Here is a 113,778-nt window from a genome sequence, read left to right as displayed (position 1 = left end):
CCAGGCTCCCGGCCCGCTGCGCGAGGTGTCGGTCGATCTCGTGCACGACGAGCCCCGCCAGTGGGCTGAAGTGCTGTTCATCGGTGTTCCACGCACCCCCCGCGTGAGCAGTGGGCTTGTAGAGGTGCTCGCCCGTCCGCTCGTAGTGGCTCTCGCGCGCGACGATGCGGGTGGTCACGGGATCCGTCTCCTCGAAGAGGGTGACGCGCACCAAGAAAGATGCATGATGCAATCATCGTAGGGAGTGCCGGTCCGATCGGTCACCGTGATCTGCCGCACAGCACGTCAGACGGGGCGCGTCGCCGGTACCTCCGCATGCCGCGCTCCGGCCGCACCCCCCGCCCGATGCGCTCCTCGTCCGGTCCGGGAGCCAAGATCGATTGTCAGTGGTCGGTGAGACGATCGGAGCATCGAGTCGGAGAGAGTCGGCAAGAGGGGGATCCGTCATGTCCGGGAACCAGAACTACATCAACCACGTTGCTCTCGTGCTGGATGCCAGTTCGTCCATGTCCCACCTGAGCCGCAAGGTCGTCGAAGTCGCCGACCAGCAGATCGCGTATCTTGCCCGCCGGTCGAGGGAGCTGGACCAGGAGACCCGCGTCACGGTGTACGTCTTCGCGGACAAGGTGGAGTGCGTCATCTACGACAAGGACGTGCTGCGGATGCCGTCGCTGAAGCAGCTGTACCGGGTCGGTGGAATGACGGCTCTGCTGGCGGCGGCACTGAAGTCGCAGCGAGAGCTGGCGCAGACGGCTCAGCTGTACGGCGACCACAGCTTCCTGACGTTCGTGCTCACCGACGGGCAGGAGAACGCAAGTCACCGCTGCGCGGACGCCCCGACCAGGGATCCGCGTGAACTGGTCGCGGCCGTGGCCGAGATGATCGAGACGCAGCAGGACAACTGGACGCTGGCCGTTCTGGTGCCGGACCAGATGGGCAAGCGCGAGGCCATGCAGTGCGGCTTCCCGAAGAACAACATCGCCATCTGGGACGCCACGAGCACACAGGGTCTGGAGGAGGCCGGGCAGGTCATCCAGCAGGCCACCGAGAAGTTCATGGTGGGCCGCTCCCAGGGCATCCGGGGATCGCGGGCGGTGTTCTCCATGGGCGCGGAAGCGGTCAACAAGGACACCATCAAGGCGGCCGGCCTCACCCCGGCGAAGTCCTCGGAGTACCAGCTGATCCCGGTGACCCGTGACGCGGGAATCCGGGACTGGGTCGTCGAATCCGGGCACACCTACCGCACCGGTGGCGCGTTCTACCAGCTGAGCAAGTCGGAGAAGATACAGGCGCGGAAGCAGATCGCGGTCCTGGAGAAGAAGACGGACCGGGTGTACACGGGGCCCGAGGCGCGAGCCCTGCTCGGCCTGCCGGACGTGGAGGTCCGCGTCAAGCCGGACCACAACGACGACTTCACGATCTTCGTGCAGAGCACCAGCGTGAACCGCAAGCTCGTACCGAACACGCGGCTGCTGCTGATGCTCTGACACCTCGGCGTGAGCATCGAGGACACGCGGAGCGGGACCTTGCACACACCGAAGGACCCCTGCTCCGCGGGCCGCGACCGCCAGGGATCATGGCCGCGTGCTCAGGCCCCCGGCCCGGCAGTGCACACCGAGACTTGAGACACCCTTTACGCGACGCATGCAACTGCGACCCTCGCCCGACTGTCTGACAGTAAGTCGGGCCCGTCAGGGCCGAGGAGCGAGAGAGCGGGGCAGGTCGTGGGACGGCGCAAGGGGGGCATAGGGGTCGCACTCGTCACGGGCGCGGTGCTGGTGGGCGCGAGTGCCTGCGGCGGGGGCGGCAGTGACAAGGCGAGCGGGGACGGCGCGAAGGCGTCGGGCAAGCCGAGTGCGAGCGCCTCTGCGTCACCGACGAAGCCCGCGGGCCCGCCGATGCTGCTGGAGACGATCACCCCGCAGACGGGAACCAAGGTCGGCGTGGCCATGCCGATCTCGGTGGTCTTCACGAACCCGGTCGCGGCAAAGGCACGGGCCACGGTGGAGAAGCACATGAAGGTGAGTGCCTCGCAGCCGGTGGCCGGCGCGTGGCACTGGTTCGGCGACAAGCGCGCCGACTGGCGGCCGAAGAGTTACTGGCCCTCCGGTACGAAGGTGAAGATCGACGCCGACATGACGGGTGTCAGCAACGGCAACGGACGCTACGGCGTGCACAGCTACACGCACACCTTCACGATCGGCGACGACGTGCGTGCGGACGTCTCGGTGACCGGCCACACCATGAAGGTGACCCGGAACAACAAGGTGGAGCGCACCCTGTCGATCAATGCGGGCAGCGCCGAGTATCCGACGTGGAACGGCACGATGGCCGTCATCGACAAGCAGGAGAAGGTCCACATGACCTCCTGCAGCGTCGGCATCAGCTGCGACAAGGGCAGCCCCAACTACTACGACCTGACGCTGCCCTGGGACGTCCACCTCACCCAGTCCGGCACGTACGTGCACTACTCGACCGGCGACCCGAATCCGGGCAGCGGCAGCGCCCGCGGCTCGCACGGCTGCGTCCACCTGTCCATGTCGGACGCCAAGTGGTTCTACGACCAGGTCAAGCAGGGCGACCCCGTCACCATCACCGGCTCGCCCCGAGCCAAGGCCCCGGCCGACAACGGCTACGCCGCCTTCAACCTGGGATGGGACCAGTGGCTCGCGGGCAGCGCGTCCGGGGAGGGTACGACCGCGACGCTGTGACGCGCTGCGGTGGCAGCGCCCGTGGGCGATCGAAGCAGGACGGCTGACGCGCCCGGCCCGCCGTGCAGGCGGTCCGGGCGCGTCCTGCTGCGCTCACGGTCAGTGGCCCGTGATCTCCGACGCCTCGGCGGTGTAGAGGCGGGCCGGATCGAATCCCATGCCCGTGAAGTGGCCGGCGAGTTCGAGGGAGAGCACGCCGTGCAGGCGGGTCCAGAAGGTGAGGGCGCGGTGCAGTGCCGCCGGCGGCGCCGGGTGCTGCCCGGCCCAGGCGCGGTGGTCGTCGAGGTGTGCGTGCAGCGGTGACGGCGGCGTGGCGGGGAGTCCCTCGGCGGTGCAGGCGTCGAGCAGGACGGCCATGATCTGCGAGGCGAGCCGGGTGGTGTCCTCGGGGGCCTGGTAGCCGGGCACGGGGGTGCCGTAGAGGAGGAAGTACCGCTGGGGGTCCTCCAGGGCCCAGCCGCGCATGGTGTGCGCGAGGTCGCCGAGACCGGCGCCGGCCTGGGCGCGGGCACGGAAGGTGTCGGCCAGGCTGCGGTAGCCGTCCCTGATGAGTTCGGTGATCAGTTCGTCGCGGTTGGCGAAGTAGCGGTAGAGGGCCGGCCCGCTCATGCCGATCTGCTTGGCGATGGCGTTCAGGGAGAGGGCGGACGTGCCGGCGACGGCGATCTGCTCCCAGGCGTGTTTCTTGATCTCCTCCCGCACCTGGGCGCGGTAGCGCTCCCGGGGAGTTGCCGTATCCGGTGTGTTCACGACCCCGTTCTCCCGTTCTCTCGACCCATTCTAGTTAGAAGGTATCACGGTCGCGATTGACCATCACGGAACCCGTGTGTTAGAACTTCTAACGAACGCGACAACCACTAGGGAAGGGAGGGTGGTCGTGAGCAGCCACCCCTACGTCGAGGTCGTTCTGCCGGGCATCGTGGAGCCGGAAGGCCTGCAGCTCCGCCATGGCGCGGTGCCGGACCCCGGCCCGGGTCGGATCGTGATCGCCATGGAGGCGACCGGGGTCTCCTTCGCCGAGCAGCAGATGCGCCGCGGGCGCTACTACGACCAGCCGCCGTTCCCGTTCGTCCCCGGCTACGACCTGGTGGGCCGGGTGCTGTCGACCGGCCAGGGAGTCGACCCGGGCCTGGCCGGACGGCGGGTGGCCGCGCTGGTCAAGGTCGGCGGCTGGGCCAGCCACGTGGTCGTCGACTCCCAGGACGCGGTCGAGGTCCCCGACGGCCTGGCCGCGGCGCAGGCCGAGACCGTCGTGGTCAACGGCATCACCGCCTGGCAGATGCTGCACCGCACGGCCCGCGTGCGTGCCGGACAGACCGTCCTGGTCCACGGCGCGGGCGGCGGCGTGGGCCTGATCCTGGTCCAACTCGCCCGCGCGGCCGGGGTCAAGGTGATCGGCACGGCCTCCGCCCGGCACCACGACGCTCTACGCGCCCTGGGCGTCACCCCGGTCGACTACCGCACCGGGGACGTGCCGGCCCAGGTCCGCCGGCTGGCCCCCGGTGGAGTGGACGCCGTCTTCGACCACGTCGGCGGGCGCAGCGTGATCGACTCCTGGCACCTGCTCGCCCCCGGCGGCACCCTCGTCTCCTACGGCAGCGCCTCCACCCGTGACGACACCGGCTCCAAGCAGTGGCCCGTGCTGAAGATCCTCGCCCGCACCCTGCTCTGGAACAGCCTGCCCAACGGCCGCCGCGCCCACTTCTACAACATCTGGGCCGGCCGGAAGTTCGACAAGAACCGCTTCCGCGCCCGGCTGCGCACCGACCTCACCGAGGTCTTCACGGCCCTGAGCCGCGGCGACATCAGCGCTCCCATCGCCGCCCGACTGCCGCTCACCAGGGCCGCCGAGGCCCTGCGCCTGGCGGAGTCCGGCACCGTCACCGGCAAGGTCGTCCTGACCCCCTGACCCGCCAAGTCCCGGCCCGGCACCGCCCGCCCACGCCCCCAGGGCGCCCCGCCACCACCGAACCCCGGAGCGGGTTCAGCGCCCTCGAACGCCCCGCACCGCCGAACCCCGAAGCGGGCGCAGGGCCCTCACACGCCCCGCCACCACCGAAACCCCAAGCGGGTGCAGCGCCCCCGCACGCCCCACATCGCCAACCCCCAAGCAGGTTCAGCGCACGGAGACGCGCCCCGCCACCGCCGAACCCCAAAGCGGGTGCAACTCACCCCCACAGACGCGCACCGCCCGCCACCTGACCCGACGAGCCACCGGTCATGGCGCCGGTGCCGGGGCCCGGATTCACCCGATGCAGTGATCATCGGCGCGGAGCCGACCGCCGGTACGCTCGTCGAGCGGAACCTCAGCGGCCGCGCGGCGCCGGAAGGTTGACCCCTCCCCGCCGCTTGCGGAAGCGGAGCCCGGACCATTTCCGATGAGAAATCCACGCACCGTACGACTACTCTCTGCGTTCGTGCGAGCTGGATCAGTCACGCGAAGCAGCCGCTCCGTGCCACGGGCCGGAGCGGTGGTCGCCGTGTTGCTCGCCACGCTCCTGCATGCCCTGGCCTGCTGCCACGCCTCGACGGCAGCGCCGGTTCCGCGGGCGGACGTCCCTACGCGGGCAGCTCCCGCCTCCTGCGGACAGCAGCCCCGTGACAGGCATCGCGAGGACACCACAGCCGGGCAGGGCACACCCGCGCCTGACGAGGGCGCCCAGTGCTGTGGTCTGGACGAGCCGACCGTCCAGCCGCAGCGGGACCTCGGTCCGACCGGACCGCTCCTGCCCACCGTCCTGCCGGCCGAGCCTGCCGACTCCGACCCGGCCGTCCCCTCGCCGGCACTCCACCGGTCCCGCACGCGGTCCACCGCGTGCTCCCCCGGAGATACCCGGGCCCGTCTCGGCGTGTGGCGGACCTGATCGTCCCCCGCCGTGTCCCGCACCACGCGGGCCGCACGGCGACCGATCCCCTCCGCTGCCTTCCTCACACACCGGCCGGCTGCCCGTCACGGCGCCGGCCGCAGGAGAAGCACGCCATGACACACCACACCCGCACCACTCCGTCCGTGCCTCCCGGCCCGTCGCCGGCCGGCGCGAAGCACCCGCTGTACACCCCCGCCGGCCTCGTCGGCGACACGCCCGTCCTGTGGATCGGCGAACCCTTCACCGCCGCCGACCGCGGCTTCTGGGCCAAGCTCGAAGGCCACAACCCCGGCGGCATCAAGGACCGCACCGCCCTGCACATGGTCCGCGCCGCCCGCGAGCGCGGCCGGCTGCTGCCCGGCGCCCGCGTCATCGAGTCGACCTCCGGCACCCTGGGTCTCGGGCTGGCCCTGGCCGGCGCCGCCTACGGCCACCCGGTCACCGTCGTCACCGATCCCGGCATGGAACCCCTGATGACCGGGCTGCTCACCGCGTACGGCGCCGGGGTCGACGTCGTCACCACGCCCCATCCGGAAGGCGGCTGGCAGGAGGCCCGCCGCCGACGCGTCCAAGAACTGCTCGCGGGCCACCCGGACGCGTGGTGCCCGGACCAGTACAACAACCCCGACAACGCTGCCGCCTACGCCCCGCTCGCCCACGAACTCGTCGCCCAGCTCGGTCGCATCGACGCCCTCGTCGTCTCGGTCGGCACCGGCGGCCACTCGGCCGGCATCGGTTCCGCGCTGCGCGGCCGCTTCCCCCGCCTGCGCATCGTCGGGGTCGACACCACCGGCTCGACGATCTTCGGCCAGCCCGCCGGATCCCGGCTCATGCGCGGCCTCGGCTCGAGCATCTATCCCCGCAACGTGCGCTACGACCTCTTCGACGAGGTTCACTGGGTCGCCGCCGCCGAGGCCGTATGGGCCGCCCGCCGCCTGGCCCATGACCACTACGCCACCGGCGGCTGGAGCGTCGGGGCCGTAGCCCTCGTCGCCCGCTGGCTGGCCCGCACCCTGCCCGCCCAGGACCGGATCGTCGCGGTCTTCCCCGACGGGCCGCAACGCTACGTCGGCACGGTCTTCGACGACACCTACTGCCGCCGCCACGACCTCCTCGGGTACCTGCCGGCCGACGACCCCCACGAGATCGCCGACAGCCAGGACCGTGCCGTCACCCGCTGGACCCGCTGCACCCGCGTCACCGACCCGCTCGCCCGCCCCGGACACCAAGGACCTGTGGGAGCCACCCGATGAAACACCTGTGGCGGCAGACCCGCTCCTTCCCGCCCGTCGCCCGGCTGCTGATGGCCAACCAGTTCGCCATCAACCTCGCCTTCTACATGCTCATGCCCTACCTCGCCGCCCACCTGGCCGACGGGCTCGGCCTCGCCGCCTGGGCCGTCGGGCTCGTACTCGGCGTCCGCAACTTCTCCCAGCAGGGCATGTTCCTCATCGGCGGCACCCTCGCCGACCGTCTCGGCTACAAGATCCCGATCGTGACGGGGTGCCTCCTGCGCACGCTGGGCTTCGGTCTGCTCGGCTGGGTCGACGACCTGCCCGCACTCGTCGCCGCCTCCGCCGCAACGGGCTTCGCCGGCGCCCTGTTCAACCCGGCCGTCCGCGCCTACCTCGCCGTCGAGGCAGGCGAGCGGCGCGTGGACGCCTTCGCCACCTTCAACGTCTACTACCAGGCGGGCATGCTGCTCGGCCCGTTGGCCGGACTCGCCCTGCTGGCCGCCGACTTCCGGCTCGTCTGCACGGTGGCCGCTGTCATCTTCGCCCTCCTCACACTGCTGCAAGGGCGCGCGCTGCCCGCGCGCCACCGGCGCACGAAGGACACGGAGCAGGACAGCGTGCCGGCGCAGTGGCGCAGCGTCGTGGCCAACCGGCCGTTCCTGCTCTTCTCCGCGGCGATGATCGGCTCGTACGTCCTGACCTTCCAGGTCTACCTCGCCCTGCCGCTCGCCGCGACCGACGCCCTCGGCGCCGAGGGGACCGCGGTCACCAGTGGGCTGTTCGTCATCTCCGCCGCGGTGGCCGTGGTGGGCCAACTACGGCTCACCGGCTGGGCGAAGGCCCGCTGGCAGCCCGATGAGGCCCTGGTGCGCGGGCTGGCCGCGATGGGGCTCGCGTTCGTTCCGCTCGCCCTCAGCCCTCCCGGCTCCTCGACGGCCGTGGCCGTGGCCCTGGTCGTGTCCGTGATCCTGCTGGCGGCCGGGTCCGCGATCGTCTACCCCTTCGAGATGGACACGGTCGTCGCCCTGTCCGGCAACCGCCTGGTCGCCACCCACTACGGTCTCTACAACACCCTCTCCGGCCTGGGCATCACCCTGGGCAACCTCGCCACCGGAGCACTCTGGGACTTGGCCCGGCGCCATGACGCCACCTGGCTGACCTGGGCGGCCCTGACCGTGACCGGGACGGCCTGCGCCGCGGCGGTCGCGGCCCTCGCTCGAACGGGGCGGCTCACCGCACCACAGCCCCACCCCGCCGCGGCGTGAGCCGCGGCGCCCGGGCGGCTCCGGCTCGTGGTCCGGGCCGCCCACGCGTGTCATGTCCTGGATGCACCTGCATGGCCGGGCATTCACCTCTGCTTCGCCAATGCCTGGTGATCTGGCTCCCGTTGGTGCCCGCATCCGCACGCCGGACGCTTCAAGGAGTCATTTCCATGCACAGACCCACCCGCCGTCACCTCACGATCGCCACCGCCCTGGTCGCCGCGACCACGGCCGCCGTGGCGGTCACCACCGCCGCCGGTGCCTTCGACAGCGCGCAGCAGGCCAGGGGCGCGATCAGGGACGGCAAGGCGAAGAACGTCATCCTGCTCATCGGTGACGGCATGGGCGACTCGGAGATCACCCTCGCCCGTGACTACACGGTCGGCGCCAACGGTCGCCTGAACATGGACAAGTTCCCCCTCACCGGCGCCTACACCACCTACGCGGTCCACGCCGACGGCACCCCGGACTACGTCACGGACTCCGCCGCCAGCGGCAGCGGCTGGGCCACCGGTGTGAAGACGGTCAACGGCCGTATCTCCAAGACGCCCGGCACCGACAAGGCCGTCCCCACTCTCCTGGAGCTGGCCCAGAAGAAGGGTTACGCCACCGGCAGCGTCACCACGGCCGAACTCACGGACGCCACCCCGGCCGTGCTCGCCTCCCACGCCACCGACCGCTCCTGCCAGGGCCCCGCCGACATGGCCAAGTGCCCGACCGACGCCATCGCGGCCGGCGGCCCCGGCTCGATCGCCGAGCAGTCCGTCAACCACAAGGTCGACGTCCTCATCGGCGGCGGCAGGCAGCGCTTCGACCAGAAGGTCACCGACGGCAAGTACAAGGGCCTCACGGTCACCGAGCAGGCGAAGAAGCTCGGCTACCAGGTCGTCACCGACAAGGCGGGCCTGAAGGGCGTGAAGAACGGCAAGCCGGTGCTCGGCCTGCTCGCCACCGGCAACGTCCCGGTGGAGTGGACCGGCAAGGCGGCGGCCGTCGGCGGCACGGACCCGCAGCGGTGCGTCACCTCCAACCCGAACCGCCCGTCGACGACGCCGAGCCTCGCGGACTCCGCCACCAAGGCGATCCAGCTGCTGGAGGCCAAGCAGCAGCAGAAGCACTCCAAGCAGGGCTTCTTCCTGCAGATCGAGGGCGCCTCGATCGACAAGCAGGACCACGCCGCCGACCCCTGCGGCCAGATCGGCGAGACCGCCGCCTTCGACAAGGCGGTCAAGGTGGCCCGCGCCTACGCGGCCCAGCACCCCGACACCCTCGTCGTCACCACCGCCGACCACGCCCACACCAGCCAGATCGTCCCGCTGGAGGCCACCCCGCCCGGCCTGTCCTCCACCCTGGTCACCGACGAGGGCCAGCAGCTGAAGGTCAACTACTCGACCAACACCCCGGGCCAGTCCCAGGAGCACACCGGCACCCAGGTCCGGATCGCCGCCCAGGGCCCGCAGGCGTACCGCGTCCTCGGTGTCACCAACCAGACCGACCTGTTCGGCACGATCCGCGAGGCGCTGCGCCTGCGCTGATCTCCGCGGGCGGGGAAGGAACGCTCGCCTCCCTCCCCCTCGCTTCCCCACCGGCCCGGGAGCGTGCCGCCCAGTCTGCGGCACGCTCCCGTTTCCGTACCCTGACAGCATGCGCATGCGCCCCACTCTGAACTGGACCCCGACCGAGGACCTGCCGCCCGGCACCACGGATCTCGAGCCGGTCGCCGACGTGCTGAGCCGCGGCGGTGTCCTGGTACTGAGCGGGGCGGGCATCTCCACGGAGTCGGGCATCCCCGACTACCGCGGCGAGGGCGGGAGTCTGAGCCGGCACACCCCGATGACCTACCAGGACTTCACCGCCGACGCCCAGGCCCGGCGCCGGTACTGGGCGCGCAGCCACCTCGGCTGGCGCACCTTCGGCCGCGCCCGCCCCAACGCCGGGCACCGGGCCGTGGCCGCGTTCGGGCGGCACGGACTCCTCTCGGGTGTGATCACCCAGAACGTCGACGGCCTGCACCAGGCCGCCGGCAGCGACGGCGTCGTGGAACTCCACGGAAGCCTGGACCGGGTCCGCTGCCTCTCCTGTGGCGCCTTCAGCCCGCGCCGCGAACTCGTCCGGCGGCTGGAGGAGGCCAACCCGCGCTTCGAGCCGGTGGCCGCCGCGATCAATCCCGACGGTGACGCCGACCTCACCGACGAACAGGTCGGGGACTTCCGCGTGGTGTCCTGCACGGTCTGTGGCGGCATCCTCAAACCGGACGTGGTGTTCTTCGGCGAAGCCGTTCCGCCGCAGCGGGTCGAACACTGCCGCGAACTGGTCCGGAAAGCGGCTTCACTGCTGGTTCTCGGCTCCTCACTGACGGTGATGTCCGGACTCCGCTTCGTCCGCCAGGCGGCCCAGGCCGAGAAGCCGGTGCTCATCGTCAACCGGGACCCGACCCGGGGCGACCGGCACGCCCTCACCCGGGTCGCGCTCCCGCTGGGCACGACCCTGACCACCGTGGCCGGCCGGCTGGACATCCCCGTCGACGACCAGGCCGCGCCCCGGACCTGAATCCCGACGCGGGCGCACCGGCCGGGCCGCCGGCCACGACCGCACGGCGGCTCGTTCGCGCACGCGGTGTCCGCACGACGTCGGAAACCGGACGAACACTCCGCTTCACCGCGTGCGGGACGGTGTGCTCTGCCAGAGTGCGCTCACCATGACCAGTCAGCCTCAGCCGGAAACGCCGCCGGAAGACGTCCTCGCGTCATGCCTCGACGACCCCGTCCGTGCTCTCGCCCCCCTGACCGTCGGAGTCGAGGAGGAGTTCCTCCTGGTCGACACCGCCTCGCGGGCAGTGAGCCCCCGTGGACCGGAGGTGGCGGCAGCGGCCGCGGTCGAACTCGGCCACCGGGTGGGCCCGGAACTGACTCGCTACCAGGTGGAAGCCCGCACCGACCCACACACCTGTCTGACCAAGGCGGCCGAGGAGATCCGCGTGACGAGGGCCGCCGTCGCACGCGCCGCCGCAAGCCGGGGCTTACGCATCGCCTCCACCGGCACTCCGATCCTCGGCCCGGTGTCGCCGGTCCCGATCACGTCCGGCCCGCGATACGCCAGGAGTCTGTCCGCCTTCCGTGCCCTGGACGACGAGCAGAGTGCGTGCGCCTGTCACGTCCACGTCGGCGTGGGCGATCCGCACGAAGCGATCGAGGTGAGCAACCATCTGCGTCCCTGGCTGCCCACCCTGATCGCGCTGTCGGCGAACTCGCCGTACTGGGCGGGCCGCGACACCGGTTACGCCAGCTGGCGCACCACGACCTGGGGACGATGGCCGGTCGCCGGCCCGCCCCCCTACTTCGAATCCCTGGCTCATTTCCAGGAACTCGTCGAAGAACTCCTGGCCGTCGAGGCGGTCATGGACCGCGGCGGCCTGTACTGGGACATCCGCCCTTCCCACCATCTGCCCACCGTCGAGGTACGCGCCGCGGACACGGCCCTGACACCCGAGGACACGGTCCTGCTCGCCGCCGTCGTCCGCGCCCTCGTCGCGACCGCCCTGACCGCCGTCCACGGCGGTGAACCGGCCCCCCGCCCGGCCCCGGAAATGCTCCGCGCCGCCTGCTGGCGCGCGGCACGCGACGGCCTGTCCGGGCACGGCGTCGATCCGCTCACCCGCAGACTGGTCCCTCAGAGCGCACAGGTGGAGCGCCTCCTCCAGCAGGTCTCCCCCGCGCTGCGACGCCACGGTGACCTCGACCTCGTGCTCACCCAGTGGGAGCGTCTGCGCGCCGAGGGAAACGGAGCCGACCGGCAGCGCGCCGCGTATCGCCACCGCTCCAGCCTGCACGACGTCGTCGACTACGTGCTGTCCGTCACGTGCCCCTCGGAGCCGGCCTGACCTCACCCCAGGGCGCGTACGGCGCGGCCGGCGCGTGCGTCCGATCGGGCCGAGCAGTGCGGTCGGCGCTCCGCGGGCTCGGCACGTCGCAGGGGCGCGTCCGCAACCCGCTGCTACGGTCGGACCTCCTTCCTCGGTCCCGCCGGTCCGTATGCCCGCACGGCCCGATGAAGGCGCGACGGGCCCGGCGTGCGATCACGTCCGTACCGCCGTCCGCCCGCGTGGACGGCCAGGCACGGCACGGCTCTCAGGAGGCGGCGTATGCAGGTGGGACTGCACGCCTTGGGCATCGGGAACGGCGCCCGCCCGGAGGTCGTCCGGGCGGTCGCGCGGGCCGCCGAGGCGCACGGGTTCGCCCGGCTCTGGGCGGGCGAGCACGTGGTGCTGGTCGACGCGCCGGCCTCGCAGTACCCCTACTCCGAGAACGGCCGCATCGCCGTCCCGCCCGACGCCGACTGGCTCGACCCCCTCCTCGCGTTGAGCTTCGCCGCGGCGGCGACCGAGAGGATCGGGCTCGCCACGGGCGTGCTGCTGCTCCCGGAGCACCATCCCGTGGTGGTGGCCAAGCAGGCGGCGACGCTGGACGTGCTGTCGGCCGGGCGGCTCACCCTCGGCATCGGCATCGGCTGGTCGGCCGACGAATTCGCCGCGCTCGGCGTCCCGTTCGCGGGGCGTGGCCGGCGGACCGAGGAGTACCTCGCCGCGATGCGCACGCTCTGGCGGGAGGACGTGGCCTCCTTCGAGGGTGAGTTCACCCGCTTCCTGGACATCCGGGTGAACCCCAAACCGGTGCGCGACCGGCGGATCCCCGTCGTGATGGGCGGCAACAGCGACGCGGCCCTGCGCCGGGCCGCTACGGCCGCGGACGGGTGGTACGGCTTCAACCTCTCCGCGGCCCAGGCCATGGAGCGTGCCTCCGTGCTGGCCGGGCACTGCGCCGAGCAGCACCGCCCCCTGAACGAACTGACCGTGGCGGTCGCCCTGACCGACGGCATCCCCGCCCTCCTGCCCGAGCTGGCACGAGCCGGTGTCACCGAACTGGTGGTCGTCGGCGAACCGCCCGCCACGCCGGACGAGGTCGGCCGCTGGGTCGCCCATCTCGCCGGCCACTGGATGAGCCGCACCGGTTCCTGAGCCGTCGAGTGCGGGAACCCAGCGCGTCGACGGCATCTCGCCGGAGGCGGAGCCTTACGTGCTCCGGGCCCGGACGCGGTCCGCCAGGATCTCGGCGGCGCGGCTGCGGTAGGCACGGAATCGGCGCAGGTACGACCGTGCCATCGGGCCCGGCGGGACGCCCCTGGCGAAGGCCCGCATGTTGCGTTCGCCCGTGTTGTAGCCCAGGGCGAGGAGTTCGTCGCGGGTGTAGCGGCGCACATGCCGCTGCGGAAGGCTCCGGTCGAGATCCCTCAGGTGCAGGGCCGCCGCGCGGATGGCGAACGCGGGATCGTCGCGGAGGTCTTGCCAGCGCTGCGACAGGCCGTGCGTGCGCCGGACCCGCTCGAACGTCGCGCGGTGCATGTTGGCCACGCCGAAGGACGCCCCGGGCTTCCACCACTGCCACAGCCGTTCCAGCAGCGGATGGTGTGGTTTGTAGGCCTCGTTGTGGAGCACGGTCATCACCAACAGGGGTGACACGCCGGCCTCCCCGGCGCCGCGCACCACCGCCGCGGCGTAGTCGGCCGGGTCGTAGCCGCTGGGCCGCAACGGTGGCGTCCGGACGCCACCGCGGTCCACCGGAGGGAATTCTCGCCTCGACGCCGTCGTCGGTCTCCCGGTCATCCTCACTCACCTCTCCCCTGCCGCCCGGTCGCCGCGCGGGTGACCGGGCCTCCGCCGTCCTGGGTGCGCGTGCCCGCGTGACCTGACCTCAATCCAGCGCGGCGCACGCGCCGTTGCGCCTCCGCTCGGCGCGAAGGGCCTGCCACCGCTTCGTGGACCCGGCCGGTCATCCGGGGTCCGTGCAACCGAACAGGCCGGCGTGCCCTGGTGGCAGCTGGGTGAGGAGACGGCGCAACAGGGCGTCGTCCGTGATCTCGGCGAGGGTAGGCAGTACGGCGTCGATCTCGCGCCTGGCCTCGCCGAGGTCCTCGTTGCCGCGGTCGGCCACGGCTTCGACGAACGACGTGGGTGTCAGCGGTTCGCTGGCCGGCTCACTCGCGGTCAGCAGGGGGCCGCACCCTTCGGGCAGCAGGGCGGCGAGGTCCGTGCGGTCGTCACCCACCAGGTGGGCGCCGAGAACCTCCAGCACGTTCTGTACGGCTCTGGCCCCCTGCTGCGCCCTGTCGTAGCCCGCGCGTTCGGTGACCTGGGTGAGGAAGGTGTCCAGGCTCCAGTCCATGACGGCTCCTGTCGTCGGGTCTCTTCTCTGCGGTGGTCCGGGGCGCCCGGCCGCCGGATCTTCGTGACGCGGATGACGACGTCAGGCGAGTGCGGCGGCGTGCACCATGCGGTGCACGTCGGCGCTGCTGCCGCATCGCGCCGCCAGCAGGTCGGCCTCCGTTCTGGCGAAGCCGGCGCCGAGTTCCTCCCGGCACTGCCGGCTGAGGCTGTCGCGCACCCGGTTGACGAGGGTGCGCTCCTCCTCGTATGTGTGGCGGGCGGTGGCCGAGGCCAGTTGCCGGAGCCTCCACTCCCATTCGGCCGAGCCGATCTCCCGCACCTGCAGAAGCGCGAAGAGGACCCTGACGGCTTCCTGGTGTGCGGTCTCGATGTGCTCGACGGTCTCGGCGTCCTCGAAGGAAGTGAGGACCGGGAGCACGGAGGCTCTCTCGGCCTCACCGTGCGCGATCATCAGGTGGGCGAAGTCGTGCAGCGCGGTCCGGCGGTCGGCCTCGGTGCTGCGCATGAGGCGGAGCAGATCTTCCATCGTCCGGTGATCCTCGAGGATCATCTCGACGACGTCCTGACTCGGTGTCATTGCGCCTCCTTCTGGAGTGGCTTTCACCTGCCGGTACCCCGACCCTTGACGCAAATGCCCACACTTGCCCCATTTGCCCAGCTTGGCCAGGTCAAGGACCTGAAGAGGCCTGGGGGAGGTCCTCGCCTGCCGGGCCGGGGGCGCGGGGTGCGTCGGCGGCCGGCAGCAGCACCAGGATCCGGTCTCCGGCGGCCCAGAGGCGCCGTTCGGACTTGCGGGGGCACAGCAGGACGCCCGCGGTTCCCGGCCCCGTGCGCGGGTCGTGCGCGTGGTAGCCGATCGCGCACTGGCCCCGGTCCAGCGCGGCCGCCACCACGGTCGCGAAGGACGCCTCGACGCCGGGCAGGACGTACTCCCCGGCCGGGCGCAGGTCCAGGGCGCCACCGCGGGCGGCGAAGATCTCGTCGAACACCGGGGCCAGCTCCGGGTGATGGGCGATCTGTGTCATGAGCAGCGCGGTCAATCGGCCCCGCACCACCGTGCCGGCGGCCGGGCCGAGCGGGGCCAGGTGCTGGGTGCGGTGGTCGCGCAGTTCGGCGACCACGGGCAGCGCCCGGCCCGTCTCCTCCTCGCGGGAGCGCAGCATGAGCAGGGTCAACAGGGTCCGGTCGTCGGGCCGTTCGCCGGCGCGGCCCGCGTCCGGACCGAGCACGATGACACTGTCGTAGCCGAAGAGGTCGAGGCCACGCAGGACTTCGGGGTGCGTAGGGTCGCCGACGCGGTACGTCACGGCCAGCCGCCCGTCCTGCGGCTCACCGCACTGCTGCGCCGGGACGAGGCCGGTGTCCGGGCCCGCGACCACGTCGAGGACGGATCCGGGAGGGGCGCCACGGCGCAGGAGTTCCCCGATCAGCGGCCCTCGCCGGTTCCACCCCAGCAGCAGTACGCGCACGGGCGCGTCGGCCGGCGGTGCGGACGCGCTCATCACCGTGGGATCCACGTGCGCGCGGCAGTCGACGGGCGGCGTGGGCCGGTCGTCGTGGGCGACCAGGACCAGCCGGTCCCCGGCGGCGAGCACGGTGCCCGGGGGCGGGGTGAGCAGCACGCCGCCGTCGGCGCGCAGGTACCCGACGGCACAGGACGCCTCGTGGCGCAGCGCGATCTGCCGGAAGGTGAGTCCTGCCAGGTGCGGGGCGTCGGCCACGTGGAACTCGGCCCCGGCGAAGTCGAGGAGGTCGCGCAGCGCGGCCGTCAGTCCGGGGCGCCGCGCCGACTGCACCAGCAGCCGTGCCGTGGTGCGGTCCGTCTCCAGGACCGTGCCCCGCGCCCCGGCCGCGAGCCGCGCCGCGGGCAGCCGACGGCCGTCGCGTACGGCGGACACCACCGGCGGTCCGCCCTGCGGGCCGGACAGGGCCCGCAGGGCCAGCAGGACACGCACGACCTCCGTGTCCGCCTCGCCGTCCTCCGCCGGCAGGACCAGCACCGAGGCTGCGGCGGCCGGGCTGACCAGGGCCAGCGCCGCGGGGTCCGCGGGCGAGCCGGTGCGGCACACGAGCCGGGCACGGTCCCGGACGCCGGGGACGGCGAGCAGCTCCTCCTCCATCGCGGTCGAATCCCGCTCGGCGAGCACGGCGACGGTGGTCCGGCCGCGGCCGCCGTGGGCGGCCGCGAGCTCGCCGACGATCGTGAACACCTGGTCCGACCATCCGAGGACGACCACGTGCCCCCGCTCCAGGACGGTGGAGCGGCCCCGGCGCAGCTCCGCGACGCGGTCGCCGAGGCCGGTGGTGATCACCCCCACCAGGGTCGAGACGCACAACAGGGCGATCAGGCCGAGCAGGATGGAGAGGAACATCCGCAGGGGCGCACCGGTCACGGCGCCGAGTCGGAGGGTCTCCGCGCTGGTGCGCCACACGGCGGTGAGCCGGCCGGACAGCGACCGGGGCGCCTCGGGGTCCATCCAGACCAGCGCGGTGCTGACCGGCACGACGACGGCCAGACAGCACGCGGCCAGCCAGCCGAGAAGGGTGCCCGTACTGCGAGCCAGGGTCTGGTCGAACCGATAGCGCGCCCGGTCCCGTAACGCCGGCTGCCGCTCTGCCACATCGGCCCCCTGCCGTCCGCCTCACCGCTTCCGGACGTGGAGCTTGCTGCGCCGGCGCCTGCGACACACCGTACGACCGGGGCATTCATCCTTTCGGGATACGGCGTGGGGGGAAGGGGCGGTGAGAATGACCCAGGCTTCTGCCCGGCAGCGCTCGGGCTATCGCTGGTCCGGATTGAGTTCCGCGTAGACCATCTCGACCAACTCGTCGGCCTCGGGTGTGCGGGAGTCGTCGGGAACGTCGTAGTACCCACCCAGGGTGGTGATCACGTCCCTCTGAGAGTGGTCGTACTCGTGGAGACGGTCTTCCCGCTCTTCGGCGGTCTTCGGGTCGGGGATCTGCCACCACCACACCTTGTTCCGGATCTCGTCCTTCGACAGGGGGCCGCTCAGGACGAGGTCCCTGCCCTGCACCTTCGCCGTGATCCGGGCGGAGTTCGTGTCCGTAGCCATGCGCCATGTCCTCTTTCCCGCGGAAGCCGCTGTCAGCGCCTCATCCTGAACAGGACAGCGGATACCCAGCGGCGCACATCTCCCACGGTCCGAATCGGCCAATCGCCGGAAACCGGTCGGCGGCCGCACGGCGAGGCGGACTTCGCCGCCGGGGTTCACATCAGGCCGCGTGGCCCGCTCGGGTCATCGCCGTCCGCCGAACTCCCAGTCGTGGACCTCGATGCCGGCATACCGGTCCGCCGTCAGGACGGCGCGTGCCGTGTCCGGGTCCGGCGCCCGGACCAGCGCCGCCGTACCCAGCCAGGTGGCGCCGTCGTCGGACAGCAGTGGCCCGTACGCGATGACGTCGTCCCGGTGGGGTGGCACGTCGGCGTCGGCGGACCACCCCGAGCCGAGGCCGAGCACCAGGTACCGGTTGCCACCGGTGCGGCCACCGGGGAACTCCCACATGGTGCGCCCCAGGAGGTTGCGCCACCGGCGCAGGAGCACGTCCCGGTACACGCCGGCCTGGTAGTTGGGCTCGTCGAAGGCGAACGTGCGGGCGGCGGCGGGGTCCGGCAGGTCGACGATGTGCACGCTGCCGGTGGGTGTTTCCCCGTCACCGGCGAACGTCGGGCCGCGAGCGACCATCTCCTTCTCGTACCGGTCCATGTAGGACCAGTGCTCTTCCAGCAGCTCGCCGCGCAACGGGAGGGATCCGGGCCGGTCGCGGTGGTAGCAGAAGTACTCCATGCCCCTGACCTTCCCCGACCGGCGGCGGCATCTCAACAGACTTCGCGACGACGACCGCGCGGCAGCCCGCACCTGTTCCACGTCCAAAGCCCAGGAGAGGCGCTCTGCCCCGCTACGCCTGTCCGTGCGCGGAGGGCGTGGTCACCAGGCGTAGGCCTCGGGCGCGGGCTTGGCCCCGTTCGGTGCCGGCGGCGGGAACAGGCGGTCCAGCTCGGCCAGTGTGCCGTCGTCGAGGGTGAGGTGGAGTGCGCGCAGCGAGCCGTCGAGGTGCTCGGCGGTCCGCGGGCCGATGATCGGCCCGGTCACACCGTCCTGCGCGAGGAGCCATGCCAGCCCGACGTGGGCCGGGTCCTCGCCGATCTCGGCGCACAGCTTCTCGTACTCCTCGATGGTCTCCCGGTGCTGGTCCAGCGTGATCGCGCCGCGTCCGGAGCCGCCGCGGGGTGCGCCGCCGCCCTGTCGCTGCTTGCGCAGCACGCCCCCGAGCACGCCGCCGTTCAGCGGCCCCCAGGGGATCACGCCCAGGCCGTACGCCCGTGCGGCGGGCAGCACCTCCAGTTCGGCCCAGCGGGCCATCAGGTTGTACCGGGACTGTTCGGAGACCAGTCCGAGGAAGTGCCGGGTCCGCGCGGCCTCCTGGGCCTGCGCTATGTGCCAGCCGGCGAAGTTGGACGAGCCGAAGTACAGCACCTTGCCCTGCTGGCGCAGCACGCTGAACGCCTCCCAGACCTCCTCCCACGGCGTGTTCCGGTCGATGTGGTGCATCTGGTACAGGTCGATGTAGTCGGTCTGCAGCCGCTTGAGCGACGCCTCGCACGCGCGCCGTATGTGCAGTGCGGACAGGAACGACTCGTTGGGTCCGTCGCCCGTCGGGAGATAGGCCTTGGTGGCCAACACCGTTTTTTCGCGCCGTGCGCCGCCGCTCGCGAACCACCGCCCGATGATCTCCTCCGTGACGCCGTCGCCCGGCGTGACGCCGTAGACGTCGGCCGTGTCGAAGAAGTTGATGTCGCGTTCGTGCGCGCGGTCCATGATGGCGTGGCTGTCGGCTTCGGACGTCTGCGGGCCGAAGTTCATGGTGCCCAGCACCAGACGGGACACCATGAGGCCGCTCCGGCCGAGGTGGGTGTACTGCATGTGCGTCATCCCTTCAGGCGGTGGCGCCGAACTGTTCCGTGCATCGGCTGGTGAACAGGTCCGCGTCCTCGAACTCGCAGATCATCGACGGGAGGGCGACGAACGGGCCCTCGACGGAAGGCCGACTCCCCCATGAAACGTAACGTTTCGTTTTGTTCCGGGACCGTACAGCTGACGGACCGTCGCTGTCAAAACTGAACGTTACGTTTCGCGTTAGACTGGCCGGGTGACCACCCACGACACCGGCCGGGGGCCGCGCTCTCGCGACGCGATCCTGCAAGCCGCAAGCGACCTGTGCAGGGAACAGGGCTACGCCTCCGTGACCATGGAGGCGATCGCCACCCGCGCCCGCGTCGGAAAGCCGACGCTGTACCGCTGGTGGCCCTCGAAGGGGGCGGTCTTCCTCGACGTGGTCCTCGACAAGATCGTCGAGCCGGCCATCGAACTCCCGGACACCGGAGACATACGCCGCGACCTGCGCACCTGGATCCGTGGCTTCGCCGAGCTGTTCACCGACCCGCACGCGCGACAGCTCCTGATCGGGCTGCTCGGCGCCGCCCAGACCGACACCGAACTCGCCACCATGCTCCGCGAGAAGATCCAGCGGCCGCTCCAGGCCAGCAACCGGCAGCGGATCACCGCCGCCCAGGCGGCCGGCGAACTGCCCGCCATGGATCCGGTCCTGCTCGAGGAACTCCTCATCTCTCCGCCGTGGTACCGGCTCCTGGTCTCCGGCGAACCCATCACCCTGGAGTACGCCGACGCGCTCGTCGACGCGGTCCTCAGCGTGCGGCCGGAACAGCGGGCAGAACAAAGCCCCGGCCGTTAGCCGGCCGGGGCTGGGTCTGCGTCACACCAGTTCGGGTTGCGGTTCCGGTAGTCGCGCCGGTGCGGTCCTCGGTTCCCACCGCCTGGTGGTCCTCACGTAGCCCTGGATCACTGAGCCCATGGCCAGAATGAGCAGTGGTCCGAACAGCCACGGACGCGCGGCCATTTCCGTCGGCAGATACCGGTAGGACACCAGGAGCGCAGCGAAGACCGCCGCGCCGTAGGCGACCAGCTGGATGCCTGACCGGTCCCAGCCCCGGTCGAACGAGCGCATGGCCGCCTCGATCGTGAGCGCGAACACCACGCCGGCCACGAGGTCCACGCCGTAGTGGTAGCCGAAGCCCAGCGTGGCGCTGAGCGTGGCGATCAGCCAGAACGTCCCTGCGTAGCGCAGCAGCCGCGGGCCCTTGCGGGTGTGGATGAAGATCGCGGTGGCCCACGCCGTGTGCAGGCTGGGCATGCAGTTGCGGGGGGTGATCGCGTCGTACGGCACCGGGTGCGGGGTGCCGAACGGCGGCGGCGTGTCCGGCCACAGGTTGGCCACCGCCCACTGCACGCCGCCGGTACCGGAGGCGCCCGGGCCGTAGGCGAAGACCGGTCCGACGACCGGGAAGATCATGTAGATGCCCGGCCCGAGGAGTCCGATCACCAGAAAGGTCCGCACCAGATGATGGCGCGGGAACCGGCGCTCGCTCGCCACGTTGCGCAGTTGGTACAGCGCGACGACGACCGCGGCGACCGCGAGCTGAGCGTAGACCAGCTCCAGGACATGGGTGCCGATCGGTCCGGTGGCCCTGACGATCCGGCCTGCCAGCCACGACGGGTTGCCCAGCGCGTGGTCGGCGGTCGCCACGTACGGGTCGAGCACCATCGGGCGGGACTTCGATGTGACGAGCAGCCAGGTGTCGCCGGTCTTACGGCCGGCCACGAGCAGCAGGGCCAGTCCGACGCCCTTCAGCAGCAGGACACGTTCCTGGCCGGTGCGGCGCGTGAGAGCGATGAACGCGTAGCCCAGAACGACCCACAGCGCGCCGTTGCCGAAGAAACGGCCGTCGCTCGTATCGGCGTCGACCGCCCACCGCACCAGCACGAAGACGATGTCGATGCCGATCGCGACGCCGGCCGCGATGAACCGTTGCCGCCAGGTGAGTACCACCATCATCAATGCCAGGCCGGCGTACAGCGGCCCCGGCTTGGGCGCGAAGATCACCTCCTTCGCCTGGGTGGTCATCGGCCCCGGCAGACCGTAGTGGCGTGCGACGATCTCCAGCGTGACGAGGAAGCCGAGGGTCACCACGCCCGCCGCGGCCCACAGCATCGCCCGTGGCTGACGCCACGCGGCGAACGTGATTCTGCCGTTTATTCGCGAGAACACCCGCGAGATCATAGGTATCAATTATTCGGCCGATTTGTTAGATGTGGACTGAGGAAGGATCCGAAACGCGCCGCACTGCATCCGCAGGCGGCCACGCAGGCCCTTCTCAAGGTCCGCGCGCGTGGCTCGCACGGGCATTGATCGAATTCAGCACGGAATACACGGCACAGGAACTCGACCATTCCGCACGGGTAGTCGTACGCGCGCACATCGTCTTGATTCCGGACGGCGACGGCACAGCCGCCGGGGGCGCGGTCAGGCGACTGGACTTCCGGAAGAAGTAACTCCAGATACCCATCGACCCCGCCTTCCCCGTACACGGCTATGAACTGCGGCCGCCCGTGGCCGCACCGAGATTCTTACAGACGGCCCTCGTGGGCTGTAGAGCGAGTTCGGATCGGCTGCTTGAAGGAGAAACCGTGATGGGTCATCAGCGACGGGCTCGTATGGCGCCAATGCCGGGCTCCGGTAAGACCGGCTCGGAGTCCGCCTGAACGGGAAAACCGCCTCCGGCTGTGATGCCGGAGGCGTTTTCACCACGGGATCGCGGGCGGGGCTGCCGGATGCGGTCAGCTCACGCCGATGGAGTCCAGCAGGGCCGCTGCGACGTGATCGGCGGCGTTGCGGTGGCCCCGGGCGTTGGGGTGCACGAGGGCCGGCTGGTCAGGGACGCGGGTGAAAACGCCGTCCACCCACTTGCCGGTGTCGCAGACGCTGTGGTTCCGGGAGGAGTCGTAGAGGTCGACGAAGCGGGCGGCGTTCTGCGTGCCGACGGATTTCTCGATGACCTTGTTGAGGGGTTCCAGGACGTCCTGGCGCAGCCAGTCCAGGTCGCCCTGGGTGATCGAGGCGAACTGTTCCAGGTCGTTGTACCGGCACTTGGCGGCATCCTCGGGGATGACCGTGGGGTAGCCGACGGCCAGGATCTTCGCGTGCGGAGCCCGCTCGTGGAGCACGGTGAGCATCTCGTCGTAGTCCCGGCTCACCTTGTTCAGCCGGCTGGGGATGTCGTCGGCCAGTTCGTCCCGGCACGGGGTGCCCACGCCGCCGCTGCCCCCGCCCAGTTGCAGGCACTGGAAGAGGATGTCGGCGAAGCCGAGGGTGTTGCCGCCCGCGCCGACGGTGACCACGTCGGTGCCGGGGCCCACCGCGGCGGACTGGGGAGGCACCGCCGGGAACGGGTAGTCCGGGTCCTCGGAGAACGGCGGCAGGTGACGGCCGATCGGCTCCTGGGCCCTGAAGGTGACGTCCTCGACGGTGGCGGCGCCGCAGCTGACGTTGGTCAGGTCGAAGAGCGAACCGAGGTCGCGGTCGATGACCTGCGGGTAGGACTGGTCGGTGCGCTCGCAGCCGTCACGGGGCACTTCGAAGGTGTCGCCCGCGGCCTGGATGACCCCGGCGGTGTAGGAGTCGCCCAGGGCGACCCACTGATAGGCCGCCGCGGCGGCGGGTTGCGCCCCGGCGAGTTGTACGGGGACGAGGGCGCCCGCGGCGAGAGCGGCGGCCGAGCCGAGCATGGCCAGACGAGTGCGGAAGCTTGCCACGAATCCTCCAGGGATAGGGGCGTTGGCGTCGCCATGACCCTAGAAGGTCGGTGACTTTCCGCACTAGATCCCATACGGACAGTCACATAGGGGCTGTGGGCGCGCCATGCGAGCGGCCCCGTTCGCTCCACCGTCCGGTCTCGGCCGATATGTGACAGACCTGGCGCATCACTTGCACGACACGAAGAAGTCCTTGATCGACTACATGGCTCCCGACTCGGGACACCGGCCCTCAGCTGCTGTCCTGTTCTCGATCATCGACGGGATTCCGACCGGGCTATCGGCGGACTACCGGCGGGGCTCGGCCGGCGGCGCGACGGACCGACCACCCCGCTCACCGCCCGTCTCCACTCCGGTCGGGCGCACGTTGGCCGGATGCATATGCCAACACCCTGAGCCGATCGGTCAGTTGCGAGGGGCGGCCGACGGCCTTTCCGCCGGGCCGGTGGGCGGAGTCCACACATCCTCACCCCAGGATTTCCACATTCACCGGGCGACTTGTTTTTCAATTGCATCCGACTTCCCTTCCGTCTCTCCAGGATCTTCCGCCTTCCTGCCGAGAACTCCGAGCAAGTAGAAATCACGTCACCCCGCCCCCTCGACAGTTTCAGGACTTTGTCCCCTGGGCGAAACGCGAAATCGTTTCGGCATATCTACGATCGCAGGCTATGACCGACACTCCACGGGACAACTCCGCCACCCGTGCCCGCTGGCAAACCTGTCTCAGGCTCGCCCGTGAACTCCTCCTCGTCGGACCCGACGGCAAGGACCTCAAACTCGAATATCTGCACACCCTGATAGACACGGGCCGCCTCGGACCCACTCGTCACCCGCGCAAGAAGGTCCTCGTCGTCGGCGCCGGCATCACCGGCCTCGTCGTCGGCCGGCTGCTCAAGGACGCCGGGCACGACGTCACCATCCTCGAGGCGAACGCCAACCGTGTCGGCGGACGCATCAAGACCTTCCGCACCACCAAGCACCACCAGCCCTTCGCCGACCCGGCCCAGTACGCCGAGGCCGGCGCCATGCGGCTGCCCGACTTCCACCCGCTCGTCCTCGCCCTGGTCGACAAACTGGGGCTCGGCCGGCGCCAGTTCTACAACGTGGACGTCGATCCCCACACCGGCAGCGGTCCCGACGTGCCCGTCCCCCCGGTGACGTACACCTCCTTCACCGGCCGGACGTGGACGTACGGCGACGACAGCCCGGACTTCGTCGAACCCGACAAGCGCGGCAACTCCTGGATCCGCACCAACCGCACCCAGGTGCGGCGCTCCGACTACGCCGCCGGTCCCGAGCGGATCAACGAGGGCTTCCACCTCACCGACGACGAGGTCCGCGCCCCCGTCGCGCGGATGGTGGACGAGGCGCTGGAGAGCGTGCGCGACTACTACTCCGACGTCGTCGACGGCAAGCGCGTCAACAAGCCGTTCGACGAGTGGGTCGAGGGCTGGGCGCGGGTGATCCGCGACTTCGACGGCCACTCGATGGGCTCCTTCCTGCGCGACCGCGCCGGCCTCAGCGACGAGGCCGTCGAGGCCGTCGGAACCCTGGAGAACATGTCCTCGCGGCTCTACCTCTCCTTCTTCCACAGCTTCCTGAGCCGCAGCGACATCAACCCCGGCGTCCGCTACTGGGAGATCCCCGGCGGCAGCTGGCGCCTGCCGCACGCCCTGTACCAGGGCCTGCGCGACGAGGTGCGGCTCGGCCAGCGCATGATCCGCCTCGAGTACCACGACCCCAGCCGCGACACCGACCCCGACGGCACCGGGGCGGTCGGACCCGACGGGTGGGGCGTGGCCGTACAGACCGTCGACGAGGAGGACCCGAAGGAACTGCCCCGTCTGTGGACGGCGGACCTGGCGGTCGTGACCATCCCGTTCTCCGCGCTGCGCTTCGTGGAGATCGTCCCCTCGATGTCGTACAAGAAGCGCCGCGCCGTCATCGAGACCCACTACGACCAGGCCACCAAGGTGCTGCTCGAATTCAGCCACCGGTGGTGGGAGTTCACCGAGGACGACTGGCGCGACACGCTGGACGGCATCGCGCCCGGCCTGTACGAGTACTACCGGCGGGGGCACGAGGCGGACACCGACACCGTGTCCGTGCCCACGCTGCCCGAGCCGGAGGCCGGGCTGCTCGGCGCCGCCGTCAAGGACAGCCTCGTCACCGAGGAGATGCGGCGGATCGACGGCAGTCTGCCGCTGCGCGGCCCCGCCGTCCGGCCCGCCACCCACTGCTTCGGCGGGGGCTCCGCCACCGACAACCCCAACCGGTTCATGTACTACCCCTCGCACCCGGTCGCGGACAGCACGGGCGGCGGCGTCGTCCTCGCCTCGTACTCCTGGTCCGACGACGCCGCACGCTGGGACTCCATGCCGAAGGCGGAGCGCTACCTCTACGCGCTGCGCAACCTCCAGGCCCTGCACGGCCGGCGCATCGAGGTGTTCTTCACCGGCCGGGGCGCCACCCAGAGCTGGGCCCGCGACCCGTACGCCTTCGGCGAGGCCGCCATCTACACCGCGCACCAGATGACCAGCTTCCACCTGGACGTCTCCCGGCCCGAGGGCCCGGTGCACTTCGCCGGCGAGCACACGTCCCTCAAGCACGCCTGGATCGAGGGCGCCCTGGAGAGCGCGGTCCGCGCCGCCCTCGCCGTCCACCAGGCGCCGCCGGTCACCGACAGGGAAGGCCCGGGACCGGACGGGGACGCCTCGGGCGCGGGCCAGGGCGCCTTCGGCGCGGACCAGGGCGCCTTCGGCGCGGACCGGGAGGGGGAGTCCTCGTGAGCACGATCACCCCCTCCTGCACGGTCGCCCGCTATCTCGCCCTGCGGTTGGCGGAGTTGGGCATCACCCATCTGTTCGGCGTCCCCGGCAATCACCTCGGCCCGTTCCTCACCACCCTGCGGGCCGAAGGCGACATCGAGTGGGTCGGCACTCCGACCGAGGGCGGTGCGGGCCAGGCGGCCGACGCCTACGCCCGCATCCACGGCGTGGGCGCGGCGGCGGTGACGTACAGCGTGGGCGCGTTCAATCTGCTCAACTCCTGCGGCGGCGCGTACGTCGAGCAGGTCCCGCTCATCGCCGTCAACGCCTGCCCGCCGTACGAGCAGTGGCAGAACTTCCGCGCCGTCGGCATGCTCACCTCGCACATGAGCCCCCGCGCGGAGAGCAACCTGGACGTCTACCGGCAGGTCACCGTGGACGCCCAGGTCATCTCCCACCCGGGCCTGGCCCCCGCCCAGATCGACGCGGCGCTCACCGCGTGCGTCTCCGAGCGCAGGCCTGTCTACCTGGAGGTCATGGAGGACCTGTGGGACGAGCCCTGCCCTGAGCCGACGGGGCGGATCGTCCGCCGGGAACGGCCGTTCAGCGCGCGCAACCAGGCCATGCTGGAGGACGCCGTGCACGCGATCCTCACCCTGATCGAGGAGCACCCCGGCCCGGACGGCAGGCCCCGGCCGGTCGTGTGGGCCGGCGAGGAGATCGACCGGTTCCGGCTCGGCGGGGAACTCACCGACCTGGTGGACGCCGCTGGCGTACCGTTCTGCACGACCGTCGGCGCCAAGGCCGTCGTGGACGAGGACCTGCCGCAGTTCCACGGCGTCTACAACGGCAAGGCCAGCCACCCGGACGTGCACGCGATCTTCAAGGACTGGGCCACCTGCCGGATCGGGCTCGGGGCCTGGTCCACGTCGAAGAACCTCGGCGGCGAGCAGTGCGTCGGCACCGACTGGGTGATGGCGGCGCACGGCGGCGTCAGCGTCGGCACCTCCTACTTCCCCGACGTCCAGCTCGCCCATCTGCTGCCCGCCCTCCAGGACGCGCTGGTGAAGGCCTACGGCTCCGGGGGCCTGTCCGCCGACTACTACGCCGAGTCCTACAGCTACCAGGGAGCGCGGGAGGACCGCCCCGCCGGCCTGGCGCAGTACCGCGCCTCGCTGAGCGTCGGCGGCGCGCGGTCCCGGAACGCCGAACGGCTCACGTACGACGGCGTGTTCGACCGGATCAACCACTTCCTGGGTCAGGAGAGCACGGAGGACTGGACGGTCGTCTCCGACGCCGCGTTCTCCCTCATCGGCTCGATGAACCTGTCCCTGCCGGCGGGCGGCTTCCTGTCCCAGATCAGCTGGCTGTCCATCGGCTGGTCGGTCGGCGCGGCCACCGGCGCCGCGCTGGCCCCCGAACGCGAGGGCGCCCGCCCGATGGTGTTCGTCGGCGACGGCTCCTTCCAGGAGACCTGCCAGGAGATCTCCACCCACACCCGGCTCGGGCTGCCCTCGGTGGTGTTCGTCCTGGACAACGGGCACTTCTACGGCATCGAGCAGATGCTGGTGCACCCGGCCTACTACGCCGGACAGGACCCCGCCGAGCCGGACTTCTACAACGTCCTGCACCCCTGGCACTACGACCGCCTCGCGGCCGTCTTCGCCGGCAGGGACACCCCGGCGAGCGGTGTCAGCATCGCCCACCCGGCGGAGCTGGACGACCTGCTGGCCCGCCTCACCGACCCGCACGACCCGGTCAACGCCGGACCCCTCCTGGTCCGCGTTCGCCTGGACCGGCACGACTATCCGCGGGCCATGGCCTACAAGGTGCCGAAATCCTCGTAGGCGTAAGTCCCGAATTCCCGAACTCCGAGGGGGAGAGAAATGGCTGACCTGAACGTACTGATCGCGTTCGACGCCGCCACGATCGTCGAGCAGAATCCCAACGCGTCGCGGAATCCCGACGCACCGACCTACGTCGACCAGAGCCTGATCTACATGACGACGCGGCACGACCACATCGTCGGCACGTCGGGCGCCGAGCTGAACCTGCGGGCCGAGCCCGGGGACACCGTCCGGTGGCGGGAGACGACGCTGTCGCTGGGCAGCGACTACAAGGCGCTGCTGTACCGGTACGTGAGCAGCGACAGCGACCACACGCTCATCAGGACGCCGGAGATCGAGGTGGTCGACGGTGTCTACCCGCTGCCGAGGGAGGGGAGCGAGGGCAGTCCGGATTTCGTGACGCAGAAGTACCAGGACCACTACTGGCGCACCACGGTGAAAAGCGCCGGCAAGGTCGTGTACCACTTCTCCTTCCAGATCCTGGACCGGCACCGGCAGTTGAAGGGGTACTTCCAGTGGGACCCCTTCATCACCATCGAGGACTCCTGACGGCCGGACCGTGACGGGCGGCGGCCAGATCGCCCGCGCGGAGGTCGAACGGCTCCGCGCGGGCGGCCGGTGGCCTCCGATCTGGTCACCATCAAGATCAAGAGGGTGTGGTTCCGGGCCGCCTGAGCGCCGTGCTGGCAGGATGGCGGCATGGAACGTGTGCTTGGCATCGGTGGTTACTTCCTGCGGGCCGCCGACCCCGCGGCCCTGAGCGCGTGGTATCGCGACTGCCTGGGCCTGGACGCCGACGAGCACGGCCTGTGGCGTCAGGGACCCGGGCCGACGGTGTTCGCGGCGTTCGAGTCCGGGACCGACTACTTCGGGTCCCGCGCCCAGCAGACCATGCTCAACTTCCGGGTCCGCGACCTGGACGCGATGCTCGCGCAATTGCGCGCCAAGGGAGCGGACGTGTCCGAAGAGACGCAGGACATGGACGGTGTCGGTCGATTCGGCTGGGTCACCGATCCCGAGGGCAACCGGGTCGAGCTGTGGCAGCCCGCCTGACCGCCTGACCGCGTCATCACGCGGACGGCGAGGGGGTGTTGGGTGATACGAGGGTCACCAGGCCCACTTCTTGTGCCATCTGCCAGTACGGCGGCCGCACCGGGGCGGAGCAGACTCACTGCCACGACCGCGACCCGGCGAGCCTCCGCATCCGGAGGGCCGGCGTGGCCACGTACAGGACGAAGCACAGAAGGGGGCGTCACGTGGGCGTGCAGCAGTACGACGAGATCGGTGAGGCGTTCGAGGGGTTCAAGTCCCTGCCGATGATTCGCTACGGGGAGGTGCCGAGCTTCCTGGGCATGGTCGGGGACGTGAGCGGCAAGTCGGTTCTCGACGTGGCGTGCGGCACCGGTTTCTACAGCAGGGAGTTCAGGCGGCGCGGCGCCACGGATGCCCTCGGTGTCGACATCTCCGTCGAGATGATCGCCGCCGCGCGGGAGATCGAGCGGCGCGAGCCACTGGGTGTGCGCTACGAGGTGGGTGACGTGGCCGAGCTGCGGCCTCTCGAACGGCGCTTCGACATCGTGGTGGCTGTGCAGTGCCTGAACTACGCCGAGGACATCGCGGCGATGGAGCGGATGTGCCGCACCGTCCACCGGAGCCTGGTGCCGGGCGGAGAGTTCTTCGTACTCGCCCAGAAGCCCGACTACCGGTTCGACTGTCCGTCTCTGGACAAGTACGGGTTCCGCTGCGAGCCGACCGGTGAGGAGATCGAGACGGGTCCGCGGGTGCGGGTCACGGCTCTCCTCGAACCGGAGCCGATCAGCATCGTCACCGCGGCCCCGCGGCGCGAGGTCTACGAGGAGTGTCTGCACGCGGCCGGGTTCGGTGCGGTGGAGTGGGTTCCCCTCGAGGTGTCCGAAGCGGGCATCCGTGAGTACGGCGAGGACTTCTGGGCGGACCTCCTCACGAACCCGCCGCTGGAGATGCTGCGCTGCCGCGCCTGACCTGAGGCATCCGCGCGTACGGCCTGCCGACGGGGGGCCGGCGTCGGCCCCGACTCGAGGTCACGGCCGCGGGAAACGTGTGCGCAGGTTCGAATCCTGCCCGGGGGCACCCGCTATGAGGTGCCCAAAGACCCCGTCACCAGCGGAAACGCTGAGGCCGGGGTCTTCGCGTTCGTGCAGGCGTATGCGGCCCGAAGCGTCCGCATGTCGTGGTCTGTGGACGAGGCGTGGACGGGATCTTGAAGGACCGCCGCCAGTGAGCGCCTGAAAAAGGGTGATCGGCGGGGCTGCGGGACAGTTCACACAGGCACGCGGCAGGGGGACCGGGTCGATCACCGTCTTGGTTCGCCGCCGGACCGCTCCGCGCGGAGCATGGAGAAGATCATCTGATCGTGCCACCGGCCGCCGCGCCACTGCGCGGAGCGCAGCACACCCTCCCTGACGAAGCCCGCCTTCTCCAATGCACGCTGCTCGGCGAGGTTCGAGCAGTCCGTCCAGGCTTGGAGCCGTTCGGCCCTGGTGTGGTCGAAGAGGTACTCGGCCAGCAGTCGCTGGGCCTGGGTGCCTATGCCGCGGCCGTGCGCGGCGGGCACCAGGCCGATCGCCAGGCTCCAGCAGGTGGAGGTGGCGGGCCGCCCCCAGGTGCTGGCGAACCACTCGACCCGGCCCACCGTCCGGCCCGCCTCCGCGACGGAGAGCACGCCGCCGTCGGGGCCGAGCAGGCCGGTCTCCGCGAATTGCCGGCGCAGGCCGACCGGTGATCCGAAGCCGAACCACTGGTACGGGCCGGTCCCCTCCGGCCCGGCGAGATCGCGCTCGAACAGGTCGAGATCGTCGGCGGTCACCGGGCGCAGCGTGATCTCATCGGACATGGAGCGACTCCTCATCCTCTCGGCCACACGGTTCAAACTCGTCTCGAATGGCCTGTGTGTGCAACGGCGTCTGACTCTTCCACACATCAAGCCGCACCCCGGCAGGATGCCCGGCGGTGCACGCCCGGAGAGATCCGCCGGACAGGCTCTCAACCGCAGGCCCCAGGCAGCATGCCTGGGGCCTCCGTGTGAGTGCAGGTTGCCTCACTCGTACTCGCGAAGCAGGTCCTCGATGCGGCGGTCGGCGACGTCCTGCCTACTCGCGCCGCCGCGTCCACCACCCCAGTGATCCGGTGCGGACACGAGGCCGGCTGGTGCGACCGATCCGCCAGACCCCGGCAGACCCGACTGCTCGTACTTGCGCACCCAGGAGGAACTCGGCTTCGGCTCGGGTATGACCTGCTGGCGTCGCCTGGCCGAGTGGACTGAGGTCGGTGTGTGGCCCGGGATCCACGAGGTTCTCCTCGCCGAACTCCGCAGGGCGAACGCCCTGGACTTCTCCCGGGCGGCCGTCGACGGCTCCCCTGTCCGGGCACTAAAGGGGGAGTCAAGACCGGACGAAGCCCCGTCGACCGGGGCAGGCCGGGCAGCACACATCACCTGATCACCGACGCTACCGGCATCCTTTTGGCCGCCGCCCTGACTGGCGGCAACCGCAACGACGTCACTCAGCTGATCCCGCTGCTGAGGGCGATCCCGCCGGTGCGGGGCAAGCGCGGCCGGCCCCGTCGCCGCCCCACCGTGGTCCTGGGCGACCGCGGCTACGACCACGACAAGTACCGCCGTCTGGTACGGGATCTCGGGGTGAAGCCGCTGATCGCCCGCCGGGGCACCGAGCACGGCTCCGAATTTGGCCCCCAACGCTGGGTCGTAGAGCGCGCGTTCGCCCACCTGCACTGGTTCCGCCGTCTGCGGATCCGCTGGGAGATATGCGACGACATCCACGAAGCCTTCCTTACCCTCGGATGCGCACTGCTCTGCTGGCGACGCCTGAACTCAGCTGTCGCCCGCTAATTTTTCTGCAAGGTGCGGGTGACACCCGCGATGACGGCGGTCGTCAGCACCCAGCCGAAGGCGATCAGCAGGTAGGCCAGCCACTGGAGGCCGCCGTTCGACCAGTACCAGGCCGTGCGCTGACCCAGACCACCGATGGGGATCAAGAGGTCGAGCGTGTAGATGAGGGGCTGGAACGGGGCGCCTTCGCCTCGTCGGACCGGGCTGGGAGAGTGAGTGCCGAAGGACAGCGTGCCCAGCAAGGCCAGCGCGAGGAGCCAGACGCCGGCAAGCCAGGGGCGGTAGCCATAGCCGACGGTCGAGTCGAGCAGGTGCCCCCACACGCGAGCGGCCCAGGGCAAAGTTTGACGCCGATGGCGCTGTTTGGCCAGGAGCACGCGGCGGGCGTCGTCGTCGTGGCCGACCATCCGGTACCAGCTCGCCAACTGCTCATAGGGCTGGGGGCTGTAGCCCGGGCTGCGTCGTATCCACGCCACACGGTGGGCCACAGAATGCCCCCGCCCCACTGACTCCCGCCGCTCGCCTGCCTCGTCCACCTTGATGGAGCCGTAGACGAAGCCGTCCAGCTCCGCCAGCTCTGGCCAACTGTGCTCGTTGTCGTGAAGGTAGGACACCTGCGCGCCGCGCAGGTCCACAGTGCCGGACGGTGGCCGGGCAAGGGTGAAGTCGAAATCGACGGCTTGCATCAGCAGGGCGACCAATGCCGGACCATGACCGTCGCGCGACCCGTTCAGGACGGCTCCTTCAAAGGTCAGGTTGTCCGAGATCCGGGCACCCCGCAGCCGGACGGTCCCGTGCGCGATGAACCCGTCGGAGAAGTCGAGAGTCGAGGCCACAGCGTTGTCCAGAGCCAGCGCCACCCCGCGCTGGCTGGGATGGTCCAGTAGTGCACCTCGCATGTGCAGGCCGCCTGGCAACTGTGCCCCCATGAGACGGACTTCACCGTGCGCGACGAATCCGTCCTGGCAGTAGACGCCACCCTCCGCGATCAGCCCGCCAGCGGACACGGCCCATTCCTCAGGTGCGGTGATCTCGGCGCCACTGAGGTTCACGGCGCCGCTCACGTGGGCATTGATGAGCGACAAGGCGGTTACGTTGCGGTGAAAGGGCGAGGCAGAGCCGCTTGCCAGGCGTGAGCGCCGCAGGTCGAGGCGTCCCGCGATACGGATCAAGCCGGCTTCCACGCCCGGAACTCGGCTGCCCACGATCGCAATCGACTGGGTCGACGCTCCGGAGAGGTCCACACCCTCTTCGAACCAGCAGTCCTCGAGCCAGAGCGCGTGAGGGGTCTGGGCGCCGGCCAGATTGAGGTGCCCCGAAATCCGTGCTCCCGCGAGTCTCAGACATGCGACAGCGCCCGGCTGCACGGTGTTTGCACCCTGGAGAAGCGCCACGATCACGGCGGCCCGAACCGTCCGCTCGGGGCCCCACTGCTCACCCTCGGCGACACGGTCGTCCTCGGGCACACCCGTGCGCAGGTCCACGTGGCGTCCCTGGGGGAACGCATCCCACAGCTCACGCTCCGGTGAAGTCAACTCGTCGTATGAGAGCACTCATGCAGAGTAGTGATCTTCCTTCGCGTTCGCCTCGCCTTACCACGCCCGGATCGTACGGCAGCCCACCGGTCCACTTGGCCACGCGACGTCTGGGCCCCACGCTGGAACGGTCCCGTCTCCCTACATCCTGACGGTTCCGTACTGGCTATGCGCCTACTGCGCGTCTAGTCCACGCGTAGGCAGGCGTTGAGTGGCTGGTCACTGGGGCGTGGACCAGTTGTGGACTTGACCAGGTTCTTCTACGTGGCTCAGGGGCGGGCCCTCCGGAAACGTGTGCGCATCGCGGTGATGCAGGTGTCGCGGGACGTGGGCCCACCGAAGCGGAGACGGTCGTAGGCGGTGAACTCCGGTTCCAGCTCGTCGAGTTCATCGATCGCGGCGTGCAGCCGCTCCGCCCACCGCGCTGAACCGGAATCCGGCTCGTGCGCTGCGGCTCTGATCTCGGTCGTCAGCTGATCCTTGCGTCGAATGGCGGCCGGGGTCACCGAGTGCAGGCACACGTACTGCCCGCTGAGATACGCGTTCCACTCCGCCTTCCCGGTGACCGGGTCCGTCCAGTGAGCGGTGAACCACGCTTCGAGCCGGTCTGTGCCACCCGCTTCGTCGGCGAGAGTGAACAGGTCGGCCGGCACCATCTCGGCACCGTCGGAGCGCAGATATCCCGGAAGCGGCAGGCGCTGTCCCAGCATCAGCCGGCGGACCGCGTCGCTGTCGCGGCCGTGGACCGCGCACAGTTCTTCCAGGGAGACGAACTGTGCGCTGACGTACACGTCGTCGGCGTCGGTCATCGGATGGTCGCCGTTGACCTCGCGGAACCGCTCGGCGAGCTGCTGCTTCAGGGCTGTCTTCGACATGGGCTGGTCCTCCGGCGTCACCAGCGCGGGGATCTCCCGCGAAGGACTCCGGAAACTACCTGCCGGACGGTTCGGCACTCACCGAACCGTCGAGGGAGATCAGCCCGCTGTCACGGTGTCGCTCCCCCGGACACCGGGCTTGATGAGGGGCGCGTCTCGGGTGAACTCCCGGAAGCCGACGCCGTAGTACAGCCCGCGCGCCGCAGGATGCCCTGGCGCGCCCAGGCAGACGACCGTCATGTGACGGGCCCCCGCCTCCCGCGCCAGGTGCATCCCGTACAGCAGCATCGCCCTGCCCAGCCCGAGGCGCCGGTAGTCCGGATGCGTTCCGACCGGCTCGAACTGGGCGGTCCGGTTCGCCTCGTCGAGCCACATGATCGTCGATGCGGCCATCGTCCCGTCCGGCGCCTCCACCAGGACGTGCAGGTCGCCGCGGTACGGCGGTGTCCGCCGGACGCCCTCGTAGCCCTCGGCCGAGTACGTGGACGGAGCCCAGGCGTCCACATGGGCCTGGACCGCGGCCCGCGGCCCGGCCTCCTCGGCGGTGCGGAACCGGAATCCGTCCGGCAGCACCGGCCGTTCCACGTCATCGAGGTCCCGCTCATTGAGCTGGGTCCAGGAGCCGGTGTCGCCGAGCGAGGCCGGATCGGTCTCGTAGCCGTGTGCCGCCCATCGCTTCAGGGCGAACTCGTCGGCGGCACTCGGCATCACCGTACGCTCGATGCCGACCGCCACACCGTCGTACCAGTCGATCACCTCGTCCACCAGCTCGCTGTGGTCGGGATGGACCTGATATGCCAGCCAGGCGCTGGTGACGTCCTTCACCGACCCGTCACTCAGCCTCACCCGGCGCGGCAGACAGGCCCAGCCCCACGCGACCAGGGCGTCGCCGGAGAACCACAGCCGGCGCACCCAGCTCTCGCCGGCGCTCGCCTGCCCCTTGCCCCAGGTCCAGGCCAGCTCTCCGAGCGAGGCGCCGCTGTTCACCAGATCGGGACGGACAGCGGTGACCCGCTGCGCCAGCCCCTGCATGAGACGCACGTCCGCGGCGGTCACGAGAGCGAAGTCATCCATGGTGCGCCACTGTGCCAGGGCCTCACGCAGCCATCGACCTCTTTTTCCGGCAAGGGACATGGGGCCTGTTCACGGTTACCGCCGTGAACCGGGGAGCCCGTCGATCATCAGGCCGAGGGTGAAGTCGAAGCGGTCGTGGACCGTTCCGGCGGTGAGTTCGGCGGCGTAGCGCTTGGTCTGGGGGAAGGTGTCGGGCAGGGCTGCGAATCGGCGCAGCAGTTCGTCGCGGCTGACGACCCAGCCGTCGTCGCTGCGGCTGAGCCGCCTGTTCGCCAGGGAGACCTCGAGGCTGTAGGCGTTGACGTAGAGCGCCAGCGAGTCGATCGCCCAGGCGGCGGTCTGCGGGTCGATGCCCCCGGCGAGCAGGATGGCGAGCATCCCCTCGCTGACGCGCAGCGTGTCCAGATTGGACGGAGCGGCGGCGAAGGCCGCCCGGGAGATACCCGGGTAGCGCAGATACTGGTCGCGCAGCTGGGTGCAGACGCTGATGAGCTGCTGCCGCCAGAGGGCCGGGTCCGGCGCGGGCAGGTCGATCTCGGCGCACAGACGGCCGATGAGCAGCTCGTCCAGGTCCTCCTTGTTGACCACGTGGGCGTAGAGCGACGACGGTCCCGTCTCCAGCGCGGTGGCCAGGCGCCGCATCGTCAGGGCGTCGTAGCCCTCTGTTTCCACGATGCCGAACGCGGTGCTGATGATGGCGTCGACGGTGATCGGCTTCTTGCGCCCGCCGGACGGTCCACGCCGGGTCACGGGTGCGCTCGAGCCGGTGCCGAGCTGGTGCCGCGCTGCGCGCCGTTCCTGCGGAGTCGGTGACATGCGGGCAGTCTAGCGAATCTACGAACGGTGTTCTGCGTCACTAAGAACAGCGTTCGTGTTGTTCAGAACAGTGCTCGTCTGTAGAACAGTGTTCGTGCCCATTGACCAGCGCACCTCTCAAGCGCCCACCACCAGCCATCTGCCGCTGCGCACCGCGTGGCTCGTCCTGGCCGTCGTGATCACGGCCGACATCATGGATCTGATCGACGCGAGCGTCGCCAACCTCGCGGGCCCGTCCATCCGCGCCGACCTCGGCGGCGGCCAGGCGACGGTGCAGTGGGTGCTGAGCGCCTACACCGCGGCCTTCGCGCTCGGCCTCGTCACCTCGGGACGGCTCGGTGACCTGCTCGGGCGCCGACGGCTGTTCCTGTTCGGCCTGACCGGCTTCACCCTGGCCTCGCTGGCCTGCGGTCTCGCCCCCGACGCGGTCTTCCTGATCGTCGCCCGCACGCTGCAGGGCCTGTGCGGGTCGGTGATGATCCCGCAGGGCATGGCCCTGATGAAGGTCGTGTTCCCGCCCCAGCACCTGCGCAAGGCACTGACCCCGGTGGGCCCGCTCATGGGCCTGACCATGGTGGCCGGGCCCATCCTGGCCGGCTGGCTGCTCCACCTGAACCTGTTCGGCAGCCAGTGGCGCTCCATCTTCCTGATCAACGTCCCGCTCGGCGTCATCGCCACCGTGCTCGGCCGGCGTGTCCTGCCCCGGCGCGGTGGGGAGGACCCGGCCGCCCGCCTCGACCTCACCGGTATCGGTCTGCTCACCGCGGCCTCGGCCCTGCTCATCGTCCCGCTCATCCAGGGACGCGACCTCGGCTGGCCCGCCTGGACCTACGTCATGATGGCCGCCGCGGTCGTCCTGCTCGCCCTGTTCGTCCTCTCCCAACGGCGCAGCGAGCACCCGGTCGTCACACCGTCGCTGTTCCGCAGGCGCAGCTTCGTCGTCGGCCTGGTGATCGTGGCCGGGTTCTACGCCTCACTCAGCGCGTTCGTCCTCGTCATCAACCTGCTGCTGCAGCAGGGCATGCACTGGACGCCGCTGCGCACGGGCCTCACGCTGATCCCCTGGGCCCTCGGCACCGCCGTCGCCGTCCTCCTCGCGGGCGCCGTGCTCGCCGAGAAGCTGGGGCGCGCGAGCCTGTATCTGGGGCTGTCCATCGCCGTCATCGGCCTGCTGGCCCTGTGGTGGTCCATCGCCCACTGGGGCGCCGGCATCACCGTCTGGAAGCTGGCGCCCGCGCTGCTGTCCACCGGCTTCGGCTCCGGGCTCGTGTTCGTCCCGCTGGTCGACTTCATCATCGGCGATGCCACCGCCGAGGAGGTCGGCACCGGCGCGGGCCTGCTCAACGCCGTCCAGCAGTTCGCCGGCGCCATCGGCGTCGCCGCCCTCGGCACGGTGTTCTTCGGCCGGGCCGGGCACCCGTCCCTCCCTTCCTACCTCGCCGCCGCAGAACTGGTCTTCGGCATCACAGCGGGGCTGAACCTCCTGACACTGCTGCTGGTGGGCCTCCTGCCCAAGCACGCCCAGCAGGCGCACGGCTGATCCGCGCCGTCGGCCCCCATGTGACCTGGAGCCGGATGACTGGTCCCCGGGGCTTCGAGCTGCCCCGGGGACCAGGATGGTGGTGGCGGTGGCGTCAGTCCTTGATCTGAACCCAGAACTCGTCGTAGTCGTACAGGATTCGGTCGGCGAAGAAGTACCAGGTCAGGAGACCGCCCGCCTTCTCGTTCTCCAGCTTGGGCACGGCGCGCACGGAGAAGGCCCAGTCCGGATCCGCGGCGCCTTCCCACGTCGACGCGAAGGGGTACTCGTCGCACTGGTGCGTTGCCGTGTCGTACGCGGGATGACCACGCCACCCTTCGTAGGGGGCCTTGCGCTGGCACGCCGCGTTCTTGAGGTTCTCGTTGGCCTGCCAGCCGGGGCCCTTGTACACCAGACGGTGCAGCCCGCGGTCGTCCCGGGCGTTGGTGAACTTGCCGGGTATGACCTTCGGGTCGTACTCGACGGGGTAGGTCGTCTCCGGCTCCTCCTGAGCGGTGCGTATGTGCCGGGCCACCGATGCCACGCGCCGGTCGCTGACGCTGTACTGCAGGTGAGGCACCACGTCGTAGTTCACGCAGGCCTTGGGCCAGTCACCGAAGAACGTGAAGTAGTTCGCCGAGTCACAGCGGATGGTGCGGTCCATGGTGTGACCGGCCTCGGAGGTGTACTTGCCCTCCTTGCCCCACCAGTTCAGGTGCCACTTGTGGAACAGCACCTTGTCCTGGGCGGAGCTGGCGGTCTCGTGGGAGTAGAGATCCCAGTGCTTCCACTTGGTGTCGTTGTTCCAGTACCTCCATGTGTGCTGGATCGGCTGGTGGACGACGTTGCAGGAGCTGCCCTCGTCCGCGCAGTGCGTCTGCACGAGCAGCGGGAGACGGGAAGCACGGGGACGCTCGGCGATGCTCCAGTCGTCGAATGCGAGAGAACCCTTGCGCGCCTGGAAGTACGTGCGCACGCCGCGGGTTTGTCCGCTGCCGACGGTCACCATGTTGTACGCGATGCTGGTGCTGCCGCGGTACTTCTTGCGGCCGTCCGACGACTTGTAGAAGTACTTCAGGCCCATCCGGTACTTCTGGCACCACAGCCAGCGGTCGTGCGTCTCGCCTTGCAGTGTGTTGGAGGAGTCCGTGGCCAGGCAGGCTTTCGCCGGCTTGGCCGGCGGCGTGTCGGCCCAATACCTGGGCGGTGTGAGGGCGGCGGCCTGCTGGGTGACCTTGCCGCCGCGCAGCGGCACTCGGGAGGTGTCCAGGTAGGAGTGGCTGCCGCTGGCCTTGGCCTGCCGCATGGCCTCTCGCTGCACGTCAGCGCCGTACCGGGCGGCGCCCTTGGAGCCGGTGCCCGACAACCGCTGCGCGTTTTCGGTGACATCACCGTCGAGCGACTGCAGGAACGGCTCCGCGATCCACGTTCCCCCCTCCTCGGCCGACGCGGGCGCATCCTGCGCCAGCGCCTGCGGTGCGCTCGTTCCGAAGACGAGGAGGAGGGCACCCGTCAGCATCGTGGCCGCACGCCTGCCGGGTCTCCCTCGTTCGATACGGCCGGTCGCCTGTTGCATCCGTTCCCTCCCTGGCAGCGCCACCTTGCGAGGATGTCCCGCGAGGCCTCGCCTTGATGTCGTCATGGATGAACCGCGCGGTCACAGCCGTCGCGCATGCAGTGGCCGGTGCGCCTCGGTTCACGAGGATGACGCTCGGACGAACTGCGTCGCCATGCCTTTCAGCCGTGCCCAAAAGGGTGGAACGAACGGAGGATCGGGCTCAAGTGCCGTAGTACGGGACGATGTCCGGGGTGTCGGGGGCGGACCGGGGCGTCCGGGCTCGCCGCGGTCCAGTGCGTCGATGGCGGCTCTCTCCCGCGGGGTGCGGACGAACCCCGTGGCTTCAGTAGTAGATCGACCCCTTCACGCCACCGCTCGCGATAACTGGATCACCATTGAGAGCTACGCTGAGTGGACTCGCCAGGAAGGCGACGACAGCCGCCACCTCGTGCGGTTCCACGAGCCTTTCGATGGAGAGGGATGCGGCGAACTGCTGCTCCAGGTCTGCCGCACTGCAACCCATGGCCGCGGCCCGACGACCGAGGTTGTCCAGAAAGGTGCGAGACCGTGTGGCGCCGGGATGCACAGAGACGACATTGACTCCGGCCGGGCCGAGTTCGTCCGCCACGGACGCATCTGAGATATCCACGAACCTTGACGTTGATCTCTGATTCCAGAGCATCCTCCGAAATGGCCCCGGGATTCATGGTGGCGGCATTATTCACCAAGATATCCACACCGCCGAGCCGGTCTCTTACGGTTCCAGCCATTTCTGTCACCGATACGTCGTCCCCGGTGTCGGCCGCGACACCCATGACCTCGGCACCGGTCTCCGAATGAAGAAGTGCCGCCTGCTCCTCGACGTGCCGGGCGGATCTGGAAACCAATGCGATGGACGCGCCTTCTGCCGCAAGGGCCCGCCCGATTGCGAAGCCGATACCACGGCTTCCGCCGGTGATTACGGCTCGTCGACCCGCGAGTTGGAGATCCATGGCCCCTTCGATCGTGTCGTCCACAGACGTGTTGAGCTGCTCGGCTGCATCATACGTATCGAGCCTCGGCTCGCCAGGTTCCCGCGCCGTCGAGGCACGTGTTCACCTGGGGTCCAGGCGAGATAGGTGTCTCACGTGCCTCGGCCCGCATCTCGTTCTCCCGCTACTTCGGGTCGCGGTCGAAGAGCGACTTGGACCAGACGTAGCCGAGCACGGCCAGCCCCAGGCACCAGGCGACGGCGAGCCATCCGTTGTGGCCGATCCCGGTGCCGAGCAGGAGGCCGCGCAGGGTCTCGATGGCCGGGGTGAACGGCTGGTACTCGGCGATCGGCTGGAACCAGCCCGGCATCGCGTCGACCGGCACGAAGGCGCTGGACAGGAGCGGCAGGACCATCAGCGGCAGGGCTTGGTTGCTGGCAGCCTCGGCGTTGGGGCTGGACAGGCCCATGCCGACCGCGATCCAGGTGAGCGCCAGGGAGACGAGCGTCAACAGCCCGACTGCCAGGATCCACTCCAGGGCGGTGGCATTCGTGGCCCGGAACCCGATGGCCACCGCGACGGCCCCGACGAGGACCACGCTCATCACGCACTGCAGCACGCTGCCGACGACGTGCCCGATGAGCACCGAGCCGCGGTGGATCGCCATCGTACGGAAGCGGGCGATGATGCCCTCGGTCATGTCCGTGGCGACGGACACCGCGCTGCCGATCGTGGTGCCGCCGATGGTCAGCATCAGGATGCCCGGGACGAGATAGGCGATGTACTCGGAGCGGTCCGGACGACCGTCCCCGATGCCGGCGCTCATGGTGTCGCCGAAGATGTAGACGAAGAGCAGCAGCAGCATGACCGGCGTGAGCAGCAGGTTCAGGGTGAGGGACGGGTAGCGCCGGGCGTGCAGGAGGTTGCGGCGCAGCATCGTGGCGGAGTCGCGCAGGGCGAGGGAGAGGCCGGTCGGGCGGGCGGGGGCCAGGGGGGTGCTCATCGGACGGTCTCCTTGGGCTGGTCGGGGTTGTTGGCGCTGCCGGTGTTGCCGGTGAGGGCAAAGAAGACGTCGTCGAGGTCGGGGGTGTGCACGGTGAGTTCGTCGGCCTCGATGCCGGCGTGGTCCAGTCGGTCGAGGAGGGAGCGCAGCGCGCGCTGGCTGCCGTCGCTGGGGACCTGCAGTGCGAGGGTTTCGTCGTCCCGGGAGGCCTCGTGCAGGGCGGTGGCGGCCCTGTGGTGGGCGGCCGGGTCGGTGAAGCGGAGCCGGACGTGTCCGCCGGGCACGATCCGCTTGAGTTCCTCGGCGGTGCCCTCGGCGGCGATCCTGCCGTCGTCGAGCACGGCGATGCGGTCGGCGAGTTCGTCGGCCTCCTCCAGGTACTGGGTGGTGAGGAAGACGGTGACGCCGCCCGTGACCAGTTCGCGGATGATCTGCCACATGTTGTGCCGGGAGCGCGGGTCGAGGCCCGTGGTCGGCTCGTCGAGGAAGATGATCCGCGGGTCGCCGACCAGGGTCATGGCGATGTCGAGGCGGCGCTTCATGCCGCCGGAGTAGGTGGAGGCGGGCTTCCTCGCCGCAGCCCGACGCGCAGGCTGCCGGAGCTGGTGGTGATCTCGGCCATGCCCTCGACCCGGTCCACGGTGATCGAGCCGTGCGACGCGGTCAGCGTCAGCGGGCCGGCCGCATCGAGGCGGACGTCGCCGGACGAGGTCTTCACGCGGACCTCGCCGAGCCGGCCCTCGCCGAGCACCTGGGCCCAGGCTCCGGTCATGTCGACGCGTGAGCCCGTGGGCAGTTCGACCGTCACGTCGACCGTGCCGGTGCGGCCGAACAGATTGGACTTGGGCGTCCGCACGGTCAGTACGCCGCTCACGAACGTGATCTCGGTCTGGTCGGCCGCCCGCACGTCCAGGTCCTTCTTCGGGTCGCGGGGCCGCACCTCGACGACCGTGTCGAGGCGGTCGCCCGCGGTGAACTGGATGGAGCCGGCCTCCACGCGCGCCGTGACCGAGATCGCTTCGGGAGTGTCGAAAGAAGGCATGGCTGTCCCGTCCTCTTGAGTCTTTGGGGCGTCCCCGCTGGTGGGACGTGGTGTGGGTGAAGTGGTGCGGGTGCAGTGGTGCGGGTGCAGTGGTGCGGGCGAGGGTGCGGCTAGCGCACCCAGCCCGTGAAGCTCTGTCCGACGGTCCGGGCCTTCTCCGTCGTACGCGGCCGGCTGCCGCCGTCGACCGCGGCCGACACGGCGCGCACCAGCCAGGCGTTGACCGACAGACCCTCGCGGCTCGCGGCCTCCTCGGCGCGGGCCTTGAGGTGGGCCGGCAGACGCAGGTTGACGCGGGCGGTGCCACCCTCGTCGCCGCCGGCGGGTGCCGGGGCACTGAGCGGTTCGGCGGGCGCGGCCGGCTCCGCGGGGGCGCCGGTGTCGGCGGGCGGGGGTGTCACCACGAAGTCCGGGTCGAGCCCGCGCAGCCGTACGTCGACCGAGCCGGGGGCGAGTTCGCGGGTGATCTCGTCCATCGCGGCGGAGAGCACGTTGAGCATGGTCAGCCGGGTCGCCGACTCCAGAGGAGCGGTGAGCCGCTCGGCCAGCTCGCGGGCTTCGTCGCCGCCGGCTTCGGCGGCCACCGCGAGTTCGCGGCGGAGCGTTTCGACGTACGGGGTGAGGTCCATGACGCCATGATGGCACCGCTATGGCGCCACACGCAAGCCTCGATGGCACCTCACGGGGAGGGGTCGGAGAGATCACCGCCCTGACCTGCTGAAACGCGAAAGGGGCGATCTGAGCGAGGGGGTCGCCATGCGCGCTCACGTGCTTCGGCGGGCACGGAATGACACCGGATGGCGCCGGATGGCACCACATGGCGCCAAGCGGTGTCAGTCGACGCCACGTGGCACCGTCGCGTGGCGGGCCCCGGTCCCGGCACGCCGACGCGCCTCGCGCAGCAGCTCACCGGCCGCCTTTCTCCATCCACCGCCTCCCTACCGGCGAGCGGTGATTCCGGCGAGGACGAGGTCGATGCCGGCGAGGAACTCCGCCCGGTCGTCGTGGTCGCGCAGTTGTCCGGCGACGTTCCGGGTGAACGCGTACTGGTCGGGGTCGAGTTCTTCCCACGCGGTCGCCACCGTGTCGAGGAACTCGGTCCGGTCCGTGCCCGGCTGGACGGCTCGGGGGTTGGCGGCGTTCTGGCCCGCCACTCCGAGGATGTAGTTCATCAGCGCGGACGCCGCGGTGAACTGGGCGGCTTCGGGCACCCGGAGCGCCTGGACCTGGCGTCCGATGCGTTCGAAGACCCGCAGCATCGGTGACTGCGACGGCGTGTGGGCGAGCTGCGTGCCGACCCAGGGGTGGGCGTCGATCGCGTCGAACACGCCGAGCGCGAGGACGCGGATCGCTTCCTGAGGCGTCGCGTCGGTGTCGTCGCCGGCGATGGTGGTGACGACGACGGCTTCGGTGGCGGCGGCGAGAAGCTCGGTCTTGCCCGCGACGTGCCAGTAGATCGCCCCCGGCCCGGTCGCGAGGCGCTCGGCCAGGGCGCGGAACGTCAGACCGCCCTCGCCCACCGTGTCGAGGAGTTCGACGGCAGCGCTGACGATGCGCTCCCTGGAGAGCGGTTCCTGCCGTCGTTCGGGACGACGCGTCCTGGTTGCCATGACCCCATCCTAAGACGCCTTGGAACAACGTTCCAGCTTGACAATAAATGGAACGCCGTTCCATCGTGGAATCGCTGGAACGACGTTCCAGAGTGACCTGCGGGTGTCCTCCCAGCGGTCAGCGATCAGCGATCAGGAAGGCACCATGACCACTGAGGTCACGATCATCGGCGCGGGGCTCGGAGGGCTGACGCTCGCCCGCGTCCTCCATGTCCACGGCATCCCGGCGAAGATCTACGAAGCGGAGAAGTCGCCGGCCGCCCGTGCGCAGGGCGGCATGCTCGACATCCACGACCACAACGGGCAGCTCGCCCTCAGGGCCGCCGGTCTGTTCGACCGGTTCCTCGGCCTCATCCACGAGGGCGGTGAGGCGACCCGCGTGCTCGACATGCACGGAACCGTGCTGTTCGACCAGCCCGACGACGGCGACGGCCGACGGCCCGAGGTGCTCCGCGGCAGCCTGCGGCAGCTGCTGCTCGACTCGCTGCCCGCCGGCACGATCGCCTGGGGCCGCAAGGTCACCGAGGCCCGGCCCCTCGGCGGCGGCCGGCACGAAGTGACGTTCGCCGACGGGACGACCCTGACGACCGGGCTCCTGGTCGGCGCGGACGGCGCGTGGTCACGCGTCCGTCCCCTGCTGTCCGGAGCGAAGCCCGAGTACGTCGGCACGGTGTTCGTCGAGACGTACCTGTTCGACAGCGACGAGCGCCACCCCGCGAGCGCCGAGGCGGTCGGCGGAGGCTCCATGTTCGCGCTCGCGCCCGGCAAGGGGATCGTGGCCCACAGGGAGCCGGGCGGAGTCCTGCACACCTACGTCCAGCTCGACAAACCCCGGGAGTGGGCGGACGGCATCGACTTCACCGACGCCGGCACGGCCACGGCCCGGGTCGCCGAGGAGTTCGGGGGCTGGGCGCCGGAACTCACCGCGCTCATCACCGACGGCGAGACCGCGCCGGTCCTGCGGATCCTCCACGCCCTGCCGCCGGCGCACCGGTGGGACCGGGTCCCGGGCGTCACCCTGCTCGGCGACGCCGCCCACCTGATGATCCCCTCCGGCGAAGGCGCCAACCTGGCCATGCTCGACGGCGCGGAACTCGGCGAGGCCATCGCCGCTCACCCCGGCGACGTCGAGGCCGCGCTCACCGCGTACGAGGACTCCCTGTTCCCCCGCAGCGCCGAGGCCGCCGCCGAGGCCGCACACCTTCTGCCGCTCTACCTCGACGACGACGCCCCGCACAGCCTCATCGACATGTTCACCGGCTCCACGCCGGGTGACGGCCGAACACGTCGATGAGGCGGCTCCACGAGTCCGCGACGTGAGGCCGCGGTCCTCAGACGGTGTCGGCGATGACCTCGGCGAGCCGGTCGGGCATCGACAGGAACGGCGAGTGCGCGGACCGCCACGGCGCGGGGTCGACGGGGAAACCGGCGGGCGGATCCTCATCTGGTACGGCAGCTCCTCCGGCGTGAGCACCGAGGCCGAACCCGGCGTCCTCTCCCAGGACAGCGTCGGTGTGCCGGGATCCGGTGAGAAGGGCGACGGCTTCGGGGCGTCCGTCGTGGTCGCGGACTTCGACCGGGACGGCGTCGGCGACATCGCCGTGGGCTCCCCCGGCGAGAAGCTGGGGACCGTCGCGGGCGCCGGCATGGTCACCGTCATCCCCGGCACCCGCGCCGGCACGCCCGGCGCCGGCGCCGCCGCCTACAGCCAGGAAACCAGTGGTCTCCCGGGGGGAAGCGAGAGCGGGGACCACTTCGGAACCACCCTGTCGGCAGGCGACGTGAACCACGACGGGCGGCCCGAACTCCTCATCACCGCCCATGGCGAGAACGACTACGCCGGTGCCCCCTGGGTGCTGCCGGGTGGCGCGAGCCGGCCCACTGGCAAGGGGAGCAGGATGTCCACCACCTCCCAGTTCGGCCTGCCTGCCTCAGGGTGGCAGTTGCTCGGCGGCGACAGCTTGCCCCTTCTCTGAACCGCTCCGGCCCCCGGCCGGGGCGGAGCCGTCAGTACGAGACGTCGAGGTAGTCGATGTCGCTGATGGCGACCTCCAGATCGGCGGCGCGGCGGCCGTTGTCCTTGAAATAGATCTCCTGCAGGCCCTCGGCGACGATCGACCGCAGCTGCCGGTCACCGGCGCCCCGCTGCTGGGCGTCGAAGAGGCGGCGCGCGTACTCGGGGGGCAGGTGGACGGTCAGGCGCCGCACGCGTGCGTCGTCGGTGGTGCCGATGGGGGCGGTGTAGCCGAACCGGGCGCGGGTCTCGATCGTGATGCCGGTGGCGGTGGCGGCCTGCCGGCGGGCCCGGCGGCGCACCTGGGGCTGCCAGCGGGCCCGTACGGCGGCCTCGATGCGGTCGGCGATCGCCTGCGGCGGATGCCTGCGCTCTCCCGTGCGGTAGCGCTCCACCGACCGCTGGCTGACCCCGATCTCCTGGGCGACGGCCTTCGTCGTCTTGAGCTGCCGTAGCAGGAAGTTGATCCGGCCCTTGAGGGTGCTGGGCGGCTTTCTGGTGAACGCCTCCTGGCCGGCCCGCTCCAGGGCGTCGTCGATCTCTCCGGCCACGGGCTACTCTCCTTCGTCCAGCACGGCGTCGCCGCCCTTGATGTGGCGGGCCGGGTTGTAGCCCTGTTCGATCAGGTCGACCGCCCAGGCCATCTCCTGCACGCCCTCCAGCTTGCACAGGCCGGGGTTCGCACCGAGGCGGAACGTGCCGGGTACGAGGGTGCCGTCGGCGTTGCGGGGCAGCAGGTCCAGCGGGGAGGGGCCGGGGCTTGCGTAGACGGCGCAGTCCGAGAGGACCGCCAGCGGGTACCGGCCGGTCAGGGCGGCCAGCTTGGCCATCTTGCGGTGCATGTTCACCCGTGCCCTGGCGATGACCGCGGCGCGGATGTACGGGTTCCAGGTGGGCCGCTCCAGGGCGGGCCAGCGCTCCCCGTCCCGGTAGTGCCGTCCCTGGGGGCGCTCGCGCAGCTTGCCGATGCCGCCCTTGACCGTGGACTTGATCGCCGACAGCACCATCGCGCCCTGCCGGTGCCGGCGGACCGCGGCACGGAGCTGCTCGTCGCTCGCTTCCGGTGCGTACGACAGCTCCCGCAACGCGCCGCGCAGCGCGTCGAGGTCGTCCTCGTCGGCGGTCGCGTACAGCTTGTGCAGCGCCGTCGCGTGGAGGAACGCCACCGGGTCGGCGTCCTTGTCGACGGTGATGCCCATCTCCGCGGTGGTGGTGAGGTAGGCGTCCTTGAGGCGGTCGTGCCACGGGTCCAGGTACGCGCCCGTCTCCTGGCGCAGGTACGCCTCGGCCGGGCGGACCTCGCAGCCCAGTTCCTCGGCGTACGCCAGGGTCGGGGTGGTGTACCAGCCCGGACCACGCGGGCGCCGTCCGTCGGAGGTGAACGGGTTCGGCAGGCGCGGGTCCAGCTCGGCGGAGGAGAGGTCCACCAGCCACGTGCCCGGCACCTTCTTGTCGAACACGGGCGCGGCGTGGTGCACGGGCTCGCTCAGGCCGACCGTGAGGCGGGCGGCGGCGGCGAGGAAGGCGGTGTTGATGTCGATGCCCACCGCGTGCGGCAGCAGGCATTCCTCGTCGACGAGGAGTTCGGGCTCCCGCACCCACTGGCAGGCCTCCTCGTCGAGGAAGCCGCGCTCCCAGCCCTGGGCGACCGGGTGTTCCAGGGGGGCCTCCGGCGGTGCCGGGTCCATGGCCCGGGTGAGCGCGCCCGGGTTCGGACCGGAGACCCACTCGCCGGTCGACTCGTCCTTCACCGCGCGGGTCGGCGGCCGCATCGCCGTCATCAGCTCCAGCCCGGTCACCGCCGTCGAGCCGCGCGGGGTGAGTACCCGCGTGGCGAAGACACCCAGCACCCGGGCGAGGTCGGCGGGGTGCAGGGCCGCGGCGTCGCCCCAGGCACGGCTGTCCAGGGCGTCCCAGGGCAGGACCGCCAGCTGCACGCACTGCCGCCGGCCTCCCTGCGCCGGGCGGTAGACCCTCGCCCACGGGCCGAACCCGCGCTGCGTCAGCTTCCACTTGGCGCGGGCCAGTTGCTTGACGACCGGGTGGTCCTCGGCGAGGCGCAGGCCGCGGCGGTCCTCCAGTCGCTCCGGCAGCCCGAACCTGGCGGCGGCGGCCGCGGTGAGCACGATCAGCGGGTCGGCGTCCTTGCCGTGCCGGTGCAGCCGCGGCTGCCCGATCCCGGACTCCGCCAGCGTCCATTCCACCAGCTGCGGGACCGTACGGGCCGGGCAGTCGAGCAGCACGCCACCGAGGCAGTAGGCGGTGCCGTCGCCGTCCAGCACGGCGAGGGGGCCGTGCGGGAAGTGCGCATCGGCGTCCGGCACCGTCGCCTTCGACCGCGCCGGACGGGACGCGCCGGAGGCGGGACGGTGAGGGCGCGGGGGACGCGGCGAGCGCGGGGAACCGACGGGCAGAGGTGCCGGGTCGCCGGAGGGCGCGGGGTGCTGCTGCACGGGCGCGGGGTCCTGAGACGCGGACACGGGGACCTGGGACGCGGGCGCCGAGTCCTGAGGCGCGGGCGCGGAGTCCTGAGAGGCGGGCGCGGGGACCGTGGCGGTCTTCGACGCTGGGTCCGTCGCCGGTGCCGGCACGGTGGAGGTCGCCGGCGCGGGTGCTGTCGGCGGCTCGGCCGGGTACTTCTCCGCCCAGCCCTCCAGTAGCCGCAGATACGCCTGACGGCGTGGCGGGCGGGGCTCGGACCTGCCGTTCTCCCAGTTCTTCACGGTCTGCGTCGTGGTCCGCAGCACCTGGGCCAGCCGGGCCTGCGTGACGCCGGCCGCCTCACGCAACCGGGCCCTGTCCCCCGGCAGCGGCAACTCCGGCTCTCCCGCCAGCAGTTCGTCCACCGCCGCGAACAGCTCGTCCTGACTCGGCTGGTTCGAGTTCGGCATCCTTCACCTCCACCCCAACGTTAGCAAGAATTACCCTTGGATATACCCCATTCCTTAGCCCTGGATTTGCGTGCGAACCGCACGGGGCGAAGCTCAGGCGACGCGGTCCGTAACCAGGCCGCAGACTTCCGCCAACGCACTTCTGGCAGCGCATCGTGGGAGGCCCCGGAGGAGTTCGCGGGCATGCTCGGCCCTGCGCCGAGTCTCTGCGCGTGCTTCACCGACGGCGGGATGCCGGCGCATCAGGCGCAGCGCTTCGCTGTGCAGCTCCTCATCCTCGAGATCCTCGTGGAGCAGCTCGCGCAAGCGACGGTCCGCCCTGTCGTCCGACGCGGGAGGGCGCGACATGAGGAGTAGAACCGGGAGAGTGGCGACACCCAGACGCAGGTCGGTTCCGGCTGCTTTTCCGGAATCGGCGCTCTCACTCTCGATGTCCAGCAGATCGTCGGCCAACTGGAATGCGACGCCTATCTGTTCCCCGAACTCACCGAGGAGTGCGCTCGTCTGCTGATCCGCTCCGGAGACCTGTGCACCGAGCCGGCCAGCGAGGGCGATCAGAGAACCCGTCTTCTCTCTGATCACTTCCAGGTGGTGCTGGACCGGATCACCGCCTTCTGCGGGCCCCCGCGCCTCCAGTGCCTGACCTCTGACCAGGCGACCCAGCACTCCTTCATGGGCGCGAATCGTCTCTTGTCCAAGCTCGGCGACCAGTTGAGCTGCCCGTGCGAGGAGGAAGTCCCCGGATCGGACGGCAACCAGATTCCCCCAGCGCGCGTTGACACTGGGAACACCGCGGCGCACTCGGGCTCCGTCCATGACGTCGTCGTGGTAGAGCGTTGCCAGATGCGTCAGTTCCACGGCGGCGGCCGCCCGCAGGACCTCGGGGGCGGACGGGTCTCCGAACTGCGCGGCGAGAAGCGTCAGGGCGGGGCGAAATCGCTTGCCACCGGCTTTGATGAGATGTTCCGCTGCGGTGCTGAGCACAGGGAGGTCACTCTTGGCGGACTCGATCAGCACTTCTTCCACCCCGGCCAGCCTTTCTTCCATGTGAGCGTGGAATCGGCCTTGGCTCACAGTTCGCCAGAACGGTTTCGCGGCGGTCACGACGGCAACTCCGTTTCGCTGTGGTGGGCTTCGTGGGGCGGGCCGGACAGGGGGTTCCCTGTCCGGCCCTTGCTCGGCGAGATGGGTTGTCGGGGTGTCAGCCGCGTGTCATGGCGAAGACGTGCAGCGTGGGGGTGTCGGGAGCGGCGACCTTGCTCACGGTGGGCAACTGGACGCTGACCGGCGTCTTCCCGGACTGGAGCGTCACGCCGACGTAGTAGACGTAACCGGGCTGCTGGTACCTCTGGTTGTCTCTGCGGTTCTGGTACGCCGAGCTGATGGCGACGTCACCTGTTCCGCCGAACCAGTCGGGGCCGCTCAGAGTGAACTCCTGGCTCGTGCCGTCGGAGTAGTGGATGGTCGCGGTGCCCGACGCGGGGCCGTAGCTCGAGTCGACCAGGAACCCGAGAGTGCCTCCGTGGGTACCGTTGATCGCGACGGTCTGACCGTAGGCAACGACGTTGTCCAGGTCACCGGTGGTGGTCGTGCCGTTGGTCTCGTTGCCGCCGGCGGTGGTGGGCCAGACGAAGTCGAGCCCGCCGTGGGAGACGGTGGAGCCCGCGGTCGTACCGGCATCGCTCAGCGCCTGTGCGGAGAGGCTGCTGCCCCATCCGTCGAGATCGCCGACGTCGGTCGCCGTGTCCTGGGTCACGGCGACGCTGTTGAAGGTGGCGGCGAGGTCGTCCACGGCGTTGCCGAGCCCCATGGCGTAGACGTGCAGTGTCGGGGTGTTCTCGGCGGCAGCGGAGCTGACGTTCGGCAGCCGGACGCTGACCGGTGTCTTGCCGGACTGCAGGGGTACGCCGACGTAGTGGACGTACGCGGGAGCGTCGTACGTCTCGTCGCCCTGACGGTTCTGGTAAGCGGAGCTGATGGCGACGTCACCGGTGTCGCTGAACCAGTCGGGGCTGCTGAGGTCGAACTTCTCGTTCGACCCGTCGTCGTAGTACACGGTGCCGGTGCCACCCGCGGGGCCGTAGCTGGCCGAGACCAGGAAGCCGAGCGTGTCACCCGTGCCGCTGAGCGCGATGGCCTGGCCCGAGGCGACCGTGTTGTCCGGTTTCTCGTTGCCGGCCGTGGTGGGCCAGGTCAGCGCGACACCGTCGTGGGCCACCGTGGCACCCGGCGTCACCCCGGAGGCGGCGAGCGCCTGGGCGGAGAACGTGGCCCCTCCACCGTCGATGTCACCGGCGTCGGTGTTGCTGTCCTGCGTGACCGACACGTTGTCGAAGGTCGCGGCCAGGGTGGAGGCAGTGGATGTGGGAGCGGGGTCCGTGGGAACGACGGTGTTCAGGTAGCCGATGGCATCGGCGACACTCATGCCCACCACGTGCTGCGCGTCGAATCGCTTCCGTTCCTCGGTTATCACTTCCGCGACATGGGGAATCCCTTGCTCATTGGCCGCGGTGACGGTCGCGTCAGCGAATGCGTTTGCCGCGTCTATTTCCTCCTGCGTCAGGAGGACAGTGTTTGCACCCTCGGTGTCCACCGACTCCAGGACCGGCTGCCACAGCTGCACCGTCTTTATGAATTGGTCCAGGAATGGGCCTTCAAGCTTGATCCCCTTCTCGAAGTCGTGTGTGTTTTCGAGGTAGAGGTTTCCGTAGTACGCGACAGCGGGTGACTCGGTGACGACCGTGGCGTTGTACAGGTGAATCAGTGAACCGACGACCTTCTCCAGCGGGGCTCCGTCGGACGCCAGGGCGCCGAAGTCGCTGTACAGCGAGGAGACGGTGCTGCACACGATGCTGCCGTTGGAGCCCGCACACTCGCTCGGCCGCGGATCCGGGGAGCTGGGGTCGACACCGGCATCGTTCTTCCACGCGCTGGTGGTGATGGACGCGGCACGCGGGTCGTTCGGGTACAGGTCGGTCGCAGCTTTCACCATCGCCGCGTAGGCATCGGCGAAAGTCGAGCTGGGGGTGAGCAGTTGCGTCACGGCGTGCCATACGATCACCGAGGCGGCGCCGTTGCCCATGTTGCGGGCCATACGGTAGAACGCGTAGTTCGGGATCCCGCTGTTCGTGTGGACACCGCCGTGATCGGAGCACGTCTGTACGTACTTGCTCATGTGCCCCGGCTGGTTGTAGGCCTCAGGATTGCGCATGGACCTGACCGGGCCGCGGGCCTTCAGGTCGGTTCCGATCAACCAGTCATTGCTGCCCGTCGCAAAATTCTCGGTCATCTCGCCGAAGAAATCGGAAAGACTCTCGTTCAGGGCCCCGGACTGGAATGCGTAGGTGAGGTTGGCGGTCTTTTGCGTGACGGCGTGCATCATCTCGTGACCACTGACGTCCTGGGACAGCATCCCGTCGCCGTAGACCATCGACTGGCTGTTATAGTCCCAGAAAGCGTTCTTGTAATCCTTGCCGTAATGCACCACTGACGTCAGTGTCATTCCGGCGCCGTCGAGACTGTCCCGGCCGAACGTCTTCAGGAAGTAGTTGTACACCCGGCCGGACTGGTCGTACGCGTCGTCTGCGTCCGCGTCACGACCTGAGTCCGTCTCAATCCCCGAGTGGTGGATCGGCGGGCCCCGGCACCGTGCCAGCGGAGCCGTGCCTCGTACCACAGAACGCAGAGGGTGCCACTCCCACAACGAGGTCCCCCACGGGACGAGTTCACGTCCAGCGTGAGGTGTGACCTTCAGGCCGAGAGCGGCCAGTCGCCGGGCCCGGCCTGACGGACCGCCTGATCGAACAAGGCGAAGGCGTCGCCGCCGGGCGTGGTCGGGGCCTCGCGGGCGAGCACGAGCATGGCGAGGCGCGGCGCGAGTTCGGCCATCGCGGACTCCCGCGCGGCTGCCGCGTGTGCGGCGTGCGGTGGCATGCCGGTAGGCGGCCTCGAAGTCGCCGGCGCCGAGGGCGCGCAGACCGGTCCAGATGCCGGCGCAGCACCACCCGGTTCCGGGGTGCGGCCTCGGGCACGCGCGATCCCGTTGATCACCGGGTCGTCGAGGACGGCGCCGCGGGCGATCGGCGACCGGCCTTCGACCAGCGCCGTGCCGTAGGGGAGCGGCCCTGGCGGTGTCGTCGGCCCCGGTGTGGTCGGCACGCGGCCGGGTCAGAGACTCGGGTCGAGCAGCAACTTGCCTGAGGTGCGCCGCGATTCGATGTCGGCGTGTGCCTGCGCGGCCGCGTCCAGCGGGTAGCGTCCGGTGATGTCGATCCGCAGCTTGCCCTCGCGGATCTTGTCGAACAGGTCACCGGTGTGCTTCAGCAGCAGCTCACGGTTGTGGATGTGGTCCGAGTAGACCGCGTACGTGATCTTGACGCTCTTCGGCAGGTCGAGCATCCGGACGGTGGGGATGTCGCCGATCAGCGGACCGTAGTAGACCAGTGTGCCGACCCGCCGCAGCACCTCGATCGAGGGCCGGAACGTGCTGGCGCCACCGCCGTCGAACACCGCGTGCACTCCCTCGCCACCGGTCAGCTCCTTGACCCGGTCCACGAAGTCACCGCCGGCGGAGACCAGGACCTCGTCGGCGCCCGCCGCCTTCGCGACCGGCACCTTCTCCTCCCGGGACACGAGACCGATCACACGTGCGCCGCGCAGCTTCAGGAGCTGGGTCACCGTGCGCCCCACGCCTCCGGCGGCGGAGTGCACGAGCGCGGTTTCGCCCTCGGCCAGAGGTGCGGACTCGGTGACGAAGTGGTGCGCGGTGAGCCCCTGCATCATCGTCGCCGCGGCGACGTCGCTCGGGATGTCGTCGGGGACCGGGACGACCTGGTCGGCGGGCACGGCGATCTTCTCGGCGTAGCTGCCGAAGACCGAGACCCAGGCCACCCGGTCGCCGATCGCGAAGCCGGTGACGCCCTCGCCGAGGGCGGCGACCCGGCCGGCGCCCTCGACTCCGGGGACGAGGGGGAGGCCGCCGGGCAGGCCGAACCCGACGCGCGTGCCGGTGTCCATGAAGTTGACGCCGGAGAAGTCGATGTCGACCACCAGCTCACCGGGCCCCGGCACGGGGTCGGGCCATTCCTTGACCTGCAGCACGTCCGGTCCGCCCACTTCTTCCAGGACGACGGCACGCATGGAACACACCTCATTTTCTGTCGGTACGAGCGCCGGACGACCGGCGACCTGATCGGAGGGACCTGCCGGTCCCGGAATACGTGTGGGTACGGGGAGCTGGGCCGTGTGTTCGGCCGGGGCCTGGGTCAGGCCTGCAGCAGGGAGGCGGCGTAGGCGGGGTTGGTGTAGTCGCGCCAGGACGCGATCCGCCCGTCGCGCAGCTCGTAGACGGCCATGTTCATCACCGGGGCGAGCTTTCCGCCGGGCAGCGCGAGCCCGTGGATCTGCTCGGCGATGACGACGTCGCCGTCGACCGCCTGGTGCACGGTCTCGAACTTGACCTGCTCGAAGTTCGCGAACACGCCCTTCCACAGGGCGATCAGCGCGTCGCGCCCCTTGACCGGTGCGTCTCCGTAGTTGGTGAAGACGATGTCCTCGGCCAGGAAGGGGGCGAGGGCGTCGGCGTCCTTGGTGTTGAAGGTGTTCACGAAGTCGCGGACAAGTGTGCCGTTGTCGGTGGCAGCCATGGCAGGGGTCTCCTGGAGCGAAGTGTGTCGGTTGTCGTCGGCCCGGGGCCGCGATGGGGCCCCTGGATTCCGCCGGTACCGAGGGACCGTTGCGTGATGACGGCGAGCGTAGGACGCATTTTTTGGACCAGCAAGTCCAGGAATTTGGTCGACCGGCGATTCATCGGCTCCCGGTTCAGCACACGCTCACCAGTTGAGATGACCTTGTCGGTGTTCGAGCCACACCTGTTACCTTTTGCGACAGCCCGAGGCGTCGTCAGCGGCCCTCGGTGAGCGCGCCAGGGCACGGCTCGGGGTGAGAAATGGACGACAGGACGACGTTCGGCCGGTTGCTGCGTGAGGCGCGGCAGCGTTCGCTGCTGACACTGGAGGGTCTCGCCGAGGCCTCCGGAATCAGTGTCCGGGCCATCAGCGACATGGAACGCGGAAAGAGCCTGCCGCGCCAGGCCACGCTCGGCGAACTGATGGACGCCCTGGGCCTGGACGAGAACCGACGCAGACACCTCGTCCAGGCCGCGGCACGGCGCCCACGGCAGGCCCCGCGGCAACTGCCACCCGACCTGACGGTCTTCCGCGGCCGCGACCGAGCGCTGACGACCGTCCACGCACTCACCTCGCGTGTCGCCGAACTAGGAGGTCACGTCGTCATCTCCGCGATCGGCGGCATGGCCGGAATCGGCAAGACGACCCTCGCCGTGCACTGGGCGCACCAGGTCGCCGACCGCTTCCCCGACGGCCAGCTGTACGTGAACCTGCGCGGATTCGAGGACTCCGGCCGGCCGTTGGATCCCGGGGAGGCCCTCGGCGGGTTCCTCAGCGCACTGGGCGTGCCCAGCGGTGACATCCCGCGTGGTACCGAGGAGCGCAGTGCGCTGTTCGGGGAGCAGACGGCGTTTCGGCGGTTGATCGTCGTGCTGGACAACGCGCGCGACGCCGAGCAGGTCAGACCGCTGCTGCCCGCGTCGCCGGGGTGCCTGACCATCATCACCTCCCGCAACCGGCTCTCCGGCCTGGCCGCGACACAGGGGGCCACGCTGATCGGCCTGGACGTGTGGAGCGAGGCGGAGGCCCTGGCCGCGCTGGCCGCCCGGATCGGCGAGGAGCGGTGCCGGGCGGAGCCCGGGGCCGCCACCGAACTGGTCGAGCTGTGCGGGTACCTGCCGCTGGCGGTGGCCGTGGTCGGCGCGCAGCTGAGCGTGGCACCCGAGATGCCCCTGCGGTTCGCGGCACGTGAGCTGAACGAGGCCCGGCTGGACGCGCTGTCGACCGGTGACCGGCGGGCCGATGTCCGGGCCGTCTTCTCCTGGTCGTACCGGGCGCTCGCCGCCGAGACGGCACGGGTGTTCCGGCATCTGGCCCTGCACCCCGGGCCGGCGGCATCCGTCGAGGCCGCCGCCTCGCTCGCCGGCATCGGTACGGCGCAGGCCCGGCGGCACCTGCGCGAACTGGCCTCCGCCAGCCTGGTCTCCCGTGACGCCGACGGCCGTTACGTCCTGCACGACCTGGTCCGCGCCTACGGCATCGAACTCATCGAGCAGGAGCACGACGACCGCCTGGCCGCCGAGATCCGCTTCCTGGACTACCTGCGGCACAACGCGTACGCGGCCGGCCTGTACGTGTCCCGGTACAAGGCCGACCCGCCCGGTTCCGCAGCCGCGGGTGTCGTGCACGTCCCGGTCGGCAGTCGCGAGGAGGCGCTGGACTGGTACCGGCAGGAGGAGACGACCGCGGCCGCCGTCGTACGTGCCATCCAGGATCCCCGGCTGCTGCGTCACTGTGTGGATCTCGTACTGGAGTGGGTGGGCTACAACTCGGTCGTGGGCCGCTGGGCGGAGGAGATCTCGGTCGAGCGCATCGCGCTCGACGCGGCCCTCGTGCTCGACGACCCGGTCGCCGTCGTGCGAAGCGGCGCGAACCTGGCACGTGCCCTGGTCGAGACGGGCAACCCCGACGAGGCCGAAGAGCCGGTCGACATCATGCTCAGGCACATGCACCGGCTGGCCGAGGCAGACCGCGCCCGTGCCGAGTTGAACGTCTTCTGGTTGCGTGATCAGCAAAAACGACCCACCGACGCTCTGCGCCACGCACGCAACTCCCTGGCGCTCTACCGTGCTCTCCGGCAACGCGACAAGATCGCACGCGCACTCGCGGACGTGGGCTGGGCCCTGGCCCGACACGGCGACTACCGAGAGGCCATCGCCACGTGTGAGGAGGCGCTTCCCATGCTGCGGGAGGTGGGCGACCGCCGGAACGAGGCGGCCGCCTGGAGGGCCATCGGATTCGCCTGGCAGGGCCTGGGCGATCTCGACGCCGCCATCGCCGGCTACGAGAAGTCGCTGCGGCTCGTCGGGGAAGTCCTCGACGACTACGGCGAGGCGGAGGTGTGGGACCTTCTCGCGTCCGCCCAACTGGAGCGCGGAGACAAGGAACAGGCGCGGGAGAGCTGGACCCGGGCGGCCGACCTGTTCAGCGCCCTCCGCGTCGCACGCGCCGCAAAGATGCGGGCCAAGGCGCAGGCACTGCCGCGGGCGGAGCAGGCACTGCCGCGGGCGGAGGCCGGAGCGGCCGACCAGGCCGAGGGGTGACGTCGCGGCACGTGAGGGCCGACGAACTCCGACGGCGTCTTCGCCGAACGCCGGGAAGAGGCACAGGGGTTCGGTGCCGGCCCGGCGATACGCGGCACGTCTCCTGTCGAGGACCGGGGGCGCCGTGACTCCCGGGGGCTCCCGGGGGTCGGGGGGTCGAGAGGCACGGCGCCCCGTCAGATGCCGCTACTTGGCGAGGAACTCCAGCAGCGCCTTGTTCACCTCGTCCGCGTGGGTCCACAGCAGCCCGTGCGGCGCGCCCTCGATCTCGACGTAGTCGGCGGAGGGAAGGGCCGCGTGGAAGAGGCGGGCCGTGGACTCGACCGGCAGGATCCGGTCTGCGGTGCCGTGCACGATGAGCGCCGGGACGTCGATCTTGGGGATGTCCTGGCGGAAGTCGGTGCCCCAGGTCAGCGGAGCGGCAGCGGCAGCGTGGGCGCCGCCGCCCGCGGCGACGTTCCAGCTGTTGCGTACGGCCTCCTCGCTGATGCGCGTGCCCAGGTTCTCGTCCAGGTTGTAGAAGTCCTGGTAGAAGGCGGTGTAGTAGGCGTACCGGTCGGCCTTGACCGCGTCGGAGACGCCCTGGAAGAACTCCGCGGGCGCCGCGCCGGCCGGGTTGTCCTCGCTCTTGAGCAGGCACGGCTCCAGGGAGCCGAGGAAGGCGGCCTTGGCGATGCGCGCGGATCCGTAGGTGCCCAGGTAGCGGGCGGCCTCGCCGGTACCCATGGAGAAGCCGACGAGGACGGCGTCGCGCACGTCGAGCGTCTCCAGCACGGTGTTGAGGTCGGCGGCGAACGTGTCGTAGTCGTAGCCGGTGGTGGCCTGGCTGGACCGGCCGAAGCCGCGCCGGTCGTAGGTGATGACGCGGTAGCCGGCCGCCAGCAGGGCCGCCGACTGCTTCTCCCACGAGTGCCCGTCGAGCGGGAAGCCGTGGATGAGGACGACCGGCTGCCCGCTCCCGTGGTCCTCGTAGTACAGCTCGATGTCGGTGGTGTTCTCCTGGCCCACGGTGATGAACGGCATGCTGGTCCCTTTCGGATACGGCGGAACTGGGTCGCGAAGGCACAGGGCCGTCGCGCCGCGTCCAGGTTCACGGGTGCGGGCACGGCCGGGTAACCGTCCAATGACTCACGATCTCGGCACCGTCGCGCACACCACCGCACCGGAGCGGGGTGCCCGGCAGGCACGTCCGTACCAGCGCCCTCCGGGCAACGGGTTCAGTCACATGACTGTCCGCGCGCGCAGCCGTCGGCTCCGGTCAGCCGATCCTGCGGAACGTCTCGACGAGGTCGGAGGCGAACGCTTCCGGGTTCTCGTAGTGGACGAAGTGGCCGCCCCTCATGTGGGCGTTGACGTTGATCACGTTGAAGGAGCCGCGGGTGGGCCCGTTCTCGAAGGCGGCGATGCGCTCCTCGACGGTGTTGATGGCGGGCGGGTAGGCGTCGCCGAGGAGGAAGGTGAAGCCGGCCGGCGGTTCGACGACGGGCTGACGGTCGTGCGAGGGCACCCACGGGTAGCGCTCCGCGTTGCGGTACATGCGGATGGAGGTGCCGATGGAGTGGGTCACCCAGAAGATGGTGGCCTGGGTGAGGACGAAGTCGCGGGGGAACGACTCCTCGAAGTTGCCGCGCTTGTCGCTCCACTTCTTCCACCGCTTCAGCAGCCAGGCGAGCATGCCGATGGGCGAGTCGTTCAGGCCGTGGGTGAGGGTCGAGCCGTCCAGCATGTGAACGGCGACGTGGGAGGCGTAGGTGTTGACGAAGGTCTCCCAGCCCTCCCGCAGTTCGGGCGACGCGTCCTCGGGAAGCTTCGCGCCGTCGGTCAGGTCCCAGAACCGCTCGTTGGAGAACATCCCCGGTGGCAGGTCGTGACCGAAGTGGAGGCCGATGATGCTGTCGGCGTACTTGTGGCCGAGCGCGCTCGTGACGAGGGCACCGTAGTCGGAGCCGGCCGCGCCGTACTTCTCGTAGCCCAGCACTTCGGTCATGAGCTTGTGCATGATGTCGGCGATCTTCCAGTAGTTCAGATCGCCGCTGCCGACGGGGGTGGACCAGCCGAAGCCGGGCAGGTCCGGGATGATGACGTCGAAGGAGACGGACGGGTCCTTGCCGTGGGCGGCGGGGTCCGTCAGCGGGCCGATGAGCCCGTAGCTGAACTCGCCGGGCCACGGCCAGCCGGGGAGGACGATGAGGGGGATCGAGTCCGGCTTCTTGCCCCGCTCGTGCACGAAGTACACGGGTGTGCCGTCGATCTCGATCCTGTGCTGGTTGTAGGAGTTCAGCCGCTTCTCCTGCGCACGCCAGTCGAACCCGTCCGCCCAGTACTCCACGAACGGCTTGAGGTAGGCGGTGCTGATGCCGTAGTACTCCTCCTCGTTGTCCAGGTCGTCGAAGAAACGTGTCTTCTTCAGGCGGTCCTTGAGGTCGTCCAGGACGTCCTGGGGGACGTCGATCCTGTAGGGCTCGAGGGCGTCGGACTTGTCGCTGTTGGTCACGGCGATGCTGCTTTCATGTGGGAAGGGAAGAGGGACTGCCGCTCGGCGGGCGGGTGTCACCGCCTGCCGGGGCGAGGTGGGAAACGGGCCGCGGGGGCGGTCAGGCGGTGAAGTCCAGGCGGACCCGGGTCTGCTTCAGCTCGGCGATCCGCCAGGAGCCGTCGGTCTTGACGAATCGCGCGTGGTAGTGACCGAAGCCGTGCATGCCCCGGAAGGGAATGGTCTCGGACACCTCGGCGTCCTCCGGCCGGTTGACGATGTCCTCCATCGCGAACACGCCGTGGGCGGTGGTCGCCGAGTCGACGTCGATCTCGTCGGAGAACAGGTGGTGGATCAGGGTGACACCGGGGCCGCCGCTGGAGCCCACCGTGGCGGCGATCTCGTCCCGGCCCTCCATGCGCAGCCACACCGTTCCGTCCGGCTTGTGCGGGGTGAAGGTGCCGTCCGGCGTGAACAGCTTCGCCAGGTCGTCCCAGCGCTGGTGATCCGCGTACCGGACGTAGCGGGCCATCAGTCGGCGGAGTTCCTCGGTGGCACTGAGGCGCTCAATGGGTTCCATGATCGATCACCGTTCTTCCTGCGACGTGGGCCCGAACCATCTCTGGACCATTTGGTCCACTCATCATGCACCTCACGGATTGGACTAGCAAGTCCATAAATGGGGCGGCCGGCGAGCGGTCGTCAGTCGGTGCGGCCGCGGAAGGTGCGGCGCACGTCGTCGACCCATGCGTCGGGCACTTCCCAGAACACGAAGTGGCCCCCGCGCGGGTGTGCGGTGACGTTGACGTGGTTGAACCAGGGGGCGCGGGGGCTGTCCAGGAAGTCGTGGACCCGGTTCTCGGTACTCACGCCGGGCGGGTTCTCGAAGCCGACCAGGGTGATGCCGGTGGGCGCCTGGACCGGCGGGGTGAGGTCGTGGGACGGGGTCCAGGGGTAGCGGTTGGCGTTGGCGTACATCCGCATCGACGTGCTGATCGAGTTGGTGACCCAGTAGATCATCGCGTGGGTGAGCAACTCGTCCTTGGTGAAGGCGTTCTCGACGTCACCGTCGTTGTCGCTCCAGTTGGTCCAGTTAGTCCAGTTAGTCCAGCGTTCCAGGATCCAGGCGAGCATGCCGGCCGGGGAGTCGCTCAGCGCGTGGCCGAGGGTGCTGGAATCGAGGACGTGCACGGCGACGTGGGCGACGAAGCGCTTCTGGAAGGAGAGGATCCCGGCGCGGATCTCGTCGGGCGTGCCCTCGGGGATCGCCCTGCCTCCGGTCAGGTCCCATGCCCGCTCGCCGTTGAACATGTTCAGCGGGATCGGCGAGCCGACGTGGATGGCGTACAGCGACTCGTAGTACTTGTGGCCGAGCTGAGCGGTCACCATGGAACCCAGGTCGGAGCCCGTGGCGGCGTACTTCTCGTAGCCGAGGACCTCCGTCATCAGCTTGTGGAACAGGTCGGCGGCCTTCCAGAAGTTCATGTCCGGGTGGTCGGGCAGCGGCGTGGACCAGGCGAAACCGGGCACCGAGGGGACGATCACGTCGAACGCCTCGGCGGGGTCCGCGCCGTAGGCGCCCGGGTCGGCGAGCTTTGTCCATGATCCTCGAGGCGAACATGGGACCCCAGGGCCAGCCGGTGAGGACGAGCATGGGCTTGGGGTCGGGGCCGACGCCGGCCCTGCGCATGAAGTGGATCGGCACGCCGTCGACTTCGACCTTGTACTGCTCGAAGCGGTTGATCTCCGCTTCCGCCTTGCGCCAGTCGTACTCGTGGGTCCAGTAGTCGACCAGTTCCTTCAGGTACTCGCCGTCGACGCCGTAGTACCAGTCCCGGTTGCCCGCGTCGACGGAGAACCGGGTGCGCTCCAGGCGTTCCTTGAGGTCGGTGAGCACCTCGTCGGGCACGTGGATGGGGGTGGGGGTCAGCGGGAAGGGCTTGGATGACATGTCGTGCTTCTCTGCGTCGGCGAAGCGGGCGTGGCGGGCCCTCGGCTCAGGGATCTCGCCGAGGTCGGAACATGTCGCGGCAGTCGTGGATCCGCCCTCGTCACTGGACGTGCTCATCACCTAACGGGTGTGTCTCGTCCGGGGGGATCCGTCATGTGACTGGCGTCGATACGTGTGAGCGTGGACGAGCGTTTCGCCCGTCCTCTCAGGAACGGGAGGCCGGTGGTCTCAGGAACGGGAGGCCCGTGGTCTCAGGAACGCGAGGCCCGTGGTCTCAGGAACGGGAGGTCTGGGCGGCGGTTTCCGCGTTCTGGTCTGCGGCGAGGTGCCCGGCTTCCGGCTCCGCCTCCTGGTGGCCGGCGGGTATCAGCAGACACGAGGCGAGGCCGGCGACCGCGGCGGCGGCCAGCAGCAGGAAGACCGCGGTCCAGCCGCCTTCGCTCGGGTAGCCGCCCGCCCGGGTCGTCGAGGCGAGAACGGTGGTGACGACGGCCGCGCCGACCGCGCCGCCGATGGTGCGGATGTTGGCGTTCATCCCGCTGACGGCGCCGGTGTGCTCGGCGGGCACCGCGCGCACGACGAGCGCCGACAGTGCGGAAAGTCCGATTCCGAAGCCGGTGCCGCCCAGCGCGAGGACGGCCGCGATCTGCCAGGCTCCTCCGTGGAAGGCGGCCAGCAGCAGGAGGCTGACGACGACGGGAACGGAGCCGAGGACCAGCAGCACCTTGGCCGGTGTCCGGGTGGCGAGCGGACCGGCCATGACGCCGCTCAGGAACTGGGTGAGCGTCACCGGCAGGAAGATCAGGCCCGACAGGGTGATCGACTCGCCGAGCCCGTACCCGGTGGCCGTGGGCACCTGGAGGAACGTCGGGACGAAACCGAAGACCGAGTACAGGGTGAAACCGAAGAGGAACGAGGCGAGGTTCGCCGTCCAGACCGGGCGCATCCGGAAGACGCGCATGTCGATCAGCGGATGCCGGGACCGGTTCTCCCACCACACCCACGCGGCACCGACCACCAGGGAACCGGCGAACAGGCCGAGCGTACGCCCGGACGTCCAGCCCCATTCCTGGCCGAGGCTCAGCGGCAGCAGCAGGAGGACCAGCGTCCCGGCCAGCGTGGCGGTGGCTCCCGCGTTCAGCCCTCCGGCCGCCCGCGCACCGCCGGAACGCGGCAGGAAGAGGAACAGGGCGAGCGCGACCAGCCCGTTGGCGACGGCGGGCAGCCAGAACAGCCACGCCACCCCGAGGGAGGAGACGATCGGGCCGGCCACCAGCACCCCGAGCGCCCCGCCGACCGAGCTGACGGCCGCGATCGTGCCGACCGCCGTGCCCACCCGGTGCGGGGGCACCATGTCGCGCACGAGGCCGAAGGCCAGGGGCAACGTGGCGCCTCCGGCACCCTGCAGCACGCGGCCCGTGACCAGCACGGGGAGACTGGTGGCGAGGGCCCCGACCACACTGCCCAGAGCGAGCAGCGCCAGCACCGCTACGAGAACCCGCCGCTTGCCGACCTGGTCACCGAGCCGACCGAGCACGGGAGTGAGAACGGCACTGGCGAGCAGGAAGCCTCGTGAGCACCCATCCCACCCCCAGCCGGCTCGTGTGCACGTGGTCGCGCAGTGCTTCCAGACCGGGGTTCACCACCGACTGGACCAGGGCGTACGAGACGGAGGCGACCGCAAGGAGCACCAGCGAGGTCCGCACCTCTCCCTTTCGGGAGGAATGTTCCGGTACCGCGGGGTCAGCAGGGTTGCCCGAGTCATGTTTGGACTTCATGGTCCAACCATGACCCTTCATTATTGGACTCGCAAGTCCAATCTTGGTTTCACGCCGTCGCGGCCCCGGCACCCACGGGCCGCAGCGGGCTGATCGCCTCCGCCAGCGCCGCCTCCAGGTACTCCGTACGCCCGGTCGCCTGGAGCATGACGACCCCACCCTGAACGGCCGTCAGGATGCTGCGCGCACGACCGAGCGACGCGTCCCGTTCACCGGAGGTCACCGTCTCCACACCGCGCAGCAGGGCCGCCTCCCACTGGTCGAAGAGAGAGGAGACGATCTCGCGCGCCTGCGCAGAGGACTTGCCCAGTTCGGCGGTGAGACTCCCGAGCGGACACCGCTGCCCCAGCTCCGCGTAGTGCGCCAGCACCGCGCGCCGCCACTCCTGCCAGGACTCCCATGTCGACAGATCACCCAGGAACGGCTGCTGGGCCTCCAGGACCTGCCCGGCCTCGTACTCGGCGACGGCCACGAGAACGTCGGACCGGCCCTCGGGGAAGTAGTGGAACAGCTGGCTCTTGCTGGTCGCCGTGGCCGCCCGCACATCGTCGAGCGTCGTCTCGGCGATCCCCTTCTCCCTGATCAGAAGCGCCGCGGCGGCAACGATGCGCTGCCGGGTCGCCCTGCCCTTCGCAGTCAATCCCTTGTTCATCCTTCCATCATCCCACACGATTGGACCTTGCGGTCCAGCAATGAGCGCCGAGCCGGTCGCCCATGTCACACATGTGACCGCTATAGACTCACACGTATGACAAATGACGATGTGGTTCTCGGGGCCGCTCAGGCCTTTCAGGGGGCGGTGGAGGCACTCGCCGGCGCCGCCCCGAACGGGTATCACGAGCGCGGTAGCAACGGCGCTCTCCTGGCCACCACCGGTTCGCTGATTCCCGCGCTCAACGGGGTCATGAGCACGGATGCCTCGCCGGACAAGGCGGAGATCGCCCAGCTCTGCGACGCGGCCGAGGCACACGTCCAGGGACTGCCCTGGAGCATCCGGCTGCGCGGCGAGCCGGAGGACGGCATCGTCGCCGTCGCCGCCGGCCACGGACTCACGACACGCACGCGACAGCCTTTCATGCTGCTGCGGCTGGAGGGCGACCCGGCCGACCGCCGGCCCGCCCAGGGGCCGGCGTCCGTCCGTCCGCTGCGCGACGACGAGCACGAGGTCCTCGCCGAGGTCCTCGGCGCCGCGTTCGGCGCTCCGCCCGCGATCATCACCAGCCTCTATACGCCCCTGATCCTCTCCCAGCCCTTCGTCCGCGCGTACGTCGCCGAGGTGGACGGTGTGCCCGCCGCGGCCGGCATGGCCATCGTCACCGAAAAACACGTCGGGCTCGCCAACATCGGCACCCGGCCCGAGAACCGACGGACCGGTCTCGGCCGGGCCGTCACCGAGAGGATCCTGCGGGACGGCCACGCCGCCGGAGCCCGCACCGCGTACCTCCACGCCAGCGACGAAGCGGTGTCACTCTTCGAACAGGCCGGCTTCCGCACGGCGGAGTTCTGGACGTTCCTCACGGCCTGAGGACCGACGTTTCCCTGATGGTGAAAGGGTTTGCCATGACAGCAGCAGCCGCCGCTCGGGAGATCGAGAACCTGATCGCCGAGTACGCAGAACTGGTCGACACCGGCGACCTGGCCGGTGTGGGCCGGCTCTTCGCCGACGGTGTCTTCATCGGAGGTGACGGCAGCCGGTTCGAGGGCAGCGAGGCCGTCGAGAACATGCTGCGAGAGCGCACGATCCGCCACGCCGACGGCACACTGCGCACCCACCATGTCACCACCAACATCCGCATCGACGTCGACGACCGGGCCGCCACGGCCACCGCACGGTCCTACCTGACGATCTTCCAGGCCGTGCCCGAACTGCCGCTCCAGCCGATCGCGGCGGGCCGCTACCGTGACCGCTTCGACCTGCGGGAGGGCGCATGGCGGTTCGCGGAACGCCGGGTCACCGTGCACATGGTGGGGAACGTCAGCCATCATCTGCGCTGACAGCCCTCACGGGCGCTGACCCGGGCCCGAAGGGCGGCGGCCGTCCTCGTCCACGGCGGGATGACGAGGACGACCGCCTGTCTCCGTCACCGGACGGCCGGGGTGGCGGCCGCCGTGATCGGGAGTCTCTCCACCGAAGTAACGGTTGTACGGAGGGCCGCGGTTCACCGCAGTGGTCATCACGCGGTAATCGGCGGGGCATCCGTACGTTCCGGTTGCTTGTCGTGCGGTTACCGGGCTGCGCCCGGGGCGCGGTTAGGGTCGGCGTGAACGTGCCGGCCGATCCTGCGAGGTGCACGAGCGATGCTCTATCCGGAAGCCGGAGCCGACGACGTCACCTCCCGACCTCGATCGCCCCGCCCGGAGATACGGGTTCCGCGGCACCCGGAGCCAGGCTTCGTGACCGCGTCCGACCAGGCGCACGCCCGGCTCGCGCGTCGGCCGGCCGCTTCACCGACGACACGAATGCCGACGCCGCGTGTTGCGGCGAGGCGTGTTCCGGTGACGCGTGTTGCGGCGAGGCGTGTTCCGGTGACGCGTGTTCCGGTGACGCGTGTTCCGGCGATGTCAGCGACGGAACGGGGGCTCCCGGCCGGGCGAGCGGGGACCGAGGGGGCCCACGGCTCGTGACGCCGGGGCACGGCGTCGTCCGGTGGGGCGGGCTCGAGCCGCTCGAGCGCGGTGGCGCACCTGAAAGGGCCCGGCGAAGTCGTCCGCGGCCCGATGCGACCCGGCGGGGCACATGTGACACCGTCCGCCCGCGATGAACCGTGCGCGCACCGGCGCCGGAGGGAGCGCAGACGTCACTTGACGAGAAAGAAGGAGGTGGCATGACACGTATCGACGCGCTGGTGAGCGCCCAGGCCGCGCGCAGTCCGGACGCGATCGCGATCGTGTTCGGCGAGCGGAGACTGACCTATCGGGCACTGGAGGAACGGTCCAACCGGGTCGCGCACGCCCTGCGTGCCCAGGGGCTTCGCCCGGACGACCGAGTGGGCCTCCTGGTCCCGAAGAGCCCCGAGCTGGTGGTGTATCTGCTCGCCGTGCTCAAGGCCGGCGGGGTCTGCCTGCCGCTGGACACGGCGTCTCCGGTCGGGCGGCTGGCCTCCATCGTGCGTCAGGCGGCTCCGTGCCGGCTGATCGCGGACGGCGACCGCGCCGCCAAGGCGGACGAGTTGACGGCCGCCGCGGCAGGCGCGGTGGCGGAGGTCCTCCTGCCGGGCACCTCGGCCGCCGTCTCCTCCGCCCCGGCCACCCGGCCCGAGCCCGCGCCGGGCCCCTCCGGTGTCGCCTACCTCCTGTTCACGTCCGGCTCGACAGGCCTGCCCAAGGGCGTACCGCTCACTCACACGTCCATCACCCACTACGTGACCTGGGCGAACGAACACTTCGGGCTGACACCTGACGACCGGGTCCCCTGCCACCTCCAGCTGCACTTCGACGGCTCCCTGTGGGATCTGTACGGCCCGCTGACCTCAGGCGCCGAACTGCACCTCGTTCCAGCGGGGGCGAGCCTGCTGCCGACCACGCTGGCCGAGTTCATCCGCACCTCGCGGCTGACCCAGTGGATGTCGGTGTCGTCGGTGCTCAGCGCGATGGCACGGCACGACGTACTGAAGCAGGACGACTTCCCGCAGATGCGGCGGGTGCTGTGGGGCGGCGAGGTCCTCCCGCCCCAGGACCTGGCGTACTGGATGCGGCGCCTTCCCCACGCGCGGTTCACGGGACTGTACGGCCCGACGGAGACCACCCTCGCCAGCGCCTTCTACCCCGTGCCGGGCCTGCCGGACGACCGTCCGGTGCCGATCGGGACGCCGGTGCCCGGCGAATGGGTGGACGTCGTCGACAAGGAGTTCCGGCCGGTCCCGGACGGCGAGGTGGGCGAACTGGTGATCGGCGGGGCGGGGTTGAGCCCCGGCTACTGGCGGGACCCGGAGCGGACGGCACACTCGTTCGTGGAGCTGCCGCCCGGCTCGGGCCGACGCGTCTACCGCACCGGTGACCTGGGCAGCCGCGATCAGGACGGCGTGCTGCACTTCCACGGCCGGGCCGACCGCCAGGTCAAGGTCAACGGTCATCGGGTGGAGCTGGACGAGGTGATGACCAAGCTGCTCGCGCTGCCCGAGATCGAGAGCGGCGCCGTGGTCGCCGTACCCGACGCCACGGGGGGCCCGCTGATATGCGCCGCCTACCGCCCGCACGCCGGCACGAGGCTCACGTCGGCCCAGGTGAAGACCCTGCTGGCCCGGACGGTGCCCGGATACATGCTTCCGGCACGGTGGCAGGCGGTCGAGTCGCTGCCCGTGAACACCAACGGAAAGATCGATCTCCGGGCGCTGGAGCGTGCCTTCGCCGCCGCGGAGACGGAGACGGAGACGGAGACCCGGACGGAGGCCTTCGGTGCCCGGTAGCGTCGGCATGCCCACCGGACTGCTGCTCGCCGGATACACGGCACGGGACCGCGAGGACGTCGCGGACTTCCAGGACTCGCTGTGGCTCGGCGGCACGAGCGGCAACCTGGCCTATACGGACTGGAAGTACGCCACCAACCCGTACCTCGACGACCGGTACGTCGTACTCGCCCGCGAGGGCCGCGACATCGTCGGCATGGTGGGGGTGTTCGGGTCGCGCTGGGAGGCGGCGGGCGAACGCTTCACCCTGCCGTGCCTGACGGACACCGTGGTCGCGCCCCGCTACCAGGGCAGCCCGCTGTTCATGACCTTGCTGGAAGAGGTGCTGCGCCGGCTGCGCGCGGACGGCGTCCCCTGGTTGCTGGACTTCGGCGACCAGGGCGCCGGCCCGGCGATGCTGCTGAACGGCTGGCGGTCGGTCGGGCCGTGGGCGCAGGCGGTGCTGCGCCGTGCGAGGCCCCTCGTCGCCGACCGCCGCTGGTCCGACCTGCCCGTGGTGCACGGCAGCCGCTCCGGCCTGCCCCTCCGGCCTCTGCCCGGTGTCGACGCCGCGCACATGGCAGATCTGGCCATGCGCCTGCCCGCCAGGGACGGGGCCCGGGTCCGCCTGGTGCGCGAGCCTGCCTACTTCCGCTGGCGGGCGGCCAATCCGCTGGCGCGGTACTTCCATCTGGTGGCGGGTGACGGGCCGGTCCAGGGCTATCTCATCGGTCACCGGTCGGGCGTCGACACCGACGACGGCCGGACGCCGACGACGATCGTGGACTGCGAGGCCGCGTCCGACGAGGTCTTCGCCGACCTGGTGGAGGCCGCGTACGGCCGGCTGCCGGGTACCGAGGTGGTGATGTGGGTACGGGACCTGCCCGCCGCCCGGATCGAGGTGCTGCGCACCTTGGGCGCCCAGCTGGACGAGCCCACCGGCCGGTTCACCACGGACATCCACCTTCCCGGCCTGATGGTCCGCCCGACCGGTGCCGAGACGCCGCCTGCGCTCGCGGAACTGGACCGGCCCGGCCTGTGGGACCTGCGCGGCGTGTCCGGCCGCGCGTGGCGCTGAGGCGTACGGTGCGCCAGCCCTCCGGCCGCGCGCGGCACTGACCCAGAGGAGCGGCAGCCCTTCGGCCACGCCCGGCGCGGACCCACCGGTGCGACAACCGCTCGGCCGCACGTGGCGAGTACGACAGCCGCACGGCCGCGTGTGGCACTCACCCACGGGAGCGACAGCCCTCCGGCCACACGCGGCACTCACCCACCGGTGCGACAGCCGCACGACCGCGCACGGCACTCACCCCACGAGCGCGGCCACCGCTCGGCCTCGGGAGGGAGACCCTCGTGAGGGCGAGTGGTGGGCGTGCGGGCCGGAGGCCGCCAGGGGTCCGCGACGGGGGCCGGAGGAGGCGTCGTCGCGGGTGCCCGGATCAGGCGGACGTGGGGCGCACGGCGCGGTAGAGGGTGCGGCAGGGCACGGTGGTGCGCGAGCAGGACCCCGACTCGCAGTTGAGGTAGGCGGCTTCGAAGTCGTGCGCGGACGGGACCAGTCCGGCCGCCGTGAGTGCCGCCGTCACCTGCCCGGCGTCGTACTCCCAGCTGCGCAGCGTCTGGTCGACGCGCCGGCTGTCCGGCCCGGCCCCCACCACGCCGGAGACGCGCAGCATTCCGGTGCGGGCGTCGTCGTCCCACACACCGCGCTTGACGACGACGGCCGCGGGCTCGTCGGTCAGCGTGACGTTGTTCCAGTGGCGGAAGTGCGACGCGGTGAACAGGTCGAAGACGAACTCGCCGCCCTCGAGCAGCGCCTCGCGCACCGCCGTGAAGCACCGCGTCAGCTCCTCGACGGACCCCAGGTGGTTGAGGGCGCCGTCCAGGCACACACATGCCGCGGCCTCGCTCGGGACCCGGAAGGTGCGTGCGTCGGCCTCCAGGAGGGTCAGCGCGCCGCTGTCGATGGCGGGGGCGAGCTTCTCGCGCGCGATGTCCAGCATGGCGGCGGAGCCGTCCACGCCGGTGACCCGCCATCCGGCGCCGCTCAGGACGTCCGCGGTCACGCCGGTGCCGCAGCACAGGTCGATCACGGACCGGGCCGGCAGTTGCCGTCGGTTCAGGTGGTCCAGGAGCCGGGTGGAGAAGGCGTGGGTCCATCCCGTGTACTGGTGGTCGAAGAAGGACGCGAAACCGTCCTTGTAGTAGTAGTTCCCCATGTCGGGCCTTCCGTGAGTCTTCCGTGATTCGCTGGTCGTCAGCGGGCCGCGTGGGCGCGCAGCGCGGGGGCGACGTGCCGGACGAAGAGTTCGCAGGTGTGCCAGTCGACCGGCGGCCGGGCGCCGAGCAGGAAGTCGCGGACGCCGAGGTCGAGGTAGGGCCGCAGCCGCTCTACGCACTGCTCGGGGGTGCCGACGACCACGTACTCCGACCACACCGGCGAGTCCGCACCGAGCCGCCACCGCACCTCCTCGGCACGGGCCTGGGCCGCTCGCTCGTCCTCGGCGAGTACGGCCCTGAACGTCACGGACTTGCGGATGCTCCCGGGATCGCGTCCCACGTCGGCGCAGTGCTTGCGCAGGACGCCCAGCTTGTGCCGGTAGAGGTCCGGGGTGCCGGCGAGGGTGTTCCAGACGTCGGCGTGTTCGGCGACGATGCGCAGCATCCGCTTCTCGCCCTCGCCGCCGATCACCAGCGGCACGTGCGGCTGGAGGGGCTGGGGCTCCAGGTGGGCGTCACGGAGCCGGAAGTGCCGGCCCTCGAAGGTCACGGCCTGCCCGGTCCACAGCTTCCGCAGCACGTGGCACGCCTCGTCCAGCATGTCCAGCCGGGTGCCGGCCGGCGGGAAGGGGATGCCGTACTGCTCGTAGGCGAGGTCCGGACCGGCCGCGCCGACGCCGAACTCCAGGCGGCCGTTGGATATGTGGTCCACGGTCGCCGCGGCCGCCGCGGCCAGCGCGGGGTGGCGCCAGGTCACCGCCGAGACCAGCATGGCGCAGCGGATGCGGCTGGTGCGCGCGGCCAGCGCCGAGAGCAGGGACAGGCCTTCGAAGCACGGTCCGGCGGGGCCTCCCAGGGGCGGCCGGAAGTGGTCGAAGAGGGACACCCAGTCGTAGCCGAGTTCCTCCGCCCGCTGCCACAGGTCGAGTACCTCGCCGAAGCCGCGGTACTGCTGGCCCGAGTGGAGGCCGACTCGGACGGCGTCTTGGTCGATCCGCATGAATCTCCGTCGTGTACAAGGGTCCGTGAGGGGAGGCGGCTCAGGTGGCCGGCGGTTCGCGCAGTGCGCGTACGGCGTCGGTGAGGGTGCGGATGGTGCGGAAGACCTCGGGCGTCACCTGGTCCGCGGGGAACCGGACGGCGAGGGACTCCTCCACGTCGACGAGCAGAGCGGCGACGCCGAGCGAGGTCAGGCCCAGCGACTTCAACTCGGTGTCCGGGGCCGGGACCGGGCCGTCCGCGCCGGTGCGGCGGTGTACGGCCTGGGCGACGGCGTGCAGGAGGGGATCGGTGGGTGCGTCCATGCGTGGGAGGTCCTCCCCGTGGTGGGGCCTGCCGGAGCTTCAGGCGGCCGAGAAATGGTGGACGGTGTGGTGGCGGTAGACCTGGCCGGGGTCGAGCCGGACCGAGGGGTAGTCGTCGCGGTTGGGCGCGTCGGGCAGAGCCCCGGCCTCCAGGCAGATGCCGGAACGCCGCCGCCCCGTGAACCCGTCGGCCGTGTACACCCCCAGGGCCGGCTGGTCGGTGACGACGCGCATGGTGCGGCCCGACGCGGGGTCGTGGAGCACGGCGGCCCACGCCGGGTCGTCCAGGACGAAGCAGTTGTCCAGCACCTGGCCCTGCAGACTCCGCGGCGCACGGTGGTCGAGCCGGCTGCCGGTGATGTCCGAGGGCGGTCCGGGCAATGGGACCAGCGCGTCGTCGAAGACCGTCGTACGGGTGGCGTTGACCGCGAGCCGGTGGCCGTCGACCGTGCCGGAACCGGCCAGGTTCCAGAACGCGTGGTTGGTCAGGCTCACCACCGTGCTCGCCGTGGTCATGGCCCGGTACGTGAAGGACAGCCGGCCCTCGGGCGCCACCTCGTAGACGATCTCGGCGGACAGCGCGCCGGGGTATCCCTGGTCTCCGTCCGGGCTGTCCAGGCTGAGCCGCAGGGCGACGGCGTCGCCGTGGTGCTCGGGCCGCGCCTGCCACACGTACCGGTCGAAGCCGGCGGTGCCGCCGTGGATGTGGTGCCGCCCGTCGTTGCGGTCGAGCCGGTGTTCCACGCCGTCGAGCCGGAACCGGCCGTTCGCCACGCAGCGGCAGTACCGGCCGACGACGCAGCCCACGTAGGGGTTGCGCGCCCGGTCCTCGTAAGCGGCGAGGTCCGGCAGGCGCACCACGACGTTCTCCGGACGGCCCTCGCGGTCGGGCACCAGGACCTCGACCAGGCCGGCACCGTAGGTCCAGACGGTGACGGCGAGGCCCGCGCCGGTGTCCAGGGTGTAGGCGTCCACGCGGGCAGGTCCCTGACCCGCGTGCCCCGCCGTGTGGCCGACCGTCTCCCGCCGTATCGTCGCCGCCATGTCGTCAGCCCTCCTGACCGGCGTCGGCGGCGATCCGCCCTAACGTCCTCGGGCCGTCGGCGGCAGGCTGCGGGAAAACCGGCGCGCCGGCCGGCCGCGCCCGCCGTGACAGGGTTTTCTGCACGTGGGCGCGGCGCCTGCCGTCGCCGTCGTCGAGCGTGGGGCCGTACTGCTCGAAGCCCAGCAGGGACAACAGGGACCGCGTGGCGCTCAGGTCCGGGTTGATCTGGGCGCGCAGCACGTCGCCGCCCATCTCCGTCGCCGCCTCCACGGCCCGGCGCACACACTGCACACCCACCAGGGAGTCCGCCGTCAGCCAGACCGGGGCGACGGCCAGCCGGCACAGGTACACGGCGCGTTCGGCGGGCGGGTAGGCGGTGGCGTCCGTGCCGGACGGCGGCCGCCGGGTGAGCGTGAACATCCCGGCCGGTTCCCTGCCGTGCCGCAGGAGCCGTACCGCTCCGGACGCCACCAGGTGCCGGGTGGTCTCCGCGTTGCGTCCGGGTGCGGGAGTGCCGGACGCCGCCGCCTGCCGGGCGTCGCACGCGCACAGCAGCGCGTGCGCCTCGTCGGCGTCCGAGGCCGTCTCCCAGCGCCACGCCGGGGTGTTCCGCGCGGGGGAGGGAGGCTGGGTGTCTGCCGCTGTCATGGGGCCTCCTCAGGATCCGAGCCGGACGGTGACGGTCTTGGGGCGCTGGTACTCGGTGAGGGCGAGGATGCTCAGGTCCGTGCCGTGCCCGGAGCCGCCGCGCCCTCCGTGCGGGAGTTCCGGGGTCTGCTCGAGGTGGCAGTTGACCCACACCTCCCCGGCGTTCAGCGCACCGGCGAGGCCGAGCACGGTCCCGGTCTCCCCTCCCCACACGCTCGCGGCGAGCGCCTGCGGCACGGAGTTGGCCAGCGCCACCGCCTCCTCGGGCCCGGCCGCGGCCTGCACGGTGAGGACCGGTGCGAACACCTCCTCGCGCACCGCCGGGTCGTCGGGCGGCAGGTCGGCCAGGACGCGGCCCGGCCGCCAGTGGCCGTTCTCCTCGCCGGGGCCCGGCGCGAGACCGGCGACCTGATCGACGCGTGCCGCGCTGGCGCCGATGATCCGGTCGTAACGGGCCGCCTGGTCGGCGTTGTTGAGCGGGCCGAAGTCGGCGCCGGCCCGCCGGGCGCTCATCGCCTTGGCCAGTTCCTCGACGACCCGGTCGTGGTTGCTCCGCAGGGTGATGACACGGGCCGGTGCCGCGCAGCTCTGTCCGGCGTTGTAGGTGGCGGCCCGGACGAGCGCGTCGCAGGTGTCCGCGGGGGCGTCCGGCAGCACCACGGCGGGGCAGTTGCCGCCGAGTTCCAGGCTGAGCCGGCGCAGTCCCGCGCGGGCGGCCACGTCCCGGCCGCCCGCCTCGCTGCCGGTGAACGCCACCGCGTCGACGCCGGCCGTCACCAGCAGTCGGCCGGTGCCGCGGTCGCCCGGGACCGTCCGCAGCACGTCCGGCCCCAGGGTCTCGGCCGCGTCCCGTGCCAGCAGCAACGCGGTGTCCGGGGTGCTCAGGGCCGGCTTGAGCACCACCGTGTTCCCGGCGGCGAGTGCGGGGCCGATGCGCCAGGCGGCCATCATCAGGGGGTAGTTCCAGGGCACGACGGCCCCGACGACGCCCAGCGGTTCCCAGCGCACCCAGCTCTCCCGGCCGGGCAGACGCCGGCCGGCCGCGGGCCCGGTGTCGGTGCGCAGCGCGCCTGCGTAGAAGCGCAGCAGGTCGGCGCACTGCTCCACCTCGGCGGCCGCCTCCGCGGCGGGCTTCCCGGTGCCGGCCCGCTCGGCCGCCGCGTACTCGTCGGCCCGCTCCTCGACGAGATCGGCGAACCTGAGGAGCCGCCGGGCCCGGTGCCGGGGTGTCAGCGCGGCCCAGACGGGCTGCGCGGCCCGGGCGCCGGCCACGGCGGCGGTGACCTCGGGCTCGCGTCCGGGGGTGACGTGCCGCCGCTCGCGTCCGGTGCGGGGGTCGGTCAGGGCGACGGTGGTCTGCGGCTCTGGCGTCCGTGACATCGTGAGGTGCTCCTCGGCTGCGTCGTGGGTGGAGGGGTGGCTGCCCCGGCGTCCTCGGTGGGGCCGCCGCGCACGCCGCGCTACGCGTGCTGCTGCGCGCCGGCCCGTTGCTTGGCCCCGACGTACTCGGCGATGCCGGCCACCGTGCGGAAACGGTCCGCGGACAGGTCGGCGGCCAGCACGGCGACGCCGAACTTCTTCTCGAGGGCCGCGAACAGGTGCAGGAAGCTGATGGAGTCCAGCAGGCCGGTCTCGATCAGATCGGTGTCCGGGTGTGGCGGCTCGATCTGCAGGAGTTCGCCCAGCAGGGCGGCCACGCGGGGGGCGAGGGGGGAAGCGTCGGTCACGGGATGCTCCTGGGAGGGGTCACGGGCGGTGGGACGGGGGCGTGGCGGTGGCGGTGGAAGGGGCTGCCGTCGGGGACGCCGAGCCCTGGTCACCGGCCAGGCGTTCGGCCAGTTCGCGGCGGCGGACCTTGCCGGTCCCGGTCCGGGGGATCGACTCGAGCACGACGATGCGGCCGGGCCGGACCGAGGGCCGGAAGGCCCGCGTCAGCGCGGCCCGCGCGCCGGGTACCGGATCGGCGCCGGGCTCGGGTACGACCGCGGCCACGACCTCCTCACCGAGGAAGCGGTGCGGCAGCGCCACGCAGGCGGCGTCGCGGACCTGCGGCACCGCCCGCAGCACACGGTCCGCCTCGTCGAGGGAGATCGCCTCGCCGCCGACCTTGGCGATGTTCTTGCGTCGTCCGGTGACGACGACGAAGGTCCGGCCGGACTCGTCGTCCACGATCTGCGTCCCCACGTCCTGGGAGTGGAACCAGCCGCCCTGGAACGCCTCGGCCGTGGCCGGCTCGTTGCCCTCGTATCTGGACATCACGTTGTGCCCGCGGATGCAGATCTCCCCCTCCTCACCGGGGGCCGCCCGTTCGCCGTCGGGCGTCAGCACCGCCACTTCGTTGCCGTACAGGGCCGTGCCGATGGACGGGATGTCGGTGTCGGTCATCAGGCGCCGGTAGGCGTCCTCGGACAGGTCGGCGGGCAGCGTCGTGGAGAAGTTCACCGTCTCCGTGAGCCCGTAGCCCTGTAGGACGCGGGCGCCCGTCCGCTCGTGCACGGCCCGTGCGGTGCGGACGGTGAGCGGTGCGGCGGCGGAGACGAAGTAGTCGAACTCCCGCGGGAGTTCGGGCCTGCGCCAGGTCTCCAGCAGGACCTCCAGGACACTGGGTACGACGCTGGCGATCCGTGGCCGGAAGTCCTGCACCTGCCTCGGGTAGCGCAGCGGGTCGAAGCCGGGGGCGAGCAGCACGTGCGCACCGGAGGCGAGCACGCCGAGCACGGTGAAGTGCAGGCCGTTGACGTGGTGGACGGGCAGGCAACCGAGGATCCGGTCGCCCGGCCGCAGCCCGTGGTGACGGCGCAGCGCCTCGGCGTTGACGGCCGCGGCGTAGTGGGACTGGGCGACCAGTTTGGACGCCGCGGTGGAGCCGGAGGTGGCGAAGAAGAAGGCGTCGTCGTCCGGGCCGGCCGCCGACTGCTCGCCGGTGCCGGGGTCCGGCAGGGTCCGCGGGTCGGGCAGGGTCCGCGGATCGGGCAGGGCCACGGCTTCCGGCAGTGCCTCGGCCGGTACGGTGGCGGGCCGCAGCACGACCTGCGCCGCTGCCGCCTCGACCTGTTGCCGCCTGCGGTCGGCCGGGTCCTGCGGGCCGAGCAGGAGCAGCGGGCAGCCGGCCCACAGTGCCGCGAGCACGGCCACGACCGACGCCGCGTCGTTGACCGGGGCCAGGGCAACGGTGCTGCCGGAACGCAGCCCGAGGTCGCGACGCAGCCATCCGGCCAGGCGCCGGCTCAGCGTGTCGGCGGCACCGTAGGTGAGGGTGGAGGTGTCCCCGGCGTCCGAGGGTGTGGTCAGGAAGGGGGCCTGCGGGCGCACGCGGGCGTGGTGGGCGAGGGCGGACAGCACATGGGTACGGGGTGTCAGCCGCCGGTCGAGGGATGCGCCCAGATAGGTGTGGGCGTGGTGGATGTCGGTGTGTGCGTGGGCGGTCATGGTCACTGGAACCTGTGGGGCGAGTGCCGGCAGCCGCGGGCCGCCAGTTCCTCGCCGCTCGACGCGCTCACGTCGCAGATCCGACAGGTGATCTCGCCCAGGTCGCCCAGGAGGGCGGTGTAGGCGGTCAGTTCCTGCCGCTCCGGGCTGTCCAGGTGCCGGTGCGGTGCCCCCACCGAGAGGATCATGTGGTCGGTGATGGCGCCCACGGCGTGGGTCACGGCGCCCTCGACCATGTAGACCTGCCCGGGCCGGGTCTCGACGATCTGCCCGGCGACCGCGATGGTTCCGGAGCCGGCCAGGACGAACAGCAGGTGGTCGCCGGGGTGGGTGTGCGGCGCGAAGCCGCTGCCTGCCGGCACGTGCAGGATGTCGGCGCCCAGGGCACCGCTGGACAGCAGGGACTGCCCGGTGGCGGCGGCGGTCTTCGACACGCGCGTCGGACCGGGCGCGACGTCGATGCCCAGCCGCTGGGTGGTCGCGTCCAGCCCGAGGTCGGTGGCCCAGTCGCAGATCAGCAGCGGCGCGCGCATGGTGCCGGGCTCGGTGGTGTCGTGGGCGAGGGCTTCGGTCTTCGCGCGGCCGAGGACCGCGAGCAGTTCCGCCGCCTTGGCCGCGCGCTCGCCGGGAGCGAGGCTGTGCAGTTCGCCGGCCAGCAGGTCGATGACCTTTTCGGCGGGCATGTCCTTCGTCGTCTCGTGCATCGTCTCGGTCACGTTCGTCCTCCGCTGTGTCGGTTGGTGTGGTCCGTGGGGTTCGCTGTCCCGGGCCGCCGGTGCGGCGAGGCGGGGCGGGCCCTGGGACGGGCGGTGCGGCGAGGCAGGCGGGCCGCCCCGGGACAGCCGGTGCGGTCAGCGGGCCGGCCGGTCACCGGCGGCCCGGCCCGCCGCGAACGGCACCCGCTCCAGGCGCAGCGCCAGGTGGCAGGCGAGCGGGGCGGCGAACAGGTGGTAGAGGAGCGGCGAGAACTCCTCCCGCACGTGCCCCTTCACCGGGAGCGTCGCCCAGGCCCCGCGCACCGCCTCGGTCTCGTCCTCGGGCGCGACGACGACGACCCTGCGCCCCAGTGCGGCCGCGCGATCGACGACCCGCAGCGCGTGCCGGCGGGAGCGGCCGGGCGGGGCCAGCACGATGGTGGGCAGGTCCGGCGGGCGGGCGAAACGCTCGACATGGCACCACTCCTCCAGGTCCTGGGCGACGCCGAGGACGGCGGAGGCCTCGACGGTCTTCGCGGCGCAGTAGCGGGCGGTGCCCAGGGAGGGGCCGCTGCCGAGCACGGCCAGCACGGGGGCGTCGGCGACGCGGTCGGCCAGTTCGGCGCACCGGGCGGCGGCGGCACGGGCGGTCCGGTCGACCGGTCCGGCCAGCGCGGCGAGTTCGCCGCGCAGCGCCTGGGCCTGTCCGGCGTCCAGCCGCCCGCGCGCCTCGCCGAGGCGGACGGCGATCAGCAGCGCGCTCAGCAGACTGGCCTGGTACGTGCGCACCCCCGGCGAGGGTTCCTGGCCGGGCAGTTCGGCCAGGACCGTGCTGTCGGCCGCTCGGGCGAGGGGGCTCGCGGGTGTTCCGGTGAGTGCCAGGACGCGGGCACCGGCTTCGCGGGCCTTCTCGGCCGCTCGCACCACGAGCGGGGTGCGGCCGGACGCGGACACGGCGACCGTCAGCTCCGAGCAGGTCCGGCGCGCGGTCCACGGCAGGCCGTACTCCGTGTACGGCAGCGCGCTCACCGGCCGGCAGTCCAGGCCGGCCAGCGATGTGAAGGCCATCTCCACCGCGCAGGAGGCGTGCCAGGAGTCGCCGTCGCCGACGAGGGTGACGGACTCCACCGCCGCGCACCGCGCGTCGGACAGCACGGAGCGCACCTGCTCGTCGAGCACGTCGACCGTCGCGCGGATGTCCTCCCCGAGGACGGCGGCCTGACGCAGCAGCACCTCGGGGCGGACCGGCGGCGCCGCGGGGGTGAGCGGGCCCGGTTCGCGGGCGGGTCCGGTCATCGTTCGACTCCCCGGACGATGTCGACGTACCGTCGGACCTGGTCGACGTCGATCCCGCCGCCCCAGCCGCCGCGTTCCAGGCAGGTGCCCACGAACGCGCCGTCCGCCGCCGCCAGCAGCCGCGCGGCGTTGCCGTGGTCGGTGTGGCCGGCCAGGACGACGGGAGCGTCGGGTACCGCGTCGCGGACCTGCGCGATCATCGCCAGGGCCGTGCGCTCGTCGGGGTGCGACAGTGCCACGGCGTCCGCGCCCGCCGTCCGGGCGGCGCGCGCGACCTCGGCGGTGGACTTGCCCCCGCCGAACCACGCGTAGTGCATGGAGTCCACGTCGGCGACGATCCCGATGTCCTGCGCGCCGATCTGGCGGCGGTAGGTCATCACGTCGAGCGGGTCGGGCCGGACCATGCCGTGCGCGGTGAGGGTCTGCCCCACCAGAGCGCCCGCGCGGATGTAGCTGCCGCCCGCCACCCGGGCCACCGCGAGGGACGGCTTGAGCGCGTTGCGCATCAGCTGCACGCCGACGCGGAACCGCTCGTCGGTCGCCTCGGCGACCGCCTGCACGATCAGGCCCATCGCGACGGTGCGGGCCGGATCGGAGTCGTCGTCGACGCCGTAGACCCGGTCCACCGTCTGGATCAGGCAGCCGTCCGCCCCGCCCTCGTACAGGGCACGCGCGGAGGTGACCGCGGTCTCGAGGATGCGCGGGAAGGCGCCGTCCTCGTGGAACGGGGTGCCGGGCAGCGGGGTCAGGTGCACCATGCCGAGCACGAGTTTGGGGCCGCCCGGCGTCGTCCAGGTGTGCATCTCGTCCGTTCTCCGTGGTGAAGGGGTCACGTACCGGCGGTGATGCCGGAACGGGAACTCAGCAGGTCGATCGCCGAGGAGAGTTCGTCCCAGGGCCTCGCGGTGGTGATGCGCACGACCCCGCCGGAGAAGCAGAAGGTGAGGATGCCGGGGAAGAGGGAGACTCCCGTCTCGCGCAGGACGTCGCGGAAGCACCGGTAGGAGTCGTTCCAGCCGGGGAGTTCCAGGGTCGTGTTGATGGAGAAGCGCGGCGGCAGCACCCGTGCGCTCGTGTCGGCGAGGCGTACGGTGGCCGCGTCGCGCAGCATGGTCAGATCCTCGGCGCGCCGGACCCGCTCGGTGCGGTAGCCGCGGTAGGCGCGGCGCAGCCGGGTGAGGTCCAGTTCGTACGACGCCTCGAACTCCTTGAGTTCGACCGGTCCGGGTTCCTCGACGCCGGTGATCAGCCAGCGTTCCATGCGGGCGAGGACCTCGACGATCGTGTAGAAGAACGAGGGCGGTCCGCCGAAGGACGAGGAGGCGTACTCGTAGTACTCGCCGATGAACGCCGGGTCGGCCAGGAACCAGCCTGCCTTCAGCCCCGGGGCCGACCAGTTCTTCGAGAGGCTCGACAGGCGCACCACGTTGGACGCGCCGCGGGCGGGCGAGCGTTCCTCGGTGTCACCGAGCCACTCGTGGCACTCGTCCAGCAGGATCATCGTGGACGGGGATGCGGCCCGGATCAGCCGGGCGAGCCCGTCCTCGTCCACGGCCGATCCGGTGGGGTTGCCCACCGTCTGGAGCAGGACGAGCGGGGTGTCCGGGGTGAGGGCCGCGATGAGCGGTTCGAGCGAGGTCCGGCCGCCCTCGGTGGACAGCGGCACCAGCCGCACGTCGTGCCGCCGCGCCACCGTCTCCACCAGGGGCGGGTAGTTGGGGATCGCGCACAGGGCCGGGGACTGGGGCCGCGGGCCGCCGTGCAGGACGAAGTCCGCGAGGGTGCTGACGGCGAAGGTGCCGCCCATGGTCATGGCGACGTGCTCCGTGCCGTACCGCACCCCGCCGATGCGGGCGTTCTCGTAGGCCGCGATGGCCTCGCGGGCCGGCAGGCGGCCGCGTGAGTCGGAGTAGCCGTACCAGTCCCGCTCGAGCGCGAAGCGCACGCACTCCTTGAGGCTCTGCGGCAGCCCCCACAGTTCCTCGTCGACCGCGCCGCCGGAGAGGATGTAGCGCGCGCTGTCCCGCAGTCCGCCGTAGAGGTCGTCGCGGAAGTACCAGTTGAACAGCTCCTTGACGAACCGTACCGTCGCCCGGGAGCCGAGCACCTCGTCGGCGGTGACCGGGCGCAGTGGCCGGGCGGCGCGCCACTTCTCGGCGAGTTCGACGTGCCGGCCGTGGCGCCCGAGTTCGTGTTCGACGCGGCCGAGCCACAGATCGCGCAGTTCCAGCGGGTTCTCGGGGTCGGTCGCCCGAGCGTAGACGTCGAGGACGCGGTCGTCGATGCCGGGGACGAAGGCGTCGGATATGCCACCAGCGTGCGGTGCCCGTGCCGCGGTGTCGCGCGCGTCCTGCGGTACGTGTGAGGGACGCGGGGGCGGGACGGAGTCGAAGAGTCTCATGCGCCTTCCCGGGGAAGTGTCGGCGGGAACGAGGGGGGGTGGGCTAGAGGATCCGCAGGCGCTTGAGATGCCTGCGCCGTGCCGCGGGCGCCGCCGAACCGGCGGTCCGGCCGTGGAAGTAGAAGGTGTTGTCGATGACGACGAGCAGCCCCCGCCGCCACCGCACCTCGGTCATCAGGTCCGGGGCGTACATGACGGCCAGCAGCTCACCCAGTGCGCTGTCGACCGCCGCCGGGTCGGCGTCCGTCCCGGCGTACGACCACTGCAGCTCCTGGGTGAGGAAGTCGCGGAAGGAGAACACCCAGTGCGTGTCGACGTCCCGCGCGATCGGCTGCCCCACGGGGCTGCGGCGGTAGCGGGTGCGGGAGAGCAGCTCGACCGTGCGCGGGGCCAGTCGCCGTGCCACGTCCCGCATGGGCACGAGCACGGTGCGGGCGCCCTGCGCGTCGTCGCCGGGGTCGACGCACATCAGCACGATGTAGCGCGGCTGCTTCTGGAGGGGGGCACCGCTGCTCTCGGTGTGCAGGGACAGGTAGTTCCGGGCGAAGGGCTGGAGCGACACCTCGGCGGTGGGCGCGTGCGTGCTGACGAGGTTGAGTACGACCTCTTCCTCCACGTACGGCTGGACCGCCGGGTCCCGTTCCGGGACGGCCGCCCCGAGATACGCGCCGAGGGCGGTGAACCGGTCGTTCGGCAGCGGCTCGTCGAGCTGGACGGCCGCCACGCCGCGGCTCCACACCTGGTCGCTCAGCTCCCGGTGCAGGGCGTCGTCGGCGGCGCCCGCCGGATCCGGCGCGAGCCGGGCCTCCAGGGGGCGCAGGGGGGTGCCGTTGCCCAGCAGCAGCTCGCGCCGGGAGACGTGCGGGTCGGCCGGGGACGCCAGGAAGGTGCCGTGGATCTCGTCGGGGCCGGGTCCCGTGCCGGCGCCGGGGGGCACAAGGGCTGGCTGCTCCATGGCTCGCTCCTTCGGTAGTCAGCCGTATGTCGTCGAGGTGTGAGACGTGGCCCGGTGGCTGGGCCGCCGGAGGGCCCGGGTGCGACGGTGCGTGTGAGCGTGAGTGGGGGGATGGGGCGTGGTGGGGTGGGGTGGGGGCGGGTGTGAGTGCGGGTGTGGTTGCGGGGAGCACCCGTACCGGTCGCCCGGACACCTGTGCGACACCAGGACGATCACCACCGTAGGGGCCGCGCGGAACCGCTCAGGAATCGGCGCTTCCGGATCGAGGTACGTGCAATTGCCATCCAGTTACCCGGGGTTTCCCCGGCGATCGTTAACGTGCTGGTCCGCGGGGCTTTCCGGTACGGCCGTAGGCGCCCGCTCGATCGGGCGCCCCGTCCCCCGGCGGCCGATGCACGCGGCCGGGCGGTGGAGGGGCCTGCGGAGGTGAGGACACATGGGATTCACGCACGGGCGTCGCGTCACGCACTGCCCGTACTGCGGTTCCCGGTATCCGTCGGACGCCGCCGGATGGCCCCGGGACTGCTCACCCTGCGGCGAGACCCTGTGGCGCAATCCGCTGCCCGCGGCGGTCGTCCTGCAACCGGTGACCCACCCCGGTGGGACTCGTGGTGTGGTGGTCGTGTGCCGGAGCCTGCCGCCGGGCCGCGGCCGGCTCGCTTTGCCGGGCGGCTACCTCGAGGTCGGCGAGAGCTGGCAGGAGGGCGCCGTCCGGGAGCTGTGGGAGGAGACCGGACTGGTGGCGGACGCGCGGGAGGTCCGGCTCCTGGACGCGCACAGCACACGCGACACGATCGAGATGTTCGCGCTGCTGCCGGCGCGCGACGCCGCCGCGCTTCCCGCGCCGGTGGCGACCGCCGAGACGACCGGCTGGTTCGTGCTCGACCAGCCTGCCGAGCTGGCCTTCCCGGGGCACACGCGCGCCCTCGACGCGGTGCTGCGCGGCCGTTGAGTCCTCACAGCCCGTGCCGGGCCGGCCGGGAAGGCGTCGCCCCGGTCCCCTTTCGGAAAACAGAAGGCTCCGCGACCGGAGCGTGCGGACGCTTCGGCGACTCACGTACTCTCCCCTTCACCAGCCTCGTCAGGTGCCGCCCACGGACGCGCCCCGGCCGGGACGCCAGGGCATCGCCCGCGCCGGATCCGCACGCGCCGGGGACGCGGAGCCACGTCCCGGCCGACGGCCTCGGCCATGCGCCGTACACCGCGCCCCTGCACATGACCACTGGCCCGTTCGGTGGCTCGGGCAGGAGACACACGGCGGGCAAGACGCACAGTGAGGTGTCGTGAACTTCCAACTGCTCGGTCCCCTGCAGGTGTCCGTGGACGGCGCTCCCGTGCCGCTGGGTGGAGTGATCAAGCGGAGAACGGCCGCGTACCTGCTGCTCCACGCCAATCGTGTCGTGGCCACCCGCAGACTGCTCGTCGCCCTGTGGCCGCAGGACACGCCTCCCACCGCACGGAAGATGGTGCAGAACGCCGTGCGTGCCCTGCGCCGTACGCTGCTCGCCGCCGACCCCGGCACCGGGCCGACGCTGCTTACCTGCGCGCCCGGCTACGAGCTGCACGTCGACCCGGACGCCGTCGACCTGTTCCGGTTCCGGCGCGCCGCGGAGCAGGGCCGCGCCGACCTGAGCGCCGGCTCTCACGAGTCGGCGGCACAGGTGCTCCGGGAGGCTCTCGGCCTGTGGCGCGGGCCGGCGCTCGCCGACCTCGTGGAGGACGGCCTGGGCTGGCCGGAGCTGGACCGCCTGGAGAGCGACCGCCTCAGCGCGCTGGAGGATCTCTTCGAGGCCGAACTGGGCCGCGGCAGACACATCGCGGTGCTGGGCGAACTCCAGTCGGCCGCTGCCGCGCAGCCCACGCGGGAGCGCCTGTGCGGCCAGCTCATGCTGGCGCTGTACCGCTGCGGCCGGCAGACCGATGCCCTCGCCGTCTACCAGCGGATGCGGGGCGAACTGGTCGACCAGTACGGCCTGGAGCCGTCACGGTCGCTGCAGCGACTCGAGCGGGCGATACTCGACCACGCGCCCGAACTCGACCCCCCGGCACGGCCGGTCATGACCAGAACGCCCGACGAGGGGTCCGCGGTGGGCGGGGCGGTGCCTCCCGGCGAGGCGGATCACCATGAGGCGGTGCCCGATGCCACGTCGCCCGCCGGGAAGACGCGGCCGGCCGGCGCCGCGAGGACCGGGGAGACGGCGCGGCACCACGGCCGCGCGGACTTACCCGGAACCGGTGCTGTCCGCGCGTCCGAGGTGACCGGGTTACCGCACAGGGGCGAGCGCGGCCGGTCGGGACGTGCCACCGTCGCCACGGTCGTCCCCCTGCAGCACTCGGCGCATCGGCCGGTGACGGAACTCAGGCGCCTGAGCATGGTGCTGGTGTGGGCCCGCTGTGATGTGTTCGACCGGGACCCGACGGCGATCGAGGACCTGATGCGGTCCGCCGAGGTGGTCGTGCACCAGGAGTGCGAGCGGTTCGGCGGGCGGACGGGCAAGGCGATGGAACCGGTCTTCTCGGCGCTGTTCGGCGTCACCGGGCCGCACGAGGACCATGCCACCCGAGCGGTGATGGCGGCCTTCGCCATGCGTGACCGGCTCCACGACCCCACCGGACGCGGGGTGCCTGCGACTGGATCCCGCACACGCCTCCACATCGCCGTGACCACCGGCGAGGCGTGCCTGACCTTCCGCCCCGGACAGTCGGACCGCCCCGCCGTGGCCGGGGAGGTGGCGGACCGATGTCTCCGGCTCCTGACGGTGGCCCCGGGGGACCAGGTACGCGTGTGTGAGATCACCCGCCGGGCGAGCGAGCCGGACATCGCCTACCACGTCGGCCCCGAGCCGCCCGAGGGCTGGAAGGCGCTCGCCGTGCGCACGCCCGGCAGACCGGCTTCCCTGTACGAGTGGTGAAGCCGCAGCGGGCCGGCAGGCGTTGAAGCGCCGCCCCCGAGCGGGCAAGGTATCGATCATGCTGAAACTGCGCACATTGGACTCGGACGACTGGCCGCTCTGGCGAGAGCTGCGACTGGCAGCGCTCGCCGAGGCGCCCTACGCGTTCGGATCGACGCTGGCCGAGTGGCTCGGCTCCGGCGACCGCGAAGAACGCTGGCGGGCCCGTCTGTCGATCGCCGGCGCCCACGATCTCGTCGCCTTCCTCGACGGCCGTCCCGTCGGCATGGTCAGCGGAATCCCGGCGGCCGAGGACGGATACGGCGTCGAGCTGATCTCGCTGTGGGTCAGCCCTGCGGCCCGCGGCCGGGGCGTGGGTGACCACCTGATCCAGGCTGTCGAGCGGTGGGGCGAGGACCGCGGTGCCACGACACTGCGCCTGTCCGTGATGCCGGACAACAGGGCTGCGCTCGCGCTCTACGAGCGACACGGTTTCCGCGACACGGGCGAGCCCGGCGATCTCCTCTCGGACGGCGTCGGCCGGGAACGTGTCCTGGCGAAGAGCCTGACCACCCGGACACCGGGGCGTCCTTGACAGGCCCGGCGTACCCGGAGAGTATCGTCACCGATTAAAGTGGTGACGATTGGTCGGGTGTGCGTGTGCCCGCATGTGTGTCCACATGTGTGAGCACACGTGTGTGCGCGTGCCGGAGCGGAAGCGAGAAGGACGACGTGATCAGCAGGCGAAGAATGGCTCAGGCCATGACGGTGGCGGCGGCAGCGGGTGCCGCCGGTCTTCCGGGGGCGGCACAGGCGTCGACGCGCACGGCCGGGCCGACCGCGACGGCATCAGCGCACCCGCCCCGCGACCTGGGGCCCGTACGCCACGTCCGCACCGACCTTCTGGACATCGCCTACCACGAGGTGGGACCGGCCCACGGCAAGCCCGTGATCCTCCTGCACGGCTGGCCGTTCAGCCCGGTCGGCTCCTACGCCCAGGTGGCGCCCGCGCTCGCCCGACGCGGCTATCGCTGCTACGTCCCCTATCTGCGCGGCCACGGAGAGACCGGGTTCCTCAGCGCCGACACCTTCCGCTCCGGTCAGCAGGCAGCCCTCGGCGCCGACCTCGTCGCCTTCATGGACGCGCTGCGCATCCCCCGGGCCCTGTACGCCGGTTACGACTGGGGCGGACGGGCCGCGGACATCGCCGCAGCGCTGTGGCCGGAACGCTGTACCGGCCTGGTCTCCGTGAACGGCTACCTCATCCAGAACCTCGCCGTGGCCGAGGAGCCCCTGAACCCGTCGATCGAGTCGGGCTACTGGTACTTCTTCTACTTCCTCACCGAGCGCGGGCGCAAGGGACTCCAGCGCAACCGGGAGGACCTGGCCCGCGTCGTCTGGCACCGCAACTCGCCCGAGTGGCAGTTCACCGAGGCCGAGTTCGCGCAGGCCGCGACGTTGTGGAGCAACCCGGACTACGTCGACGTGGTGATCCACAACTACCGTCACCGCCTGGCCGCCGCCCCCGGCGACCCGCGGTACGACGCTCTGGAGAAGCGGCTGCTGGGCCAGCCGAAGATCATCGTGCCCACCGTCACACTGGACGGACAGGCCGACGGCGTCATCCCGGCCACCGACGGAAGCGGCTACGCCGCTCACTTCGCGGGCCCCTGGACGCACCACGTCGTCCCGGGCGCCGGCCACAACCTGCCCCAGGAGCAACCCGAGGCGTTCACCGCCGCGATCCTCGAAGCCGACGCCATGCGGTGACCGCCCGGCCGGCCACGGGCTTCGGCGTCACGGCGAACGTTCACACCACGAGAGCGACCTGTTCTCTGTATGTGCGGCAGACACAGCATGCAGTTGAATAGCATCTGACCGTGCTGGACCGAGATACCTAGCCGTCGTCCCAGGCCGTGGCTACATCATCCGTAGGGGGATCGTGACTCACATCAAGGTGTCCGTGCTGGGTCCGTTGCGCGTATACCGGGGGGATACGGAGATCAACTTAGGTGGCCCGCAGTTGCAGGCCATGTTCTCCGCGCTGCTGTTCCGCTCCGGCCGGTCCGCGACCGCGATGGACCTGGTGGGAGCACTGTGGGGCATGGACGAACCGGCCTCGGCCGTGACCACCCTGCGCACGTATGCCTGGCGACTGCGCAAGGTGCTGGAGGCGAACGGCACCTTTCCGCGCATCCTGGCGTCGGTCGGCGACGGGTACCAGCTCCAGGTGTCCGACGCACATGTCGACTACTGCCAGGCGGAGGACCACGCCCGTGCCGCGGAGCGGGCCCGGCGTGCGGACGAATCCCTCCGCGCCTACGAATCGGTCGAGACCGCACTGTCACTGTGGCGGGGAGAGCCCCTGGCCGCCATCCCCGGCCCGTTCGCGGCCGGCCAGCGGCACCGGCTCGGCGAACTGCGTCTGTCGCTGGTGGAAGAACGCATCGACCTGGGACTCGAGCTGGGGCTCGACAGCGGATACGTCTCCGAGCTGCACTCGTTGATCGACCAGAACCCGCTCAGGGAACGCCTCTACTGCCTGCTGATGCGCGCCCAGTGCCTGGCCGGACGGCGGGCCGAAGCGCTGACGACGTACCGTGACGCGCGCAAGGTGCTCATCGATGAACTCGGGGTCGAGCCCGGACCCGAGCTGGCGGGGCTGCACCAGCGCATACTCAGCGGCGACCAGAAGCTCACCCGGGCTCATCGAACCGACACCCGCGCGCGGCAACCGCTTCGCGCCGCGTCGCCCTCGGCCGCCGCCGACCCCGGACCGCCGGGGCAGCCGACCGCTGACGCCTCGTCCACCCGGCGGGAGCAGCCCAGGCAGCTCCCTCCTGAACCGAGTGACTTTCTCGGCCGGTCCCATCTGTCGACGACGCTCGCCTCCGCGCTGACGGTCGGGAAGCGCACCACCCTACCCGTCGTCGTCCTCGTGGGCATGGGAGGTGTCGGGAAGTCCGCCCTCGCGCTGCATGTGGCACACAAGGTGCGTGACACGTATCCGGACGGTCAGCTGTACGCGGAACTGCAGTCCGGCGACGGCGCCCCCGTGCGGCCCGAGACCGTGCTGGCCGGCTTCCTCACGTCGCTCGGTCTGCGGCAGGAGCACATGCCGCAGACGCTGACGGAGCGGACGGCACTGTTCCGGACCATGATCGATCATCGACGCGTCCTGATCGTGCTGGACGGTGCCCAGGCGGCGAGCCAGGTCCGGCCGCTCTTGCCGGGCGAAGCGGACTGCGGGGTACTCATCACCAGCCGGGCCCGCCTGGGCGGTCTGCCCGCGGCTCTCCAGACCGCGTTGGGTGTGTTCCATCCGTCCGAGGCACTCGACTTCATGGCGCGAACCATCGGAGCCGAACGCGTCGCGGCCGAGCCGGACGCCACGCTGAAACTCATGGAGTCGTGCGGGTTTCTGCCACTCGCCGTCAGGATCGTGGCCGCCCGGCTGGCGGCACGCCCGTCCTGGTCCATCGAATCGCTCGCCGCCCGGCTTGCCGACGAGCAGAGACGGATCAACGAACTCAAGGTCGGGGACGAGACCGTCGCCACCGCGTTCGACGTCACGTTCCGGCAGCTCACGGAGGAGCAGGCGCAAGGGCTGTGCCTGTTGTCCTCCGTCTCCAGCCCCGAGCTGTCGCTCTCCAGCGCGGCAGCCGTGCTGGCCTTCGACGAAGTGACCGCCGAGGAACTGCTGGAATCCCTGGTGGACGCGGCGATGCTCGAATCCCCTTCGGCCGGCAGGTACCGCTTCCACAGCCTGCTGCGCTCCTTCGCCCGCCACAAGCGGTCTTCCGGCGTCGAGCAGGCAGCGGTGCGCAAGCTGCTCGATTTCCTGGTGGCCACGACGGTCAACGCGTTCGGGCTGGCCGTCGCCGGTGACCCCATACGGGACGCGCTGCAGCGCAGCCCGCTCCCCGGCAAACGCTTCACCACCGTGGAGGAAGCCCGTGTCTGGGCGGCGGAGGAAGGAGAGACCGCTCTTTCACTGGCCGCGCAGGTGGCTCGCGGGGTGCTGGCGGGCTCCCTGGGAGGCGAAGGGGATGAGGCCGCGGACACCCTGCTCGGCACGGCCATCGACATGCTCATCGCCCTGAGCGCGTTTCAGTCCGACGTCGGCATCGGCGCCTGGGCGGAGGTCACCGAACTGCTGTCCATGACGGCGAGACAGTGTGCGGACAAGAAGGCGGAAGGGCGTGCCCGTTTCCTGGAGGGCACCATCGCGCTCGCCACGAGCAGTTTCGCTCGGGCGCGTGAGCAGGCGGCTCTCGCCGTCCGGCTCTGCCGTGAGTCGGGTGACGCGGTCATCCTCCGCCAGGCCCTCAACGACCGTGCTCTCGAGCTGCACATGCGGGGGCGGTTCGAGGACGCTCTGCACGACTACGACGAAGCGCTCGCCATCGCCCGGCGCCTGGGCCATCGAGGCGGTGAGATCACCACCACGCTGAACCTCGCGCTCCTGCACGTCAACGCGGGTGCGCCACAAAAGGCACGACGTATCTGCGAGGACATCCTGTCCAGGTCCACGGACCTGAGCGACTCCGCGACCGCCTACGCCTACTACGTCCTCGGGCTCGCCCACCACGCGAGCGGTGACCTGGCGGACGCCGTCGGGTGGCAGGAGAAGGCGCTGGCGCTGTCCGTTGCCGCGCGTCTGCGCGGACGAGAGGCGCAGGTGCGCTTCCGCCTGGCCGACTCCCTGCGGGCGTCGGGAGATCTGGAACGCGCGGTGGACGAGGCGGCCCAGGGCGTTCGTCTCTGCGAACAGGCCGGTAACCTGCGCAACCACCATCAGGCCCTGATGGTGCTCGGCCACGTCCAGTGGTCTCTCGGCCGGGTGTCCGAGGCGCACGCCAACCTCACCAAGGCGCATACGTCGTTGACCGCGTTGGGTGTCCCCGAAGCCGAGCGGGCGGCTCGGCTGCTGGCCCGGATCGACACCCCTGCGGGTGCCCTGCCCCGTCATGACCGCGAGGCGGTGCTGCCGGCCAAGGACCGGTAGGAGCGGCTCGGTCAGCCCTGTGCGTCGGGCGGGTCGTCCACCGCCTCGCGGGACGCCACGACGAACAGGTTGGCACCCCGCGCTCCCGCGTCAGGATCGAGCAGGAGTTCGGTCTCCATGGCGAGGACCTGCTGGAAGAAGGCCTCGTCCCGCAGGAACTCCTCAACCGACCCGGCCGAGGCCGGCGAAGCGCCCAGCGGCGTGGGGTAGAGGAGGCACGGGAAGCCGGTCAACAGGTCGACGGTGAGTTGTGACGCCGTGTGCAGCATGCGTATCTCACCCGGCGTGAAGAGATGTCCGTAGGGTGCGTCATGCGCTTCCCACGAGAAGCCGGACAGGCTCTTGTGAGCCCGTTCGGCGTTTCCCACGCTCAGGTCTCCGAAGGCGGCGTGCCAGCGGCTGGGCAGCACGGAGACCATCAGACCCTGGTCCGACAGCAACGGGACGAGAGATCCGAGAACGAGTTCCGGCGAGTGGAAGAACCCCAGGAGATGATGGGTGTTGATGATCAGGTCGAATGTCGTCCCGGCCACCAGGTCGGCCACGGAGTCGACATCGCCGCGAACGTGGCGGACGCGGTGGGTGTATCCGCGCTTGCGGGCCCGTTCCTCGGCGAGTTTCACCATCCCCGGACTCACATCGAGCAGGACGCCCGAGCAGTCCGGGCGCGTGGTGACGAGCAGTTCCGTCCAGCGTCCCGTCCCTCCTCCGACATCGAGGAACGTGAACCCGTCGGGAAGCCGCGAGAAGACGGACAGATGCAGGGACTCGGCGAGCAGCGCGTCCGTCAGCTTGCCGTACGGCCCGCGCGCATCCGCATCGTAGGCGGCCGCTTTTGCTTCGAAATAATGCCTGGAATGCGGTAATTGATTGAAAACCGTCTGCCCCATCTCTGCTCCCCCTCACGCGTCGGGACGAAGTCGAGGGCACGCCCGCCGCGGGAATCCAACGTATCCCACCCCGGCTTCGACACGCAATGCCGCTTCTGTAATTGGCAATTCGGCAGGTCAGAGTGGCCGGGCATCCCTGGCATCGGTACGGTTCGGCACACCACATACTGAGTTCCGCCTTTAGCCGCACGAAGGGAACTGTATTCATGGTGGAACGTGTCGTCGTCGTCTCGGACTGTACGGATGTCGCTTTTCTGGAGTTGCGGTCCGCGATTCTCGCGGCTGCGCGATCCGCGGTGCCGCGGGCCGCCGTCCAGATCGAACCGCTGGTGGCGGTCGAGCCGTTCTCCGTCCTGAACGCGGCGTTCCTGACCCGCCTCGTAGCGGAGCTGGCCGGGCCGGACACCGTGATCATGTGTGTCGTCAACAGCATCCGTGAACGCACGGAGCGGCTGATCGTCCGAACCGAGCGGCAGGGACTTCTCCTCGTCGGGGCGAACACGGGTGCCCTCGGATGGCCGGCATCCGATCTGGGGGTGGCCGAATGCGTGGAGATGCCGGACCCGGGTTATGTGCCCTTCGGGGGGAAGTACGTGCATGCTCCTGCCGTGGGCGCACTGGTGCGCGGTGTTCCACTGCCCGAGCTGGGCGAACCGTTCTCGAAGGGGCTGATCCGTGCGGCTCCGCTGTCGCAGGGGCTGATCGTCCACGTGGACAACTTCGGCAACGCCAAGTTCCCGTGGGCCGCGGACGGCCTGCGTCCCGGCGCACGGCTCCGGGTCGAGGCCGACGGACGGTACGTCGAGGCGACGTACGGGGAGCGCATGATGGACTTCGACGACGGCTCCTGGGTGGTCTACCCGGGCAGCTCTCTCGGCCTGCACGAGATCGGCCGGGTGAGGCGGCAGGGGGTCACGGCTGTCGGCTGGGGAGTCGGCACTTCACTGCGCCTGCGGCGGCTCTGACCCCGGTGGCCGGTTCCGGCTCCGCCGACGCGTTCACGCACCGGGCGGCAGGGTGGGCGAGAGGCATGTGATCCGGCGCTGATCCGCCGGTGATCCGGTGACGCCAGAGTGGGCGGGTCAGCAGTTCGCCGAGCATGCGAGGGCCGCCGTATGGCGCTTCACACACCACTTCGAGCAGGGGTCACCGGTACACCGGCGCCGGGACCCGACGGCGATGTGCCGGGCATGCCGACGGGCGCGCGCGCCACGCGGGCGTCCGCGGTCGGGCGAGGCCCCGCCCTGCTGCTCGATGACCGGCAGCACATGCTCGTCTCGTTGTTGTGGGCCGGGCACACCGACGCGAGCGCCGCCCGCCGTCTCGGGGTCAGTGCTCGGACGGTGACCAACATTCTGCGTGCGCTGATGGATCACCTGGAAGTGGGCAACCGCTTCCAGCTCGGTGTCATTCTCGGCATGTATTTCGGACCGAGACGTGCGGACGCCGGGCGCGCACCGATGGCCGGCGCGACCGGTCCCGCACCCGCGAGACTTCCGCGGTGACCTCTTTCCCGTGCGCTTTTGCGCAGTAAGGCCCGCACGCTGTTCCGGCCTTCGCCTTCTTCTGGATACTCTCGCCAGCGTCGTCGGAAAACCTTTCGCACCGTCAGTGGCGCGTGCGATGGAATCAGGCATTCTGCGGCGCAATCAGCACGCGATCGCACACGAGGCGAGACGTTCACACTCGTGCTTCTTGCGCAATCCTGACAGGTGGTCAGCATGACAACATTCATCGCCGAGAAACGAGCAACCGAAGCGCCCCCTGCGGAACTTCCGGACCTTCCCTATCTCCGGACCGCACCGGCCGTCGAGGCGGACCGGGAGTTTGTGCGGACGCTGCTGAACCAGACACTGGGGGCCTACTACGCCGGTGATCACGTGGCGCACGCGGATCGCATCCTCGACTCCCATCTGGCGGCCGGAAGAGATCCGTTCGGGCACTTCTCCGCCACTCAGAACACCTTCGTCCTGTGGGCCGGCGAAGGGGCGGCGAGCCGCCGGCTCGGGCTGCTGCATCTGGTGGCCAAGCGTCAGGGAACGGTGAAGATCAGTCCTCTGATACTCCTCCCGGAGTTCCGTCGCAGGCGAGGCCTGGGATCCCTGCTGATGAACGTGGCGGAGGAGTACGCGAGGGCGAAAGGCGCACGCCAGCTGTACTGCACCGTCGCGGCCCCCAACACCTCGGCCGTGCGCTTCTTCCGCCGTCAGGGCTTTCTCACGGCCGGGGGATCTCCCGGCCAGTACAAGGCCGGCGTCACCGAGCACATGCTCTACAAAGACCTGTCGACCCCCGACGAGTCGGCCGAGCAGGTCGGCGTCCGGCTCTACGAACCCTCGGACGAGGCGGGACTGCGCGATCTGATTCTGCGCACCATGCCGGAGGCCTACGACGGGGTGGACACGCGGTGGGTCGACGCGCTCCTCGCCGGCCATGACCGGCGCGGCACCGCCGATGTGAATCAGAAGTTCAAGGTGATCCATGTCGCGGTGGACACGGACGGCACGGTGCGGGGGGTCGCGGCGGCCGGGCCCAAGAAGGGCGAACCGGTCAAGCTGATGCCGCTGTGCGCGGACAGCCCCGGGGTTCTGGATGTGCTCCTGCGCGAGATACCCGGCAGGCTCGGCCATCTCGGGCGGAAGCTCTACACCCACCAGCCGCCGACACCCGACGTGACCATACGTATGCACGGCCATCACTGGGACCTCGAGGGCCTGATGCCCAACGCCTACCGCCCAGGCATCTGCACCGTCCAATGGAGCCTGTCGCTTCCGACCGGCTCGGGACCCGACGGAGACGACGATGAGTGACCTCGCCGACTACACCGACGCCCTGGAGGCCTTCGTCCGGGCGCGCGCCTGGGAGCGCTTCGAGGACCCCAAGAGCCTCGCCATGGCCGTGGGCGGAGAGGTGGGCGAGCTGCTCGCCCTGCTCCAGTGGCGCTCACCGGAGGAGATCACCCGGCTTGCCGAGACCGACCAGGAGTTCCGTCGCGAGCTGTCGTACGAGATGGCGGACATCCTCAACTACCTCGTGCGGCTCTCCCGGCACGTCGGTGTGGATCTGCTCGAAGCCGCCCGCGCCAAGCTCGCCCTCAATGAGGAGCGATACCCGGTGGAGCAGGCGTACGGCACGTCACTCAAGTACGACCAGTTGCCCGGAGGCACTCGATGACGACCACGACCGGCGCGGCGCAGCCCGCGCTCCGCGTATTCCTCGCGGCTCCTTTCGTCCAGTTGATCGACCCGGTCAACGGTGTGGTCGGCAGGGTGTGGCGCGAGCGCATCTCCGGTCTGCGGGACCGGTTGCTGCGCCGCGGCCATGCGGTGTTCAACGCCCATCACAACGAGGGCTGGGGCTCCAGGGGACTTCCTCCCGAGCAGTGCGTGCCCTCCGACTTCCGTGCGCTGCAGACAGCGGACCTGGTCATCGCCTACCTGGGTACCCCGGCGTCGAGCGGCGTGGCACTGGAACTGGGGTGGGCCTCGGCACTGCGCAAGCCCATCGTCCTGCTGCTCGACTCAGGGTCCCGGTACAGCCCGATGATCGAGGCCCTCGGCCGGACCTCGCCCGTGCGCGTGGTGCGCGCCGATGACCTGTGGTCTCCGCACGTCATGGACAGCACGACGGCCGAGGCGCTGGAGTGGGCGGCCACGGTCACCGGCAGAGAGGGCAGCGCCTGGCGCTCGCCGGAGTACGACGACGCCCTCGCCTACCACCGTGTTCCGGTCGGAGACCGGCCGTGACGGCCCTGCGCGCCGGTCGGCGCCCGGACGGCGGGTCCCCCACCATCGCCCTGAGCGCCGTGTCCTTCGGCTGGGGCAGCGCCGGGAAGATCGGCGCCGTCATCACGGCACTGCGCTCGCAACTGGGCCCGGACGTCCGGTTCGTAGGACTCGGCAGCCGCCTCGGCCGTGACCTGATCGCCGACTACGGGGTGACGCAGTGGCACGACGTCGTCCCCGGGGACCACGCGGCGATGGGAGCCCTGGTACGCGAACAGGGCGTGGACGCCGCGGTGTGCGTGCTGGACAGGGAGAGCGCGTCGCTGCTGACGGACGTCGGCTGCCCGGTCGTCTACGTCGACAGCCTGCCCTTCCTGTGGACCGAAGAGGACCGCGCGAGCCTGCCGTTGGCCGCCCACACCTACTGCGCCCAGCTCTGCCCCGGCCTTCCCGCCCCGGCCTGGCCGGTACTGGCCGCCGCCACCAACCTGCGCTGGGTCGAGAGCGTCATCCCCACGCCGTCCGGGGACAGCGACCGGCCCCGTGCCGTGCGTCCCCGCGGCCGGCGGCGGGCAGTGGTCAGCCTCGGCGGTCTGCTGTCCCCGATGCTCGACTCCCCCTCGGACTATTTGCGCCTGACCGTTCCGCCTGCCCTGGACGCGCTGATCGCCTGGGGCGTGACGGACATCGTGATGTGCGGCAACCTGCCGCCGTCCCTCTCGGCGGCGATCGGGAGCGAGGTGCCGCAGGGCGTACGGATGCGCTGTGCGCCGCTGGGTCACGGCGAGTTCCTGCGCACCGCGGCCGATTCCGACGTCCTGCTCGCATCACCGGGACTGACGACGTTGCTCGAGGCCGGCGCACGTGGCGTCCCGGTCGTCTGCCTGCCGCCGCAGAACGTGAGCCAGATCCTCAACGCCCAGTTCTACGCCCAGGCGACCGGTGCTCCGATCGCCGTCTGGCCGGACGAGGTCTTCCGGGTGGGGGACGTCTTCGACGCTCGCGTCGGTGCCCCTGACGACGGCACGGGCTCGCCGGGAGAGAACGCCGCACTGCGTGTGATGTACACCGGTCTGGCGTCGGCGGCCGCCCGGCCGGAGCGTCTGCGTGCCGGGCTGGCCGGGCAGCTCGGCGCCTGCCTCGACACGGTCGAGACGGGCGGCATCCGCTGGTCGGCCCTCACCGCGCTGATGGGCACCCGCGGTGCCCGACAGGTTGCCGAGGCGGTCGTCTCAGCCGTCCGCGGCAGGGCCGCAGCGTACGCAGCCTGACCGACTCCTTCGAAAGGACACCGACATGTCCGTGCTCACAGCGGAGACGGCTCAGCCGCCCCGCGGCACACCCGACGGTCCGGACCTCGTCTACTTCGGACTGTTCGACAACTGCAATGTCAAGTGCAACATGTGCAACTGCTGGGAGCTGCCCCGCTCGTCGCAGGACATCGACCACTTCGAACGCGCCCTGGACATCGTCCTGGACGCCCAGCCGAAGGCCATCCGCTTCACCGGTGGCGAACCGCTGCTGCTGTCCGGGCTGCCGCGGCTGATATCCCGCGCCGCCGCCGCCGGAGTCCAGGTGTCGGTCATCTCCAACGGCCGCATCCTGCGCGGGCGGTTCCGCGACCTGCTGGACGCCGGCTGCGACGAGTTCGTCATCAGCATCGACGCGCTCTCGCCCGTCCATGACACCATCCGGGGCCTGAACGGCCTTCACCGAAAGGTGTCCGACGCGCTCGCCGAGCTGCGTGAACTGGGTGCCGGATACGGCGTCAACACCGTGGTGCAACGGCTCAACATCGGAGAGCTGGAGCGCCTGTCCGAGACGCTGCTGTCCGGCGAGAACCGCCCCCGCTGGTGGCATCTGATCCCGGTGCGCGGCAACGACCTGCTGCTGCCCGATCCCGAACAGCGCGCCGAACTGCGCTCATGGATCCCCAAGGCGCGCCGCGCGGCCCGCGCCGCCGGGTCTCTCGTGGTCGCCGATCCCGAGATGTTCCTGGACAAGGAACGCCGGTCCTGCCACGTTCCCCGGTTCACCGCGTACATACGGGCCGACACGGGTGAGGTGTCCGGCTGCAACATGCTCACCTATGCCGATCCCCCGGTCGGCAACATCTTCCGTCAGTCGTTGCGGGACATCTGGGCGAGCCGCGAGGCTCTGCGGCTCCAGGAGGCCTGCGGCACCGGGCAGCACGCCAACTGCCAGCGATGTGACACGGGATCACAGGAAATGAACTACACGCTGCACCGGATCGCCTCGACCGGAGGTTCCTCATGACGCGCACCGGCACCCGGCTCGCCGTCCACGGTGGCACACCCACCCGCCCCGCGCCGCCCGCGAACCGTCCGCGCATCTCCGGACAGGCCAAGGCCGACGTCGCCGCCGTTCTCGACTCCGGCAACCTCGCACGCTTCTACGGCGGCACCGAAGTACACCGTTTCGAAGCCGAGTTCGCCCGTCACTTCGGCACCCGGCACGCTCTCGCCGTCAACTCCGGCACCGCGGCGCTGCATCTGGCGTATCTCGCCGCGGACCTGCCGGAACACTCGGAGGTGCTCGTCCCGGCGAACGCCTACGTCTCCGTCGTCTCGGCCCTCATCCAGGCGGATCTGGTTCCGGTACTGGTCGATGTCGATCCCCTGACGTGGGCCATGGACCCACACGACGCCGAACGCAAGACGACGCCCCGCACCTCCGCCCTCGTCGCGGTGCACATGTACGGCCAGCCCTGCGCGATGGAGGTGTTGAGCGACTTCGCCCGCCGGCGTGGACTGGTGCTGTTCGAGGACTGCAGCCAGTCACCGGGAGCCACCGCCGCCGGCCGGCCGACCGGCACGTTCGGGCTGGCCGCCACCTTCAGCCTGTGCTGCCTCAAACACGTGGCCATGGGCGAGGGCGGCGCCGTGATCACCGATGACGGCCGGCTCGTGGAACGGATGCGGGCGCTGGCGCACAAGGGCAAGGGCCCGGGCTGGTTCGAGTACCGGGAGATGGGCTACAGCTACAACCTGACCGAGATCCAGGCCGTGCTGGGCCGCCACTCCCTCGCCGGGCTCGGTGACGAACTCGCGCGACGTCACCGGCAGGCGGACTACCTGCGCACCGAACTCGACGGCACCGGGCTGGCGCTCCCCGCCGTCGCCGACGGAACGACGCACGCCTACTACCGGCTGCAGGCGGTACTGCCGCCCGAGCTGGGCGACCGGCGGGACGAGATCGTGGACGCCGTCCGGGCCGAGAACGTCGGCTGTGATCCGAGCCATCCCTCGCTGTCGCAGATCGACTGGCTCGTGCAGACGCACCCCTCCTTCTTCCGGCGTGTCCCGGCCGAGGTCCGGCCCGACTACTCGGCCGGGTCCGTTCCCGTCGCGCACGACGTCCTCTCGCGCTCGCTCATCATCGAACTCGGCCACCAGCTCGAACTCGCCGACATCGCCCTGACCGCCGCCGCGCTGCGGAAGGTCATGGCGCACTTCACCAGTCGCGTCCCGACGGAGGTTTCCTCATGAAAGCAACCACGGACACCGCGTACTCCGTCCCGGACGTCCGCGACGGTGTGCTGCTCAGCGGGCAGGAGTCGGAGACACTGCGCGCCGCCCTGGGCTCCGCCGGCCTCGCCGTGGAGGGGAGCGAATGGGACAGCCTCGACGTGGTCTGCGCGCTGACCGTCCTGGAGTACGAACTCGGCATCGTCTTCCCGGAAGGCATCCGCCCCGGACGCGTACGCGGGCTGCCCCAGCTCATGGAGGGCATCGCGTCGGCCGGCCGCCGGATGCCGCCCAAGGCCCGGCTGTCGCTCGAGGTGCCGGCCGACGAGTCCGGCCTGGACCCGGTGGCCGCCGAACGGCAGCGGCGTCAGATGGAATACCGGCTCGCACTGACCGCGCCCAAGGCGCACACCGCGGTCTCCCGCGGCCGCAACCTGCGCGTCATCGCCACCGCGGCGGCCGCCGCCGACCTGCCGATCGGCTCCTCGTTGCTCGGCATCCTCGACGACTCCCGCACCAGGGGGCCGGAGACGGACCGCTCGGAGGCGATGGCGACCGCCCTTCCCGTCGACCCCGCCGCGCTGCGCAAGGCACCCGCCGGGCGCGTGGGCCGCACGGTCGTCGAGGCGTTCGAGGAGTTCGTGCTGGAGCGCGGCGGGGAACTGTGGATGCCGCCCAGTCAGCTCATCACCGTCGAGGAGCTGCGCCGACTGGGCTACTACGAGGCCCATCCCGAGCAGGTCGTCCACCTGTCCGGCGACGTGGCCCTGCTTCCCGCGGTCTGCCTGCCGTCCTATGCCTGGCTGGCCGAGCCCGACGCTCCGCGGCTGGGCACGCTGAGCCAGACGGTGCACCGCCGTGAACTCTTCTACGACGGCGAGAGCGGACGCCTGCCGGCGTTCACCCAGCGTGACATCGTCTGGAAGTCGCGCGACGAGGACGAGGACCTCGCGATGGCGGCGGACCTCGAGGCCCTGCTGACGGAACTGGCCGAGCGGTTCGGGTTGACGTACGAGTGGAACGAGGCGGACGACCCGTTCTACATCTCCGCCGACGCGGCGGCCACCCGCAAGCGTGAGATGCGCGTGACGACACCCGTCGGCGCCATGGCGGTCGCCTCCGTCAATCGGCACGGGGACCACTTCGTCCGTCGCGGGTTCGGCGGCTCGGGCCGGATGACCGGGTGCGCGGGCATCGGACTGGAGCGCTTCGTGCTGGCGGCCGCCCTGAGGGAGGGCAACGTATGAGGTCCGTCGACGACTCGCACCGTCGTCTCCTGGACGCGATGTACGGCCCCGACCTGCCGGCGGTCCTGGCGGCCCACGGGGTGCGGACCGGCATCCCCGCATGGGTTCCGGACGTCGACGGTCTGGCGTTCGTGGGCCACGGCAGCGGTCTGGACGAACGTCCGGCGCCGGCGGCCGTGTTCGCGTCCACCTGTGTCGACCACTGCGAGGCGAGGCCCGAGGAGCTTGCCGCGAGCGTCGCGGCCGACCTCCTGCACGGTGCTGTCGTCGCCAGGCATCTGGACGTACCGCTGCTGTCGTTCGTGGGAACCGGCGAGGAGATACGGCTCGTACCGGGCGGAGGAAGCGACGAGCGAGCCTGGCACGAGGTGGCCGAACGCGTACGCCGGTTCGCCGACACCCTGCCCCTGCCCGCGGGGTCCCAGGTCTTCACGTGCCAGGACGATCGTCTCTGGAGCCTTCTGGAAGCCACCGTGGAGCGCGACCGGGACGCGGTGACGGAGGACGACCTCGCCGGCCTGTACCGCATGACGGACGGCTCGCGCTTCCCTCTGGGCACACCTTTCGGCTACTTCTTCGAGTACTACCGCTACAACATCGCGCACTACCGCGAGCCGGTCGTCGAAGGCCTGCTGGGTGCGGACGCCGGCCGCATCCTCGTCGTGGAGAACGTCAACCAGACCAAGGCGATCGCCGCCGCCCGCCGGCTCAACCACCGCCTGAGGGTCGACCACCTGGTCACCCTCACCCCTCCCGGCCCGGTCACGGCGGAGAACGTCACACGGGCCACGCCGCCCTTCCGGCTGGACGACTTCCTGGGCCCCGTCGCGCACTGGCCCGACGCGAAGCCCGGCAACCTCGCCCTGTGGACCCGCCTGCGCGCTCTCCACGACGTCCTGGCCGCCGCCGTCCCGTCACCGTCCGCCGGAAGCGGGAGGTGACGCCACCATGCCCGTCGACCTCCACGAGAGGGCCGATGACCTCCCCGCCGCAGCGTGGGACGCGCTGGCCACGGGCGCGGAGTTCGCCCTGACCGCACGCATGCTCACGATGACGGCGCAAGCCCGTACCTATCCGGCGCGCTACGCCGTCTCCCGCGGTGCGGACGGCGTCCCGGACGCCGCCACGGTCGCCTACACGCTCACCTCCGACGCCGTACCCTCCGCATACCTGCGCATCGACCGGATGCTGGAACGGGTCGCGGAGGAGGCCGGCCTCGGCGCCGAGGCGGCCCTCGGCCTGACGGCCCCGGACGGCGGCCTGCTGCCCCAGACCTCTGTCGGCTCCTACCAGGTCACCGGCGCCCGTATGCTGCGGGACCGCACGGCGTCCGCCGAGCGCCGCACGGCCGCCATGACCAGCGTGCTGCAGGCGCTGGAGAGTGCCGGTCGCGCGGACGGTGCTGCCTGCGCCGTCTGTCCCTTCGTCGCCGAGGACGACAGCGAACTGCGCGGCCTGCTCACCGCCCGTGGTTACCTTCCCTTCGACAGCGCGCGGGTGGCGGTGCTCGACCAGGAATGGCCGTCGTTCGCCGATTACGTCGCCTCGCGCACACGCAACAGCGCACGGCAGATCATGCGGGACCGGAGGGCCATCGCCGCCGCCGGGATCGACATCAGCGTGCGGGAGCTGGCCGAGGACGACGTCGGCGCCCTCGACGCGCTGCGGCTGAACCTGCTGGAGAAGTACCACGGACCCGAGGCGCGTACGGGGCCCCAGCCTCCCTCGACCATCGGTGCCGCCGCCCGTCTTCGCCCCGGCACTCCGCTGGTCGCGCTCGCCCGCCGGGACGGCCACCTGATCGGCTTCGTCCTCGCCTTCCGGTTCAAGGACGAACTGTTCGTGGAGCAGCTGGGCTTCGACTACGGCCGCAGCGCGGGCCTGCCGCTGTACTTCGAACTCGTCTACTACCGGTTCCTGGAATACGCCATCGACCACGGGATCAGCAAGCTCGGTTTCGGCCCGGAATCCGTGGAGGCGAAGCTTCGCCGCGGATGCCGCATGGAGACCTACCTCGCCTATGTGCACTGCTGGGACGACGCGCTGCAGCGAAAGCTGTCGGCTTTCCTGGCCCAGGTCTCCGAGAGCCGTGCCGCTCGTGCGGTGGGTGCCGCGTGACCGGGCGGGCGGGAGGCGCGGTCGGTGCCGAACTCGTCTCCGTGTCGCGGGAGGTCATGGGCACGGAGGACGCGGTCGGCACCGTCACGGGAACCGCGGCCGTCCTGGCGAGCGCCTGTGTGCTCGCACGCCCGGGCCAGGTGGTCCTGGTGCCGGGATGGATCTGCGGCACCGTGGTCAACGCGCTCGTCCTCGCCGGCATGGTGCCGGTCCTGGTGGATGTCGAGGCGGACCTGTCGATGTCGATGGAGTTCGCCTCCCGGTTGCCACCCGGAATGATCGGGCTGGTCATCTACGCGCCGTTCGGCGGATACATGCCCGATCTCGACCGCTGGCTGCGCTGGGCGGACGGACTGGGTGCCGCGGTCCTCCTCGACTTCTGCCAGGTGGCAGACGTGGCGCAGTGGCGGCACGCCGCCGAGAGGGAGCGGCTGATGGTCACCTCGTTCCGGCCGGGCAAGCCGCTGGGCGCACGCGGAGGCGGGCTGGTGACCGGGCCGTCGCACGTGGTGGAGGAGGCACGGACCTTCGTCCGCGGCGGGCACGACATCACCGGCCACAAGAGCGGTATCGGGCTGGAGGTCCAGATCAGCGCCGACTCCGCGGAAGCCGCCGCCGGCACCGTCGCCAGGTTTCCGGAGACGACGGCGAAGCTGCGGGAGACGACGTTCCGCGAGCTGGCCAGGGGAGACCTGCTGCCCGGCTGGCAGCACCATCCGTACGCCCTGTCCCGGATCCCCCGGCTCGACGGACCCGGGCTCATTCCCGACGCCACCTACCGGGCCGAGGGCTGGCAGCGCGAACTTCTCGCCCGGTACCAGCACTCGCGCCTCCAGATGCCGATGCCGCGTCTGGAAGGCATCTACGACCTGATCGGCGTCACCAAGATCACTCCTGCGGAGAACAAGACATGACTGCACAGCGACCCGAACCGGCGAAGGCCACGGCCGAGGGGTGGGACGCGATCGCCACCCGTGTCGTGGCACGCGGATGGAACGTCCACGAGCCCCTGAGGCGAGTGGAGGTGGGCGTCAACAAGCACATCTGGCGGGCGGGCCGCCACTGGCTGGCGAGCACCGGCGTCCACCAGGAGGCACGCGTTCTGCGTGAACACGCTCTCTACGAGCAACTGGCGTCCATGTCCCCGCAGTTCCAGGTGCCGCACCTGGTGCCGTCCGTCTCGGGCGGCCACGAGACCGAGGCCGGCCGGCTGTGGTGGCTCACCACGCATGTGCCCGGCCGGGCGGCTGATCCGGCCGATCCGGCGGACGGGGCGGCGGCGGCCGCGGGCCTGGCGCGGTTGCACGAGTGGCTGAGGCCGGTCGACCGTACGGTCGAGGACCAGGGTGTCGGCCTGCTCGAGTACTGCCGCATGGGCCAGCAGGCGGCTGCCCGTCTGCCCTTCGACGCGGCCGACCAGGCGGTGATCGCTGAGGCGTCCGACCGGGTGGACGCCTGGCTGGAGAGCCACCGGATGCCGGACGGACAGGTCGTGCACGGCGACCCGTCCTTCCCCAACCTCCGGCTGAGCGACCACGGGACCCCGGTACTGACGGGTGTCCTGGACTGGGAACGGTGCCGGACCGACACCGTGCTGTCCGACCTGGCCACCATGGGAGAAGCGGTGGCGTTCTGGTCCCGGACCCCACACCCGCGACGACGGCTGGAGGACCTGCTCACGTGCTTCCGGGAAGCGGGTGGCGAACCCTGCACCATGAACGACCTGCTGATTCATATGCTCATGACCAACTTCGAGGCGATCTCCCATCATGGCGAGCGGTTCGTCCGCGGTGACTGCGGCTGGGAGATGCTCGCCTTCCGCCCCGACCGGTTCCGCGTCGAACTGGCCCTGCTCCGGGAATGCGGCGATGGCTGATTCCACGATCCGGCCCCTCCCCTGGTTCGCTTCCCTGCGGTACGGGGATTTCCGGCTGCTGTGGATCGGCCGCAATCTCTCCCGGCTCGGCGACCAGGTCTACAAGGTGGCCCTCGGGTGGGCGGTCTTCGCCGTCACCGGCTCCAGTCTGGACACCGGCATCGTGCTGGCGGTCTCCATACTTCCGCAGGTCCTGGCCTCCCCGATCGCGGGAGCAGTGGGTGACCGGATGAACCGCCGGGTGCTGCTGATGTGGTCCGACGCCGCATCGGCCGTCGTGGTCGGCCTGATCGCCCTGCTGCTGACCCGCGACGCCGGCCTGGGCCTGCTCCTCCCGCTCGCGTTGCTGCTGGGCATGGCCGGCGCGTTCGCCCTGCCCGCGCTGGGCCCGCTCGTCGCGGAGTCGGTCCCGGCCGCGCATCTGCGCGACGCCAATGCCCTGGACGGCGCGGCCTACGGCGTGGTGGCCCTCGCGGGCCCGGCGCTCGGCGGTGTTCTCGTCACCTACTCGCCGCCCTTCGCCTTCTGCTTCGACGCCGCCACGTTCCTGCTGTCGATGCTCGCTCTGGCGCGGGTCCGCTCCGGGCGGAGCCGGGCGCCGCTGCGCGCCACCCGTCTCTCCGATGTCACGGCCGGGTTCCGTCACGTGCGCGGCCGGCCCTGGGTGACCTGGCTGGTCGTCATGTCGGTCGCCATGAACGTGTTCTGCGTCGCTCCCTTCCTCGTGCTCCTGCCCAGCAGGGTCACCTCGCTCGGGCTGTCCGCCGCCGTGGTCGGCGTCTGCCTCGCCGGGCAGGGCCTGGGCGGACTGGCGGCCTCGTTCCTGCTCGGCCAGGCAGGGTGGTTGCGCGGCGCCGGGCGGGCGCTGTCTCTCGCCTGCGGTGCGGCCGGCGTGGCGGCGCTGCTGCTGGGCCTTGCCGGCGGGACGGTGACCGTGGTCTGCGCCGGCCTGCTCCTGGGCCTGTCCGGAAGCCTCAACGTCGTCGAGAACCTGCTCATCCAGAAGTACGTCGACAACGACTACCGCAGCCGTGTCTACGGTTTCGTGGCCGCCGGATCCCTCGCCCCCCTGCCCCTCGCCTACGGGACGGTCGGCTCCCTGGCCGCGGCATACGGCGCCCAGACGGTGCTGATCTGCGGCGGCCTGCTGCAACTGGTGCTGTGCGCGGTCGGCATGGCGCTCGGCAGCAGCGCGGAGCTGCGCAGGATGGAGCTGTGACATGGCGCTACGACGTCTCTGGCCGCCGGAGCCCGGCGGTCCCGCCACCGTCACCGAGCTGGCCGCCCACCTCGCCCGGTCCTTCCCGGGCGAAGCCGACATGCCCCAGCAGGATCCCGCGGCCCTCGCCGCGCGGCTGGCCTTCACCGAACACTCAGGCGTCGCCTTCGAATGGCAGGGGGAGACCGGGCTGTGCGTGGCCCTGCGCCGCTCGGCCTCAGGCGTGTGGACCTCGGTGGTCCCCGGATCGCCCCTGCTGCTCCGCGGAACGCCGGACCCGGCGCTGATCGAGCGGACTCTCGCGGCAGTGTGCTCACACCTGGGTGCGGAAGTGCTGTACTTCCCGCTCAACCACCCCGAGACCCCGTCGTACACGCTGCTGTCCGCCGCTTCCGCCACCACGACCTGGCAGCGGCTTCCCTCCCCCCTGATCGACTGGGAGGCGCGCGGCCAGGACCTCGCGAGCCGCTACCGCTCCCGCCTGGGCGGTCAGGCCGACCGCAAACTGCGCCGCTGGGAACGGGAGCTGGAACTGCGCGTCCCGTCCTGCCCGGAGGAAGCGGTCGCGGCCCTGCACCGGGTGGAGCTGGCCTCCTGGAAACGGGGCAAGTCCTGCGACATCGTCAGCCAGGGCGAGTTCGCCTGTTACGCGCATCTGCTGCGCACGGGAGACCTGCACCTGACTCTCGCCACCCACCGGGGCACGGTGGTCGCCTTCCGTATGGACGCCGTAGCCGGCGACGTGGTCTTCGCACTGAAGTGGTCCTACGACAAGGCGTTCGCCTCGCTCGCCCCCGGCGCGTTCCTTCTCGTGCGGGGTCTGCCGTTTCGATGGGGCGGCACACCACTGGATCACATCGATCTCTTCGGGAGCCCCGACCTGCTGAAGGGGACCCTGGAATCCGGCCGCCGCCCCCGTGTCGACGCGGCGTGGCCGGCCGGCAGGACGGCCGGCCGGCTGCGGCGCGAACGACAGCTGCACGACGCGGACACCGAGCATGCCCGCCACGGCGGCGTCGGCATCCGCAGGCTCTACACCTCACGGGCCGCGCCCGCCGCGCTCATCACCGCCTCTCTGCCCGAAGCGCCGCCGCGCCTCGTCACCGAACCGGAGAAGTCATGACCCAGAACCCGGCACCCGAGCGGATGCTGCTCTTCGCCCGCCACGGACAGGCCCAGTCCAGCCCCGACCTCTACGACCGCGACGAGGACCGCCCGCTGACCGCCGGCGGACGGGCGGCCGCGGGACGACTCGCCGAACAGGTGCGGGCTTTCGCACCCGACGCGCTGTACTGCTCGTCGTCCCTGCGGGCGCGGCAGACCGCCGCCTACGTGGCCGAGGCGACCGGTCTCACGCCGCGTGTACTGGAGGATCTGCGGGAGCGGACCTTTCCCCCGCTGTACGGCCTGCCGATGCGTGACATCGGCCGCCAGTACGGTGCGAAGGTGGCCGAGCAGCTGGCGTTCAACTCCGACGGCCTGTCCTTTCCCGGGACGGAATCCCTCTCTCAGGCCTGCGAACGGACGACGGCCGCCGTCGGCGGCATTCTGGCCCAGGACCACAGCAGACCGGTTGTCGTCGCGCACGGTGGTCCTTACGGATGGATACTCACCCGGGCCCTCGGTCTTCCGCTGGAGCGCAACCGCACCTTCCAGCTCGACGAGGCGCATTTCTCGGTGTTCCGGTTCGAACCGACCGGTCGGCTGATCCGGGCTGTCGCTCTCAACTGCGCCGCCCTGCCGCACCAGGCCACGCTCCGAGCGGCGCGGACCGTCCCGGACCTCGACGCCACGGGCGGCACACGATGACGGCGCCCACCACCGCACGGCATTCCGCATCCGTCCGGGTCTACGCCACCGTCGCGGCCGTGCCGCGGCAGACGTGGCACCGGCTCGGCCCGCAGGGCCTCTACGCGTCGCGTGACTGGTACCTCCATCAGGAGAGGCTGACCGGCGTGCCCCTGCGGGTGGCGGTCGCCGGGCCGCCGGACGCACCAGCCGGTCTGCTGGTGCTGTGCGACGGCCCCACGCGGCCCGGCGGTTCCTACGACATCGCCGGCCGATTCGCCCCCCTGCTCGGTGCGTCCCCCCTGTGGGACCGGACGGTGCTCGCCGGCTCCTGCAACAGCAACCACGCGGTCCCCACCGTCGCCGGCGGGCTCCCACCGGACGCGCGTGCGCGGGTCGTGGCCGACCTGGTCCGGCATGCCGCCGACGCCTCGTCCGCGAGCTGCGTCGCCCTGCCTTTCCTGAGCGGCGGCGACGCCCGGATGCTCGCGGCCGCGTTCCCGGCCGCCGTGGTCCTCGGTGACACGCCCACCACCGTGGCCCCCATGCCGCACGACGGTTTCGAGACGTACGTGGGGCGGCTGTCCAAGAGCCGCAGGCGGGCCGCGCGCTTCGAGACCAGGGTCTACCAGGCCTCTCACAGCACCACCGTGGAAAGACTGTCGGACGTGGTCGACGAGGCCGCCGAACTCGTCGCTCTCAACAAGATCCGGCACAACGCCTCCTACAGCGCGGAGTACGCACGCCGCCTCCTGAAAGGGGAGGCGAGGGCCTTCGGCGACCGGGCGATCGCCTTCTGCGGCTGGCGGGACGGGGAACTGCGCGCGGTGGCGCCGGCGATCAGCGACGGCACCGACCTCTTCCTGCGGCACTTCGGCCTGGACTACGACCGGGCGGGCGACGCCTTCGAGTACTTCAACCTGGTGTTCTACGAGCCGATGCGACGGGGCGCGGCACTCGGCCTGTCCCACCTCCACGTCGGGCCCAGCGCCTTCGAGGCGAAGGTCAACCACGGTATGGCACTGATGCCCACCTGGACGGTGCTGATTCCCGCCCGGGAGCCCGCTCCCGACGTCAGGCAGCGCTCTCGCGTCTGGAACGCCTCGTACCGGGAGCGGTGGGCCGGGTTCCTGACCGGGCTGAAGCGCACCGCCGCCCTCGGGCCGGACTGGTGGGCGGACACCGCGATGCCCAAGTCCTGACCGCCGCCGGCCCGCCAGGAGCCGGCCTGAACACCGCCTCGCCGAAAGGACATGGACCATGCCCGCACCACACGCCATCGCCGTCTTCGGGGCAGGCTATATCGGGCTGGTGACGGCAGCCTGCTTCGCGGAACTCGGCCACGACGTGGTCGTGCGCGACGTCGTGCCGGAGAAGATCCGCCTGCTGGAAGCCGGGGACATACCGATCCACGAACCCGGCCTGCTCGAGATGATCAGCCGGAACAAGGACCGCCTGGCCTTCACCCTCGACGCGGCCGACGCCCTGGCCCGCGCGGACATCGCCTACCTCGCGGTCGACACCCCCTCCACGGCCGAGGGCGACGCCGACCTGTCGCGGCTGTGGGCCTGCCTCGACGACCTGGCCGAGGCCGGGCCCGGACGACTCCGCGCGGTCGTGGTGAAGTCCACCGTGCCCGTCGGCACCGGGGCCCGGGTACGTGCCCGTCTCGACGGTGCCGGTCTCGGACACCTCGGATACGCGTTCAACCCCGAGTTCACGGCCGAGGGCCGTGCCGTGACGGACTTCATGAACCCCGACCGCATCGTCATCGGCGCGCAGGACGGGACGGCCCGGCTGGTCGAGGAGATCCACCAGGGCGTGCCGGGGCCGGTGATGGTGATGGACATCGCCAGCGCGGAGATGGTCAAGCTGGCTGCCAATGCCCTGCTCGCGACGAAGATCTCCTTCGCCAACGAGATCGCCTCGGTCTGCGAGAGCACAGGGGCCGACATCGCCGAGGTGACCCGTGCCGTCGGTGCCGACCACCGCATCGGACCGCACTTTCTGCGGGCGGGACTGGGCTACGGCGGGAGTTGCTTCCCCAAGGACAGCCGCGCCCTGCGCACCCTGGCGAGCTGCAACGGGATAGCGCTGCCCCTGCTGTCCAGCGTCATCGAGGTCAACAGCCACCAGCCGCGTCGCGCCGTCCACCGGCTGAAGGCCCTGTTCGGCGGGAGTCTGGAGCATCGCCGGGTCGCCCTGCTGGGGATGACCTTCAAACCCCACACCGACGACATGCGTGAGGCTCCGAGTACCACCATGGCCTCCCGTCTGCTGGCCGAGGGGGCGGTGGTCACCTGCTGGGATCCGCTGGCCCGCCCGGTGCCCGGCCCGCCCTGGAACGCCGTCGTCCGCCACGCCGGACCGGAGGACGCCCTGGCCGGTGCGGATGCCGCCGTGATCGTCACGGAGTGGCCCGAACTCCTCGCGGTCGACTGGCCGTCGGTGGGGAAGCTCATGCGCACCCCGGTCGTCTTCGACGGGCGTCTCGCGCTGGACCCGGTGGTGCTGAGGGAGGCCGGATTCACCTACGTCTCGACGGGGCGCGCCGAGCGGTGACGCGCCGCCTCCCGATGCGGTGAGCAGTGTTGCGGACGGCGTGATCGGCCGTGTATCTGTCGTACATCGGCGCTCATCCAGCGCTGCTCGGGCGTCCATCGCGGCTTGCGACGGTTGTTGCGTCACCCCGGTTCACCGAGGAAAGGAACCCGTCATGACGCACTCGCCGAAGGTCCTTCGTTCCGTCGCCCAGGGCGCTGCCACCGTTCTCGGCGTGGGCCTGCTGTCCCTCGTCGGCCTCGCCGGCCACGGCGCCGCAGGCTGCGTACCGTCCGCCGGTTCGCCGGCCCACTGCGCGGTCTCGGCGTCCGCCGCGTCCGCGGCCGATGGCGACACCTCCGGTGGCAACCCCAGCGACTGGAACAGCGAGGGCTCCCGGACCGGTCAGCTCCCCACGGGCGGAACGCAGCTCTGACGCGGTGTGTCCGGCGCTCCCGGCCGACGCCGCACTGCCCGCGCCGCCAGCCACCGATCCCGTACGGGGAGTTCGCGGAGCGGGGTGAGCCGGCCGGCCACCGCGTCCAGCAGCATCTCCCCCGGCCGCGCGGTCCAGTGCTGCGGCAACAGGGCCATGGGCATGCCCAGCTCACGGCAGAGAGCGGCCGAATGCGACAGGACGTTGCCGCGGCGCACCAGAATTCCGCCGGCATGCCGATGATGCCCGAGTTCCGCGGCGGTCGGCATCGCATCGAGAACGACGATCTCCCCCGGGCCCGGGGAGCGCCCGCCGACCGTGCCGAGGACCCCGCTCGCATAGCCCCGCGACAAGGGTGTGACCGGCACCCCGCCGGAGGCCGGCGCCGGCCGCTGGTGAGGCGGCGGGAGCGGGAGAGGGAACGGGACGATGTCACGGGACTGGAACACCCACAGAGCGTCCTTCTCCAGTCCCCACTCCACGTCCTGCGGTCTGCCGAACAGGTCCTCGAGAACGACGGCCAGCCGGGTCAGCAGGGCAGGCAGGCTGCTGCCTTGCGTGATCTTCCACGACTGCGCCTCGTGGCGCACCACGGGATGCCGGGGGGTGGGAAGCACCCATGAGTGTGCGGCGCCGAGGCCCGCGACAACAGGCGTACCCAGCCCCTCGGACGCCTCCACACGCAGGGCCGGTCCGTCCGAGAGGGGGTCTGCGGTGTACAGCACACCGGATGTGGAACATTCCGCCATGCGCTGCACCACCACATGCATCGCGGGCTGGAGGGTGTCTCCCCGCAGTTGTCGGTACGCGTCGGCGTCGGCCCCGTGCAGCGCCGCACGAACCCGGCCCACGGCCTCCACGACCTCATGGGGTGTGCGGCGGTTCAGGTAGGAGTCGTACACGCCGGGCGCGGCGGCCAGAGGGCTGTCCTCACCGGCCGCGGAGCTGCGTACGACCACCGCCGTTCCCGTGCGGAACGCGACGGACAGGAGTTTTCGTGTCTCGGCCAGGAGTTCTTGCGTGTGCAGCCTCTCCAGGACGGTGTGCGTGAGCACGTACGCCTCGGGCACCGGCAGACCCGCGCGCATCAGCGCCCGCAACCGCTGGGCCTTCCCTCCCAGAGGGCCCTCGCAGTGCTCCAGCGGCCGGAAATACCGTAACCCGGCGCCGTGACCGTCCATGCTCCCGTCCTTTCATCCCGATGCCGCCTCATGCCTGAGGCAACACCCACGTTCGGCTTCTTGGAGCGCTGCGGCAAGGTCGGCGAGCCGACCCGTCGGCACGAACTGCCGCTGGTCATTTGGAGGAACCGATGCAGATGGATCGTTCGATGTCCCCTGCGGGGAACCTGACCGACATCGATGTCACGACATATGCCTGGGTCTTGCTGCGTCGCTCGGTGCGTGCGAGCGACGCCGCCCGCGAGCTGCGCGTGCCCGAACGAGCCGCGGCCGAAAGCCTGCGGCGCCTCATCGCGGCGAGACTCGTGCATCCGAGCCCGGATGATCCCGGGGCCGGATACGCTGTCGCCCCCGACGCGGCCCTGCACCTGCTGTCCGCGCCGATCGAAGCCAGTGTCCGGGAGCACCAGCACCAGCTGACCCTGGTCCGTCAGGAGCTGGACCGGTTCACGGCGCACTTCCACCAGTCCAAGGCGCCGACCGCTCGCAGGCTGGAGGTCATCGACAACCTGCCCGAGGTGCGCGCCGTGCTGACCCAGACCGCGGACCGCTGCCGCGAGGAGATGATCAGCAGCCAGCCGGGCGGAGCCGCTCGCGCGCCGGAGGCGATGCAGGAGGCCGTCCTGCGCGACCGCAAGCTTCTCGAACGCGGGGTCAGGATCCGCACGCTCTATCACCACACGGCGCGGTTCCACGCGCCCAGCCGGGAGTACGCGGCCACCGCCTCCGCGCTCGGCGGCCAGTACCGCACCGCCCATTCCCTGTTCGGGCGGCTCATCGTCTTCGACCGGGAAACCGCGTTCCTACCGGTCCAGGACGACTCCTGGGGCGCGGTCGTGATCCGTGAGCCGAACGCCGTGGCATACCTGTGTGATCTCTTCCAACAGGCCTGGGAGCTGGCCACTCCGTTCGCGGACGCCGCCCGGCAGGGTTTGGAGCAGGTGTCCCGCGCGACGCACAAGACGATCATCACACTGCTGGCGGCCGGTCTGAAGGACGAGACCATCGCCCGCCGGCTGGGTATGTCCCTGCGCACCACCCGGCGCCAGATCGCGGACATCATGGAAGGGCTGGGCGCCACGAGCCGCTTCCAGGCCGGAGTCGCCGCCGTCCGCAAGGGGCTCCTCGACGGACCGGAGCCCGTGGTGCAGCAGCCCGGCCTCATGAGCCACCGGCTCCCGCCGGCGCACGCGGTCGAGCACACATCGTGCCGTCCGGTGCCGGCTGAAGGCAGCCCCATGGCGAGTCGCACGTGAACCTGTCCGAGCCGCCTCTCACCTGTGGGGCGGTGAGCGGCCGAGTGGGCTGGGTTCAGAAGCCCGGGCGGGTCAGGCCGGTGCGTTTGACGGTGGCCAGGACCGGCGTGGTCTCGATGGAGCCGATCTGTGTCATCGCGCCGATGGTGTCGGTGAGGAAGCGGTAGAGCGCGTCCAGGTCGGTGGTGGTGACCATGACCAGGAGGTTGGCGGGTCCGGTGGTCGCGGCGGTGAAGCGGACGGCGGGTTCGCGGCTGAGCTGTTCGCCTGCTGCCTGGAGGGCGCTGGGTTCGACCGACAGCCACAGTTGGGCCTTGGTGCGCAGTCCGAGCAGGGCCAGGTCGGTCTCGGTGACCAGGCGAACCGTGCCGTCGTGCAGCAGTGTCTCCAGGCGGCGCCGGGCGGTGCGTGGTGTGGTGCCGGTCCGCTGGGCGAGCGTGGCGTAGTCGGCGCGGGCATTCTCGGTCAGGGCCTGGATCAGCGTCAGGTCCGCGGAGGGCAGGGGGGCCGGTGGCGGGGAGCTCAGCGGGAACGGCTGCACTCCGAGGCGTGCGGCCTCCTCGCGGTCCAGCAGTCGGGCACCCCAGTTGAGAGAGGCGGGGAAGACCCGCAGCAGGGTGTGGGAGGTCCAGCCGTGGACGGCGTCGGTGGCCGGCAGGTCGCGCAGCAGGAGGCGGTTGCGTGCCTCGGGGCCGTCCAGGAAGACGATGGTGCTGATCTCGTCGCCGCCGCCGAGGACGTCGACCCAGAGGGTGTCGGTGCGGCGCGCGAGGGTGGAGGCGACCGTTCTGATGCGGTCGGGACGGCAGCGGATGCGCAGGGCCATGGGCACCAGGTGGGGGAAGCGGATCGGGTTGCGCTCCGCGGTGGCGCGCAGCGTGCCGTCGGCGTACAGCGGGCCGGCGCGGCGGACCACGGTGCGTTCGGACAGTTCCAGGCACGTGGCGACGGCCCGCCAGGAGGCACGGGGTGAAGCGATCAGGGCGGCGGCGATGCGCTGGTCCGTCTCGTCGAGGTTCTGGCGCACAACCGGCACTCTATACGGCCCTTGTGACGCACAATCCGGCTTTAGGGAGATGTTTCTGGCGCCATGTCGTCGACACGTCGAGGATGGACCACGCGGAGCCGATGGGCCCGCGCACCACGACTGCCGACCCCGGCCACCACGGCACACCCGGCACCTGCTGGCTCCCGGACACGAGGGCGAGGTGCCATCCCCGACCAGGGGGCGGCCCGAACCACGAGGGAAACACCGTGACCCGCCTCAACGTCCTCGCCCTGTCCGGGAGCCTGCGCCGCGGCTCCCTGAACACCACCCTGCTCCGGGAGGCCGAGCGCCTCGGCCCGGACCAGCGCTTCGACCACTTCGACGGGCTCGGTCGTCTGCCCCACTTCAACGAGGACCAGGAACACCCCGCGCCGTCCGCCGTCACCGAACTGCGCCGCCGTGTCCAGGGCGCCGACGCGGTCCTGATCGCCTCCCCCGAATACAACGCCTCGATACCCGGAGCGCTGAAGAACGCCCTCGACTGGCTCTCCCGCCCGGCCGGCGACGACGGCCCCGCGCTCGCGCTCAAGCCGGTCGCCGTCATCGGGGCCTCCCCCGGCCCCTTCGGCACCGTCCGGGCCCAGCTGGCCCTGCGCCAGGTGCTGCACAAGATGAACGCCCGCGTCGTGCAACAGCCCGAGTTCCTCCTCTTCCAGGCCCACCAGCAGTTCGGCGACGACGGCCGCCTCCCGGACGGCTCCCCGGCCCAGCAGCTGCTGCGCGCGGTGCTCGACGCCCTCGCACAACTCGCCCCCGGCGAACGGCAGCAGGACCGCACGGGCGCGACCGTCCGCTGATGGCCCGACGAGACCTGGCATGCCCTCGCTCACCCGCAAAGGAACGGAAGCGACATGCACATCGGAACGCTGAACCGGCAGTCCGCCGTCCGGTCGCTCGTGCTGGGTGACGTGCGTCTGACCTACGTCGTGGACGGTGCGATGGCCATGCTGCCGTCGGGCTTCTTCCCGGACTTCGCCGACGACTACTGGCACGCCCGTCCGGAGCTGCTCGACGAGGAGGGCCGGGTGGCCATGTCGGCGGGCGGCCTGCTGGTCGAACGCGACGGCCGCCGCCTGCTGATCGACGCCGGGCTGGGGCCGGTACGCGGGCCGATCCACGTCTCCGGCGAACTGGTGGGGCACAGCGACTGCGGTGCGCTCCCCCGGACGCTCGCCGCGCTCGGGCACACACCCGAGGACATCGAGGCGGTGGCCTTCACCCATCTGCACGTCGATCACACCGGCTGGGCGTTCACACCGGAGAAGACCTTCCCCCGGGCCCGATACCTCGTCGCCGCCCAGGAATGGGTCCCGCACAGCCACGGCACGACGGTACCGGGCGCCCCGGCAGCGGACGTCCTCGCACTCATAGGCGCGGCCCACACCCCCGTCGACGACGGCGAAGAGATCTTCCCCGGGGTGCGTGCGCTGGTCGCCCCGGGCCATTCGCCGGGACACACGTCGTACGTGGTGTCCGCCGGGAGCGAGCGGGTGATCGTGCTCGGGGACGTGTTCCACACACCGGTGCAGCTGGCGCATCCCGAATGGCCCTCACGGCCCGACGCGGACCACAGCGGGGTCATGGCCGCACGGAAGCGCCTCGCAGCGGAACTCGAACAGCCCGGAACGATCGGATTCGCGTTCCACTTCGGCGACCAGGCGTTCGGGCGCCTGACCGGCACCGAGTGGGCGCCGGTCCCGGCACCGGCACTCTTTCCGGCTCCGAGGTCGGTCTGAGATCGGCGTGGGTCTCGCATGGACGGGGTTCAGTTCTCCAGTGTGCGTAGTACCAGGCCTGAGGCTGGTTTCGGGCCGAAGGAGGTTGATTTGCGGGGCATGGTGACGCCTTGGCGGGCCAGTTCG

The 113,778-nt window shown here is 70.9% G+C and carries 99 protein-coding genes, 1 tRNA gene and 5 pseudogenes (1 of these 105 only partly in view); 52 read left to right on the top strand and 53 right to left on the bottom strand.

The annotated features are described in order from the left end of the window. Positions 1-178 carry the beginning of a thioesterase family protein gene (locus tag ACZ5CW_RS15350; RefSeq protein WP_468601321.1) on the bottom strand. It extends 626 nt beyond the left edge of the window, so 178 of the gene's 804 nt are visible here — the first part of the coding sequence; the start codon lies at positions 176-178; the stop codon falls past the left edge of the window. A gap of 268 nt (positions 179-446) precedes the next feature. Between ACZ5CW_RS15350 and ACZ5CW_RS15345 the strand changes: the two genes are divergently transcribed. Then, positions 447-1,487 carry a vWA domain-containing protein gene (locus ACZ5CW_RS15345; RefSeq protein WP_468601319.1) on the top strand — a complete coding sequence of 347 codons (1,041 nt, stop codon included), beginning with the start codon at positions 447-449 and terminating at the stop codon, positions 1,485-1,487. Between the two features lie 237 nt (positions 1,488-1,724). After that, the gene (locus ACZ5CW_RS15340; RefSeq protein ID WP_468601317.1) at positions 1,725-2,711 is read left to right on the top strand and encodes a L,D-transpeptidase; all 987 of its coding nucleotides are present in this window, start codon (positions 1,725-1,727) and stop codon (positions 2,709-2,711) included. 99 nt (positions 2,712-2,810) lie between these two features. Here the strand turns inward: ACZ5CW_RS15340 and ACZ5CW_RS15335 are convergent, their stop codons facing one another. Beyond that, positions 2,811-3,461: a TetR/AcrR family transcriptional regulator gene (locus tag ACZ5CW_RS15335; protein WP_468601315.1), complete on the bottom strand. Its 651-nt coding sequence runs from the start codon at positions 3,459-3,461 to the stop codon at positions 2,811-2,813. Between the two features lie 127 nt (positions 3,462-3,588). Between ACZ5CW_RS15335 and ACZ5CW_RS15330 the strand changes: the two genes are divergently transcribed. From ACZ5CW_RS15330 to ACZ5CW_RS15300, 7 genes are all read left to right on the top strand, one after another. Then, a complete protein-coding gene (locus ACZ5CW_RS15330; RefSeq protein ID WP_468601313.1) occupies positions 3,589-4,620 on the top strand; it encodes a medium chain dehydrogenase/reductase family protein in 1,032 nt (343 codons plus the stop codon). 1,071 nt (positions 4,621-5,691) lie between these two features. Then, positions 5,692-6,831 (top strand): PLP-dependent cysteine synthase family protein, encoded by a 1,140-nt coding sequence (locus ACZ5CW_RS15325; protein ID WP_468601311.1) that lies wholly within the window; start codon positions 5,692-5,694, stop codon positions 6,829-6,831. Beyond that, positions 6,828-8,078 (top strand): MFS transporter, encoded by a 1,251-nt coding sequence (locus ACZ5CW_RS15320; protein ID WP_468601309.1) that lies wholly within the window; start codon positions 6,828-6,830, stop codon positions 8,076-8,078. The genes ACZ5CW_RS15325 and ACZ5CW_RS15320 overlap by 4 nt, the downstream gene beginning before the upstream one ends. A gap of 167 nt (positions 8,079-8,245) precedes the next feature. Continuing rightward, positions 8,246-9,610, top strand: coding sequence for an alkaline phosphatase (locus ACZ5CW_RS15315; RefSeq protein ID WP_468601307.1), 1,365 nt, complete (start codon positions 8,246-8,248; stop codon positions 9,608-9,610). 109 nt (positions 9,611-9,719) lie between these two features. Beyond that, positions 9,720-10,625 carry an NAD-dependent protein deacetylase gene (locus ACZ5CW_RS15310; protein ID WP_468601305.1) on the top strand — a complete coding sequence of 302 codons (906 nt, stop codon included), beginning with the start codon at positions 9,720-9,722 and terminating at the stop codon, positions 10,623-10,625. A gap of 148 nt (positions 10,626-10,773) precedes the next feature. Continuing rightward, on the top strand, positions 10,774-11,955 hold the full coding sequence (locus tag ACZ5CW_RS15305; RefSeq protein WP_468601303.1) for a carboxylate-amine ligase: 1,182 nt from the start codon (positions 10,774-10,776) through the stop codon (positions 11,953-11,955). Positions 11,956-12,216: 261 nt separating this feature from the next. Then, positions 12,217-13,089 carry a TIGR03619 family F420-dependent LLM class oxidoreductase gene (locus ACZ5CW_RS15300; protein WP_468601301.1) on the top strand — a complete coding sequence of 291 codons (873 nt, stop codon included), beginning with the start codon at positions 12,217-12,219 and terminating at the stop codon, positions 13,087-13,089. A gap of 54 nt (positions 13,090-13,143) precedes the next feature. On the opposite strand, the gene ACZ5CW_RS15295 is transcribed toward ACZ5CW_RS15300, so the two are convergent. The 7 genes from ACZ5CW_RS15295 to ACZ5CW_RS15265 all read right to left on the bottom strand — a co-directional run bounded on the left by ACZ5CW_RS15295 (position 13,144) and on the right by ACZ5CW_RS15265 (position 19,238). After that, the gene (locus ACZ5CW_RS15295) at positions 13,144-13,689 is read right to left on the bottom strand and encodes a lytic transglycosylase domain-containing protein (RefSeq protein ID WP_468601299.1); all 546 of its coding nucleotides are present in this window, start codon (positions 13,687-13,689) and stop codon (positions 13,144-13,146) included. A gap of 211 nt (positions 13,690-13,900) precedes the next feature. Then, positions 13,901-14,293, bottom strand: coding sequence for a DUF2267 domain-containing protein (locus tag ACZ5CW_RS15290; RefSeq protein ID WP_468601297.1), 393 nt, complete (start codon positions 14,291-14,293; stop codon positions 13,901-13,903). Between the two features lie 81 nt (positions 14,294-14,374). Continuing rightward, positions 14,375-14,872, bottom strand: a complete 498-nt coding sequence (locus tag ACZ5CW_RS15285) for a hemerythrin domain-containing protein (RefSeq protein WP_468601295.1) — start codon at positions 14,870-14,872, stop codon at positions 14,375-14,377. A 91-nt stretch (positions 14,873-14,963) separates the two neighbouring features. After that, a complete protein-coding gene (locus tag ACZ5CW_RS15280) occupies positions 14,964-16,916 on the bottom strand; it encodes a CASTOR/POLLUX-related putative ion channel (protein WP_468601293.1) in 1,953 nt (650 codons plus the stop codon). Positions 16,917-17,075: 159 nt separating this feature from the next. Next, positions 17,076-17,369 carry a hypothetical protein gene (locus tag ACZ5CW_RS15275; RefSeq protein WP_468601291.1) on the bottom strand — a complete coding sequence of 98 codons (294 nt, stop codon included), beginning with the start codon at positions 17,367-17,369 and terminating at the stop codon, positions 17,076-17,078. Between the two features lie 183 nt (positions 17,370-17,552). After that, positions 17,553-18,101 (bottom strand): YciI family protein, encoded by a 549-nt coding sequence (locus tag ACZ5CW_RS15270; protein ID WP_468601289.1) that lies wholly within the window; start codon positions 18,099-18,101, stop codon positions 17,553-17,555. Between the two features lie 141 nt (positions 18,102-18,242). Beyond that, complete coding sequence (locus ACZ5CW_RS15265; protein WP_468601287.1) at positions 18,243-19,238, bottom strand: aldo/keto reductase; 996 nt, start codon at positions 19,236-19,238, stop codon at positions 18,243-18,245. A gap of 226 nt (positions 19,239-19,464) precedes the next feature. Here ACZ5CW_RS15265 and ACZ5CW_RS15260 point away from each other — a divergent pair, with 226 nt between their 5' ends. After that, positions 19,465-20,067 (top strand): TetR/AcrR family transcriptional regulator, encoded by a 603-nt coding sequence (locus ACZ5CW_RS15260; RefSeq protein WP_468601285.1) that lies wholly within the window; start codon positions 19,465-19,467, stop codon positions 20,065-20,067. Between the two features lie 21 nt (positions 20,068-20,088). Here the strand turns inward: ACZ5CW_RS15260 and ACZ5CW_RS15255 are convergent, their stop codons facing one another. Then, the gene (locus tag ACZ5CW_RS15255) at positions 20,089-21,384 is read right to left on the bottom strand and encodes a phosphatase PAP2 family protein (RefSeq protein WP_468601594.1); all 1,296 of its coding nucleotides are present in this window, start codon (positions 21,382-21,384) and stop codon (positions 20,089-20,091) included. A gap of 626 nt (positions 21,385-22,010) precedes the next feature. After that, entirely contained in the window at positions 22,011-22,985 is a 975-nt protein-coding gene (locus ACZ5CW_RS15250; protein WP_468601283.1) for an SGNH/GDSL hydrolase family protein, read from the bottom strand. A 668-nt stretch (positions 22,986-23,653) separates the two neighbouring features. Here ACZ5CW_RS15250 and ACZ5CW_RS15245 point away from each other — a divergent pair. The 6 genes from ACZ5CW_RS15245 (at position 23,654) to ACZ5CW_RS15220 (ending at position 29,709) form a co-directional block, all read left to right on the top strand. Further along, on the top strand, positions 23,654-25,774 hold the full coding sequence (locus tag ACZ5CW_RS15245) for a flavin monoamine oxidase family protein (RefSeq protein WP_468601281.1): 2,121 nt from the start codon (positions 23,654-23,656) through the stop codon (positions 25,772-25,774). After that, entirely contained in the window at positions 25,771-27,600 is a 1,830-nt protein-coding gene (locus tag ACZ5CW_RS15240; RefSeq protein WP_468601279.1) for a thiamine pyrophosphate-binding protein, read from the top strand. The genes ACZ5CW_RS15245 and ACZ5CW_RS15240 overlap by 4 nt, the downstream gene beginning before the upstream one ends. Before the next feature lie 39 nt (positions 27,601-27,639). Beyond that, a complete protein-coding gene (locus ACZ5CW_RS15235; protein WP_468601277.1) occupies positions 27,640-28,149 on the top strand; it encodes an inclusion body family protein in 510 nt (169 codons plus the stop codon). Between the two features lie 150 nt (positions 28,150-28,299). Further along, entirely contained in the window at positions 28,300-28,653 is a 354-nt protein-coding gene (locus ACZ5CW_RS15230) for a VOC family protein (RefSeq protein ID WP_468601275.1), read from the top strand. A 203-nt stretch (positions 28,654-28,856) separates the two neighbouring features. Continuing rightward, entirely contained in the window at positions 28,857-29,600 is a 744-nt protein-coding gene (locus ACZ5CW_RS15225) for a class I SAM-dependent methyltransferase (RefSeq protein ID WP_468601273.1), read from the top strand. A gap of 45 nt (positions 29,601-29,645) precedes the next feature. Next, positions 29,646-29,709 (top strand) — tRNA-Ser (locus tag ACZ5CW_RS15220). A gap of 223 nt (positions 29,710-29,932) precedes the next feature. On the opposite strand, the gene ACZ5CW_RS15215 is transcribed toward ACZ5CW_RS15220, so the two are convergent. Further along, entirely contained in the window at positions 29,933-30,472 is a 540-nt protein-coding gene (locus ACZ5CW_RS15215) for a GNAT family N-acetyltransferase (RefSeq protein WP_468601271.1), read from the bottom strand. A 373-nt stretch (positions 30,473-30,845) separates the two neighbouring features. On the opposite strand from ACZ5CW_RS15215, the pseudogene ACZ5CW_RS15210 reads away from it, so the two are divergent. Then, positions 30,846-31,486, top strand: a pseudogene (locus ACZ5CW_RS15210) (IS5 family transposase); the annotation flags it as partial. Here the strand turns inward: ACZ5CW_RS15210 and ACZ5CW_RS15205 are convergent. From ACZ5CW_RS15205 to ACZ5CW_RS15190, 4 genes are all read right to left on the bottom strand, one after another. After that, on the bottom strand, positions 31,483-33,039 hold the full coding sequence (locus tag ACZ5CW_RS15205) for an oxidoreductase (protein WP_468601269.1): 1,557 nt from the start codon (positions 33,037-33,039) through the stop codon (positions 31,483-31,485). The pseudogene ACZ5CW_RS15210 and the gene ACZ5CW_RS15205 overlap by 4 nt on opposite strands. Positions 33,040-33,290: 251 nt before the next feature. After that, entirely contained in the window at positions 33,291-33,896 is a 606-nt protein-coding gene (locus ACZ5CW_RS15200) for a DUF6058 family natural product biosynthesis protein (RefSeq protein WP_468601267.1), read from the bottom strand. 99 nt (positions 33,897-33,995) lie between these two features. Next, a complete protein-coding gene (locus ACZ5CW_RS15195) occupies positions 33,996-34,970 on the bottom strand; it encodes a GNAT family N-acetyltransferase (RefSeq protein ID WP_468601265.1) in 975 nt (324 codons plus the stop codon). A 75-nt stretch (positions 34,971-35,045) separates the two neighbouring features. Then, positions 35,046-35,786: a TetR/AcrR family transcriptional regulator gene (locus ACZ5CW_RS15190; RefSeq protein WP_468601263.1), complete on the bottom strand. Its 741-nt coding sequence runs from the start codon at positions 35,784-35,786 to the stop codon at positions 35,046-35,048. Between the two features lie 94 nt (positions 35,787-35,880). Between ACZ5CW_RS15190 and ACZ5CW_RS15185 the strand changes: the two genes are divergently transcribed. Continuing rightward, complete coding sequence (locus tag ACZ5CW_RS15185; RefSeq protein ID WP_468601261.1) at positions 35,881-37,326, top strand: DHA2 family efflux MFS transporter permease subunit; 1,446 nt, start codon at positions 35,881-35,883, stop codon at positions 37,324-37,326. A 94-nt stretch (positions 37,327-37,420) separates the two neighbouring features. On the opposite strand, the gene ACZ5CW_RS15180 is transcribed toward ACZ5CW_RS15185, so the two are convergent. The 7 genes and pseudogenes from ACZ5CW_RS15180 to ACZ5CW_RS15150 form a co-directional block, all read right to left on the bottom strand. Further along, the gene (locus tag ACZ5CW_RS15180) at positions 37,421-38,881 is read right to left on the bottom strand and encodes a NucA/NucB deoxyribonuclease domain-containing protein (protein WP_468601259.1); all 1,461 of its coding nucleotides are present in this window, start codon (positions 38,879-38,881) and stop codon (positions 37,421-37,423) included. Positions 38,882-39,206: 325 nt separating this feature from the next. Then, positions 39,207-39,855: pseudogene (locus ACZ5CW_RS15175) on the bottom strand (SDR family NAD(P)-dependent oxidoreductase). A gap of 163 nt (positions 39,856-40,018) precedes the next feature. Continuing rightward, positions 40,019-40,837, bottom strand: a complete 819-nt coding sequence (locus tag ACZ5CW_RS15170; RefSeq protein ID WP_468601257.1) for an ABC transporter permease — start codon at positions 40,835-40,837, stop codon at positions 40,019-40,021. Beyond that, positions 40,834-41,415, bottom strand: a pseudogene (locus ACZ5CW_RS15165) (ATP-binding cassette domain-containing protein); the annotation flags it as partial. The gene ACZ5CW_RS15170 and the pseudogene ACZ5CW_RS15165, both read right to left, overlap by 4 nt. After that, positions 41,406-41,879 (bottom strand): annotated as a pseudogene (locus ACZ5CW_RS15160) (DUF4097 family beta strand repeat-containing protein); the annotation flags it as partial. The pseudogenes ACZ5CW_RS15160 and ACZ5CW_RS15165, both read right to left, overlap by 10 nt. Before the next feature lie 110 nt (positions 41,880-41,989). Then, entirely contained in the window at positions 41,990-42,508 is a 519-nt protein-coding gene (locus ACZ5CW_RS15155) for a hypothetical protein (RefSeq protein ID WP_468601255.1), read from the bottom strand. A gap of 309 nt (positions 42,509-42,817) precedes the next feature. Then, positions 42,818-43,489, bottom strand: a complete 672-nt coding sequence (locus tag ACZ5CW_RS15150) for a TetR/AcrR family transcriptional regulator (RefSeq protein ID WP_468601253.1) — start codon at positions 43,487-43,489, stop codon at positions 42,818-42,820. 145 nt (positions 43,490-43,634) lie between these two features. Here ACZ5CW_RS15150 and ACZ5CW_RS15145 point away from each other — a divergent pair, with 145 nt between their 5' ends. Both ACZ5CW_RS15145 and ACZ5CW_RS15140 read left to right on the top strand, forming a co-directional pair. Continuing rightward, the gene (locus ACZ5CW_RS15145) at positions 43,635-44,783 is read left to right on the top strand and encodes an FAD-dependent oxidoreductase (RefSeq protein WP_468601251.1); all 1,149 of its coding nucleotides are present in this window, start codon (positions 43,635-43,637) and stop codon (positions 44,781-44,783) included. A gap of 94 nt (positions 44,784-44,877) precedes the next feature. Next, positions 44,878-45,465 (top strand): FG-GAP repeat protein, encoded by a 588-nt coding sequence (locus tag ACZ5CW_RS15140; protein ID WP_468601249.1) that lies wholly within the window; start codon positions 44,878-44,880, stop codon positions 45,463-45,465. Between the two features lie 31 nt (positions 45,466-45,496). On the opposite strand, the gene tpg is transcribed toward ACZ5CW_RS15140, so the two are convergent. From tpg to ACZ5CW_RS15105, 7 genes are all read right to left on the bottom strand, one after another. Beyond that, positions 45,497-46,054: a telomere-protecting terminal protein Tpg gene (gene tpg / locus ACZ5CW_RS15135; RefSeq protein ID WP_468601247.1), complete on the bottom strand. Its 558-nt coding sequence runs from the start codon at positions 46,052-46,054 to the stop codon at positions 45,497-45,499. A gap of 3 nt (positions 46,055-46,057) precedes the next feature. Then, positions 46,058-48,394 (bottom strand): telomere-associated protein Tap, encoded by a 2,337-nt coding sequence (gene tap / locus ACZ5CW_RS15130; protein ID WP_468601245.1) that lies wholly within the window; start codon positions 48,392-48,394, stop codon positions 46,058-46,060. Between the two features lie 93 nt (positions 48,395-48,487). Continuing rightward, the gene (locus ACZ5CW_RS15125) at positions 48,488-49,498 is read right to left on the bottom strand and encodes a polyprenyl synthetase family protein (RefSeq protein WP_468601243.1); all 1,011 of its coding nucleotides are present in this window, start codon (positions 49,496-49,498) and stop codon (positions 48,488-48,490) included. Positions 49,499-49,595: 97 nt separating this feature from the next. Beyond that, on the bottom strand, positions 49,596-52,070 hold the full coding sequence (locus ACZ5CW_RS15120; RefSeq protein ID WP_468601241.1) for a M4 family metallopeptidase: 2,475 nt from the start codon (positions 52,068-52,070) through the stop codon (positions 49,596-49,598). 74 nt (positions 52,071-52,144) lie between these two features. Continuing rightward, complete coding sequence (locus tag ACZ5CW_RS15115) at positions 52,145-52,327, bottom strand: hypothetical protein (protein WP_468601239.1); 183 nt, start codon at positions 52,325-52,327, stop codon at positions 52,145-52,147. Between the two features lie 234 nt (positions 52,328-52,561). Further along, positions 52,562-53,533, bottom strand: a complete 972-nt coding sequence (locus ACZ5CW_RS15110; protein WP_468601237.1) for a quinone oxidoreductase family protein — start codon at positions 53,531-53,533, stop codon at positions 52,562-52,564. A gap of 125 nt (positions 53,534-53,658) precedes the next feature. Next, entirely contained in the window at positions 53,659-54,039 is a 381-nt protein-coding gene (locus ACZ5CW_RS15105) for a nuclear transport factor 2 family protein (protein ID WP_468601235.1), read from the bottom strand. Between the two features lie 302 nt (positions 54,040-54,341). Between ACZ5CW_RS15105 and ACZ5CW_RS15100 the strand changes: the two genes are divergently transcribed. Continuing rightward, positions 54,342-56,624 (top strand): ATP-binding protein, encoded by a 2,283-nt coding sequence (locus ACZ5CW_RS15100; protein WP_468601233.1) that lies wholly within the window; start codon positions 54,342-54,344, stop codon positions 56,622-56,624. A gap of 186 nt (positions 56,625-56,810) precedes the next feature. Here the strand turns inward: ACZ5CW_RS15100 and ACZ5CW_RS15095 are convergent, their stop codons facing one another. From ACZ5CW_RS15095 to ACZ5CW_RS15065, 7 genes and pseudogenes are all read right to left on the bottom strand, one after another. Then, positions 56,811-57,647, bottom strand: coding sequence for an alpha/beta fold hydrolase (locus tag ACZ5CW_RS15095; protein ID WP_468601231.1), 837 nt, complete (start codon positions 57,645-57,647; stop codon positions 56,811-56,813). Between the two features lie 235 nt (positions 57,648-57,882). Continuing rightward, positions 57,883-59,118, bottom strand: coding sequence for an epoxide hydrolase family protein (locus tag ACZ5CW_RS15090; protein ID WP_468601229.1), 1,236 nt, complete (start codon positions 59,116-59,118; stop codon positions 57,883-57,885). Between the two features lie 100 nt (positions 59,119-59,218). Beyond that, positions 59,219-59,677, bottom strand: coding sequence for a nuclear transport factor 2 family protein (locus tag ACZ5CW_RS15085; protein WP_468601227.1), 459 nt, complete (start codon positions 59,675-59,677; stop codon positions 59,219-59,221). Between the two features lie 122 nt (positions 59,678-59,799). Beyond that, positions 59,800-60,642, bottom strand: a complete 843-nt coding sequence (locus tag ACZ5CW_RS15080; RefSeq protein ID WP_468601225.1) for an alpha/beta fold hydrolase — start codon at positions 60,640-60,642, stop codon at positions 59,800-59,802. Between the two features lie 142 nt (positions 60,643-60,784). Next, a pseudogene (locus tag ACZ5CW_RS15075) lies at positions 60,785-61,048 on the bottom strand (epoxide hydrolase N-terminal domain-containing protein); the annotation flags it as partial. Positions 61,049-61,322: 274 nt separating this feature from the next. Then, positions 61,323-62,585 carry an MFS transporter gene (locus ACZ5CW_RS15070; RefSeq protein WP_468601223.1) on the bottom strand — a complete coding sequence of 421 codons (1,263 nt, stop codon included), beginning with the start codon at positions 62,583-62,585 and terminating at the stop codon, positions 61,323-61,325. A gap of 290 nt (positions 62,586-62,875) precedes the next feature. Then, on the bottom strand, positions 62,876-63,478 hold the full coding sequence (locus tag ACZ5CW_RS15065; RefSeq protein WP_468601221.1) for a TetR/AcrR family transcriptional regulator: 603 nt from the start codon (positions 63,476-63,478) through the stop codon (positions 62,876-62,878). Positions 63,479-63,574: 96 nt separating this feature from the next. On the opposite strand from ACZ5CW_RS15065, the gene ACZ5CW_RS15060 reads away from it, so the two are divergent. The 4 genes from ACZ5CW_RS15060 to ACZ5CW_RS15045 all read left to right on the top strand — a co-directional run bounded on the left by ACZ5CW_RS15060 (position 63,575) and on the right by ACZ5CW_RS15045 (position 68,289). Beyond that, complete coding sequence (locus tag ACZ5CW_RS15060) at positions 63,575-64,351, top strand: GNAT family N-acetyltransferase (RefSeq protein ID WP_468601219.1); 777 nt, start codon at positions 63,575-63,577, stop codon at positions 64,349-64,351. Between the two features lie 35 nt (positions 64,352-64,386). After that, on the top strand, positions 64,387-64,821 hold the full coding sequence (locus tag ACZ5CW_RS15055) for a nuclear transport factor 2 family protein (RefSeq protein WP_468601217.1): 435 nt from the start codon (positions 64,387-64,389) through the stop codon (positions 64,819-64,821). Positions 64,822-65,651: 830 nt separating this feature from the next. Continuing rightward, positions 65,652-67,232 carry an amino acid adenylation domain-containing protein gene (locus ACZ5CW_RS15050; RefSeq protein WP_468601215.1) on the top strand — a complete coding sequence of 527 codons (1,581 nt, stop codon included), beginning with the start codon at positions 65,652-65,654 and terminating at the stop codon, positions 67,230-67,232. Continuing rightward, positions 67,222-68,289, top strand: a complete 1,068-nt coding sequence (locus tag ACZ5CW_RS15045) for a GNAT family N-acetyltransferase (protein ID WP_468601213.1) — start codon at positions 67,222-67,224, stop codon at positions 68,287-68,289. Before ACZ5CW_RS15050 ends, ACZ5CW_RS15045 begins: the two co-directional genes overlap by 11 nt. A 361-nt stretch (positions 68,290-68,650) precedes the next feature. Here ACZ5CW_RS15045 and ACZ5CW_RS15040 read toward each other — a convergent pair whose 3' ends face one another. The 13 genes from ACZ5CW_RS15040 to ACZ5CW_RS14980 form a co-directional block, all read right to left on the bottom strand. Beyond that, positions 68,651-69,430, bottom strand: coding sequence for a class I SAM-dependent DNA methyltransferase (locus ACZ5CW_RS15040; protein WP_468601211.1), 780 nt, complete (start codon positions 69,428-69,430; stop codon positions 68,651-68,653). A 38-nt stretch (positions 69,431-69,468) separates the two neighbouring features. Then, positions 69,469-70,431, bottom strand: a complete 963-nt coding sequence (locus tag ACZ5CW_RS15035) for a TIGR03560 family F420-dependent LLM class oxidoreductase (protein WP_468601209.1) — start codon at positions 70,429-70,431, stop codon at positions 69,469-69,471. A gap of 40 nt (positions 70,432-70,471) precedes the next feature. Then, positions 70,472-70,735, bottom strand: coding sequence for a phosphopantetheine-binding protein (locus tag ACZ5CW_RS15030; RefSeq protein WP_468601207.1), 264 nt, complete (start codon positions 70,733-70,735; stop codon positions 70,472-70,474). Between the two features lie 39 nt (positions 70,736-70,774). Continuing rightward, positions 70,775-71,779, bottom strand: a complete 1,005-nt coding sequence (locus ACZ5CW_RS15025; protein WP_468601205.1) for an aldose epimerase family protein — start codon at positions 71,777-71,779, stop codon at positions 70,775-70,777. Between the two features lie 4 nt (positions 71,780-71,783). Next, on the bottom strand, positions 71,784-72,428 hold the full coding sequence (locus ACZ5CW_RS15020) for a hypothetical protein (protein ID WP_468601203.1): 645 nt from the start codon (positions 72,426-72,428) through the stop codon (positions 71,784-71,786). Between the two features lie 9 nt (positions 72,429-72,437). Further along, entirely contained in the window at positions 72,438-73,808 is a 1,371-nt protein-coding gene (locus tag ACZ5CW_RS15015) for an aldehyde dehydrogenase family protein (protein ID WP_468601201.1), read from the bottom strand. A gap of 80 nt (positions 73,809-73,888) precedes the next feature. Then, positions 73,889-74,155, bottom strand: a complete 267-nt coding sequence (locus tag ACZ5CW_RS15010) for an acyl carrier protein (protein ID WP_468601199.1) — start codon at positions 74,153-74,155, stop codon at positions 73,889-73,891. 19 nt (positions 74,156-74,174) lie between these two features. Continuing rightward, a complete protein-coding gene (locus ACZ5CW_RS15005; RefSeq protein WP_468601197.1) occupies positions 74,175-75,857 on the bottom strand; it encodes a class I adenylate-forming enzyme family protein in 1,683 nt (560 codons plus the stop codon). A gap of 2 nt (positions 75,858-75,859) precedes the next feature. Continuing rightward, positions 75,860-76,573: a cupin domain-containing protein gene (locus ACZ5CW_RS15000; RefSeq protein WP_468601195.1), complete on the bottom strand. Its 714-nt coding sequence runs from the start codon at positions 76,571-76,573 to the stop codon at positions 75,860-75,862. A 135-nt stretch (positions 76,574-76,708) separates the two neighbouring features. Then, positions 76,709-77,848: an SIS domain-containing protein gene (locus tag ACZ5CW_RS14995; protein WP_468601193.1), complete on the bottom strand. Its 1,140-nt coding sequence runs from the start codon at positions 77,846-77,848 to the stop codon at positions 76,709-76,711. Further along, complete coding sequence (locus ACZ5CW_RS14990) at positions 77,845-78,651, bottom strand: BtpA/SgcQ family protein (RefSeq protein ID WP_468601191.1); 807 nt, start codon at positions 78,649-78,651, stop codon at positions 77,845-77,847. The genes ACZ5CW_RS14995 and ACZ5CW_RS14990 overlap by 4 nt, the downstream gene beginning before the upstream one ends. Before the next feature lie 26 nt (positions 78,652-78,677). Next, on the bottom strand, positions 78,678-80,249 hold the full coding sequence (locus ACZ5CW_RS14985) for a pyridoxal phosphate-dependent aminotransferase (RefSeq protein WP_468601189.1): 1,572 nt from the start codon (positions 80,247-80,249) through the stop codon (positions 78,678-78,680). Between the two features lie 43 nt (positions 80,250-80,292). Further along, entirely contained in the window at positions 80,293-81,204 is a 912-nt protein-coding gene (locus tag ACZ5CW_RS14980; protein ID WP_468601187.1) for a TauD/TfdA family dioxygenase, read from the bottom strand. Between the two features lie 436 nt (positions 81,205-81,640). Between ACZ5CW_RS14980 and ACZ5CW_RS14975 the strand changes: the two genes are divergently transcribed. The 5 genes from ACZ5CW_RS14975 (at position 81,641) to ACZ5CW_RS14955 (ending at position 89,103) form a co-directional block, all read left to right on the top strand. After that, positions 81,641-82,156, top strand: coding sequence for an NUDIX domain-containing protein (locus ACZ5CW_RS14975; RefSeq protein ID WP_468601185.1), 516 nt, complete (start codon positions 81,641-81,643; stop codon positions 82,154-82,156). 331 nt (positions 82,157-82,487) lie between these two features. Continuing rightward, a complete protein-coding gene (locus ACZ5CW_RS14970; protein WP_468601183.1) occupies positions 82,488-84,116 on the top strand; it encodes a BTAD domain-containing putative transcriptional regulator in 1,629 nt (542 codons plus the stop codon). Positions 84,117-84,174: 58 nt separating this feature from the next. Then, the gene (locus tag ACZ5CW_RS14965) at positions 84,175-84,690 is read left to right on the top strand and encodes a GNAT family N-acetyltransferase (protein ID WP_468601181.1); all 516 of its coding nucleotides are present in this window, start codon (positions 84,175-84,177) and stop codon (positions 84,688-84,690) included. 155 nt (positions 84,691-84,845) lie between these two features. Further along, positions 84,846-85,865 carry an alpha/beta fold hydrolase gene (locus ACZ5CW_RS14960; protein WP_468601179.1) on the top strand — a complete coding sequence of 340 codons (1,020 nt, stop codon included), beginning with the start codon at positions 84,846-84,848 and terminating at the stop codon, positions 85,863-85,865. A 262-nt stretch (positions 85,866-86,127) separates the two neighbouring features. After that, complete coding sequence (locus ACZ5CW_RS14955; protein WP_468601592.1) at positions 86,128-89,103, top strand: AfsR/SARP family transcriptional regulator; 2,976 nt, start codon at positions 86,128-86,130, stop codon at positions 89,101-89,103. Between the two features lie 11 nt (positions 89,104-89,114). Here the strand turns inward: ACZ5CW_RS14955 and ACZ5CW_RS14950 are convergent, their stop codons facing one another. Beyond that, positions 89,115-89,993: a class I SAM-dependent methyltransferase gene (locus ACZ5CW_RS14950; protein ID WP_468601177.1), complete on the bottom strand. Its 879-nt coding sequence runs from the start codon at positions 89,991-89,993 to the stop codon at positions 89,115-89,117. 206 nt (positions 89,994-90,199) lie between these two features. Here ACZ5CW_RS14950 and ACZ5CW_RS14945 point away from each other — a divergent pair, with 206 nt between their 5' ends. The 19 genes from ACZ5CW_RS14945 to ACZ5CW_RS14855 all read left to right on the top strand — a co-directional run bounded on the left by ACZ5CW_RS14945 (position 90,200) and on the right by ACZ5CW_RS14855 (position 108,431). Then, a complete protein-coding gene (locus ACZ5CW_RS14945; protein ID WP_468601175.1) occupies positions 90,200-90,958 on the top strand; it encodes an SAM-dependent chlorinase/fluorinase in 759 nt (252 codons plus the stop codon). Positions 90,959-91,183: 225 nt separating this feature from the next. Then, the gene (locus ACZ5CW_RS14940) at positions 91,184-91,498 is read left to right on the top strand and encodes a helix-turn-helix domain-containing protein (RefSeq protein ID WP_468601173.1); all 315 of its coding nucleotides are present in this window, start codon (positions 91,184-91,186) and stop codon (positions 91,496-91,498) included. Positions 91,499-91,714: 216 nt separating this feature from the next. Next, positions 91,715-92,803: a GNAT family N-acetyltransferase gene (locus ACZ5CW_RS14935; RefSeq protein WP_468601171.1), complete on the top strand. Its 1,089-nt coding sequence runs from the start codon at positions 91,715-91,717 to the stop codon at positions 92,801-92,803. Beyond that, positions 92,796-93,167, top strand: coding sequence for a nucleotide pyrophosphohydrolase (locus ACZ5CW_RS14930; protein WP_468601169.1), 372 nt, complete (start codon positions 92,796-92,798; stop codon positions 93,165-93,167). The genes ACZ5CW_RS14935 and ACZ5CW_RS14930 overlap by 8 nt, the downstream gene beginning before the upstream one ends. Beyond that, positions 93,164-93,739 (top strand): nucleoside 2-deoxyribosyltransferase, encoded by a 576-nt coding sequence (locus ACZ5CW_RS14925; RefSeq protein ID WP_468601167.1) that lies wholly within the window; start codon positions 93,164-93,166, stop codon positions 93,737-93,739. The genes ACZ5CW_RS14930 and ACZ5CW_RS14925 overlap by 4 nt, the downstream gene beginning before the upstream one ends. After that, a complete protein-coding gene (locus ACZ5CW_RS14920) occupies positions 93,736-94,989 on the top strand; it encodes a hydroxymethylcytosylglucuronate/cytosylglucuronate synthase (protein WP_468601165.1) in 1,254 nt (417 codons plus the stop codon). The genes ACZ5CW_RS14925 and ACZ5CW_RS14920 overlap by 4 nt, the downstream gene beginning before the upstream one ends. 25 nt (positions 94,990-95,014) lie before the next feature. Then, positions 95,015-95,995, top strand: coding sequence for a radical SAM protein (locus ACZ5CW_RS14915; RefSeq protein ID WP_468601163.1), 981 nt, complete (start codon positions 95,015-95,017; stop codon positions 95,993-95,995). Next, positions 95,992-97,227: a DegT/DnrJ/EryC1/StrS family aminotransferase gene (locus tag ACZ5CW_RS14910; RefSeq protein ID WP_468601161.1), complete on the top strand. Its 1,236-nt coding sequence runs from the start codon at positions 95,992-95,994 to the stop codon at positions 97,225-97,227. Before ACZ5CW_RS14915 ends, ACZ5CW_RS14910 begins: the two co-directional genes overlap by 4 nt. Beyond that, a complete protein-coding gene (locus ACZ5CW_RS14905) occupies positions 97,224-98,453 on the top strand; it encodes a class-II aminoacyl-tRNA synthetase family protein (RefSeq protein WP_468601159.1) in 1,230 nt (409 codons plus the stop codon). The genes ACZ5CW_RS14910 and ACZ5CW_RS14905 overlap by 4 nt, the downstream gene beginning before the upstream one ends. Beyond that, entirely contained in the window at positions 98,450-99,394 is a 945-nt protein-coding gene (locus ACZ5CW_RS14900; protein WP_468601157.1) for a hypothetical protein, read from the top strand. Before ACZ5CW_RS14905 ends, ACZ5CW_RS14900 begins: the two co-directional genes overlap by 4 nt. Before the next feature lie 7 nt (positions 99,395-99,401). Continuing rightward, on the top strand, positions 99,402-100,571 hold the full coding sequence (locus tag ACZ5CW_RS14895) for a GNAT family N-acetyltransferase (RefSeq protein WP_468601155.1): 1,170 nt from the start codon (positions 99,402-99,404) through the stop codon (positions 100,569-100,571). Further along, positions 100,568-101,485: a DegT/DnrJ/EryC1/StrS family aminotransferase gene (locus tag ACZ5CW_RS14890; RefSeq protein WP_468601153.1), complete on the top strand. Its 918-nt coding sequence runs from the start codon at positions 100,568-100,570 to the stop codon at positions 101,483-101,485. The genes ACZ5CW_RS14895 and ACZ5CW_RS14890 overlap by 4 nt, the downstream gene beginning before the upstream one ends. Further along, complete coding sequence (locus tag ACZ5CW_RS14885; protein ID WP_468601151.1) at positions 101,482-102,447, top strand: phosphotransferase family protein; 966 nt, start codon at positions 101,482-101,484, stop codon at positions 102,445-102,447. Before ACZ5CW_RS14890 ends, ACZ5CW_RS14885 begins: the two co-directional genes overlap by 4 nt. After that, entirely contained in the window at positions 102,440-103,666 is a 1,227-nt protein-coding gene (locus tag ACZ5CW_RS14880) for an MFS transporter (RefSeq protein ID WP_468601149.1), read from the top strand. Before ACZ5CW_RS14885 ends, ACZ5CW_RS14880 begins: the two co-directional genes overlap by 8 nt. 1 nt (position 103,667) lies before the next feature. Then, positions 103,668-104,789 (top strand): GNAT family N-acetyltransferase, encoded by a 1,122-nt coding sequence (locus ACZ5CW_RS14875; RefSeq protein WP_468601147.1) that lies wholly within the window; start codon positions 103,668-103,670, stop codon positions 104,787-104,789. Next, entirely contained in the window at positions 104,786-105,475 is a 690-nt protein-coding gene (locus ACZ5CW_RS14870; protein ID WP_468601145.1) for a histidine phosphatase family protein, read from the top strand. Before ACZ5CW_RS14875 ends, ACZ5CW_RS14870 begins: the two co-directional genes overlap by 4 nt. 59 nt (positions 105,476-105,534) lie before the next feature. Further along, positions 105,535-106,656, top strand: a complete 1,122-nt coding sequence (locus ACZ5CW_RS14865) for a GNAT family N-acetyltransferase (RefSeq protein ID WP_468601143.1) — start codon at positions 105,535-105,537, stop codon at positions 106,654-106,656. A gap of 58 nt (positions 106,657-106,714) precedes the next feature. Further along, a complete protein-coding gene (locus tag ACZ5CW_RS14860) occupies positions 106,715-108,016 on the top strand; it encodes a UDP-glucose dehydrogenase family protein (protein ID WP_468601141.1) in 1,302 nt (433 codons plus the stop codon). Positions 108,017-108,170: 154 nt separating this feature from the next. Beyond that, positions 108,171-108,431, top strand: a complete 261-nt coding sequence (locus tag ACZ5CW_RS14855) for a hypothetical protein (protein ID WP_468601139.1) — start codon at positions 108,171-108,173, stop codon at positions 108,429-108,431. On the opposite strand, the gene ACZ5CW_RS14850 is transcribed toward ACZ5CW_RS14855, so the two are convergent. Further along, a complete protein-coding gene (locus tag ACZ5CW_RS14850; protein ID WP_468601137.1) occupies positions 108,401-109,612 on the bottom strand; it encodes a PEP/pyruvate-binding domain-containing protein in 1,212 nt (403 codons plus the stop codon). The genes ACZ5CW_RS14855 and ACZ5CW_RS14850 overlap by 31 nt on opposite strands. A gap of 149 nt (positions 109,613-109,761) precedes the next feature. Between ACZ5CW_RS14850 and ACZ5CW_RS14845 the strand changes: the two genes are divergently transcribed. After that, positions 109,762-110,868 carry a helix-turn-helix transcriptional regulator gene (locus ACZ5CW_RS14845; protein ID WP_468601135.1) on the top strand — a complete coding sequence of 369 codons (1,107 nt, stop codon included), beginning with the start codon at positions 109,762-109,764 and terminating at the stop codon, positions 110,866-110,868. Between the two features lie 55 nt (positions 110,869-110,923). Here ACZ5CW_RS14845 and ACZ5CW_RS14840 read toward each other — a convergent pair whose 3' ends face one another. Beyond that, on the bottom strand, positions 110,924-111,895 hold the full coding sequence (locus ACZ5CW_RS14840; protein ID WP_468601133.1) for an Lrp/AsnC family transcriptional regulator: 972 nt from the start codon (positions 111,893-111,895) through the stop codon (positions 110,924-110,926). 227 nt (positions 111,896-112,122) lie between these two features. On the opposite strand from ACZ5CW_RS14840, the gene ACZ5CW_RS14835 reads away from it, so the two are divergent. Continuing rightward, positions 112,123-112,713, top strand: a complete 591-nt coding sequence (locus ACZ5CW_RS14835) for an NADPH-dependent FMN reductase (RefSeq protein WP_468601131.1) — start codon at positions 112,123-112,125, stop codon at positions 112,711-112,713. 54 nt (positions 112,714-112,767) lie between these two features. Then, on the top strand, positions 112,768-113,652 hold the full coding sequence (locus ACZ5CW_RS14830) for an MBL fold metallo-hydrolase (RefSeq protein WP_468601129.1): 885 nt from the start codon (positions 112,768-112,770) through the stop codon (positions 113,650-113,652). The last annotated feature ends 126 nt before the right edge of the window (positions 113,653-113,778 follow it).

The sequence above is a fragment of the Streptomyces sp. NPDC031379 genome, assembly GCF_055569615.1.
The sequence above is the reverse complement of the archived record's forward strand: the minus strand, read 5'-3'. Positions and strand labels throughout refer to the sequence as shown.

Coding starts and splice junctions, on each gene's coding strand:
- ACZ5CW_RS15345 (WP_468601319.1), top strand. CDS start 447: ATGTCCGGGAACCAGAACTACATCAACCACGTTGCTCTCGTGCTGGAT.
- ACZ5CW_RS14975 (WP_468601185.1), top strand. CDS start 81,641: ATGGGATTCACGCACGGGCGTCGCGTCACGCACTGCCCGTACTGCGGT.
- ACZ5CW_RS15065 (WP_468601221.1), bottom strand. CDS start 63,478: ATGAACAAGGGATTGACTGCGAAGGGCAGGGCGACCCGGCAGCGCATC.
- ACZ5CW_RS15310 (WP_468601305.1), top strand. CDS start 9,720: ATGCGCATGCGCCCCACTCTGAACTGGACCCCGACCGAGGACCTGCCG.
- ACZ5CW_RS14955 (WP_468601592.1), top strand. CDS start 86,128: ATGTTCTCCGCGCTGCTGTTCCGCTCCGGCCGGTCCGCGACCGCGATG.
- ACZ5CW_RS14985 (WP_468601189.1), bottom strand. CDS start 80,249: ATGAGACTCTTCGACTCCGTCCCGCCCCCGCGTCCCTCACACGTACCG.
- ACZ5CW_RS14960 (WP_468601179.1), top strand. CDS start 84,846: ATGGCTCAGGCCATGACGGTGGCGGCGGCAGCGGGTGCCGCCGGTCTT.
- ACZ5CW_RS14925 (WP_468601167.1), top strand. CDS start 93,164: ATGACGACCACGACCGGCGCGGCGCAGCCCGCGCTCCGCGTATTCCTC.
- ACZ5CW_RS14880 (WP_468601149.1), top strand. CDS start 102,440: ATGGCTGATTCCACGATCCGGCCCCTCCCCTGGTTCGCTTCCCTGCGG.
- ACZ5CW_RS14845 (WP_468601135.1), top strand. CDS start 109,762: ATGTCCCCTGCGGGGAACCTGACCGACATCGATGTCACGACATATGCC.
- ACZ5CW_RS14830 (WP_468601129.1), top strand. CDS start 112,768: ATGCACATCGGAACGCTGAACCGGCAGTCCGCCGTCCGGTCGCTCGTG.
- ACZ5CW_RS14850 (WP_468601137.1), bottom strand. CDS start 109,612: ATGGACGGTCACGGCGCCGGGTTACGGTATTTCCGGCCGCTGGAGCAC.
- ACZ5CW_RS15155 (WP_468601255.1), bottom strand. CDS start 42,508: ATGGACCTCACCCCGTACGTCGAAACGCTCCGCCGCGAACTCGCGGTG.
- ACZ5CW_RS14950 (WP_468601177.1), bottom strand. CDS start 89,993: ATGGGGCAGACGGTTTTCAATCAATTACCGCATTCCAGGCATTATTTC.
- ACZ5CW_RS15285 (WP_468601295.1), bottom strand. CDS start 14,872: ATGACACCGAGTCAGGACGTCGTCGAGATGATCCTCGAGGATCACCGG.
- ACZ5CW_RS15150 (WP_468601253.1), bottom strand. CDS start 43,489: ATGGCAACCAGGACGCGTCGTCCCGAACGACGGCAGGAACCGCTCTCC.
- ACZ5CW_RS15320 (WP_468601309.1), top strand. CDS start 6,828: ATGAAACACCTGTGGCGGCAGACCCGCTCCTTCCCGCCCGTCGCCCGG.
- ACZ5CW_RS15040 (WP_468601211.1), bottom strand. CDS start 69,430: ATGGGGAACTACTACTACAAGGACGGTTTCGCGTCCTTCTTCGACCAC.
- ACZ5CW_RS15275 (WP_468601291.1), bottom strand. CDS start 17,369: ATGGCTACGGACACGAACTCCGCCCGGATCACGGCGAAGGTGCAGGGC.
- ACZ5CW_RS15215 (WP_468601271.1), bottom strand. CDS start 30,472: ATGTCCGATGAGATCACGCTGCGCCCGGTGACCGCCGACGATCTCGAC.
- ACZ5CW_RS15060 (WP_468601219.1), top strand. CDS start 63,575: ATGACAAATGACGATGTGGTTCTCGGGGCCGCTCAGGCCTTTCAGGGG.
- ACZ5CW_RS14895 (WP_468601155.1), top strand. CDS start 99,402: ATGCCCGTCGACCTCCACGAGAGGGCCGATGACCTCCCCGCCGCAGCG.
- ACZ5CW_RS15245 (WP_468601281.1), top strand. CDS start 23,654: ATGACCGACACTCCACGGGACAACTCCGCCACCCGTGCCCGCTGGCAA.
- ACZ5CW_RS14915 (WP_468601163.1), top strand. CDS start 95,015: ATGTCCGTGCTCACAGCGGAGACGGCTCAGCCGCCCCGCGGCACACCC.
- ACZ5CW_RS15305 (WP_468601303.1), top strand. CDS start 10,774: ATGACCAGTCAGCCTCAGCCGGAAACGCCGCCGGAAGACGTCCTCGCG.
- ACZ5CW_RS15035 (WP_468601209.1), bottom strand. CDS start 70,431: ATGCGGATCGACCAAGACGCCGTCCGAGTCGGCCTCCACTCGGGCCAG.
- ACZ5CW_RS14930 (WP_468601169.1), top strand. CDS start 92,796: ATGAGTGACCTCGCCGACTACACCGACGCCCTGGAGGCCTTCGTCCGG.
- ACZ5CW_RS15030 (WP_468601207.1), bottom strand. CDS start 70,735: ATGGACGCACCCACCGATCCCCTCCTGCACGCCGTCGCCCAGGCCGTA.
- ACZ5CW_RS15195 (WP_468601265.1), bottom strand. CDS start 34,970: ATGGATGACTTCGCTCTCGTGACCGCCGCGGACGTGCGTCTCATGCAG.
- ACZ5CW_RS15235 (WP_468601277.1), top strand. CDS start 27,640: ATGGCTGACCTGAACGTACTGATCGCGTTCGACGCCGCCACGATCGTC.
- ACZ5CW_RS14940 (WP_468601173.1), top strand. CDS start 91,184: ATGCCGACGGGCGCGCGCGCCACGCGGGCGTCCGCGGTCGGGCGAGGC.
- ACZ5CW_RS15315 (WP_468601307.1), top strand. CDS start 8,246: ATGCACAGACCCACCCGCCGTCACCTCACGATCGCCACCGCCCTGGTC.
- ACZ5CW_RS15085 (WP_468601227.1), bottom strand. CDS start 59,677: ATGGAACCCATTGAGCGCCTCAGTGCCACCGAGGAACTCCGCCGACTG.
- ACZ5CW_RS14855 (WP_468601139.1), top strand. CDS start 108,171: ATGACGCACTCGCCGAAGGTCCTTCGTTCCGTCGCCCAGGGCGCTGCC.
- ACZ5CW_RS14905 (WP_468601159.1), top strand. CDS start 97,224: ATGAAAGCAACCACGGACACCGCGTACTCCGTCCCGGACGTCCGCGAC.
- ACZ5CW_RS14900 (WP_468601157.1), top strand. CDS start 98,450: ATGAGGTCCGTCGACGACTCGCACCGTCGTCTCCTGGACGCGATGTAC.
- ACZ5CW_RS15170 (WP_468601257.1), bottom strand. CDS start 40,837: ATGAGCACCCCCCTGGCCCCCGCCCGCCCGACCGGCCTCTCCCTCGCC.
- ACZ5CW_RS14965 (WP_468601181.1), top strand. CDS start 84,175: ATGCTGAAACTGCGCACATTGGACTCGGACGACTGGCCGCTCTGGCGA.
- ACZ5CW_RS15015 (WP_468601201.1), bottom strand. CDS start 73,808: ATGTCACGGACGCCAGAGCCGCAGACCACCGTCGCCCTGACCGACCCC.
- ACZ5CW_RS14935 (WP_468601171.1), top strand. CDS start 91,715: ATGACAACATTCATCGCCGAGAAACGAGCAACCGAAGCGCCCCCTGCG.
- ACZ5CW_RS15230 (WP_468601275.1), top strand. CDS start 28,300: ATGGAACGTGTGCTTGGCATCGGTGGTTACTTCCTGCGGGCCGCCGAC.
- ACZ5CW_RS15095 (WP_468601231.1), bottom strand. CDS start 57,647: ATGCCGTTCATCACCGTGGGCCAGGAGAACACCACCGACATCGAGCTG.
- ACZ5CW_RS15190 (WP_468601263.1), bottom strand. CDS start 35,786: ATGTCACCGACTCCGCAGGAACGGCGCGCAGCGCGGCACCAGCTCGGC.
- ACZ5CW_RS14870 (WP_468601145.1), top strand. CDS start 104,786: ATGACCCAGAACCCGGCACCCGAGCGGATGCTGCTCTTCGCCCGCCAC.
- ACZ5CW_RS15145 (WP_468601251.1), top strand. CDS start 43,635: ATGACCACTGAGGTCACGATCATCGGCGCGGGGCTCGGAGGGCTGACG.
- ACZ5CW_RS15005 (WP_468601197.1), bottom strand. CDS start 75,857: ATGACCGCCCACGCACACACCGACATCCACCACGCCCACACCTATCTG.
- ACZ5CW_RS15055 (WP_468601217.1), top strand. CDS start 64,387: ATGACAGCAGCAGCCGCCGCTCGGGAGATCGAGAACCTGATCGCCGAG.
- ACZ5CW_RS15110 (WP_468601237.1), bottom strand. CDS start 53,533: ATGCGTGCCGTCGTCCTGGAAGAAGTGGGCGGACCGGACGTGCTGCAG.
- ACZ5CW_RS15300 (WP_468601301.1), top strand. CDS start 12,217: ATGCAGGTGGGACTGCACGCCTTGGGCATCGGGAACGGCGCCCGCCCG.
- ACZ5CW_RS14980 (WP_468601187.1), bottom strand. CDS start 81,204: ATGGAGCAGCCAGCCCTTGTGCCCCCCGGCGCCGGCACGGGACCCGGC.
- ACZ5CW_RS15200 (WP_468601267.1), bottom strand. CDS start 33,896: ATGTCGAAGACAGCCCTGAAGCAGCAGCTCGCCGAGCGGTTCCGCGAG.
- ACZ5CW_RS14910 (WP_468601161.1), top strand. CDS start 95,992: ATGACGCGCACCGGCACCCGGCTCGCCGTCCACGGTGGCACACCCACC.
- ACZ5CW_RS15255 (WP_468601594.1), bottom strand. CDS start 21,384: ATGCTGTGGGCCGCGGCGGGCGTGGTGACCCTCGGCTTCCTCGTCACG.
- tap (WP_468601245.1), bottom strand. CDS start 48,394: ATGCCGAACTCGAACCAGCCGAGTCAGGACGAGCTGTTCGCGGCGGTG.
- ACZ5CW_RS15290 (WP_468601297.1), bottom strand. CDS start 14,293: ATGGACTGGAGCCTGGACACCTTCCTCACCCAGGTCACCGAACGCGCG.
- ACZ5CW_RS15105 (WP_468601235.1), bottom strand. CDS start 54,039: ATGGCTGCCACCGACAACGGCACACTTGTCCGCGACTTCGTGAACACC.
- ACZ5CW_RS14875 (WP_468601147.1), top strand. CDS start 103,668: ATGGCGCTACGACGTCTCTGGCCGCCGGAGCCCGGCGGTCCCGCCACC.
- ACZ5CW_RS15325 (WP_468601311.1), top strand. CDS start 5,692: ATGACACACCACACCCGCACCACTCCGTCCGTGCCTCCCGGCCCGTCG.
- ACZ5CW_RS14995 (WP_468601193.1), bottom strand. CDS start 77,848: ATGACCGGACCCGCCCGCGAACCGGGCCCGCTCACCCCCGCGGCGCCG.
- ACZ5CW_RS14945 (WP_468601175.1), top strand. CDS start 90,200: ATGGTGGAACGTGTCGTCGTCGTCTCGGACTGTACGGATGTCGCTTTT.
- ACZ5CW_RS15020 (WP_468601203.1), bottom strand. CDS start 72,428: ATGACAGCGGCAGACACCCAGCCTCCCTCCCCCGCGCGGAACACCCCG.
- ACZ5CW_RS14885 (WP_468601151.1), top strand. CDS start 101,482: ATGACTGCACAGCGACCCGAACCGGCGAAGGCCACGGCCGAGGGGTGG.
- ACZ5CW_RS15050 (WP_468601215.1), top strand. CDS start 65,652: ATGACACGTATCGACGCGCTGGTGAGCGCCCAGGCCGCGCGCAGTCCG.
- ACZ5CW_RS15265 (WP_468601287.1), bottom strand. CDS start 19,238: ATGCAGTACACCCACCTCGGCCGGAGCGGCCTCATGGTGTCCCGTCTG.
- ACZ5CW_RS15180 (WP_468601259.1), bottom strand. CDS start 38,881: ATGCAACAGGCGACCGGCCGTATCGAACGAGGGAGACCCGGCAGGCGT.
- ACZ5CW_RS15025 (WP_468601205.1), bottom strand. CDS start 71,779: ATGGCGGCGACGATACGGCGGGAGACGGTCGGCCACACGGCGGGGCAC.
- ACZ5CW_RS15100 (WP_468601233.1), top strand. CDS start 54,342: ATGGACGACAGGACGACGTTCGGCCGGTTGCTGCGTGAGGCGCGGCAG.
- ACZ5CW_RS14990 (WP_468601191.1), bottom strand. CDS start 78,651: ATGCACACCTGGACGACGCCGGGCGGCCCCAAACTCGTGCTCGGCATG.
- ACZ5CW_RS15270 (WP_468601289.1), bottom strand. CDS start 18,101: ATGGAGTACTTCTGCTACCACCGCGACCGGCCCGGATCCCTCCCGTTG.
- ACZ5CW_RS15115 (WP_468601239.1), bottom strand. CDS start 52,327: ATGCCACCGCACGCCGCACACGCGGCAGCCGCGCGGGAGTCCGCGATG.
- ACZ5CW_RS14860 (WP_468601141.1), top strand. CDS start 106,715: ATGCCCGCACCACACGCCATCGCCGTCTTCGGGGCAGGCTATATCGGG.